This is a genomic window from Aminobacter sp. J41 (genome assembly GCF_000526635.1).
Taxonomy (GTDB): domain Bacteria; phylum Pseudomonadota; class Alphaproteobacteria; order Rhizobiales; family Rhizobiaceae; genus Aerobium.
This window is the reverse complement of sequence record NZ_JAGL01000001.1, coordinates 1-113,328: the sequence shown is the minus strand read 5'-3', so window position 1 is coordinate 113,328 and position 113,328 is coordinate 1. Positions and strand designations below refer to the sequence as shown.

Annotated in this window: 109 protein-coding genes and 1 pseudogene (1 of these 110 only partly in view); 58 read left to right on the top strand and 52 right to left on the bottom strand. The window is 64.5% G+C overall.

What is annotated here, in order from left to right:
* From infB to L630_RS0100520, 7 genes are all read left to right on the top strand, one after another.
* Window positions 1-2,279: the 3' portion of a translation initiation factor IF-2 gene (gene infB / locus L630_RS0100550; protein ID WP_024846337.1), read on the top strand. The gene continues 301 nt to the left of window position 1, outside the view; only the last 2,279 of its 2,580 coding nucleotides appear in the window; the start codon falls outside the window, past its left edge; the stop codon is at window positions 2,277-2,279.
* A 111-nt stretch (window positions 2,280-2,390) separates the two neighbouring features.
* Window positions 2,391-2,798, top strand: a complete 408-nt coding sequence (rbfA, locus tag L630_RS0100545) for a 30S ribosome-binding factor RbfA (protein ID WP_024846336.1) — start codon at window positions 2,391-2,393, stop codon at window positions 2,796-2,798.
* Window positions 2,798-3,787 carry a tRNA pseudouridine(55) synthase TruB gene (gene truB / locus L630_RS0100540; protein ID WP_024846335.1) on the top strand — a complete coding sequence of 330 codons (990 nt, stop codon included), beginning with the start codon at window positions 2,798-2,800 and terminating at the stop codon, window positions 3,785-3,787. The genes rbfA and truB overlap by 1 nt, the downstream gene beginning before the upstream one ends.
* A 97-nt stretch (window positions 3,788-3,884) precedes the next feature.
* Window positions 3,885-5,600: an HWE histidine kinase domain-containing protein gene (locus tag L630_RS20845; protein WP_245263623.1), complete on the top strand. Its 1,716-nt coding sequence runs from the start codon at window positions 3,885-3,887 to the stop codon at window positions 5,598-5,600.
* 154 nt (window positions 5,601-5,754) lie between these two features.
* Window positions 5,755-6,024, top strand: a complete 270-nt coding sequence (rpsO, locus tag L630_RS0100530) for a 30S ribosomal protein S15 (RefSeq protein ID WP_024846334.1) — start codon at window positions 5,755-5,757, stop codon at window positions 6,022-6,024.
* Between the two features lie 267 nt (window positions 6,025-6,291).
* A complete protein-coding gene (pnp, locus tag L630_RS0100525; protein WP_024846333.1) occupies window positions 6,292-8,442 on the top strand; it encodes a polyribonucleotide nucleotidyltransferase in 2,151 nt (716 codons plus the stop codon).
* Between the two features lie 75 nt (window positions 8,443-8,517).
* Complete coding sequence (locus tag L630_RS0100520; RefSeq protein ID WP_024846332.1) at window positions 8,518-9,540, top strand: class I SAM-dependent methyltransferase; 1,023 nt, start codon at window positions 8,518-8,520, stop codon at window positions 9,538-9,540.
* A 78-nt stretch (window positions 9,541-9,618) separates the two neighbouring features.
* On the opposite strand, the gene fabI is transcribed toward L630_RS0100520, so the two are convergent.
* Genes fabI through fabA form a run of 3 tightly spaced genes read right to left on the bottom strand, consistent with a single transcriptional unit; the run spans window position 9,619 to window position 12,211 of the window.
* Window positions 9,619-10,425 carry an enoyl-ACP reductase FabI gene (fabI, locus tag L630_RS0100515; protein ID WP_024846331.1) on the bottom strand — a complete coding sequence of 269 codons (807 nt, stop codon included), beginning with the start codon at window positions 10,423-10,425 and terminating at the stop codon, window positions 9,619-9,621.
* A gap of 13 nt (window positions 10,426-10,438) precedes the next feature.
* Window positions 10,439-11,659 (bottom strand): beta-ketoacyl-ACP synthase I, encoded by a 1,221-nt coding sequence (fabB, locus tag L630_RS0100510; RefSeq protein ID WP_024846330.1) that lies wholly within the window; start codon window positions 11,657-11,659, stop codon window positions 10,439-10,441.
* A 36-nt stretch (window positions 11,660-11,695) separates the two neighbouring features.
* Window positions 11,696-12,211 carry a 3-hydroxyacyl-[acyl-carrier-protein] dehydratase FabA gene (gene fabA / locus L630_RS0100505; RefSeq protein WP_024846329.1) on the bottom strand — a complete coding sequence of 172 codons (516 nt, stop codon included), beginning with the start codon at window positions 12,209-12,211 and terminating at the stop codon, window positions 11,696-11,698.
* A 237-nt stretch (window positions 12,212-12,448) separates the two neighbouring features.
* On the opposite strand from fabA, the gene irrA reads away from it, so the two are divergent.
* The gene (irrA, locus tag L630_RS0100500) at window positions 12,449-12,859 is read left to right on the top strand and encodes an iron response transcriptional regulator IrrA (RefSeq protein WP_034329063.1); all 411 of its coding nucleotides are present in this window, start codon (window positions 12,449-12,451) and stop codon (window positions 12,857-12,859) included.
* Between the two features lie 81 nt (window positions 12,860-12,940).
* Here irrA and L630_RS0100495 read toward each other — a convergent pair whose 3' ends face one another.
* A complete protein-coding gene (locus L630_RS0100495; protein WP_245263622.1) occupies window positions 12,941-13,453 on the bottom strand; it encodes an SH3 domain-containing protein in 513 nt (170 codons plus the stop codon).
* Window positions 13,454-13,679: 226 nt separating this feature from the next.
* On the opposite strand from L630_RS0100495, the gene L630_RS0100490 reads away from it, so the two are divergent.
* Window positions 13,680-14,681: a D-glycerate dehydrogenase gene (locus L630_RS0100490; protein ID WP_024846326.1), complete on the top strand. Its 1,002-nt coding sequence runs from the start codon at window positions 13,680-13,682 to the stop codon at window positions 14,679-14,681.
* 6 nt (window positions 14,682-14,687) lie between these two features.
* Here the strand turns inward: L630_RS0100490 and L630_RS0100485 are convergent, their stop codons facing one another.
* From L630_RS0100485 to L630_RS0100435, 11 genes are all read right to left on the bottom strand, one after another.
* A complete protein-coding gene (locus L630_RS0100485) occupies window positions 14,688-15,455 on the bottom strand; it encodes a molybdopterin-synthase adenylyltransferase MoeB (RefSeq protein ID WP_024846325.1) in 768 nt (255 codons plus the stop codon).
* A gap of 31 nt (window positions 15,456-15,486) precedes the next feature.
* The gene (gene recF / locus L630_RS0100480; RefSeq protein ID WP_245263630.1) at window positions 15,487-16,647 is read right to left on the bottom strand and encodes a DNA replication/repair protein RecF; all 1,161 of its coding nucleotides are present in this window, start codon (window positions 16,645-16,647) and stop codon (window positions 15,487-15,489) included.
* A 22-nt stretch (window positions 16,648-16,669) separates the two neighbouring features.
* Window positions 16,670-17,788, bottom strand: a complete 1,119-nt coding sequence (gene dnaN, locus L630_RS0100475; protein WP_024846323.1) for a DNA polymerase III subunit beta — start codon at window positions 17,786-17,788, stop codon at window positions 16,670-16,672.
* Window positions 17,789-17,950: 162 nt separating this feature from the next.
* Window positions 17,951-19,435, bottom strand: coding sequence for a chromosomal replication initiator protein DnaA (gene dnaA / locus L630_RS0100470; protein WP_245263629.1), 1,485 nt, complete (start codon window positions 19,433-19,435; stop codon window positions 17,951-17,953).
* 901 nt (window positions 19,436-20,336) lie between these two features.
* On the bottom strand, window positions 20,337-20,603 hold the full coding sequence (gene rpsT, locus L630_RS0100465) for a 30S ribosomal protein S20 (RefSeq protein ID WP_024846321.1): 267 nt from the start codon (window positions 20,601-20,603) through the stop codon (window positions 20,337-20,339).
* 160 nt (window positions 20,604-20,763) lie between these two features.
* Complete coding sequence (locus L630_RS0100460) at window positions 20,764-21,537, bottom strand: enoyl-CoA hydratase (protein WP_024846320.1); 774 nt, start codon at window positions 21,535-21,537, stop codon at window positions 20,764-20,766.
* Window positions 21,538-21,557: 20 nt separating this feature from the next.
* The gene (gene mutM, locus L630_RS0100455; RefSeq protein WP_024846319.1) at window positions 21,558-22,439 is read right to left on the bottom strand and encodes a bifunctional DNA-formamidopyrimidine glycosylase/DNA-(apurinic or apyrimidinic site) lyase; all 882 of its coding nucleotides are present in this window, start codon (window positions 22,437-22,439) and stop codon (window positions 21,558-21,560) included.
* Window positions 22,432-23,661 carry a phosphopentomutase gene (locus tag L630_RS0100450; protein WP_024846318.1) on the bottom strand — a complete coding sequence of 410 codons (1,230 nt, stop codon included), beginning with the start codon at window positions 23,659-23,661 and terminating at the stop codon, window positions 22,432-22,434. Before L630_RS0100450 ends, mutM begins: the two co-directional genes overlap by 8 nt.
* Window positions 23,662-23,767: 106 nt before the next feature.
* Window positions 23,768-24,409: a TadE/TadG family type IV pilus assembly protein gene (locus L630_RS0100445; RefSeq protein WP_024846317.1), complete on the bottom strand. Its 642-nt coding sequence runs from the start codon at window positions 24,407-24,409 to the stop codon at window positions 23,768-23,770.
* A gap of 17 nt (window positions 24,410-24,426) precedes the next feature.
* Entirely contained in the window at window positions 24,427-25,011 is a 585-nt protein-coding gene (locus L630_RS0100440) for a TadE/TadG family type IV pilus assembly protein (protein WP_245263621.1), read from the bottom strand.
* A 200-nt stretch (window positions 25,012-25,211) separates the two neighbouring features.
* A complete protein-coding gene (locus L630_RS0100435) occupies window positions 25,212-25,637 on the bottom strand; it encodes a pilus assembly protein N-terminal domain-containing protein (RefSeq protein ID WP_024846315.1) in 426 nt (141 codons plus the stop codon).
* 299 nt (window positions 25,638-25,936) lie between these two features.
* On the opposite strand from L630_RS0100435, the gene L630_RS22325 reads away from it, so the two are divergent.
* From L630_RS22325 to L630_RS0100390, 9 genes are all read left to right on the top strand, one after another.
* On the top strand, window positions 25,937-26,107 hold the full coding sequence (locus L630_RS22325; RefSeq protein WP_084465648.1) for a Flp family type IVb pilin: 171 nt from the start codon (window positions 25,937-25,939) through the stop codon (window positions 26,105-26,107).
* Window positions 26,108-26,230: 123 nt separating this feature from the next.
* Window positions 26,231-26,752 carry a prepilin peptidase gene (locus L630_RS0100425; protein ID WP_024846314.1) on the top strand — a complete coding sequence of 174 codons (522 nt, stop codon included), beginning with the start codon at window positions 26,231-26,233 and terminating at the stop codon, window positions 26,750-26,752.
* A 117-nt stretch (window positions 26,753-26,869) separates the two neighbouring features.
* A complete protein-coding gene (cpaB, locus tag L630_RS0100420) occupies window positions 26,870-27,688 on the top strand; it encodes a Flp pilus assembly protein CpaB (protein WP_024846313.1) in 819 nt (272 codons plus the stop codon).
* Window positions 27,685-29,214 carry a type II and III secretion system protein family protein gene (locus L630_RS0100415; RefSeq protein WP_034329058.1) on the top strand — a complete coding sequence of 510 codons (1,530 nt, stop codon included), beginning with the start codon at window positions 27,685-27,687 and terminating at the stop codon, window positions 29,212-29,214. The genes cpaB and L630_RS0100415 overlap by 4 nt, the downstream gene beginning before the upstream one ends.
* A gap of 14 nt (window positions 29,215-29,228) precedes the next feature.
* Entirely contained in the window at window positions 29,229-29,921 is a 693-nt protein-coding gene (locus tag L630_RS0100410) for a CpaD family pilus assembly lipoprotein (protein WP_024846311.1), read from the top strand.
* A gap of 18 nt (window positions 29,922-29,939) precedes the next feature.
* Complete coding sequence (locus L630_RS0100405) at window positions 29,940-31,208, top strand: CpaE family protein (RefSeq protein WP_024846310.1); 1,269 nt, start codon at window positions 29,940-29,942, stop codon at window positions 31,206-31,208.
* Window positions 31,209-31,235: 27 nt separating this feature from the next.
* Complete coding sequence (locus L630_RS0100400) at window positions 31,236-32,735, top strand: CpaF family protein (protein ID WP_024846309.1); 1,500 nt, start codon at window positions 31,236-31,238, stop codon at window positions 32,733-32,735.
* The gene (locus L630_RS0100395; protein WP_024846308.1) at window positions 32,732-33,733 is read left to right on the top strand and encodes a type II secretion system F family protein; all 1,002 of its coding nucleotides are present in this window, start codon (window positions 32,732-32,734) and stop codon (window positions 33,731-33,733) included. Before L630_RS0100400 ends, L630_RS0100395 begins: the two co-directional genes overlap by 4 nt.
* Window positions 33,734-33,743: 10 nt before the next feature.
* A complete protein-coding gene (locus L630_RS0100390; RefSeq protein WP_024846307.1) occupies window positions 33,744-34,742 on the top strand; it encodes a type II secretion system F family protein in 999 nt (332 codons plus the stop codon).
* Window positions 34,743-34,801: 59 nt separating this feature from the next.
* On the opposite strand, the gene L630_RS0100385 is transcribed toward L630_RS0100390, so the two are convergent.
* From L630_RS0100385 to miaB, 4 genes are all read right to left on the bottom strand, one after another.
* The gene (locus tag L630_RS0100385) at window positions 34,802-35,917 is read right to left on the bottom strand and encodes a hemolysin family protein (protein WP_024846306.1); all 1,116 of its coding nucleotides are present in this window, start codon (window positions 35,915-35,917) and stop codon (window positions 34,802-34,804) included.
* A 27-nt stretch (window positions 35,918-35,944) separates the two neighbouring features.
* Window positions 35,945-36,409, bottom strand: a complete 465-nt coding sequence (ybeY, locus tag L630_RS0100380) for an rRNA maturation RNase YbeY (RefSeq protein WP_024846305.1) — start codon at window positions 36,407-36,409, stop codon at window positions 35,945-35,947.
* Window positions 36,406-37,401, bottom strand: a complete 996-nt coding sequence (locus L630_RS0100375) for a PhoH family protein (protein ID WP_051473055.1) — start codon at window positions 37,399-37,401, stop codon at window positions 36,406-36,408. Before L630_RS0100375 ends, ybeY begins: the two co-directional genes overlap by 4 nt.
* A 71-nt stretch (window positions 37,402-37,472) precedes the next feature.
* Window positions 37,473-38,876 (bottom strand): tRNA (N6-isopentenyl adenosine(37)-C2)-methylthiotransferase MiaB, encoded by a 1,404-nt coding sequence (gene miaB, locus L630_RS0100370; protein WP_024846303.1) that lies wholly within the window; start codon window positions 38,874-38,876, stop codon window positions 37,473-37,475.
* Between the two features lie 72 nt (window positions 38,877-38,948).
* Here miaB and L630_RS0100365 point away from each other — a divergent pair, with 72 nt between their 5' ends.
* Entirely contained in the window at window positions 38,949-40,976 is a 2,028-nt protein-coding gene (locus L630_RS0100365) for a hydantoinase/oxoprolinase family protein (protein ID WP_024846302.1), read from the top strand.
* 30 nt (window positions 40,977-41,006) lie between these two features.
* Here L630_RS0100365 and L630_RS0100360 read toward each other — a convergent pair whose 3' ends face one another.
* Complete coding sequence (locus L630_RS0100360) at window positions 41,007-42,482, bottom strand: alanine/glycine:cation symporter family protein (RefSeq protein WP_024846301.1); 1,476 nt, start codon at window positions 42,480-42,482, stop codon at window positions 41,007-41,009.
* A gap of 247 nt (window positions 42,483-42,729) precedes the next feature.
* Between L630_RS0100360 and L630_RS0100355 the strand changes: the two genes are divergently transcribed.
* Window positions 42,730-44,907 (top strand): malate synthase G, encoded by a 2,178-nt coding sequence (locus L630_RS0100355; protein WP_024846300.1) that lies wholly within the window; start codon window positions 42,730-42,732, stop codon window positions 44,905-44,907.
* 16 nt (window positions 44,908-44,923) lie between these two features.
* Window positions 44,924-46,240 (top strand): thymidine phosphorylase, encoded by a 1,317-nt coding sequence (deoA, locus tag L630_RS0100350; RefSeq protein WP_024846299.1) that lies wholly within the window; start codon window positions 44,924-44,926, stop codon window positions 46,238-46,240.
* A 325-nt stretch (window positions 46,241-46,565) separates the two neighbouring features.
* Here deoA and coaBC read toward each other — a convergent pair whose 3' ends face one another.
* The 5 genes from coaBC to ubiE are packed head-to-tail and all read right to left on the bottom strand — an operon-like array spanning window position 46,566 to window position 50,849.
* On the bottom strand, window positions 46,566-47,786 hold the full coding sequence (gene coaBC, locus L630_RS20840) for a bifunctional phosphopantothenoylcysteine decarboxylase/phosphopantothenate--cysteine ligase CoaBC (RefSeq protein WP_034329055.1): 1,221 nt from the start codon (window positions 47,784-47,786) through the stop codon (window positions 46,566-46,568).
* Window positions 47,783-48,193, bottom strand: coding sequence for a type II toxin-antitoxin system VapC family toxin (locus tag L630_RS0100340; protein WP_024846298.1), 411 nt, complete (start codon window positions 48,191-48,193; stop codon window positions 47,783-47,785). The genes coaBC and L630_RS0100340 overlap by 4 nt, the downstream gene beginning before the upstream one ends.
* Window positions 48,190-48,432, bottom strand: a complete 243-nt coding sequence (locus L630_RS0100335) for a hypothetical protein (RefSeq protein WP_024846297.1) — start codon at window positions 48,430-48,432, stop codon at window positions 48,190-48,192. Before L630_RS0100335 ends, L630_RS0100340 begins: the two co-directional genes overlap by 4 nt.
* A 49-nt stretch (window positions 48,433-48,481) precedes the next feature.
* The gene (ubiB, locus tag L630_RS0100330) at window positions 48,482-50,056 is read right to left on the bottom strand and encodes a 2-polyprenylphenol 6-hydroxylase (RefSeq protein ID WP_024846296.1); all 1,575 of its coding nucleotides are present in this window, start codon (window positions 50,054-50,056) and stop codon (window positions 48,482-48,484) included.
* A gap of 13 nt (window positions 50,057-50,069) precedes the next feature.
* Window positions 50,070-50,849: a bifunctional demethylmenaquinone methyltransferase/2-methoxy-6-polyprenyl-1,4-benzoquinol methylase UbiE gene (ubiE, locus tag L630_RS0100325; protein WP_024846295.1), complete on the bottom strand. Its 780-nt coding sequence runs from the start codon at window positions 50,847-50,849 to the stop codon at window positions 50,070-50,072.
* A gap of 114 nt (window positions 50,850-50,963) precedes the next feature.
* On the opposite strand from ubiE, the gene L630_RS0100320 reads away from it, so the two are divergent.
* Both L630_RS0100320 and upp read left to right on the top strand, forming a co-directional pair.
* The gene (locus L630_RS0100320) at window positions 50,964-51,944 is read left to right on the top strand and encodes an adenosine deaminase (RefSeq protein WP_024846294.1); all 981 of its coding nucleotides are present in this window, start codon (window positions 50,964-50,966) and stop codon (window positions 51,942-51,944) included.
* An 88-nt stretch (window positions 51,945-52,032) separates the two neighbouring features.
* Window positions 52,033-52,662, top strand: coding sequence for a uracil phosphoribosyltransferase (gene upp, locus L630_RS0100315; RefSeq protein WP_024846293.1), 630 nt, complete (start codon window positions 52,033-52,035; stop codon window positions 52,660-52,662).
* A 318-nt stretch (window positions 52,663-52,980) separates the two neighbouring features.
* Here upp and L630_RS0100310 read toward each other — a convergent pair whose 3' ends face one another.
* Window positions 52,981-54,090 carry a GGDEF domain-containing protein gene (locus tag L630_RS0100310; RefSeq protein WP_024846292.1) on the bottom strand — a complete coding sequence of 370 codons (1,110 nt, stop codon included), beginning with the start codon at window positions 54,088-54,090 and terminating at the stop codon, window positions 52,981-52,983.
* A 284-nt stretch (window positions 54,091-54,374) separates the two neighbouring features.
* Between L630_RS0100310 and fmt the strand changes: the two genes are divergently transcribed.
* Complete coding sequence (fmt, locus tag L630_RS0100305) at window positions 54,375-55,313, top strand: methionyl-tRNA formyltransferase (protein ID WP_024846291.1); 939 nt, start codon at window positions 54,375-54,377, stop codon at window positions 55,311-55,313.
* Between the two features lie 15 nt (window positions 55,314-55,328).
* A complete protein-coding gene (gene truA / locus L630_RS0100300) occupies window positions 55,329-56,072 on the top strand; it encodes a tRNA pseudouridine(38-40) synthase TruA (protein ID WP_024846290.1) in 744 nt (247 codons plus the stop codon).
* Here the strand turns inward: truA and L630_RS0100295 are convergent.
* The 4 genes from L630_RS0100295 to dapD form a co-directional block, all read right to left on the bottom strand.
* Window positions 56,066-56,662: a hypothetical protein gene (locus tag L630_RS0100295; protein ID WP_024846289.1), complete on the bottom strand. Its 597-nt coding sequence runs from the start codon at window positions 56,660-56,662 to the stop codon at window positions 56,066-56,068. The genes truA and L630_RS0100295 overlap by 7 nt on opposite strands.
* Window position 56,663: 1 nt before the next feature.
* A complete protein-coding gene (gene dapE / locus L630_RS0100290) occupies window positions 56,664-57,851 on the bottom strand; it encodes a succinyl-diaminopimelate desuccinylase (RefSeq protein ID WP_024846288.1) in 1,188 nt (395 codons plus the stop codon).
* Between the two features lie 72 nt (window positions 57,852-57,923).
* A complete protein-coding gene (locus tag L630_RS0100285) occupies window positions 57,924-58,292 on the bottom strand; it encodes a DUF805 domain-containing protein (protein ID WP_348601273.1) in 369 nt (122 codons plus the stop codon).
* A gap of 53 nt (window positions 58,293-58,345) precedes the next feature.
* Window positions 58,346-59,200, bottom strand: a complete 855-nt coding sequence (dapD, locus tag L630_RS0100280) for a 2,3,4,5-tetrahydropyridine-2,6-dicarboxylate N-succinyltransferase (protein WP_024846286.1) — start codon at window positions 59,198-59,200, stop codon at window positions 58,346-58,348.
* Window positions 59,201-59,352: 152 nt separating this feature from the next.
* Between dapD and L630_RS0100275 the strand changes: the two genes are divergently transcribed.
* From L630_RS0100275 to L630_RS0100260, 4 genes are all read left to right on the top strand, one after another.
* Window positions 59,353-60,195 carry an LOG family protein gene (locus tag L630_RS0100275; protein ID WP_024846285.1) on the top strand — a complete coding sequence of 281 codons (843 nt, stop codon included), beginning with the start codon at window positions 59,353-59,355 and terminating at the stop codon, window positions 60,193-60,195.
* A gap of 274 nt (window positions 60,196-60,469) precedes the next feature.
* Entirely contained in the window at window positions 60,470-61,153 is a 684-nt protein-coding gene (locus L630_RS0100270) for a DUF1223 domain-containing protein (protein ID WP_245263620.1), read from the top strand.
* Between the two features lie 391 nt (window positions 61,154-61,544).
* Window positions 61,545-61,931 carry a DUF2794 domain-containing protein gene (locus tag L630_RS0100265; RefSeq protein WP_024846283.1) on the top strand — a complete coding sequence of 129 codons (387 nt, stop codon included), beginning with the start codon at window positions 61,545-61,547 and terminating at the stop codon, window positions 61,929-61,931.
* An 88-nt stretch (window positions 61,932-62,019) separates the two neighbouring features.
* Window positions 62,020-63,111, top strand: a complete 1,092-nt coding sequence (locus L630_RS0100260; RefSeq protein WP_024846282.1) for an acyltransferase family protein — start codon at window positions 62,020-62,022, stop codon at window positions 63,109-63,111.
* A 6-nt stretch (window positions 63,112-63,117) separates the two neighbouring features.
* Here the strand turns inward: L630_RS0100260 and L630_RS0100255 are convergent, their stop codons facing one another.
* The 3 genes from L630_RS0100255 to L630_RS0100245 form a co-directional block, all read right to left on the bottom strand.
* Complete coding sequence (locus tag L630_RS0100255) at window positions 63,118-63,735, bottom strand: ribonuclease D (RefSeq protein WP_024846281.1); 618 nt, start codon at window positions 63,733-63,735, stop codon at window positions 63,118-63,120.
* Window positions 63,736-63,746: 11 nt separating this feature from the next.
* A complete protein-coding gene (locus L630_RS0100250; RefSeq protein ID WP_024846280.1) occupies window positions 63,747-65,132 on the bottom strand; it encodes a dipeptidase in 1,386 nt (461 codons plus the stop codon).
* Window positions 65,133-65,203: 71 nt separating this feature from the next.
* Window positions 65,204-66,628, bottom strand: a complete 1,425-nt coding sequence (locus L630_RS0100245) for a sodium:proton antiporter (protein ID WP_024846279.1) — start codon at window positions 66,626-66,628, stop codon at window positions 65,204-65,206.
* Window positions 66,629-66,814: 186 nt separating this feature from the next.
* On the opposite strand from L630_RS0100245, the gene L630_RS0100240 reads away from it, so the two are divergent.
* On the top strand, window positions 66,815-67,789 hold the full coding sequence (locus L630_RS0100240) for a complex I NDUFA9 subunit family protein (RefSeq protein WP_024846278.1): 975 nt from the start codon (window positions 66,815-66,817) through the stop codon (window positions 67,787-67,789).
* Between the two features lie 7 nt (window positions 67,790-67,796).
* Window positions 67,797-68,558: a sulfite exporter TauE/SafE family protein gene (locus tag L630_RS0100235; RefSeq protein ID WP_024846277.1), complete on the top strand. Its 762-nt coding sequence runs from the start codon at window positions 67,797-67,799 to the stop codon at window positions 68,556-68,558.
* Between the two features lie 3 nt (window positions 68,559-68,561).
* Here the strand turns inward: L630_RS0100235 and L630_RS0100230 are convergent, their stop codons facing one another.
* Window positions 68,562-69,368, bottom strand: a complete 807-nt coding sequence (locus L630_RS0100230; RefSeq protein ID WP_024846276.1) for an undecaprenyl-diphosphate phosphatase — start codon at window positions 69,366-69,368, stop codon at window positions 68,562-68,564.
* 132 nt (window positions 69,369-69,500) lie between these two features.
* On the opposite strand from L630_RS0100230, the gene L630_RS0100225 reads away from it, so the two are divergent.
* From L630_RS0100225 to L630_RS0100185, 9 genes are all read left to right on the top strand, one after another.
* Window positions 69,501-70,193, top strand: a complete 693-nt coding sequence (locus L630_RS0100225) for a glutathione S-transferase family protein (RefSeq protein ID WP_024846275.1) — start codon at window positions 69,501-69,503, stop codon at window positions 70,191-70,193.
* Entirely contained in the window at window positions 70,193-71,338 is a 1,146-nt protein-coding gene (gene queG / locus L630_RS0100220) for a tRNA epoxyqueuosine(34) reductase QueG (protein ID WP_034329048.1), read from the top strand. Before L630_RS0100225 ends, queG begins: the two co-directional genes overlap by 1 nt.
* On the top strand, window positions 71,335-72,219 hold the full coding sequence (locus L630_RS0100215; protein ID WP_024846273.1) for an SDR family oxidoreductase: 885 nt from the start codon (window positions 71,335-71,337) through the stop codon (window positions 72,217-72,219). The genes queG and L630_RS0100215 overlap by 4 nt, the downstream gene beginning before the upstream one ends.
* A gap of 104 nt (window positions 72,220-72,323) precedes the next feature.
* A complete protein-coding gene (mepA, locus tag L630_RS0100210) occupies window positions 72,324-73,346 on the top strand; it encodes a penicillin-insensitive murein endopeptidase (RefSeq protein WP_024846272.1) in 1,023 nt (340 codons plus the stop codon).
* Window positions 73,347-73,417: 71 nt separating this feature from the next.
* Window positions 73,418-73,801: a methylglyoxal synthase gene (locus tag L630_RS0100205; protein WP_024846271.1), complete on the top strand. Its 384-nt coding sequence runs from the start codon at window positions 73,418-73,420 to the stop codon at window positions 73,799-73,801.
* 29 nt (window positions 73,802-73,830) lie between these two features.
* Window positions 73,831-74,853 (top strand): glucokinase, encoded by a 1,023-nt coding sequence (locus L630_RS0100200; protein WP_024846270.1) that lies wholly within the window; start codon window positions 73,831-73,833, stop codon window positions 74,851-74,853.
* 131 nt (window positions 74,854-74,984) lie between these two features.
* Window positions 74,985-76,733: an ABC transporter ATP-binding protein gene (locus L630_RS0100195; protein WP_245263619.1), complete on the top strand. Its 1,749-nt coding sequence runs from the start codon at window positions 74,985-74,987 to the stop codon at window positions 76,731-76,733.
* Window positions 76,734-76,741: 8 nt separating this feature from the next.
* Entirely contained in the window at window positions 76,742-77,542 is an 801-nt protein-coding gene (gene dapB, locus L630_RS0100190) for a 4-hydroxy-tetrahydrodipicolinate reductase (protein WP_024846268.1), read from the top strand.
* Between the two features lie 38 nt (window positions 77,543-77,580).
* The gene (locus tag L630_RS0100185; RefSeq protein WP_024846267.1) at window positions 77,581-78,201 is read left to right on the top strand and encodes a 2,3-bisphosphoglycerate-dependent phosphoglycerate mutase; all 621 of its coding nucleotides are present in this window, start codon (window positions 77,581-77,583) and stop codon (window positions 78,199-78,201) included.
* Between the two features lie 52 nt (window positions 78,202-78,253).
* Here L630_RS0100185 and L630_RS0100180 read toward each other — a convergent pair whose 3' ends face one another.
* The 4 genes from L630_RS0100180 to L630_RS0100165 all read right to left on the bottom strand — a co-directional run bounded on the left by L630_RS0100180 (window position 78,254) and on the right by L630_RS0100165 (window position 82,966).
* Window positions 78,254-78,475 (bottom strand): DUF2798 domain-containing protein, encoded by a 222-nt coding sequence (locus L630_RS0100180; protein WP_024846266.1) that lies wholly within the window; start codon window positions 78,473-78,475, stop codon window positions 78,254-78,256.
* Window positions 78,476-78,754: 279 nt separating this feature from the next.
* The gene (locus L630_RS0100175) at window positions 78,755-79,534 is read right to left on the bottom strand and encodes a Bax inhibitor-1/YccA family protein (RefSeq protein WP_024846265.1); all 780 of its coding nucleotides are present in this window, start codon (window positions 79,532-79,534) and stop codon (window positions 78,755-78,757) included.
* 172 nt (window positions 79,535-79,706) lie between these two features.
* Window positions 79,707-82,271: an ABC transporter permease gene (locus L630_RS0100170; RefSeq protein WP_245263618.1), complete on the bottom strand. Its 2,565-nt coding sequence runs from the start codon at window positions 82,269-82,271 to the stop codon at window positions 79,707-79,709.
* On the bottom strand, window positions 82,268-82,966 hold the full coding sequence (locus L630_RS0100165) for an ABC transporter ATP-binding protein (protein ID WP_024846263.1): 699 nt from the start codon (window positions 82,964-82,966) through the stop codon (window positions 82,268-82,270). The genes L630_RS0100170 and L630_RS0100165 overlap by 4 nt, the downstream gene beginning before the upstream one ends.
* Before the next feature lie 54 nt (window positions 82,967-83,020).
* Here L630_RS0100165 and L630_RS0100160 point away from each other — a divergent pair, with 54 nt between their 5' ends.
* From L630_RS0100160 to L630_RS0100150, 3 genes are all read left to right on the top strand, one after another.
* Window positions 83,021-83,662 (top strand): arylesterase, encoded by a 642-nt coding sequence (locus L630_RS0100160; protein ID WP_024846262.1) that lies wholly within the window; start codon window positions 83,021-83,023, stop codon window positions 83,660-83,662.
* Window positions 83,663-83,757: 95 nt separating this feature from the next.
* Window positions 83,758-84,351 carry an RNA 2',3'-cyclic phosphodiesterase gene (gene thpR / locus L630_RS0100155; protein ID WP_024846261.1) on the top strand — a complete coding sequence of 198 codons (594 nt, stop codon included), beginning with the start codon at window positions 83,758-83,760 and terminating at the stop codon, window positions 84,349-84,351.
* Entirely contained in the window at window positions 84,348-84,644 is a 297-nt protein-coding gene (locus L630_RS0100150) for a 4a-hydroxytetrahydrobiopterin dehydratase (protein ID WP_024846260.1), read from the top strand. The genes thpR and L630_RS0100150 overlap by 4 nt, the downstream gene beginning before the upstream one ends.
* A gap of 432 nt (window positions 84,645-85,076) precedes the next feature.
* Here the strand turns inward: L630_RS0100150 and L630_RS0100145 are convergent, their stop codons facing one another.
* Entirely contained in the window at window positions 85,077-85,523 is a 447-nt protein-coding gene (locus L630_RS0100145) for a hypothetical protein (RefSeq protein WP_024846259.1), read from the bottom strand.
* Between the two features lie 163 nt (window positions 85,524-85,686).
* Between L630_RS0100145 and L630_RS0100140 the strand changes: the two genes are divergently transcribed.
* The 4 genes from L630_RS0100140 (at window position 85,687) to L630_RS0100125 (ending at window position 88,613) form a co-directional block, all read left to right on the top strand.
* Complete coding sequence (locus L630_RS0100140; protein ID WP_024846258.1) at window positions 85,687-86,055, top strand: YkvA family protein; 369 nt, start codon at window positions 85,687-85,689, stop codon at window positions 86,053-86,055.
* A gap of 266 nt (window positions 86,056-86,321) precedes the next feature.
* Entirely contained in the window at window positions 86,322-86,828 is a 507-nt protein-coding gene (locus L630_RS0100135; RefSeq protein WP_024846257.1) for an invasion associated locus B family protein, read from the top strand.
* A gap of 109 nt (window positions 86,829-86,937) precedes the next feature.
* Entirely contained in the window at window positions 86,938-88,173 is a 1,236-nt protein-coding gene (rlmN, locus tag L630_RS0100130) for a 23S rRNA (adenine(2503)-C(2))-methyltransferase RlmN (protein WP_024846256.1), read from the top strand.
* Window positions 88,170-88,613, top strand: coding sequence for a hypothetical protein (locus L630_RS0100125; protein WP_024846255.1), 444 nt, complete (start codon window positions 88,170-88,172; stop codon window positions 88,611-88,613). The genes rlmN and L630_RS0100125 overlap by 4 nt, the downstream gene beginning before the upstream one ends.
* Here L630_RS0100125 and L630_RS0100120 read toward each other — a convergent pair.
* Window positions 88,610-89,263, bottom strand: coding sequence for a LysE family translocator (locus L630_RS0100120; RefSeq protein WP_024846254.1), 654 nt, complete (start codon window positions 89,261-89,263; stop codon window positions 88,610-88,612). The two genes, L630_RS0100125 and L630_RS0100120, sit on opposite strands and share 4 nt — an antisense overlap.
* A gap of 68 nt (window positions 89,264-89,331) precedes the next feature.
* Window positions 89,332-90,651 carry a hypothetical protein gene (locus tag L630_RS0100115; protein WP_024846253.1) on the bottom strand — a complete coding sequence of 440 codons (1,320 nt, stop codon included), beginning with the start codon at window positions 90,649-90,651 and terminating at the stop codon, window positions 89,332-89,334.
* A 175-nt stretch (window positions 90,652-90,826) separates the two neighbouring features.
* Between L630_RS0100115 and L630_RS0100110 the strand changes: the two genes are divergently transcribed.
* Complete coding sequence (locus L630_RS0100110; protein WP_024846252.1) at window positions 90,827-92,050, top strand: argininosuccinate synthase; 1,224 nt, start codon at window positions 90,827-90,829, stop codon at window positions 92,048-92,050.
* 621 nt (window positions 92,051-92,671) lie between these two features.
* Here the strand turns inward: L630_RS0100110 and L630_RS0100105 are convergent.
* A complete protein-coding gene (locus L630_RS0100105) occupies window positions 92,672-93,487 on the bottom strand; it encodes a lytic murein transglycosylase (protein WP_024846251.1) in 816 nt (271 codons plus the stop codon).
* Window positions 93,488-93,718: 231 nt separating this feature from the next.
* Between L630_RS0100105 and L630_RS0100100 the strand changes: the two genes are divergently transcribed.
* Complete coding sequence (locus L630_RS0100100; RefSeq protein WP_024846250.1) at window positions 93,719-94,072, top strand: VOC family protein; 354 nt, start codon at window positions 93,719-93,721, stop codon at window positions 94,070-94,072.
* Window positions 94,073-94,075: 3 nt separating this feature from the next.
* On the opposite strand, the gene L630_RS22065 is transcribed toward L630_RS0100100, so the two are convergent.
* Window positions 94,076-95,809, bottom strand: coding sequence for a polysaccharide biosynthesis tyrosine autokinase (locus L630_RS22065; protein WP_024846249.1), 1,734 nt, complete (start codon window positions 95,807-95,809; stop codon window positions 94,076-94,078).
* Complete coding sequence (locus L630_RS0100090) at window positions 95,806-96,282, bottom strand: Wzz/FepE/Etk N-terminal domain-containing protein (RefSeq protein WP_024846248.1); 477 nt, start codon at window positions 96,280-96,282, stop codon at window positions 95,806-95,808. Before L630_RS0100090 ends, L630_RS22065 begins: the two co-directional genes overlap by 4 nt.
* Before the next feature lie 269 nt (window positions 96,283-96,551).
* Here L630_RS0100090 and L630_RS0100085 point away from each other — a divergent pair, with 269 nt between their 5' ends.
* Both L630_RS0100085 and L630_RS0100080 read left to right on the top strand, forming a co-directional pair.
* Window positions 96,552-96,806, top strand: a complete 255-nt coding sequence (locus tag L630_RS0100085) for a hypothetical protein (RefSeq protein WP_024846247.1) — start codon at window positions 96,552-96,554, stop codon at window positions 96,804-96,806.
* A 137-nt stretch (window positions 96,807-96,943) separates the two neighbouring features.
* A complete protein-coding gene (locus L630_RS0100080; RefSeq protein WP_024846246.1) occupies window positions 96,944-97,804 on the top strand; it encodes a sulfite exporter TauE/SafE family protein in 861 nt (286 codons plus the stop codon).
* Here the strand turns inward: L630_RS0100080 and L630_RS0100075 are convergent.
* From L630_RS0100075 to L630_RS0100040, 8 genes are all read right to left on the bottom strand, one after another.
* Entirely contained in the window at window positions 97,801-98,685 is an 885-nt protein-coding gene (locus L630_RS0100075) for a carbohydrate kinase family protein (RefSeq protein ID WP_024846245.1), read from the bottom strand. The two genes, L630_RS0100080 and L630_RS0100075, sit on opposite strands and share 4 nt — an antisense overlap.
* Window positions 98,682-99,725, bottom strand: a complete 1,044-nt coding sequence (locus tag L630_RS0100070) for a hypothetical protein (RefSeq protein WP_051473054.1) — start codon at window positions 99,723-99,725, stop codon at window positions 98,682-98,684. The genes L630_RS0100075 and L630_RS0100070 overlap by 4 nt, the downstream gene beginning before the upstream one ends.
* Window positions 99,697-100,935, bottom strand: a complete 1,239-nt coding sequence (locus L630_RS0100065) for a Gfo/Idh/MocA family oxidoreductase (RefSeq protein ID WP_024846243.1) — start codon at window positions 100,933-100,935, stop codon at window positions 99,697-99,699. Before L630_RS0100065 ends, L630_RS0100070 begins: the two co-directional genes overlap by 29 nt.
* A 14-nt stretch (window positions 100,936-100,949) precedes the next feature.
* Window positions 100,950-101,972, bottom strand: a complete 1,023-nt coding sequence (locus L630_RS0100060) for a LacI family DNA-binding transcriptional regulator (RefSeq protein WP_024846242.1) — start codon at window positions 101,970-101,972, stop codon at window positions 100,950-100,952.
* On the bottom strand, window positions 101,969-102,925 hold the full coding sequence (locus L630_RS0100055) for an ABC transporter permease (RefSeq protein ID WP_024846241.1): 957 nt from the start codon (window positions 102,923-102,925) through the stop codon (window positions 101,969-101,971). The genes L630_RS0100060 and L630_RS0100055 overlap by 4 nt, the downstream gene beginning before the upstream one ends.
* Window positions 102,922-103,911: an ABC transporter permease gene (locus L630_RS0100050; RefSeq protein WP_034329090.1), complete on the bottom strand. Its 990-nt coding sequence runs from the start codon at window positions 103,909-103,911 to the stop codon at window positions 102,922-102,924. The genes L630_RS0100055 and L630_RS0100050 overlap by 4 nt, the downstream gene beginning before the upstream one ends.
* Window positions 103,912-104,248: 337 nt before the next feature.
* Entirely contained in the window at window positions 104,249-105,742 is a 1,494-nt protein-coding gene (locus L630_RS0100045; protein ID WP_024846239.1) for a sugar ABC transporter ATP-binding protein, read from the bottom strand.
* 63 nt (window positions 105,743-105,805) lie between these two features.
* A complete protein-coding gene (locus L630_RS0100040) occupies window positions 105,806-106,831 on the bottom strand; it encodes an ABC transporter substrate-binding protein (protein WP_024846238.1) in 1,026 nt (341 codons plus the stop codon).
* 322 nt (window positions 106,832-107,153) lie between these two features.
* Between L630_RS0100040 and L630_RS0100035 the strand changes: the two genes are divergently transcribed.
* From L630_RS0100035 to L630_RS22730, 7 genes and pseudogenes are all read left to right on the top strand, one after another.
* Complete coding sequence (locus L630_RS0100035; RefSeq protein WP_024846237.1) at window positions 107,154-107,729, top strand: carboxymuconolactone decarboxylase family protein; 576 nt, start codon at window positions 107,154-107,156, stop codon at window positions 107,727-107,729.
* Window positions 107,726-108,805 carry an acyl-CoA/acyl-ACP dehydrogenase gene (locus tag L630_RS0100030; protein ID WP_024846236.1) on the top strand — a complete coding sequence of 360 codons (1,080 nt, stop codon included), beginning with the start codon at window positions 107,726-107,728 and terminating at the stop codon, window positions 108,803-108,805. Before L630_RS0100035 ends, L630_RS0100030 begins: the two co-directional genes overlap by 4 nt.
* Window positions 108,802-109,590, top strand: a complete 789-nt coding sequence (locus L630_RS0100025) for an ABC transporter ATP-binding protein (RefSeq protein ID WP_024846235.1) — start codon at window positions 108,802-108,804, stop codon at window positions 109,588-109,590. The genes L630_RS0100030 and L630_RS0100025 overlap by 4 nt, the downstream gene beginning before the upstream one ends.
* A gap of 13 nt (window positions 109,591-109,603) precedes the next feature.
* Complete coding sequence (locus tag L630_RS0100020) at window positions 109,604-110,797, top strand: ABC transporter substrate-binding protein (RefSeq protein WP_024846234.1); 1,194 nt, start codon at window positions 109,604-109,606, stop codon at window positions 110,795-110,797.
* Window positions 110,794-111,621, top strand: coding sequence for an ABC transporter permease (locus L630_RS0100015; protein WP_198019524.1), 828 nt, complete (start codon window positions 110,794-110,796; stop codon window positions 111,619-111,621). The genes L630_RS0100020 and L630_RS0100015 overlap by 4 nt, the downstream gene beginning before the upstream one ends.
* Before the next feature lie 149 nt (window positions 111,622-111,770).
* Window positions 111,771-112,868: a DNA (cytosine-5-)-methyltransferase gene (gene dcm / locus L630_RS20830; protein ID WP_280940228.1), complete on the top strand. Its 1,098-nt coding sequence runs from the start codon at window positions 111,771-111,773 to the stop codon at window positions 112,866-112,868.
* Window positions 112,869-113,165: 297 nt separating this feature from the next.
* Window positions 113,166-113,328, top strand: a pseudogene (locus L630_RS22730) (IS256 family transposase); the annotation flags it as partial.

The window sequence follows — 113,328 nt, the reverse complement described above, 5'->3', positions numbered from 1 at the left end:
CGCTGTCGAGCGAAGAAATGGAGGCGCGCCGCCGCGCCCTGCAGGATTCACGTCTGCGTGAGGTCGAGGAGCGCAAGCGCGCTGCCGAGGAAGCCGCGCGCCGCGCCGAGGAAGAAGAGCGCCGCCGCAAGGAGCAGGAAGAATCCGCACGCCGCCAGGCCGAGGAAGAGGCACGGCTTGCCGCCGAGGCCGAGGCCAAGCGCCGCGCCGAGGAAGAGGCCAAGCGCCGCGCTCCGGCCGAGGAGAAGCCGAAGGTTGCAGCTCCCGCCAAGCCGGTTGTCGTGGATGACGATGATGAGGACGAGCGCCGCCGCGGTGCCGCCGCTGTCAAGCGCGGTCCCGCCAAGCCGGAAGCTGCGCCGAAGCCCGTCAAGAAGCCTGAAGGCGACCGCCGTCGCGGCAAGCTGACGCTGACCTCCGCCCTGTCGGGTGACGAGGGCCGCGGCCGCTCGCTGTCGTCGATGCGCCGCCGTCAGGAGAAGTTCAAGCGCTCAATGATCAACGAGCCGCGCGAGAAGATCTCCCGCGAGGTGGTCATCCCCGAGACGATCACGCTGCAGGAACTTGCACAGCGCATGGCCGAGCGTGCGGTAGACCTCGTCAAGTTCTTCATGAAGCAGGGCCAGATGATGAAGCCCGGCGACGTGATCGACGCGGATACCGCTGAACTCGTCGCCGTTGAATTCGGCCACACCGTCAAGCGTGTTGCCGAGTCCGACGTCGAAGAGGGCATGTTCAACATCGAAGACCGTGAAGAGGATCTGAAGTCGCGTCCGCCGGTGGTGACCATCATGGGTCACGTCGACCACGGCAAGACCTCGCTGCTCGATGCGATCCGCAATGCGAAGGTGGCCGAGGGCGAAGCCGGCGGCATCACCCAGCACATCGGTGCCTATCAGGTTGAGCAGAACGGCCAGAAGATCACCTTCATCGACACGCCGGGCCACGCTGCCTTCACGCAAATGCGTGCCCGCGGCGCGCAGGTCACGGACATCGCCATCCTGGTGGTTGCCGCTGACGACAGCGTGATGCCGCAGACGATCGAGTCCATCAATCACGCCAAGGCGGCGGGCGTTCCGATCATCGTGGCGATCAACAAGATCGACAAGCCGTCGGCTGACCCGCAGAAGGTTCGCACCCAGCTGCTGCAGCACGAGGTGTTCGTCGAGTCGATGGGCGGTGAGGTTCTCGACGTCGAGATCTCGGCGACCAAGAAGATGAACATCGACAAGCTGCTCGAGGCGGTTCTCCTGCAGGCCGAAATTCTCGACCTGAAGGCAAATCCGGACCGCACGGCGGAAGGCGTTGTCATCGAGGCAAAGCTCGACAAGGGCCGCGGCCCGGTTGCGACCGTTCTCGTCAACACCGGTACGCTCAAGGTCGGCGACATCCTCGCCGTCGGCAACGAGTGGGGCCGCGTGCGTGCGCTCATCAACGATCGCGGCGAGCAGATCAAGGAAGCGGGTCCGGCAACGCCGGTCGAAATCCTCGGCCTGCAGGGCACGCCGATGGCCGGCGACCGCTTCGCGGTTGTCGAGACCGAGGCCCGCGCCCGCGAGATCTCGGAGTACCGTCAGCGTCTCGCCCGCGAGAAGGCTGTTGCCCGTGCTGCTGGCCAGCGCGGCTCGCTCGAGCAGATGATGTCGCAGCTGCAGACTTCGGGTCTCAAGCAGTTCCCGCTCGTCATCAAGGGCGACGTGCAGGGTTCGGTCGAAGCCATCAACGTGGCGCTCGAGAAGCTCGGCAACGACGAGGTGCGCGCACGTGTCGTCCATTCGGGTGCAGGTGCCATCACCGAGAGCGATGTGTCGCTGGCCGAGACCGCCGGTGCCGTCATCATCGGCTTCAACGTCCGCGCCAACAAGCAGGCGCGCGCGGCTGCCGAGCAGGCCGGTATCGAGATCCGCTACTACAACATCATCTACGACCTGGTGGATGACATCAAGCAGGCCATGTCGGGCCTGCTGTCGCCGGAGCGTCGCGAGACCTTCCTCGGCAATGCCGAGATCCTCGAGGTGTTCCACATCACCAAGGTCGGCAAGGTGGCGGGCTGCCGTGTCACCGAGGGCCGGATGGAGCGCGGCGCGGGCGTGCGCCTGATCCGCGACAACGTCGTGATCCACGAAGGTACGCTCAAGACCCTCAAGCGCTTCAAGGACGAAGTGTCCGAAGTGCCGGCCGGTCAGGAGTGCGGTATGGCCTTCGCCAACTACGAAGACATCCGCCAGGGCGATGTCATCGAGGCGTTCCGCGTCGAGATGATCACGCGCACGCTGTAACAGCGGCGTTTACAGTACGATCTGGGGGTGGCGGACATTCCGCCGCCCCTTGCGTTCGTCTATCGCGGCGCCGGTTCCATTCCGGCTGCCCCGAGCAAGGGAAATCTACCCATGTCACGGTTTGCAAGTTCCGGCCCATCCCAGCGCCAGCTTCGCGTCGGCGAACAGGTGCGTCACGCCCTGTCGGCCGTGCTGCAGCGGGGCGAGATCCGCGATGAGGTCATCGAGAACGCGGTGATCTCGATCAACGAGGTCCGCATGTCACCGGACCTCAAGATCGCGACTGCCTTCATTTCGCCGATCGGCGGCGCCGACAACGACTCCGTCATCAAGGCGCTGGCACGCAACGCCAAGTTCATTCGCGGCCGTGTCTCGGGATCGCTCCGGCAGCTCAAATACATGCCGGAGTTCCGGTTCCGCCTCGACACGAGCTACGACAACATGTCCCGGATCGACGCGCTGCTGCGCTCTCCCGAGGTCGTCCGCGACCTGAATACCGACAAAGAAGAAGAGAATTAATGTCCCGTCCACGCAAGAAGAAGGGCCGGCCAGTCTCCGGCTGGCTGGTGCTCGACAAGCCGTACCGCATGGGTTCGACCGAAGCGGTCTCGAAGATCAAGTGGCTGTTCGGAGCCGAGAAGGCGGGACATGCTGGCACGCTCGATCCGCTGGCTTCCGGGATGCTGCCGCTGGCGCTGGGCGAGGCCACCAAGACCGTTCCTTATGTGCAGGACGGCGCCAAGGTCTACCGCTTCACCATCACCTGGGGCGAGGAGCGGACCACCGACGACCTCGAAGGCGAGGTGACCAAGCGTTCGGACAAGCGCCCGTCGGAGGCTGAAATCCGCGCGCTGCTGCCGAAGTACACCGGCGTCATCATGCAGGTGCCGCCGCAGTTCTCGGCGATCAAGATTGCCGGCGAGCGCGCTTATGACATCGCCCGCGACGGCGAAACCGTCGACATTCCGGCGCGCGAAGTCGAGATCGCCCGTTTCGACCTGATCGAAATCGCTGACGAGAACTCGACTGTGTTCGAGATCGAATGCGGCAAGGGCACCTATGTCCGCTCGCTCGCGCGCGATATGGGCCGCGACCTCGGCTGCTACGGGTACATCTCCAGCCTGCGCCGCACCGAAGTCTATCCGTTCACCGCGGAAGACATGGTGACGATGGAAGAGATCGAGGCAGCGCTTGCGACCGTGCCGCTGCCGGCACCGGAGCCCGTCGAGGGTGACGAGCGTCCGCGCTCGCCGCGTCCGGGCCCGGACCAGTGGAAGGTGCTCGACGAGTTCCTGCTCGACACGGGTGCTGCGCTCGATTCGCTGCCGCAGATCATCGTCAGCGACGACACGGCAGCGCGCATCCGCTCGGGCAACCCGGCGATCGTGCGCGGCCGCGACGCGCCTGTCGAGGCCGACGAGGCCTGCGCTTTCTCGCACGGCAAGCTGCTGGCGATCGGCTCGATCGAAGCCGGCATGTTCCGCCCCAAGCGCGTCTTCGCCAGCTGATTTGACATTGAATTGGCCGTTCGTCTGGAAAAAGCTCCGGCGAACGGCTATCGCTACGTCAGATGGTGACGCGGGGGTCTTGCGGAGCACATCTTAGTTGCAGACTAACGCGAGCGAACACTCGGACGAAGTGGAAGCCCGCAACGGCGGACGGGGCACTTCAAAGGCCATATCGGTCGGCGCCATGCTGGCGCTGCTGATGGCGGCCATCATCGTGCCTTCACTCGTCTTTGCGATCATCCTCCTGCAGCGCAACGACGAAGCGCAGCAGACCATGGTGACCGCCCTTGCCGAGGCGACGGCGGCATCCATTACCCAGACACTCGAACGCCACGTGTCCGGCATGGCGACCAATTTGCGGGTCTTCGCCACCGCGCAATCGCTGGTGACGGGAAACCTTGGCCAGTTCCACGACCGGGCGCGCCTCGCTCTCGAAGACACCGGCACCTATCTCGTAGGCATCGACGAAAACCTCGAGCAGGTGTTCGACACCCGCTTCGACCTCGGCACGCCGCTCGGCAAGATCGACGATTCCAGCCTCGTGCAGAAGGCGCTTGCCGGCAAGGAGCCGGTGGTGACGGGCCTGTTTCGCAACGAGACCTCGCAGAGGTGGGTCTTCAACGTGATGTACCCGCTGCCCGACACCGGCGGGCCGGTTCGGCTCTTGATGCTGGCACAGCCGGTCGAGGGGCTCGACCGCTCGATCTCCAGCCAGAATTTGCGCGGCGGATGGAATGCCGTGATCGTCGATGCGGACGGGGTGGTCGCCGCCTCGTCCTTCATGTCCTCGGATGTCGGCAAGCCGTTCTTCCTTGGCAAGGAGATGGAGACGTCGGCGAGCGCACAGCATGATACGCTGGAGGTCAACGGGCGCACCTACGAGATCATCCGCTCGCGTTCACCCGCAAGCGGCTGGGAGACGATCGTCTGGGCGCCGACCGAGGTGGTGCGGGCGCCGATGACACGTACCCTGCGCTCATTCGCGCTGGGCGGTCTTGCCATCATCGCGGTCGGCACGGTGCTCGCCTGGCTGCTCGGCCGCCAGATCACCGGGCCGATCAGGGCGCTGGCACGCGATGCGCGCCGGCTTGGCGCCGGCGAAAACGTGACCGCGGTCGACTACCGGGTCGCGGAAATCGCGACGGTGTCGGAGGCGCTGGCACAGGCATCGGCAGAACGCCGCCATGCCGAAAACGAGATCCGCTTCCTGATGCGCGAGATCGCGCACCGCTCGAAGAACCAGCTCACGGTCGTTTCCTCGATCGCCAAGCAGACGGCGCGCCATGCAGGCAGCTTCGACGAGTTCCAGGACGCATTCCAGAAGCGCGTGCAGGGCCTTGCCCGCTCGACGGACCTTCTGATCGCCGGCGGCGTCGCCGGTGTCGAACTGCGCGAACTGGTCGAGGTGCAGCTGGAGCCGTTCCGGCCGAGCGGCAAGCGCCGCGTCAGGATCGAGGGCGCGCCGATGCGGCTCTCCAACCAGGCGGCGCAGACGCTGGGCCTGGCGCTGCATGAGCTTGCAACGAATGCGGCCAAATATGGGGCCTTTGCCTCGAACGAGGGCTGGCTGAAGGTCAGCTGGAAGCGTGTTGGCGACCAGGTCGAGTTCGAATGGCGCGAGTGGGTGCCGAACCCGCTGGACCCGGATGCCGGCAAGCGCGGCTTTGGCACCGAGGTGATCGAGCGCATGCTGGGCGGAACGCTTGAGGCGCATATCGAGCGCCAGCTGCGCAGCGACGGGCTCGAGTGTCGCGTCACCATGCCTGCGGCCAGGCTGGAGCCCGGGCTGGAGGACGGCCACAAGGCGGGCTGAAAGCCCGTTTCCGCGAAATTACTGGCGCAAGCTGGCATTTTGCACTATATGCCGCGCATCGTGCGCCTGAATGGGCGCATGTTCACCGGCCCCTGCTGGACGACATCCTGGCTGAGGGCGACCTGTTTCCTCAAATAAGAAAGGGAAAAACGCGATGTCGATCACCGCTGAGCGCAAGAAGGAACTGATGGCGGAATTCGCAACCGCTAAGGGCGACACCGGTTCTCCGGAAGTCCAGGTCGCGATCCTTTCCGAGCGTATCAAGAACCTGACCGAACACTTCAAGGACCACAAGAAGGATAACCACTCCCGCCGTGGTCTGCTCGCACTGGTTTCGCAGCGTCGTAGCCTGCTTGATTACCTCAAGCGCAAGGACGAGGCCCGCTACCAGGCTTTGATCAGCAAGCTCGGTCTGCGCCGTTAAAAAAGTTTGGCCGGCGCCGCCGCGAGGCGGGCGCCGGCCGATCGCATGGGCCCCAAGGGGTCGCACTACAGTTCGCGCGTTTTAGTAGATGAAGTTGCGCGGACGCCCCGGGACAGGGTCATGGGGCAGGATTGCAGGGCGCTTTCGGCGAAACATCGCCAGCCCGTGGAAGCGTCATGTTGTCTTGCCCGTGGCTCGTCCCCGAACGAAGCCAGGTGCGAAGAGACGCAAGGGATTGCGATCCGCACCAGCAGTTAAGGACAAGACATGTTCAACCAACACAAAGTGGAAATCGAGTGGGGCGGACGTCCGCTTATCCTCGAGACCGGCAAGATCGCACGTCAGGCTGACGGCGCGGTGCTGGCAACCTACGGCGAGACCGTCGTGCTCGCGACCGTCGTTTCGGCCAAGGAGCCGAAGCCGGGCCTCGACTTCTTCCCGCTGACCGTCAACTACCAGGAAAAGACCTTCGCTGCCGGCAAGATCCCGGGTGGCTACTTCAAGCGTGAAGGCCGTCCGAGCGAGCGCGAGACGCTGGTTTCGCGCCTGATCGACCGTCCGATCCGTCCGCTTTTCGCCGACGGCTACAAGAACGACACCCAGATCATCGTCACCGTCGTCCAGCACGACCTCGAGAACGATCCGGACATCCTGTCGATCGTCGCGACCTCGGCTGCGCTGACCCTGTCGGGCGTGCCGTTCATGGGCCCGATCGGCGGCGCCCGCGTCGGCTACATCAACGGCGAGTACAAGCTGAACCCGCATCTCGACGAGATGGCCGAGTCCAAGCTCGACCTCGTCGTCGCCGGCACCAGCGAAGCCGTGCTCATGGTCGAGTCGGAAGCCCAGGAGCTTCCGGAAGACGTCATGCTCGGCGCCGTCATGTTCGGCCACAAGGCCTTCCAGCCGGTGATCGACGCGATCATCAAGCTGGCCGAGGTTGCCGCCAAGGACCCGCGCGACTTCACCTCGCCGGACTATTCGGAACTCGAAGCCGAGATGCTCGCACTCGTCGAGAACGAGCTGCGCGACGCCTACAAGCTCACCGTCAAGCAGGAGCGCTACGCTGCCGTCGACGCAGTGAAGGCCAAGGTGAAGGCACACTTCACCCCGGCTGAAGGCGAGGAAGCGAAGTGGACGCCGGAGCAGGTCGCCACCGTATTCAAGGAACTGCAGGCGAAGATCGTCCGCTGGAACATCCTCGACACCGGCTCGCGCATCGACGGCCGTGATCTTTCGACGGTTCGTCCGATCGTCGCGGAAGTCGGCATCCTGCCGCGTACGCACGGTTCGGCGCTGTTCACCCGCGGTGAGACGCAGGCGATCGTCGTTGCCACGCTCGGCACCGGCGAGGACGAGCAGTATGTCGACGAGCTGACCGGCACCCGCAAGGAAACCTTCTTGCTGCACTACAACTTCCCGCCGTACTCCGTCGGTGAAACCGGCCGCATGGGTTCGCCGGGCCGCCGCGAAATCGGCCACGGCAAGCTCGCCTGGCGCGCGATCCATCCGATGCTGCCGGCCGCGGAACAGTTCCCGTACACGCTGCGCGTTGTCTCCGAAATCACCGAGTCGAACGGCTCGTCGTCGATGGCGACCGTCTGCGGCACCTCGCTGGCTCTCATGGACGCCGGCGTGCCGCTGGCCAAGCCGGTTGCCGGCATTGCCATGGGCCTCATCAAGGAAGGCGAGCGCTTCGCGGTTCTCTCCGACATCCTTGGTGACGAGGATCACCTCGGCGACATGGACTTCAAGGTGGCCGGTACCGCCGAAGGCGTCACCTCGCTGCAGATGGACATCAAGATCGACGGCATCACCGAGGAGATCATGAAGATCGCCCTCGACCAGGCCAAGGGCGGCCGTCTGCACATCCTCGGCGAGATGTCGAAGGCGATCAGCGAGGGCCGCAAGGAACTCGGCGAGTTCGCTCCGCGCATCGAGGTCATGACCATCCCGACCGACAAGATCCGCGAAGTGATCGGCTCGGGCGGCAAGGTCATCCGTGAGATCGTCGAGAAGACCGGCGCCAAGATCAACATCGAGGACGACGGCACCGTGAAGATCGCTTCGTCGAACGCCAAGGAAATCGAGGCGGCGAAGAAGTGGATCCACACCATCGTGGCCGAGCCGGAAGTTGGCGAGATCTACGAAGGCACGGTCGTCAAGACCGCCGACTTCGGCGCGTTCGTGAACTTCTTCGGTCCGCGTGACGGCCTCGTTCACATCTCGCAGCTGGCCGAGAACCGCGTCCAGAAGACCACCGACGTCGTCAAGGAAGGCGACAAGGTCTTCGTCAAGCTGATGGGCTTCGACGAGCGCGGCAAGGTTCGTCTGTCGATGAAGGTTGTCGACCAGACGACCGGCAAGGAAATCGTCAAGGAGAAGAAGTCGGAAGACGCTGAAGAAGCTGACGCCTGATTTCTGACCTGAGAATGAACGGGGCGGGCGCGACCGGAAGGTCTGCGCCCGTTTCGCTTGAGAGGGGCCAATTGTATGAATGACGGTTCGCTGAAGACGCTGTTCCATCCGTTCGAGAGCGGCATGCTGGAAGGACCGGGTGCAGAAGCCCGCGTCCTGTTCTTCAATGTCGCGCCGGGCTTCGTGCTGCCGGAGGATTTTCCGGAAGCGATGACGCTGCAGCAGGAATCGCGGCCGCTGTTCCGGGCACTGGAAGGCGGCGCGCACGTCGTGCAGCCGCAACCGGTCGGCGAGGACTATGACCTCGTGCTGGTGCTGGCCGGTCGCCATCGTGGCCAGAACGAGCTTTGGATCGCCGAGGCGCTGAAGCGCGTCCGCATGGGCGGCCGGGTGGTTGTCGCAGGCGGCAAGACGGACGGTGCGGCAAGCCTGCGCAAGCGCATGGCCGGTCTCCACGAGGTCGACGACCATGCCTCCAAGAACCACGGCATCGCCTTCTGGATGACGCGAACCGAAGAGTCGGTGGCGGCAGTGGAGGCGCTGGAAGCGGCCAACCCGCCGCTGATCCTCGACGGCGGCTTCCTCACCGTTCCTGGCGTCTTCTCGCAGGAGCACGAGGACCAGGGCTCGCGCCTGCTCGCCGACAATTTGCCGGAGACGATCAAGGGCCGCGTCGCCGATTTCGGCACCGGCTGGGGCTATCTTGCGGTGCGGCTGTCGCTTATCGCCAAGGAGCAGTTCTCGATCGACATGTTCGATTCGAGCTTCCAGGCCTGCGTGGCGGCGAAGGCCAACATGGACAACCTCGCTGCTCACATCGAGTGCCGGGTGCAGTGGATCGACCTGCTGAGCGAAAAGCTCGAACGGGTTTACGACAACATCATCATGAACCCGCCCTTCCATCAGGGCCGCGCGGCCGAGCCGTCGATCGGCGAGGGGATGATCCGGGCAGCTTCGGCGGCGCTCAAGCCCGGCGGCAGGCTGTACCTCGTCGCCAACCGCTCGCTGCCCTACGAGAACACGCTGGAGACGGCTTTCGCCCGTCACGGGGAGATCACCCGCGACGACCGCTTCAAGGTCCTGTGGGCCGTCCGCTGAGGCGAAAAACGATATCCTGAAAGCAGAACGGGCGCCCCAATGGAACGCCCGTTTGTTTTTCCGTGAAGTCCGGCAGGATCAGTCCTGGTCGGTGCGCTTCAGTTCGTCCAGCGTCGGCATCGACACGATGTGGTAGCCGCTGTCGACATAGTGGATCTCGCCGGTCACGCCCGTGGAAAGGTCCGACAGAAGGTAGAGGGCAGACTTGCCGACTTCTTCGATCGTCACCGGGCGGCGCAGCGGCGCGTTGCGCTGCTGGTAGTTGTACATCAGGCGCGAGTCGGCAATTCCGGCGCCTGCGAGCGTGCGCACCGGGCCAGCCGACAGGCCGTTCACGCGGATACCGCGCGGGCCGTAGTCATTGGCGAGGTAGCGGACGCTGGCCTCAAGACCGGCCTTGGCGACGCCCATGACGTTGTAATTCGGCATGACGCGAACCGAACCGGCATAGGTCAGGGTGAGCATCGAGCCGCCGTCTTCCATCAGCTCGGCTGCACGCTTTGCAACTTCCGTGAACGAGAAGCACGAGATCACCATCGTGCGGACGAAGTTCTCGCGCGTGGTGTCGGCGTAGAGGCCCTTGAGCTCGTTGCGGTCGGAGAAGCCGATCGCGTGGACGATGAAGTCGAGCTTGCCCCACTCGGACTTCAGCGTCTCGAAGACGCCGTCAACGGTGGCGATGTCCTCGACATCGCAGGGAAGCAGCAGCTTGGCGCCAACCTGGTCGGCAAGCGGCTTCACGCGGCGGCCAAAGGCTTCACCCTGGTAGGTGAAGGCGAGCTCGGCGCCATGCTCAGCGGCGTGCTTGGCGATGCCCCAGGCGATGGAGTGGTCGTTCGCGACGCCCATGATGAGGCCGCGCTTGCCCTTCAGCAGTCCAGTCATTTGATGCTCCCGGTCAGCCCTGGTAGCGCTGGAACACCAGCGTCGCGTTCGTGCCGCCGAACCCGAACGAGTTGGAAAGGACGGTGTCGATCTTGGCGTTGTCGATGCGCTCGCGAACCACCGGCATTCCTTCAAATTCCGGATCGAAGGTCTCGATGTGGGCGCTCTCGCCGATGAAGCCGCCCTGCATCATCAGGATCGAGTAGATCGATTCCTGGACGCCCGCAGCACCCAGCGAGTGGCCGGTCAGCGACTTGGTCGACGAGATCGCCGGCAGCTTGTCGCCGAACACCGTGCGGATCGCCTCCATCTCCTTGGAGTCGCCGACGGGCGTCGAGGTGCCGTGGGTGTTGATGTAGTCGACGTCGCCCTTCACGGTCGACAGCGCCTGGCGCATGCAGCGGATCGCGCCTTCGCCCGACGGGGCAACCATGTCGTAGCCGTCGGAGGTCGCGCCGTAGCCGACGATCTCAGCGTAAATCTTGGCGCCGCGCGCCTTGGCGTGCTCCAGCTCCTCGAGAACCAGCACGCCCGCGCCGCCGGCGATGACAAAGCCGTCGCGGTTGGCGTCATAGGCGCGCGAGGCGACCGACGGGCGGTCGTTGAACTTGGAGGACATGGCGCCCATGGCGTCGAACAGGTTCGACATGGTCCAGTCGAGATCCTCGTGGCCGCCGGCGAAGACCATGTCCTGCTTGCCCCACTGGATCAGCTCGAACGCATTGCCGATGCAGTGCGCCGAGGTCGAGCAGGCCGACGAGATCGAGTAGTTGACGCCGTGGATCTTGAAGAAGGTCGCGAGCGTGGCGGACGCGGTCGAGGACATTGCCTTCGGCACGGCGAACGGTCCGATGCGCTTCGGGCTGTTGTTGGCCTTGGTGATCTCGGCCGCTTCGACGATCGTCTTGGTTGAGGCGCCGCCGGAACCCATGATGATGCCGGTGCGCTCGTTGGTGATGTCGTTCTCTTCCAGACCGGCATCGGTGATCGCCTGCTGCATGGCGACGTAGTTCCATGCACCGCCACGGTGCAGGAAGCGCATCGCGCGGCGGTCAACCAGATCGGTCGGGTCGAGCGTCGGCGCGCCCCAGACCTGGCAGCGGAAGCCGTGTTCGGCAAAGACATCCGAGAAGGTGATGCCGGACTTGGCATCGTACAGCGATGCCTGGACTTCTTCTGCGTTGTTACCGATGGAGGAAACGATCCCCAGTCCGGTGACGACAACTCGTCTCATATGGCGCTCCTTGCAAACCGCGCGGCGGGAAAAGCCTTAAGCGGCTTCCTGCTTCGACAGGCCCACGCGCAGATCGGTGGCCTTGTAAATCTGTTCCCCGTCGGCCTTCAGCCAGCCGTCAGCCGTGCCGAGGACGAGGCGGCCGCGCATGACGCGCTTGAAGTCGACGCCGTATTCGACCTTCTTCACCGAAGGCGTGACCATGCCCTTGAACTTCACTTCGCCGGTTGAAAGGGCCATGCCCTTGCCCGGCTCGCCGAGCCAGCCGAGGAAGAAGCCGGTGAGCTGCCACATCGCGTCGAGGCCAAGGCAGCCTGGCATGATCGGATTGCCGGGGAAGTGGCACGGGAAGAACCAGAGGTCCGGCTTGATCTCGAGCTCGGCGCGTACATAGCCCTTGTCGAACTCGCCGCCGGTCTCGCTGATCTCGGTGATGCGATCGAACATGAGCATCGGCGGGGCTGGCAGCTGCGCGTTCCCTGGCCCGAAAAGCTCTCCGCGAGAGCAGGCCAGCAGCTCTTCGTAATCATAGCTCGACTTCTGTTCGAACATCGTCCGTAGCGGTCCCTTTGCATTGGCACGGTCTTCACGTGCTTATAATCCGTGACAATCCCCTATCATAGACTGCTCGGGACAGGAAATCGCCGCAGCGGCTTACCCTGCACAGGCCGGGTGGTCAACGTGCCGCTATTGATCGCATATGGCGAACAGAATATATGTTGACAACGAAATGATGGGGCTGGACGCCATCAGCAACAGGAAAGTGCTGTCTTGACGGATACGCATTACATGAAGTCAGGCGAGTTGGAGCGGCGGGTCCGCGCAGCAGGTCTGCGCCCGACGCGCCAGCGTATCGCACTGGCGGACCTTCTGTTTGCGAAGGGCGACCGGCATCTTTCCGCCGAAGAGCTTCACGAGGAAGCGCTAGACGCGGGCGTCGCCGTCTCGCTGGCGACGGTGTACAATACGCTGCACCAGTTCACGGAAGCGGGACTCCTGCGCATTCTCGCGGTCGAGGGCAACCGTACCTATTTCGACACCAATACGTCCGACCATCACCACTTCTTCATCGAAGGCGAGAACCGGGTGATGGACATCGACACCGGCGCGGTGACGGTTCACAACCTGCCGGAGCCGCCGGAAGGGATGGAGATCGCCAATGTCGACATCGTGGTGAGGCTGCGGCCGAAGTCGTCCTGACGGCTTTTTGAGTTTCCTGAGACAGCAAAGGCGCAGACGGATATCCGCTGCGCCTTTTTGATTTGCCGATGCGGGCGGCGATCAGTCCTTGTAGACTTCCCCCGGATAGGCGCCCCAGATCTGCGTCTGGCTGATCCAGCCGCGATGTCCGGCAACCTCCATCTCGCACCACTGGCCGTCGCATTCCTTGATCGTGCCGATCACGCCCGGCTCGAGACGCGCGACGATGCGCGCATTGGTGTCGCGGTCGGAGCGCAACAGGATCTCCGCTTCCTTGCCGCGCTGCCACGGGGCGGCAATCGCGGTGCGGCGACCGGACAGCAGCGACTGGTTGATCCAGCCCTCGGCGCCGTCTGCATCACGCACCCGGCGCCAGTTGTCGAATTCCTGAATGATCTCCATCGGGATGCCGGCCTTGGTGTACATCCACTCGACGGGATAGTTGAGGCCCGGGCCGATGCGCAGGTTCACCTTGCTCGACTTGAGGCTGACGAAGCGCGGCAGCGGCAGGCCGCTCGGGCCGACCTGGGTCGTCTGCGCGGAGGCGACGGAAGACAGCGGAAGCGCGGCGAGGAAGACGGCGAAAGCCGCCATCGTGGCGTTCACAACGGTTCGAAGCATCGTGCGGGGGGCCATTTTTTCCAGTACGCTCAGCTACTCTTGTGCGGGCCCGCGAGCGTGCGGCGCGGGGCCCCTTTTTCTTTGTCATCGGCAGGTCGGCTTGATACACAGGATCGGAGACCGAAGGCTGCCGGCACCAATTCCAAGTGTCGCCAATCTTGGTTAAAGAGGTCTCAACAGACCCGGATATGAGGACGCTATGACTGGCAGGAAAAAGCCTCTCGTCGTGTTGACCCGCAAGTTGCCGGACGCGATTGAGACCCGCATGCGGGAGCTTTTCGATGCCAGGCTGAACGTCGAGGACCGGCCGATGACGCAGCCCGAACTGGTTGCCGCGGTCAAGGAAGCCGACGTTCTCGTTCCGACCGTTACCGACCGGATCGATGCCGCGCTGATCGAGCAGGCGGGGCCGAATCTCAAGCTGATCGCCAACTTCGGCAACGGCGTCGACAAGATCGACATCGCCGCCGCGATGGCCAAGGGCATCGTCGTAACCAATACGCCGAACGTGCTGACCGAAGACACAGCCGACATGACGATGGCGCTGATTCTCGCGACGCCCCGCCGGCTGGTCGAGGGCGCCAACGTGCTCAAGGGCGACGGCAAGTGGGCCGGCTGGTCGCCGACCTGGATGCTCGGCAACCGCATCTGGGGCAAGCGACTCGGTATCGTCGGCATGGGCCGCATCGGCACGGCGGTTGCGCGGCGCGCCAAGGCATTTGGCCTTTCGATTCACTATCACAACCGCCGCCGCGTAGCCCCCGCGACCGAGGACGCGCTGGAGGCAACCTACTGGGAAAGCCTCGACCAGATGCTCGCCCGCATGGACATCATCTCGGTAAACTGCCCGTCGACCCCGGCGACGTTCCACCTGCTCTCGGCACGCAGGCTCGCGCTGATGCAGCCGTCGGCCTACCTCGTCAACACGGCGCGCGGCGACATCATCGACGAGGATGCGCTGATCAAGATGCTGGAGACCGGCAAGCTCGCGGGCGCCGGCCTTGACGTGTTTGAGCACGAGCCGGCGGTGAAGCCGAAGCTGGTGAAGCTCGCCGCCAAGGGCAAGGTGGTGATCCTGCCGCACATGGGCTCGGCCACGATCGAGGGCCGCATCGACATGGGCGAAAAGGTCATCATCAACATACGCGCCTTCTTCGACGGGCACCGTCCGCCGGACCGCGTCCTGCCCCTCAAGGCCTGAGGGGCATCACGCCTTCGCGCGGTAGCGCACCGTGTCGAACGACGCGCCGAGGCTGTCATACATCAGCAATCGGCCGACAAGCGGCTCGCCGATGCCGGTGATGAGCTTGATCGCCTCCATCGCCTGCAGCGTGCCGATGACGCCGACGAGCGCGCCGACGACACCGGCCTCCGCGCAGGACGGCACGAGGCCGGCCGGAGGCGGCTCGGGGAAGAGATCGCGATAGGACGGGTTCTGCCGCCCGTCAGGACCCTTCTCGAACGGCTTCAGCACCGTGACCGACCCGTCGAACCTTCCGACCGCGCCGGTCACCAGCGGGCGTTCGGCGGCGGCGCATGCGTCCGCGACGGCATAGCGCGTGGCGAAATTGTCCGTGCCGTCGAGGGCTAGATCGTAGCGGGAGACGATCTCGCCGATATTGTCGGGTGTGAGGCGGATCGGGTGCTTCTCGACCCGCACGTTCGGATTGATGCGGCTGATCGCCTCCTCGGCGCTGTCGACCTTGGTCTTGCCGAGCGACGACATGCCGTGGATCACCTGCCGCTGCAGGTTGGAGAGCGAGACCGTATCGTCATCGACGATGCCGAGCGTGCCGACACCCGCTGCAGCGAGGTAGTAGAGGATCGGCGCGCCGAGGCCGCCGGCGCCGACGACGAGCACGCGCGCGCGCTTCAGCTTCTGCTGGCCGGCGCCGCCGATTTCCGGCAGCACGATGTGGCGCGCATAGCGCTCGAGTTCCTCGTCGGTGAGGGGAGGGGGCGTTGGCTGGTTCATACGCCGATCATAGCCGCTCGGGGCGGTTATGTCAGCGCGAGGTGATCGTGCCGCCCGAAACGGTCAGGAACTGCGCACGACCTTCGAGTGCGGAGAACAACGCGGCGTCCGTGCCTGACATGAAGGCCTGGCAGTTGAGCTCTTCGAGAATCTGGAAGAGGGCCGCGCGACGGCCCGCATCGAGATGCGCGGCGATCTCGTCGAGGAGAAGGATCGGCGCCGAGCGCGACAGCTCCGCGACGAGCCGGGCATGCGAGAGGACGAGGCCGGTAAGCAGCGCCTTTTGTTCGCCCGTGGAGCAAAGCTCAGCCGGCATGTCCTTGGGCCTATGGCGGACGAGGAGGTCCGAGCGGTGCGGACCTTCGAGCGTGCGGCCGGCTGCGCGGTCGCGATAACGGTTCTCGGCAAGCGAGCGGTGAAACGCTTCCTCGACGTCGACGGCAGGTTGGTAAGCAAGCGCTTCCTCAAGCGTGCCCGCAAGCGCGATGTCCGCCTTCGGAAATGGGCCGTCGGCCGGCAGATGCTCGATCATGCCGGAGAGCAGGCGCACCATCTCGACGCGGGCGGCGGCAATTGCCGTGCCTGTCTCCGCCATCTGCCGCTCTATCGCCTCGAACCAGGCGTCGTCGCGGGCATTTTCCGTAAGCAGCTTGTTACGGCCGCGCATCGCCTTTTCGTAGTCGAGCGCGCGGCGGCCATGCGCCGGATCGATGGCGAGTACCAGCCGGTCGATGAAGCGGCGCCGGTCGGAGGCCGGACCGGTGAAGAGCGCGTCCATTGAAGGCACAAGCCAGATCACGCGCAGCCATTCGAGCATTTCGTCGGCAGAGCGGGCAGGGGCGCCGTTGATGCGCACCTTGCGCCCGGACGTTTCGCCCTCGCCGGCGGTTCCCGTGCCGATCTCGACCTCGCCGAACGGACCTTCGACACGCGCATGGATGGCAAAGCCGGTGGTCGCACCCGCACGCGCGACGTCTTCATGCGAGGCGCGGCGCAGGCCACGCCCCGGCGTCAGAAACGAGACCGCTTCGAGGAGATTGGTCTTGCCGGCGCCGTTTTCGCCGGTGAGGACGACCGCGCCGGGCCGGAAATCGAGCGCCAGACTGCGATAGTTGCGAAAGTCCGTCAGCAGCAGCCGCGAGACATAGGTCTGCGGCTCCGCCAGCGGCGGCGCATTGTCATGGTCGTCGATCACGGCAGCGGGCGATGCGCGCTTAGACGCGCATCGGCATCAGCACGTAGAGCGCATGCTCGTCGCTGGTGTCATGGATGAGGGTCGGCGAGCCGGCGTCGGCGAGCAGGAAGCAGGCCTCGGAACCGGAAAGCTGAGCGGCAACGTCGAGCAGGTACTTCGCATTGAAGCCGATCTCGATCGGGTCGGCGCTGTAGTCGGCCACCACTTCTTCCGTCGCGCTGCCCGAATCCGGGTTGTTGACGGTGAGCGTGACGAGCCCGTCGCCGATTGAGAGCTTCACTGCACGGCCTCGCTCCGACGAGATGGTCGAGACGCGGTCGACGGCCTGGGCAAAGCTCTGGCGGTCGATGACCAGCTTCTTGTCGTTGCTGGTCGGGATGACGCGCTGGTAGTCCGGGAAGGTGCCGTCGATCAGCTTCGAGGTCAGCACGACCGTGCCGATGGTGAAGCGGATCTTGGTGTCGGAAAGCTCGACCCTGACGGAAACGTCCGGCGTATCGACGAGCTTCTGCAGCTCGCTGACGGTCTTGCGCGGAATGATGATGCCCGGCATGCCTTCCGAGCCCGAAGGCGCCTCGACCTCGGCGCGGGCAAGGCGGTGGCCGTCGGTCGCGACCGAACGCAGCGTCAGGCGGCCGCCTTCCTCATGCGTGTGGAAGTAGATGCCGTTGAGATAATAGCGCGTTTCCTCGGTCGAGATCGCGAACTGCGTCTTCTCGATCAGGCCCTTGAGGGCGGAGGAATCGATGCTGAAGCTGTGGGTGAAGGAGCCTGCGGTCAGCTCCGGGAAGTCGGCCTGCGGCAGGCACTGGAGACGGAAGGACGAGCGGCCGGAAATGACCGTCATCGCATTGCCGTTCTCGTCGAGCTTGAGCATCACTTCCGAGCCGTCCGGCAGCTTGCGGACGATGTCGTAGAGGAGATGCGCGGGAACGGTGGTGGCGCCTGCCTGCTCGATGCTGGCCGCGGTCGCTTCCGTCACTTCCAGGTCAAGGTCGGTCGCCTTCATCTCGAGGCTTTCGCCCGTGGCCGACAAGAGGACGTTCGACAGGATCGGAATCGTGTTCCGTCGCTCGACGACGCGGTGAACGTGGTTGAGTGACTTCAGCAGGTTGGAGCGTTCGAGAATGACACGCATGACACGCAGGATCCCGCAGCAAGTTTTACAGAAAGGCCAGTATTTCCAGTGAAGTTGGCTGGCGCAAATGGAAAATGACCCTGACGGGAAACCGGCCGGAAGGCAAGCCATCCAGCCGGTTTTGATCGTCGCAGTGGGCGATCTTTCAACAGATCGCGGCGTTTAGCTCGTCTGTTCGCTAATCAGACGCTTCAGGAGCTCGACTTCCTGTGCGAGCGTGTTGTCGGAGCCGGTGAGACCCTCGATCTTGCGCACCGCGTGCAGCACGGTGGTGTGATCGCGGCCGCCAAAGCGGCGTCCGATCTCCGGCAGCGAGCGCGGGGTCATCACCTTGGCGAGGTACATGGCGACCTGACGCGGCTTGACGATCGTGCGCGTGCGGCGGTTCGACAGCAGCTCGACTTTCGACACGTTATAGTGCCGGGCGACGATGCGCTGGATGTCCTCGATCCGCACGCGCTTGGGTTCACCCGAGCGGTACATGTTCCCGAGAACTTCGTCGACCCACGCGATCGACACTTCCGGCTCGAACGACTGGCGGAACAGGATCTGGTTGAACGCACCTTCCAGCTCGCGGCCGCTGCCGGTCACGGTCTGGGCAATGTGCGCCAGGATCTCGTCCGGAAGCTTCAGCGACGGATCTTCCGCGGCTGCCGCCTCGTAGCGCTGGCGCAGGATGGCCAGGCGCATCTCGTAGTCGGGAGCCGCGAGCTCGAGTGCCACGCCGCCATTGAGACGCGAACGCACGCGCGGTTCGAGCGATTCCAGCTCTGCCGGCGGACGGTCCGCCGCGACCACCACCTGCTTGGCGCTGTCGAGCAGCATGTTGATGAGGTGGCAGAACTCATGCTGGATCGACTTGCCCTGCAGGAACTGCATGTCGTCGATGATCAGCAGGTCGATGTCGCGCAGCTGCTCCTTGAGGTGCAGCGCATAGTTGTCGCGGATCGCGGTTGCGAAACGCCACATGAAGTACTCGGCCGTAAGGTACACCACGCGGGCCTGCGGACGGCGACGGATCGCCTCGGCGGCAATCGCCTGGAGGATGTGGGTCTTACCGAGACCGACCGACGCGTGCAGGAACAGCGGGTTGAAGCGCAGTGCGTTCTGCGAGAACTCAGCCACTGCACGTGCTGCCGCGAGTGCCACGCGGTTCGACGGGCCTTCGACGAAGGACTCGAACGTGTAGCGCGCGTCGAGCGGAGAGCCGAGCACGGACTGCTTGCCGCCCTGCGGTTCCTGAGATGCGGCCTGCGCCCGCGGCGCGGCCGGCTTTGCCGTGTGCTCAACGCCTGGAGCAGGGGCCGCCGCGGCCGCCGCCGGTGCTGCCGGACGCTGCGGAGTGCGGACCGGTGCCCGCTCTTCGACCGGCTGGACGACCGTACGGGCCGCCGAACGAACCACAATCTCGACCTTGAGCGTGGACGGATCGCCCTGCTTCCAGAGTTCCGAGATCAGCTCGACATAGTGGCTGTTGATCCACTGGCGCAGGAACGCCGTCGGAACCGACAGTCTCACCAGACCACGAGAGGCTTCTGCCAGCTGCATTCTGCCGAACCAGCTGGAGTAGACGTCATTGCCAAGCCGGGCCTTCAGTTGCGCCTTCACGCGCTCAAAGTTTGCCTCGGGCCCGCTCGACTGCGTCATGCCATCACCCTCGTCAATACCCCTGCCCTGAATCAGCGAGGCTGTCTCGCCTCGCGCCGCCATGCCGCCTTGCATGTAAAATATCCCTGTCTTTGACGCCCAGAGCGCGACCCTGCCGATTGTGTCTCGACCGTCTGTGTCGGATCCCGATCGTGTCGGGTTTCCCGGCTCGGTGCCGCGCTGTTAAATTCGTTGCCTTCGTAACCTGCGCTTGGTCCCCTGCTTTCCCTTTCGTCAAACCAAACCCACCAGCCCGAGGACAGGTCCCCGCTGTAAGGTAGTCAAAAGATGTCGTTCTCAGGGCGCGGGCCCTGAGTCAAAATGTCTTACGGGTAGGTAGTCCCCTTGGTACCGAAGGACAAAAGACGGCTGCCGTGAACTCGCGTTCACGCGTACTGTCTCCGCTGTCTGGCTTGATCAGCAAGGCTTTTGGCCTCGCCCTTCGATGTCCAGACACTACAAAAAATGGCGTTGGATGGGCAAGTGACCCTCTGGCAATTTTTGCCGAGTCAGCTTCGCTTCGGGTCTTGACTCGCGAACCGCCGAGCGGGCGTGAAACGCAAAGTCTTTTTGATTCAAAACCTTTCGCGAGGCTTGCCGAGAATCACCCCCGAGCAAGAAAATCTTCTTGACATTCCGGGAGCGGCGCTGAGCTCGCTGGAGAATCTGGCGAAGAATCTGAACCGCAGACAAGTCTTTGAAAATAAACGATCTTTTGTGCGGAACTTGCGGTCACGGGATTCGACAAAAACCCGGATTTTTTGAAACCGGAATCGTTGGCCGGCGAAAATTTTCGTCTGCCGCAGCGGCAGCGAAACGCTATGCCCAGGAAATCCGGACAACAAAAAACCCGGCGCCGAGGCACCGGGTTCGTGAAACGCGAATGAAGAGAAGCGAAAGCTTACGCGCTGAGCGTCTTCAGGCGCTTAGCAAGGCGCGAAACCTTGCGAGAAGCCGTGTTGCGGTGGATGACGCCCTTGGAAGCGGCGCGCATCAGCTCCGGCTGAGCTGCGTTGAACGCTTCCTGTGCTGCTTCCTTGTTGCCCAGTGCCAGCGCTTCCTCGACCTTGCGAAGGAAGGTGCGAACGCGCGAGCGGCGGTTCTTGTTGACCGCAGTGCGGCGGGCGATTTTTCGCGTAGCCTTCTTGGCCGAAGACGTGTTGGCCATGGTGCCTCTCTCTCGAAACTGATGTCTATGCTCGCAAGTCCGTACCAGTTAAGCACCGACACGAGCACACTTTATAACACAAGGGGCGGCCGTGGGCCGCCTCAGTTGGGCTGGCTTATAGAGGAGCTTTCCCGATCCGTCAACGCTTGAATCCGCCGCCTCAGCGGTTCGTGAAATTGGGCTTCCGCTTCTCCACGAAGGCGGTCATGCCCTCCTTCTGATCATCGAGCGCAAACATCGAGTGGAACAGCCGGTGCTCGAAACGCAGGCCCTCTGAAAGGGTGGTTTCGTAGGCGCGGTTGACCGCTTCCTTGTTCATCATGATCGCGGGCAGCGACATGCCGGCGATCTTCTCGGCGGCAGAAATTGCCTCGTTGAGGAGCTCGGCCACCGGCACCACGCGTGAAACGAGGCCCGAGCGCTCAGCCTCGGCAGCATCCATCATGCGGCCGGTCAGGCACATGTCCATCGCCTTCGACTTGCCGACGAAGCGGGTCAGCCGCTGCGAGCCGCCCATGCCGGGCATGACGCCGAGCGTGATCTCCGGCTGGCCGAACCTGGCGTTGTCGGCGGCGATGATGAAGTCGCACATCATGGCAAGCTCGCAGCCGCCGCCAAGCGCATAACCGGCAACCGCGGCGATGATCGGCTTGCGGATGCGCTGGAGGGCATCCCAGCCCGCGAAGAGGTCGGCGCTGAAGACATCGGCATAGGTCTTCGACTGCATCTCCTTGATGTCGGCGCCGGCGGCAAAGGCTTTTTCCGAACCCGTCAGCACGATCGCGCTGACGCCCTCGTCTGCGTCGAAGGCCAGGGTCGCCGCGACCACCTCTTCCATGACCTTCGTGTTGAGCGCGTTGAGCGCCTGCGGCCGGTTCAGGGTGATCAGGCCGACTTTGCCGCGGGTTTCGACGAGGATTGTTTCGTAGGCCATGCGTGGTCTCCCTGGAAAACTCAATTCTGGCATGAGGTGCAGTAGAAGGTCGAGCGCCCGCCCTGGACCATGCGGCCGATCGTGCCCTCGCAACCGGGCCGCAGGCAGGGCTGGCCGGTGCGATCATAGACCCGGAACGAGTGCTGGAAATAGCCCATCGACCCGTCGGTCTGCACGTGATCGCGCAGCGACGAGCCGCCGGCCTCGATCGCCTCAGCAATGACCTCGCGGATGGCGCTGGAGAGCTGCTCGCAGAGCGATGCGTCGGCGGCGATGCTGCCGGCCTCGCGCGTCGGGTTGATGCCGGTGCGCCAGAGCGCCTCGCAGACGTAGATGTTGCCAAGCCCGGCGATCAGCCGCTGGTCGAGGAGGGCGGCCTTGATCGGCGTGCGCTTAGCCCCGAGCAACTGGCTGAGCAACTGGCCATCCAGCGCATTGCCCGTCGGCTCAACGCCAAGGCCCGCAAGCGAGGGATGGCTGTCGAGCGAACCGGCATCGGTGAACAGCATGAAGCCGAAGCGGCGCGGGTCATTGAAGATCACGCGCTGGTAGGCGCCCGCTCTGTCTTCAAGGTGGAAGACGACGTGGTCGTGCGCCTCGTTCTTCGAGCGCTCATGGTGAAAGTCGCCGACGACGTCGTCGTTCTCACCGGAACGGATCCGAAACGAGCCGGACATGCCAAGGTGGCAGATCAGCACCGGGTCGCGGTCGACATGTATAATAAGGTATTTGGCGCGCCGGCCGAGCGAGACGATCCGCCGGCCCGTCAGCGCCTCGACGAAGTTTTCCGGGAAGGGGAAGCGCAGGTCCGGGCGGCGCTGCTCGACCTTGCGGATGAGCGCGCCTTCCATCACCGGTTGCAGCCCGCGCCGGACGGTTTCGACTTCGGGAAGTTCAGGCATTTGACGAAATGAGGTCCAGGAAGGAAGTGCCGTGGCGGCCGGGTGCGATGCCGAGATGGGCGGCAACCGTCTCGCCGATGTCGGCATAGGTCGGTCGCACGCCAACGGAGCCCGCCTTCAGCTTCGGCCCGGTGCCGAGAATCGGCACGCGCTCGCGGGTGTGGTCGGTGCCGCGCCAGGTCGGGTCGCAGCCGTGGTCGGCCGTAAGGATCAGCATGTCGCCGTCGCGCAGCCGCGAAAGAGCCTCGGGCAGGCGCGCGTCGAAAGCTTCCAGCGCGGCGGCATAGCCCGGCACGTCGCGGCGGTGACCGAAATTGGTGTCGAAGTCGACGAAGTTGGCGAAGATGAAGTCGCCGTCACCGGCCTCGTCCATCGCCTCCAGGAGCGCATCGAACATGCGCATGTTGTTCGGCGCCTTGCGCAGCGTTGACACGCCGCGATGGGCAAAGATGTCGCCGATCTTGCCGACGGCATGGGTCTTGCGGCCGCCCTCGACCACTCGGTCGAGTAGGGTGGGCTCCGGCGGCGGAGTGGCAAAGTCCTTGCGGTTGGGGGTGCGCACGAAGGTCTCGCGCGTTTCGCCGACGAAGGGGCGGGCGATCACCCGGCCGATCTTGAGCTCGTCCGCCAGCCGGCGGGCGATGCGGCACACCTCGTAGAGCCGCTCGAGGCCGAAGCGCTCCTCGTGCGCGGCGATCTGGATGACGGAGTCGACCGATGTGTAGATGATCGGCTTGCCGGTGCGCAGGTGCTCTTCGCCATATTCCTCGATGACGGTCGTCCCGGCGGCGTGCTTGTCGGCCAGAATGCCGGGAAGGCTCGCTTCGCGGATCAGCGCCTCGGTGAAGGAAGCGGGGAAGGCCGGATGGGTATCCGGGAAATAGCCCCAGTCGAAGCGGACCGGCAGGCCGGCGATCTCCCAGTGGCCGGACGGCGTATCCTTGCCGCTCGAGGTTTCGGTGGCGGCGCCGAAGAAGCCCGAGGTCGTTGCGGCCGGAAGGTCGCGTCCGTGGGCGAGCGCCGCCGCGTGGGCAAGGCCCAGCGATGTCATGTGCGGGAGGTTCAGCGGGCCGGAGCGCAACCCTTCCGCATCGCCTTTGCCTGCGGCGCAGCCGGCTTCGATATGGCCGTAGGTATCAGCTCCGTCATCGCCGAATGCGGCGGCATCGGGCGCGTTGCCGATGCCGAAGGAGTCCAGAACGACGAGGATTGCGCGGGACATCCGGCTTCTCTTGCTGGTGAAGGTTCAACCAGAGATATGACCGCCGTCCCGCCTTGGCAATCCGCATTGAACTCCTGCCAGCAGTCGCGGAAGATTAAATTGCCATTCACGCGCTCGGGCAGGTGGACGTATCCCATTTGACTTCCGAACTCAGGCGACCGCGCAGGTAATATGTCTCCGCCATGGGGATGTTATCGAACGCCGACATGAGTCCGAGGGACGCCTTCTCGTCTGCAGCCCAGGCGATTATGGGGCGGTAATCGAGGCTTGTTTGGACGCGAACAAGATATGTTCCCCTGATCTTAAGAGCGGCCGGAATAGATACTTCGCTGCCGATCGGAGCTCCTGCAGAGGAGGTGTTGTTGACGGACTTGCGGGACCAGTCGACGGTTGCCTTGGGGTTGGTTTCGTCGCTGATCTTGATGCCGGTAATTTCTATTGAGGGAACCGTGCGATCATAGGGATAGATCGTCGCTTGGCCAATATCGATGATATTGTCCAGTTTAGTTGGATTGACGCATGTCTGCTGCGTAACGAGGTCGGCAACCATCGAGGAAATACGGCTGACCTTCTTGTTCGTCTCCAGCGCCAGTGTCACTTCCATGGTCATGAAGTAGAGCACGAGCAGCAGCGGCGCGATCATCGCGAACTCGACGGCTGCGACGCCGCGACGGTCGCGGACCATCGATGACACTGCGGCCGTTATCCTGCCGGCGAGACGCTTGGAGTAGAAGGCAAATATGCTCATTGTCCGTTCCCCGCCGCTCAGTCTTCGAATGGTTCGTTCTGCCAGGTGACGCTGGCGAAATGGAGCGTGTTGCCGCCCTTGAGGTTCGACATTGACTTGCGCAGGAGGTCGGTCATCACCGGCCAGCGGTAGAAGGCGCGCAGCTGGTTGATCGTGCCGGATTTGCCCGGCTTGATGTCGAAGCCGGTGTCGTCGATGTCGTCGTCGCTCGTGTACTTGATCTTGACCGCGGCGGCCTGCGAGAAGGTCGTGTAGTTCTTGAGGTCGACGAGAAGGCCAGGGCAGCCCGTGGTCACCACGATCTGGATCTGCTCGCAGATCTTGTTGCGGACGAGGTTCTTGTTTGCCTCGACGTCGGCGGGCCTGATCTGGCCGGTGCGGAACTGGCGGGCGACGTTGTCGGTTGCGTTCATCAGCAGCTGCTGCCCCGCAAAGGAGATGCAGCTCTCAAGGATCGCAAAAACGAGGAGCGAGAAGGGCAGCGCCAGCGCCGCAAATTCGATCGCGATGGCGCCATCGCGGTTGCGCGCGAAGCGCTGCAGCCAGTTGCGTATCTTCATCGAGCGCGACTTCGACGGCCGCCCGTTCCTGAGGTGTACCATGCTGTCCCCCGCCACCGTACATCTCGAAGGACGTTACACCAGCCGTGTTGATGTCCCGTTTTGAGCGCAATTAGAATTGTGACGTCCGCAGCAACACTTCGTTAAAGGCCGCGGCCGCGATGCGGTTAAAGCAACGCCCGTACTCTTTATAATAATGCGCGTGTAAAGACTGGCTTGCGGCAGATGATGATTGCTGAGGCTCAGAAACCCGCGTTCATTGCAGCTTCCGAGCGCTGCTCTTCATCATTCTTGAACGCGCTCTCGCAGAACGGCGAGCAAGACAGCGTCTGCACCTGCGAGCGCCGGTAGATGCGCACCGAATTGGCGAAGCTGCGCGAAACCACGACCTGCTCGTCGACGACGACATTGCCTCTGTCATCCATGACGACGAGGTTGGTCACGCCAAAACCCTTGCCGGTGAGCACGATGGTCGACGGATCCTGGACGGACGCGTCGGCGATCTGCGGGTTGCCGATAATGATGGTGTCAGCCGGTCGCGCCAGCTTAACGATCCTGGCCTGGTTCATCTGTACCTCGATCGCCTCCGCGCTGGCGTGTCCCGCCAGAAGAGCCGATCCCACAAACCCCAGCGCGGCTGCAGCCGCCTTAGCCATCACGTGACGCATTATCAGCGATCTCCCGCTCCACCACCTGCCGGAAGATGAATCAGATTGGTGAATCAACGGTTAAGCGTTCTTGCGAATGGAAATTGCGCAGAGTTGCGCGGGACGTGCGCGAATGCTTTAAAAGCAGTACGAATACTTCATTGCCATTTAACCAAGTCGAATAGTCGCGGAAATAAAGACTTCGGTAATCCTGTTTCTTAAGCAGGTGGCAACAGCTCCTCTGTAATGTCCGGGCATCCGATCGACACGGCAGAACGTTGACGGAAGTGCTGTAAACACATGGAGCTAGGAGACCTCTAATGTCGAAGATTATCGCACGCTTCATCAATGATGAATCCGGCGCGACTGCCATCGAGTATGGCCTTATCGCCGCCCTTATCGCACTCGCCATCGTTGCCGGCGCGGGCAGCCTCGGTAACAAGCTGAGCGATCAGTTTAACTTCATCTCCAACAATTTGAAGGCGAGCTGATCAACTGTCGAACTTTCTCGAATGCATGGGCCACCCAGCGGTGGCCCTTTTTCGTTTCAGCCCTCACCAAAGGTTAAGCTGTTTGCGGAAATATCCGCGTCGTGGAGATTTCCAGGAGTCGTCATGCTTGAAGCGCTGATATTCGTCGTCTTTCCATTCTGCATGGTCTACGCGATGGTGTCGGACATCCTGTCGATGACGATTGCGAACCGTGTGCCGGTGATTTTGGCGGCAACCTTTGCCGTAGTCGCGCCGCTGACCGGCATGGACATGACGACCTATGCGATGCACTTCGCGGCAGGGGCGCTGGTTCTGTGCGTGACCTTTGTGCTGTTCGCGCTGCGCGCGATGGGGGGCGGCGACGCAAAGCTGCTGGCGTCTACTTCCCTCTGGATGGGGTTTTCGCTCGAGCTGCTGCAGTATCTTGTCCAGACGGCGATACTGGGTGGTATTCTCACCTTGGGAATACTTCTCTACCGGGGTTCCGTGGCGGCCGTATTTACCGGCGACAATGTGTTTACACGCAATCTGGCGAATAAGCACGTTGGAGTACCATATGGTATTGCACTGGGTGCTGCCGGGTTGATGGTTTATCCGTCGACACAACTGATGCAGTGGGCCGTCGCGCGCCTTGTTACTGGCTAGGATGCGATAAAAACAAAATTAAGCATCCCTGTAAGGTTTCAATTAACCATAATTTGACGATTGCGAGGTCAATGTCCGGATCGGCTTAGTGGAGCGCCGAGTACGAGGTCCGGACGAATGGCACCATCCCGTGTGATTATACTCGGAGTCGCTGTAGCGGCAGCTGTGGGGGCTGGCTATGTCGCAAAGAACATGGCGACGCCGGCTCCGGCTGAAGCGACTCCCGAATCCGTACAGCAGGAACCTGCGATCAGCCTGACGGAAGTCTTGGTGCTGAGCGCGGATGTGCCGATGGGCGCGCCGCTCGGCGGGAACATCACCTGGCAGGCATGGCCGTCCGACGGCATCAATGATGCCTTCATCACCAAAGAACAGGATCCCAACGCCCTTGAGGAACTGACCGGGGCGCTGGCACGCGTTCCGCTTTACTCGGGCGAGCCGCTGAGACGATCCAAGCTGATCGGCGAGGGCCACAGCTTCATGTCCGCGGTGCTGCCTGCAGGCAAACGGGCGGTGGCGACGCAGATCGCGGCCGATACCTCGGCCGGCGGCTTTATCCTGCCGAACGACAATGTCGATGTAATCATGACGCGCCGGGCGCCCGAGGGCAGCGGCAGCGCGAGCGGTTACGTGACCGAAACGATCCTGAAGAACATCCGCGTCCTGGCGATCGACCAGAACATGCAGGAGGACGAGGAGGGCAAGCTCGTCCGGGTCGGCGACACCGCGACGCTCGAGCTCACGCCCCAGCAGGCAGAGATCATTACGGTGGCGCAACAGATGGCCGACCGCCTGACCCTCGCGCTGCGCTCGGTGGCGGATGCGACCGAGAAGGTCGACGAAGAAGCAGATCACTTGCTGTCCGGCAGCGGGCGGCGCGGGACGGTGCGCCTGATCCGTTCAGGCGAGGTTACGGAAGTGGGGGCGGGCAAATGACCGCAAGGATGACGTTTCTGCGGCTGGGTGGGGCAGCAGTCGCAACATTGTTGGCAGTAGGCGGTGCTCTGACTGCATTTCCGACCGCATCGTTTGCCCAGGGCACGGTGACGGTCTCGCCGCAGTCGGCGCACCAGCGGATCAAGCTCGGCCTCAACAAGTCGCGGGTGATCGAGCTGCCACGGGACGCCTATGACATTCTGGTCGCCAACCCGGCAGTTGCCGACGCGGTGACCCGCACGGCGCGGCGCATCTACCTATTTGGCAAGACGGTCGGCGAAACGAACATCTTCGTGTTCGGGCCGAACGGCGAGCAGGTGGCGAGCCTGGAGATCCAGGTCGAGCGCGATGTCGCGGGGCTTGAGGGCTACCTCAAGAAGTTCCTTCCCGAATCCGAGATCACCGTCGAGCTGATCAACGACAACGTCGTGCTGACCGGCACCGTCCAGACGCCGCTCGACGCCAAGCGCGCCGAAGAACTGGCGCGGATCTTCGTCTCCGGCGGTGAAGCGACGACCGGCCAGTACGCGATGACCGCGGCCGGCGGCAACGCAGCCGGCGGTGTCGACATCAACAACCCGGACAGCGAGCGCCGCACCAGCCGCATCGTCAACATGCTGAAGATCGTTGGCGAGGATCAGGTGACGCTGAAGGTCACCGTCGCTGAAGTCAGCCGCAACGTGATGAAGCAGCTGGGCGTCAGCATGGTAGGAGGAGGCAATATCGACGGGATTCAGTGGTCGCTGATCAATGACAACGCGCTCGGCCTCGGGAGCGTCCTGTCGCCCGAGCCATCAAGAATCGGTGGGCGCTTGATCGACGCTTACCTAAACGCGATGGAACGGGCTGGGGTGATGAAGACGCTCGCCGAACCCACATTAACTGCCGTCTCGGGCGAAAAGGCGACTTTTCGGGTAGGCGGCGAGTTTAATGTCCTGGAAAGCGTCGACGCGATCAGGAACGACGACAACCGCGACGGCGCCACAAAGGTCTCGTTCAGGCAAATCGAGTACGGAATCGGCCTCGAGTTCATGCCAGTCGTGCTGTCGCCCGGCCGCATCAGCCTGAAGGTTCGCACTCAGGTGTCCGAGCCAACGTCCGAAGCGCCCGGGTTTGGTAGTGGGGGACGTGGGAAGTCGTATAACGTGATCTCAATCCGCAAGCGCCTTGCCGATACGACGATCGAGCTTCCCTCGGGCGGCTCCATGATGATCGCTGGCCTCGTGCGCGACGACGTGCGCCAGGTGGCGAACGGCCTGCCTGGCCTGTCGAAGGTGCCGGTTCTCGGCACGCTGTTCCGCAGCCGCGACTTCGTACGCAATGAGACCGAGCTGGTCATCATCGTCACGCCTTATCTCTCGAAGCCGGTTGCGCGCACCGCACTCGCCAAGCCGGACGACAATTTCAACCCGGCGAGCGATGGCGCCGGCATGTTCCTGAACCGCGTCAACCGCGTCTACGGAAGCATGAAAACCGACAAGCCTGCCGGGCGCTACCACGGCGTGGTTGGCTACATTTACAAGTGATCGGGGACGGACAGATGTCTGAAGGGGCTTTCACGACAGCACTGCGCATCAAGCGCGTGTCGGCACTTGCCGCTATCGCGGCCGCCGCTCTGGTGGTGGGCTGCGCCAACCGCGACAGCATCACCGTCGGCTCGGTGCCGGACGACTACCGCACCAACCACCCGATCGTGATCGGTGAGCGCGACAAGAAGGTCGATATTCCGGTGGGCAGCATGGATCGCGGTCTCACCCGCGTGCAGAGCACGATCGTCGACGGCTTCATCGCTGGCTACGACCGCAAGGCCGCACCGGCAGTGTCGGTGATGGTGCCGCACGGATCGGGCAACCAGGCAGCAGCCCGTCTCGTCGCCGAGGGCATTGTCAAGCGCCTGCGCAAGCGCGGCGTGCCGGAGGGCCACATCGTCCACCAGCCCTATGATGCTTCGCAATACGGCGCATCGGCACCGATCCGGCTCGTTTACTCCGAGATGGCGGCATCGACCGGCCCGTGCGGCCGCTGGCCAAAGGACCTGATGGACACTTCCGACAACAAGCACTGGGCGAATTTCGGCTGCTCCTACCAGAACAACCTGGCAGCGCAGATCGCCAATCCGGCCGACCTTCTCGGGCCGCGCCAGCCCGGCGAGATCGATGCGGCCCGCCGCGGTGTCACGATCGACGATTATCGTGACCGGCTGTCGGGCTGGGACTCCGAAGTCGAATACTGACGGTAGTGGGGGGCAGCGATGAACAGTCTAGCCTTTGACGTGAAGGGCGCACGCGAGGAAAACTCGGCGGCTCTGAACGACCTGCGGCCAATTCCGCGCATTTCGATCCAGGCGTTCTGCGAGACGGAAGGCGTGGCGGCACCGATCGAGCGCGCCGCACTCGACCGGCGCATGGCAAAGGCGCACCTCAAGGTGCACATGGGCGGCATCGCCACCGCCATCGAGTTCTACCAGCACGCGCAGACGCCGAACCTGATCATCATCGAGTCTCGCGAGGAGCCGCGGCAGCTGCTGGCATCCCTCGGCCAGCTCGCCGAGGTGTGCGATGCCTCGACCCGGGTGATCGTCATCGGCCACTACAACGACGTGTGGCTCTACCGCGAACTGATCCGCTTCGGCATCTCGGAATATGTCGTCGCGCCGATCACGCTGGTCGACATCCTCTCGGTCATTTCCGGCATCTTCGTCGGCCCGGACGCGGATCCCATCGGCAAGGCGATCGCCTTCGTCGGCGCCAAGGGCGGCGTCGGGTCCTCGACGATCGCCCACAATGTCGGCTGGGCAATGTCGTCGCTGTTCACCTCCGAGGTGATCGTCGCCGACCTCGACCTGGCCTTCGGCACCGCCAACATCAATTTCGACCAGGACCCGGCTCAGGGCATCGCGGAGGCGGTGTTCTCGCCGGAGCGGATCGACGAGATGTATCTCGACCGCCTGCTCGCGCAGTGCGCCGAGCACCTGTCGCTGCTGGCGGCACCTTCGATGCTCGACCGCACCTACGACTTCGACGCGGACGCCTTCACCCCGATCATCGAGGTGGCGCAGCGTTCGGCGCCGCTGCTGGTTCTCGACGTGCCGCACATCTGGAGCAACTGGTCGAAGACGGTGCTGGCTCAGGCTGACGAGATCGTCATCACGGCAACGCCCGAACTCGCCAACCTGCGCAACGCCAAGAACCTGGTTGATACGCTGAAGAAGATGCGGCCGAACGACATGCCGCCGAAGCTGATCATCAACCAGGCGGGCGTGCCCAAGCGGCCGGAAATCTCGCCGGAAGACTTCGCCGATCCGCTCGGCATCGAGCCGATGGCGATCATTCCCTTCGATCCGGCATTTTTCGGCTCGGCGGCCAACAACGGCCGCATGCTGGGCGAGATGGATGCGAACCACGCCATCGTGAAGACGGTGAACGAGATCGCGCACGTGCTCACCGGGCGTGCGGAGGTGAAGGCGAAGAAGAAGTCGGGCCTTGGGGACATCATCAGCCGGCTTCGGATCAAGAAGTAAACCCAGTACGGACGAGCGGTCACTCAGATGTTTGGCAGAAGAGGCAACGACAGGGGAATGCGCGAGACGCCGGAACTCCGGCCCGCGCCAGCGCCGAGCGCACCCGGCGTGCCGGTTCTCGACGAGGTTGCGGTCAGGCCGCGCCCGGCGATCGACGCGCCGATGGGAGGCATGTCACAGCGCCTGGCCGATTTTGCACCGCCCATTTCCTCAGAGGTGCCGAAGGCCCTGAAGCGCGAGCGCAGCGACAGCTACTACGACACCAAGAGCCAGGTCTTCACGGCGCTGATCGACACGATCGACCTGTCGCAGCTTGCGAAGCTCGAACCCGACGCGGCGCGCGAGGAAATCCGCGACATCGTCAACGACATCATCGCGATCAAGAATTTCGCGATGTCCATCTCCGAGCAAGAGGAGCTGCTCGAGGACATCTGCAACGACGTCCTCGGCTACGGCCCGCTCGAGCCGCTGCTGGCGCGCGACGACATCGCCGACATCATGGTGAACGGCTCGAAAGAGGTTTACATCGAAGTCGGCGGCAAGGTCGAAAAGACCAGCATCCGCTTCCGCGACAACCAGCAACTCCTGAACATCTGCCAGCGCATCGTCAGCCAGGTTGGCCGCCGCGTCGATGAATCGAGCCCGATTTGCGACGCGCGCCTGCCCGACGGCTCGCGCGTCAACGTCATCGCCCCGCCGCTGTCGATCGACGGCGCGGCGCTGACGATCCGCAAGTTCAAGAAGGACAAGCTGACGCTCGACCAGCTGGTGCGGCTGGGCGCCATCACGCAGGAAGGTGCGGAGGTGCTCAAGATCATCGGCCGCGTCCGTTGCAACGTCATCATCTCGGGCGGTACCGGTTCGGGTAAGACGACGCTGCTGAACTGCCTGACCAACTACATCGACCGCGACGAGCGCATCATCACCTGCGAGGACTCGGCGGAACTGCAGCTGCAGCAGCCGCACGTGGTGCGCCTCGAAACCCGCCCGCCGAACCTCGAGGGCGAGGGCGAGGTCACCATGCGTGATCTGGTCAAGAACTGCCTGCGCATGCGCCCCGAACGTATCATCGTCGGCGAAGTGCGCGGACCGGAAGTGTTCGACCTGCTGCAGGCGATGAACACCGGTCACGACGGTTCGATGGGCACGATCCACGCCAACAGCCCGCGCGAATGCCTGAGCCGTATGGAATCGATGATCGCCATGGGCGGCTACACGCTGCCGCAGAAGACGGTTCGCGAGATCATCGTCGGTTCGGTCGACGTCATCATCCAGGCCGCGCGCCTGCGCGACGGCTCGCGCCGCATCACCCACGTCACCGAGGTGATCGGCATGGAAGGCGACGTCATCATCACGCAGGACCTGATCACCTACGATATCCAGGGCGAGGACGCACAGGGCCGCATCCTTGGCCAGCACATCTCGACCGGTGTCGGCCGCCCGGCCTTCTGGGACCGCGCGCGCTACTACGGCGAGGAAGCCCGTCTCGCCACCGCGCTCGAGGCGATGGAGAAGGGGGCACGATGAGCGGTACCTTGGTCTTCGTGGTTCTGGCGGCAATCAGCGCCGGCGCGCTCGCCTATGCCTTGCTGTTCAAGTCCGTCGAGAGCGAGCGCAAGGTTGGCCAGCGCCTGAACGCGATCAAGCGTGCGGAGACCGACGGCGCCTCGCTCAAGGCTTCGCGCGACCGCCTGGCGGAGGTCGCCCGGCGGCGCAAGTCGGTGCAGGATTCGCTCAAGGAACTGGAAGCGAAGGAAAAGAACCGCGACCAGAAGTCGAGGAAGCCGCCGCTGAAGGTCCAGCTCAAGCAGGCGGGCCTAGAACTGACGATTCAGCGGTTCTGGGTCTATTCGGTGATCTGCGGCGTTGCCTGCGCGTTCATTGCGCTCGTGATTGGTGCGCCGCTGCTGGTCGTTCCGGGCGCCTTCGTGGCCGGCATGTTCGGCCTGCCGCGCTGGATCGTTACCTTCATCCGCCGCCGCCGCGTCAACGCGTTCCTGGCGGAACTGCCGAACGCGCTCGACGTGATCGTGCGTGCAGTGAAATCGGGCCTGCCGCTCAACGACGCCGTCCGGCTGATCGCGGCCGAGGCGCCGGAGCCGGTGCGCACGGAATTCCGCCGCGTGGTGGAATCGCAGCAGCTTGGCCTGTCGCTGCCCGAGGCGGTTCTGCGCATGCCTGAAACCATGCCCTGCCCGGAGGCGAGCTTCTTCGGCATCGTCATCCAGATCCAGAGCCAGGCGGGCGGCAACCTCTCCGAGGCGCTTGGCAACCTGTCGAAGGTGCTGCGCGACCGCAAGAAGATGAAGGCGAAGATCCAGGCGCTGTCGATGGAAGCGAAGGCATCCGCCGTCATCATCGGCGCACTGCCGTTCATCGTCGCCTTCCTCGTCTACCTGTCGAGCCCGGGCTACATCATGCCGCTCTTCGTCCATCCGACGGGCCACTTCATCCTGGTCGTCTCCGGCCTCTGGATGTCCATGGGCATCTTCGTGATGAAGAAGATGATGAATTTCGAGATCTAGGGGGCTGCGCATGATCAAGCTGGTCGCCGATGCCGTAACCGATCCTTCCTTCGTGGCGGCGCTGGTCGTGTCGATCGCCGTGTTCGTCACGGTGATGACGCTGATGCCGTCGCTGAGCGGCGATCCGCTCAAGGCGCGCATGAAGGCAGTGGCGATCGAGCGCGACGAGCTGCGCGCGCAGCAGCGTGCACGCCTCGCGGCAGAGGCCGATCGGCGCCGCCGCGGCCTGCGCGAGGAGGCAACGCCGGCCGGCATGCGCAAGCTGGTGGAACGCTTGGATCTCAAGCGCGCACTCGCCGACGAGAACACGGTCAACAAGTTGAAGGTCGCGGGCTTCCGCGGCCAGAACCCGCTGACCTACTTCCTGTTCTTCCGGCTGGTGCTGCCGTTCGTCGGTTTCGCCCTTGGCCTGTTCTACATCTTCGTCATGGGCGGGCTGGCCGAGCAGCCGGTGTTCATGAAGCTGTTCGTCTGCGTCCTGCTGGCCTATGCGGGCTTCTATGCGCCGATCCTCTACGTCTCGAACCGTGCGCAGAAGCGCAAGCAGTCGATCCAGCGCGCCTGGCCGGATGCGCTCGACCTTCTGCTGATCTGTGTGGAATCTGGCATGTCGGTTGAGGCGGCGTTCCGCCGCGTCGCCGATGAGATCGGCGCGCAGTCGGTGGAACTGGCAGAAGAATTCGTGCTGACCAATGCCGAGCTGTCGTTCCTGCAGGAGCGCCGCCAGGCCTACGAAAACCTTGCCGCACGCACGGGCCTCGAGACGGTGAAGAGCGTGACGCAGGCGCTCACACAGGCAGAACGATACGGTACGCCCGTTGCGCACGCGCTGCGCGTGCTCGCCGCCGAAAGCCGCGACATGCGCATGAACGAGGCCGAGAAGAAAGCCGCGGCACTGCCGCCGAAGCTGACAGTGCCGATGATCCTGTTCTTTCTGCCGGTGCTGTTTGCCGTGATCCTCGGTCCGGCCGGTATTCAGGTGGCCGAACGCGGGATCTTTCCGAACTAAGTCTTTGCTTTAGCGCATTTCCGGACGGAAAACCGGTTTCCACTTTTCCTGGAATTGCGCTAATTCGAAGCCGCTTCCGGCTGGCTAGCGAGCGCATCAGTAGCGCCCTGTTCCTCACGCGCTGCGGATTTTGCAGCGGCGCGGCGGCGTTCTGCCGCCACCCTCGTCTGGACGATGCGCACGCGCTTGACGCGGCGCGGGTCCGCATCGAGAACGTGGAACTCGAAGCCCGGGATCGCACGGACGACTTCGCCACGGGCCGGAACACGGCCCAGCGTGTTGAAGATCATGCCGCCGATCGTGTCGACGTCCTCGGCATGTTCGCCCGCCTTGAAGGCGTCGCCAATTACTTCCGCGACTTCCTCGATCTCCGCCTTCGCATCGACCAGGAACACGCCTTCGGACGCGCGGACGATCATCGGTTCGTCATCGTCGTGCTCGTCTTCGATGTCGCCAACGACCATCTCGACCACGTCCTCCAGCGAGACGAGGCCGTCGGTGCCGCCATATTCGTCGATCACCAGCGCCATCTGGATGCGCTCGGCCTGCATGCGCGCCATCAGGTCTGATGCAAGCATGGACGGCGGCACGAACAGCACCGGACGAATGATGTTCGCCTCTTCGACCGTCTGCGACAGGTCGACATTGGCAAGGTCGAGCGAACCGCTGCTGTGGCCGTTCTTGCGGCCGCGGCGCTTCTGCTTCGCCAGGCGGGTGACATGGCCGACGACGTCGCGGATATGAACCATACCGCGCGGGTCATCGAGGTTCTCGTGGTAGACCGGCATACGCGAGCGGCCGGACTCCTCGAACAGCATCAGCAGATCACCGAGCTTGGTCGAGAGGTCGATCGCCTCGATGTCGGCGCGCGGCACCATGACGTCCTCGACGCGCAGTTCGCGCAGCCGCAGGATGTTGTTGAGCATCGCGCGTTCGGCCGGCGAGAAGGTCGATCCCGTGTCCTCCGTGGCGTCGTCGGAAAGGGCGTCAGCCAGGTCTTCACGCAGATTCGAGCCGTTCCGATGCCGGAATCGTCCGAACAGACGGTCTATGATGGATGGTATCGCGCCGGTTCGCCCGGCGGATGTACTGTGGGCTTCGCCAGATTGTTCGGCGCCCTGCTGGCCGCCATTACCCTGCTCTGCAGGGGCGGCCTTCTGTGCGTTCTCGTTCATCGCTTCCAGATCGTTGGACGATTCCAGTTACTCATATGGATCGGGAATATCAAGTCTGGCAAGGATACGGCGCTCAAGCGCCTCCATCTCCTCGGCCTCTTCCTCGTCCTCGTGATCGTATCCTAGCAGGTGCAGCTGTCCGTGTACGATCAGATGCGTGAGATGGTGATCGAACGGCTTTTTTTCCAGAGTGGCCTCGGATTCGACCGTCTCGTAGGCGATGACGATGTCGCCCATCATGGGCGACAGCGGGTCGCCCGGAGCGGTGTCAAATGCCGGAAACGACAGCACATTTGTCGGCTTGTCCTTGCCGCGCCATTCGCGGTTGAGGACCTGGATGTGCGCATCGTCGGTGAACAGCAGCGAAAGCTCGCTGTCGCCTTCGAGGCCAAGCTCGGCGAGGCACGCGTCAACGGCAGTGTTCACAATCGCGTGAAGAGTCTCCTCCGGAGCCCAGCTGCCGGCCTCGACGGTGATGTCAATGTCGATCAAATGTCTTCGCGTCCCTTCGGCCCGGCGCCCGCGCCGTGCCGGTCATAAGCCTTGACGATCTCGGCGACCAGGTGATGGCGCACGACGTCGACGTCGCTGAATCGGACCGTCACGATACCCGGCACGCCGTCCAGCACCTGCAGCGCCTCGACCAGGCCCGAACGGGTGTTCGGCGGCAGGTCGATTTGCGAGGGATCGCCGGTGACGATCATGCGGCTGCCTTCGCCGAGACGCGTCAGGAACATCTTCATCTGCATCGATGTGGTGTTCTGCGCCTCGTCGAGGATCACGGCGGCATTGCGCAGCGTGCGGCCGCGCATGAAGGCGAGCGGGGCGATCTCGATGACCTCGGCGGCAATCGCGCGTTCGACCTTGTCGGCCGGGATCATGTCGTAGAGCGCGTCGTAGAGCGGGCGAAGATAGGGGTCGACCTTCTCCTTCATGTCGCCCGGCAGGAAGCCGAGGCGCTCGCCGGCCTCGACGGCGGGGCGCGAGAGGATGATGCGCTCAACCAGGCCGCGCTCGAGCAGCATCGCCGCGTGCGCGACGGCGAGGTAGGTCTTGCCGGTACCGGCCGGGCCGATGCCGAACACGAGCTCGGAGCGCTCCAGCGCGCGCATATACGCGTCCTGGTTGGCGGACCGCGCATAGATCGTGCGCTTTCGGGTCGATATCTGCGCGGCGTTCATCTTGCCCTTGCGTTCGAGTGTCGGCAGCGTCAGCTGGTCGTCGGTGGCGACTGCGATCCGCACCGCGCCGTCGACGTCCGACGGCGAGAGCTCGGCGCCTTTCTGCAGCAACTCGTAGAGATAATCGAGCGCACGGCGCGCATGTTCCGCCGCCGTTGGCTCGCCCTTGATGCTGAGCTGGTTGCCCTTGGAGCTGATTTCGATGCCGAGCTTCTGTTCCAGCCTTGCGAGGTTCTCGTCGAACTGCCCGTAGAGGGCACTCGCGAGTTTGTTGTTGTCGAAGGTCAGGACGATGTGCGCCATGTCAGATGCCCCGGAGGGCAGTGCTTTCAGGTCGGTGGCGGCGCTCAAATAACGTCTCTCCTCGGTAGGCCTCAGGCCGGGACGGCAAAGAGGCTGTTGGGACCCGCACTCGTGATTCGCACCTTGATAATGTCGCCGATTTGGGCCGCGTTTTCATCAACAATAACGGGCTGCAACCAAGGCGAGCGGCCCACAATCTGGCCGGGTTTGCGGCCCGGTTTCTCGATCAGGGCATCCATCTCGAGGCCGACGCGTGAGGCGGTGAAGGCGTGCTGCTGTTCCATCAAGAGGGCCTGCAGCCGCTGGAGCCGTTCGTCCTTGACGCTTTCCTCGACCTGAAACTTCATATCCGCGCCCGGCGTTCCCGGACGTTGCGAATATTTGAACGAGAAGGCCTGGGCGTAGTTCACCTCGCGGATGAGCTGCATGGTCGCCTCGAAGTCCTCGTCCGTCTCGCCGGGGAAGCCGACGATGAAGTCGCCGGACATGGCAATGTCCGGCCGCGCCTCGCGGATGCGCTCGATGAGGCGGATGTAGTCCTCGGCCTTGTGCTTGCGGTTCATCGCCTTGAGGATGCGGTCGGAGCCCGACTGCACCGGCAGGTGCAGATAGGGCATCAGCATCGGCAGGTCGCGATGGGCAGCAATCAGGTCCGCGTCCATGTCGCGCGGATGGCTGGTGGTGTAGCGCAGGCGCGCGATGCCGGGGATCTCGGCAAGGCGGAACAGGAGCTGCGCCAGTCCCCATTCCCTGCCGTCCGGGCCTTCGCCATGCCAGGCGTTGACGTTCTGACCAAGGAGCGTCACCTCGCGCACGCCGGCATCCGCAAGCCGCTCGGCCTCGGCAACGATCTGCGAGACCGGGCGCGAGATTTCCGAGCCGCGCGTATAGGGCACCACGCAGAAGGTGCAGAACTTGTCGCAGCCTTCCTGAACGGTGAGGAAAGCGGTGACGCCGCGGCTGCGCACGGCTGCCTTCTGCAGCTGCGGCAGGTGCTCGAACTTGTCCTCGATCGCGTATTCGGTTTCGACGACCTTCTCGCCGCCAAGCGCCTTCTTCACCACCTGCGGCAGGCGGTGGTAGGTCTGCGGGCCGACAACCAGGTCCACCACCGGCGAGCGGCGGATGATCTCGTCGCCTTCGGCCTGCGCGACGCAGCCGGTGACGCCGACGACCATGTCGCGGCCGGTGGCCTCGCGGCGCTCCGCCTTGAGCTTGTTGATGCGGCCGAGCTCCGAATAGACCTTCTCCGCCGCCCGTTCGCGGATGTGGCAGGTGTTCAAAAGGACGAGGTCGGCATCCTCGAGCGTCTCGGTCTGCGCATAGCCGTCCGCCGTCAGCGCATCGGTCATGCGCTGCGAGTCATAGACGTTCATCTGGCAACCATAGGTCTTGATGAAGACCTTCTTGGTCGGAGCGGCGATGACAGCCTCGCCACGTGGCTCTTCGCGGGTGATCGTGTCGTTCAGTTCCATGCCGCGTCTCTAACGCTTTTCGGTCGCAAATGACAGATGCTTTGGTGCGCGCCTTCGGCTAAAGCGGAGCACATGTCTGCTTCCGATAAGTCCTCTTCCAGCCTTTTTCTCGGCATCGATACCGGCGGTACATACACCGACGCGGTGCTGTGGGACGAGTCCGCGGGTCCCAGGGGCGAAGTGCTCGCCAAGGCAAAGTCGCTGACGACCCGCCACGACCTCGCCGAAGGCATTTCCGGCGCGGTGGACCGGGTGCTTGAAAAGGCGGCGGTGCCGGCCGCGAGCATCCGGCTGGTGTCGATGTCGACGACGCTCGCCACCAATGCGCTGGTGGAAGGGCAGGGCGGGCGCGTCGCGCTCGTTATGGTCGGCTTTTCCGAGGACGATCTTGATCGCGCAGGGCTGCGCGCGGCACTCGGCTCCGACCCGGTGATCTTCATTCCCGGCGGTCATGACGTGCACGGCAACGCGCAGCTGCTCGACACCTCGAAGCTGGAAGAAGCGCTGCCGGAACTTGGGACAAGCGTCACCGGCTTTGCCGTCTGTGCCTACTTTGCCGTGCGCAACCCGGCGCATGAGCTGGCAGTCTCCGAACTCATCCGCGAGCGCACCGGGCTCCCCGTGACGTCGAGCCACGAGCTGTCGGCCAAACTCGGCGGGCCGCGCCGTGCGCTGACGACGCTGCTCAATGCCCGGCTGATCTCGATGATCGACCGGCTGATCGCGGCGACTGAAGGTTTTCTCGCCGCGCGCGGGATTGCGGCGCCGCTGATGATGGTACGCGGCGATGGCGCGCTGGTGTCTGCCTCCTTTGCCCGGCGCCGACCGATCGAGACGATCTTGTCCGGCCCGGCCGCCAGCCTCGTCGGCGCGCGGCACCTCACCGGCCTCGACGATGCGGTTGTCTCCGACATCGGCGGCACGACGACCGACGTTGCGGTGCTCGACGGCGGCCGGCCGCGGCTTGACCCGGAGGGTGCCACCGTCGGCGGCTTCCGCACCATGGTCGAGGCGGTGGCGATGCACACTTTTGGCCTCGGCGGCGACTCCGAGGTTTCACTTGAGGACGGCGGCCTGCGTCCGCGCATCGTGCTGGGACCACGCCGACTGGTGCCGCTGTCGCTGGCGGCAAGCCGGCATGAAAGCGTCATCGAGGCGCTGGAGCGACAGGTTCGCGCGACGACGATGGGCCGGCTCGACGGCCGCTTTGCGCTGCGCACCGGCGTTCCCGACCGCCACGCGGCCGGGCTGACGCCGGCGGAGGAAAAGCTCTACGCGACGATCTCTGCGGACCCGCAGCCACTCGACCGGCTGCTGACCTCGAACGCGCAGGCAGCGACGCTCAACCGGCTGGTCGCGCGCGGGCTGGTGCACATTTCCGGCTTCACGCCCTCGGATGCGGCGCATGTGCTTGGACGCCAGTCAAACTGGAACGCGGAAGCCGCGCGGCTGGGCGCAACGCTGTTTGCCAAGCGCAAGGACGGGCGCGGTGAGCCGATCGCCTCGGCGCCGGAAGAGGTGTCGGAAATGGTGCTGGCGGCGCTGACTCGGCGCTCGGCCGAAGTCATTCTCGAGACGGCCTTTGCCGAGGACGGCTTCCACGGCTCGGATGCGGTCAACCACGAGCTGGTGCAGCGCGCGCTCGAACAGCGCCACGGCATCACGAAAATGACGCTTGCGCTCGACCGGCCGGTGATTGGCCTCGGCGCCTCCGCCCCGCTGCACTATGCGAAGCTTTCGGGCCTCGTCGGAAACGACTGCGTGGTGCCGGAAGACACCGACGTCGCCAATGCGCTGGGCGCTGTGGTCGGGCAGGTGAGGGTGTCTGCGGAAATCCAGATCAGCCAGCCGCAAGCCGGCATCTTCCGCGTGTCGTCGTCCGAGGGGCCGATTGATTTCGGCGACGAGGAAAGGGCGATGGAGGAAGCGACGCGTCTGGTGCGCGATGCGGCTGCGCGCCGTGCCGAGCAGGCCGGGGCTGACGATGCCGAGATCGTGCTCGACCGCGACATCCGCACCGCTACCGTCGAGGGCCAGCGTACCTTCGTGGAAGCGGTGATTACCGCGACGGCTTCGGGCAGGCCGCGTATCGCGGCCTGACCAGTTTCGCGTGTCCGCCTGACCTCAGCGTCAGACGATGGCTTCGCCTTCGTGCCGCAAAGGCTTGGCGTAGGGCTGTGCCTCCTTGGCATAGGGCCATGCGGTTGGATCGATGTCGAGATCCCTGAAGTCGTCGGGGTTGAACACCGGCCGTGAGATACCGGCTGCCAGCTGCGCCCGGTAATCGTTGAGCACGCGCAGGGCGACGGGGAACAGCATCATGATGGCGACCAGATTGACCAGCGCGAGCAAGCCCATCAGCGGATCGGAGAAGAAGAACACCGAGGTTGCGCCCGGCGCGATCGCGCCGAGGAAGGCCATAGCGACCACGGCTATTCGCAGGATGTGCACGGCGACCGGATGCGTCGTCATCACCGACAGCGCCGTCTCGCCGAGATAGTAGTTGTAGATGATCGTCGAGAACGAGAAGAGCACGATCATGATGGTCAGGTAGTACAGCGACCAGGTGCCGAACTGGCTGGCCAGCGACTGCTGCGTCAGCACGATGCCGTCGATGCCTTCTGCCCCCGGCTGGTAGACCGGGCTGAGCAGGATGAGGAAGGCGGTGCAGGTGCAGATGACGATGGTGTCGATGAACACCGACAGCGACTGCGTGATGCCCTGGCTCATCGGGTGACGCACCAGCGCGGTGGCCGCCACGTTGGGTGCGGAGCCGAGACCCGCCTCGTTCGAGAACAGGCCGCGCCGCAGGCCTTGCGCGAGCGCCGCACCGACGCCGCCGCTGACGGCTTCCTCAAGACCGAACGCGTTGGCGACGATGCTCCACAGCACCCCCGGGAGTTCGGTGATGTTGACGATGATCGTGAGCAGCGCGAGCGCGATGTAGCCGAGCGCCATGATCGGGATGATGATGTCCGACGCCTTGGCGATACGCTTGATGCCGCCGTAGACAATGAAGGCGGTGATGATGACGAGCGCGATCGCCGGCCAGATCCGGTCGACGCCGAAGCCTTCATTGACTGCGCCGGCAAAGGTGTTGCCCTGGAACGCGTTGAAGCCGAAAGCAAAGGCGGCCATCAGGCAGATGGCGTAGAGGATGGCGAGCCACCGGTAGCGCTGGCCGATGCCGTGGATGATGTAGGAAGCCGGACCACCGCGATAGGTGCCGTCGCCGACGCTGCGCTTGTAGAGCTGCGCCAGCGTGCATTCGACGAGGCTCGTTGCCATGCCGACCAGCGCGATCGCCCACATCCAGAATACGGCGCCCGGACCGCCAAGCGTAATCGCCACCGCGACGCCGGCGATGTTGCCGCCGCCCACGCGACCGCCAACCGAAACGAGCAGTGCCTGACGTGCACTGACCGCGTTGGGGTCCGCGCCCTCGTCGTCCGACGTCAGGACCCGGAACATGCGGAAGAAGTATTCGAACTGGACGAAGCCGGTCATCGCCGTGATGAAGATGCCGAAGACCACGAGGATCGGAATAAGCGCCCATCCCCAGGTCAGGCTATCGAGAAGTGAGAAGAAGCCGGTGATCCATTCCATCTTGCGTCCCCTCTCAAGGGCTTGAAGTTGCTCTGGTCGGTCCCGTGCTCTGTCCCCCTTTTTAATTTGCCCCATCACGGCAGCCGATCGGACAGTATTTGTTCAATTCGCTTGCCGGTGCAACCAGCCGCTTCGCCTGGCCGAATTGCGCCCGGATCAGCAACAGTCTTTCAATACACACGCGAATTGACCCGCAGCCCCGGGCGTGGTGAAAGACCTGCGCAATTGACATCTATTGGAGGTAAGCATGTCGGATCGCGTCAACGCGCACGGTCTTCAAATCGCGGCGGAGTTGCACCGCTTTGTAGCGGAGGAGGCGCTTCCGGGGACCGGAGTAGAGGCAGACGCGTTCTGGGCAGGCTTTGCCGCCATCGCCAGCGAGCTGACGCCGAAAAACCGGGCGCTGCTGGCAAAGCGCGACGAGCTGCAGGCGAAGATCGACGACTGGCACCGCGCCAACGGCGCGCCGTCGGACATGGCCGCATACGAAGCGTTCCTGCGCGAGATCGGCTACCTGCTGCCGGAGGGCCCGGAGTTCACGGTCACGACCGAGAACGTCGATCCGGAGATCGCCGTCGTTGCCGGCCCGCAGCTGGTCGTGCCGGTGATGAATGCGCGCTATGCGCTCAACGCCGCCAATGCGCGCTGGGGCTCGCTCTATGACGCGCTCTACGGCACGGACGCCATTCCGGAAGATGGCGGCGCCGAGAAGGGCAAGGGCTACAACCCGGTGCGCGGCGAGAAAGTGATCGCCTGGGCCCGCAACTTCCTCGATGAAAGCGCGCCGCTTGATCGTGCGAGCTGGAAGGACGCGAAGTCGTTCGCGATTGCCGAAGGCCGTCTGGCGGTGACGCTCGAGGACGGCGCGATGACCGGCCTCACCGATGGCTCGCAGCTTGCGGGCTACCTTGGCGATGCGCTCGCGCCCACCTCGATCCTGCTGACGAAGAACGGCCTTCACCTCGAGATCGTCATCAACCGCGACAGCCCGATCGGCAAGACCGACAAGGCCGGCATTGCCGATGTCATCCTCGAGGCGGCGCTGACGACGATCCAGGACTGCGAGGACTCGGTCGCCGCCGTCGACGCCGAGGACAAGGTCGCCGTCTACCGCAACTGGCTTGGCCTGATGAAGGGCGACCTTGCCGAGGAAATCGAGAAGGGCGGCAAGACCTTTACCCGCAGGCTCAACCCGGATCGCGAATACACCGGCGTGGACGGCAAGAAGCTGGTGCTGCCAGGCCGCTCGCTGATGCTGGTGCGCAATGTCGGTCACCTGATGACCAACCCGGCGATCCTGCTGGCCGGCGGCTCCGAAATCCCGGAAGGCATCATGGATGCCGCGATCACCGCGCTGATCGCGCTGCATGACGTCGGCCCGAACGGCCGCCGCGCCAACAGCCGCGCCGGCTCGATGTATGTCGTGAAGCCGAAGATGCACGGCCCGGAGGAAGTCGCCTTCGCGGTCGACCTCTTCACCCGCGTCGAGAAGCTGGTCGGCATGGCGCCAAACACCATCAAGATGGGCATCATGGACGAGGAGCGCCGCACGACGGTGAACCTCAAGGAGTGCATCCGCGCCGCCAGGGAGCGCGTGGTGTTCATCAACACCGGCTTCCTCGACCGCACAGGCGACGAGATCCACACCTCGATGGAAGCCGGCCCGATGATCCGCAAGGGCGACATGAAGCAGGCCGCCTGGATCGGCGCCTACGAGCAGTGGAACGTCGACATCGGCCTCGAATGCGGCCTTTCCGGCCGCGCCCAGATCGGCAAGGGCATGTGGGCGATGCCCGACATGATGGCTGCGATGCTGGAGCAGAAGATCGCGCATCCCAAGGCTGGTGCCAACACCGCCTGGGTGCCGTCGCCGACGGCCGCCACCCTGCACGTGACCCACTACCACAAGGTCGACGTGCATGCGGTGCAGGAGAGCCTGCGCAATCGCGAGCGTGCGAAGCTGTCGGATATCCTGTCGGTTCCGGTTGCGACCCGTCCGAACTGGACGCCCGAGGAAATCCAGCGCGAGCTCGACAACAATGCGCAGGGCATTCTCGGCTATGTCGTGCGCTGGATCGACCAGGGCGTCGGCTGCTCCAAGGTGCCGGACATCAACGATGTCGGCCTGATGGAAGACCGCGCGACGCTTCGCATCTCGGCCCAGCACATGGCGAACTGGCTGCACCACGGCGTCGTTTCGCGCGATCAGGTAATGGAGACGATGAAGCGCATGGCGGCCGTCGTTGACCGGCAGAACGAGGGCGACCCGCTCTACCGGCCGATGGCGCCCGACTTCGAGAACTCGATTGCCTTCCTCGCCGCCTGCGACCTCGTCTTCAAGGGCCGCGAGCAGCCCTCGGGCTACACCGAGCCGGTGCTGCACGCACGGCGCCTCGAGCTGAAGGCGCGCGACCGGGCCGGCTGATCGAAAGGAAAGCCCCATGTTCCCGCAGGAGATCATTCGCAAGAAGCGTAATGGCGGGGACCTGAGCCGGGAAGAGATCGTCGCCTTCGTCGACGGTCTCGTCTCGGGGAGCTTTTCCGAAGGCCAGGTGGCGGCATTCGCCATGGCAGTCTTCTTCAACGGCATGAGCCGCGACGAGGCGGTGGCGCTGACGTTGGCGATGCGCGATTCCGGCTCCGTCCTCGACTGGTCGGACCTGCCGGGGCCCGTTACCGACAAGCATTCGACGGGAGGCGTTGGCGACAACGTCTCCCTTTTGCTTGCGCCGATCGTCGCCGCCTGCGGCGCCTATGTGCCGATGATTTCGGGGCGCGGTCTCGGCCACACCGGCGGCACGCTCGACAAGATGGACGCCATTCCGGGCTATGTGAGCCAGCCGGACAATGCGCTGTTCCGCAAGGTGGTGCGCCAGACGGGCTGCGCCATCATCGGCCAGACCGCCGATCTCGCGCCGGCCGACAAGCGCTTCTATGCCATCCGCGACGTGACGGCGACGGTCGAGTCTGTGCCGCTGATCACTGCCTCGATCCTGTCGAAGAAACTCGCCGCGGGGGTGCAATCGCTGGTGCTGGACGTCAAGGCCGGCAACGGCGCCTTCATGTCCTCCACGAAGGCGGCCTCGGCGCTGGCGCAGAGCCTCGTCGAGGTTTCGGACGGGGCGGGGCTGCCGGCAAGCGCGCTGATTACCGACATGAACCAGCCGCTGGCGAGCGCGGCCGGCAATGCGCTGGAGGTGGCGAATGCCGTCGAGATGCTGACCAGCCGCCGGCGCGACCCGCGCCTGCGCGAGGTGACGATCGGCCTCGCAGCCGAAATGCTGCTGGCCGCGGGAATTGCTCAGACGCATACGCAGGCCGAACGCCGCGCAAGCGATGCGCTGGAAAGCGGTCGAGCAGCCGACGTGTTCGGGCGGATGGTGGCAGCGCTTGGCGGGCCGGCGGATTTCGTCGAGCGCTATCAGGACTATCTGCCAAGGGCGCCGGTGGTGCGCGAGGTGAGGTCGGTCGCGTCCGGCTTCGTCACCGGCATCCGCTCGCGCGAGATCGGCATGGCGGTGGTGGGACTCGGCGGCGGCCGCACGAGGCCCGAGCAGGAGATCGACCATGCGGTCGGGATCTCCGACATTCTGCCGGTTGGCGCCGAGGTGCGCGCGGGCGACCGGCTCGCGCTGGTCCACGCGCGCAGAGAGGCTGAGGCGGATGAGGCGGCGGCCGCGCTCACTGCCGCCTATTCGATCGGCGAGGCCAGACCCCGCACACCGAAGGCGGTGTTGAGAAGGGTGAGGGCAGGGTAGGGACGGCGGAGGTAGCCGCCCGGTCTGCGGCGTCGGCCCATGCTTCGACGTTCAGGCATGGATCCTCGGGTCGAGCCCGAGGATGACGAAATTGAGAGGTATTCGTGTTGCCGGCAAAGTCACGGGACCGAAGCACCTCCGGCCGGCATCAGCGTCTCCGCATTGTTCTGCGGCGCTTTTCCCGTCGTCATCCTCGGGCTTGACCCGAGGATCCATGCCTGAACGTTTCAGGAAGGGGCGCGTCGTTGCCGCCTCCGCAGCCTGAGAATCCTCCCCCATTTATGGTGGAGGCGCGTTGTGGAGTGCGAGTTGCGAAAAAGACCAGTTACTGCAGCCTTCTCGCGATCATCTCCGCAAGGCGTGCGGCGGTTTCGTCCTTGGAAAGCTCGGGCCAGTCCTCGACGCCGTCTCGCGTCACGATCCGCACCGAATTGCGGTCGCCGCCCATTACGCCGCCGGGATTGATGCCGCTGTCGTGCGACACGTCGTTGGCGACGATCAGGTCCGCGCCCTTCTTGTCGAGCTTCTTGCGCGCGTTCTCTATGACGTTCTGCGTCTCTGCGGCAAAGCCGACGACAAGGGCAGGGCGCTGCGCGTGATGGCCGATGGTGGCCAAAATGTCAGGGTTTTCGACCATCTGCAGGGAAGGCGCGCCCTTGCCGGGCTCCTTCTTGATCTTCTGGCTGGCCTCGCCCTCCGTGCGCCAGTCGGCGACGGCGGCGACGAACACGCCGGCATCGGCCGGAAGCTCGGCTTCGACCGCTGCCAGCATCTGCCGCGCCGTCTCGACGCGATGAACGGAAACGCCCGCGGGATCGGGAATCGTCACCGGCCCGGATACGAGGCGCACGTCGGCGCCGAGTTTTGCGAGGGCTGCCGCCAGCGCGTGGCCCTGCTTGCCCGAGGAACGGTTGGCGATGTAGCGGACCGGATCGATCGGCTCATGCGTCGGGCCGGAGGTGACGATGATCTTCTTGCCCGCAAGCGGCTTCGGAGTGTCGTCGAGGAGAGCGGCAATCGCCGCGACGATGTCGAGTGGCTCGGCCATCCGGCCTTCGCCGGCCTCGCCGCTTTCGGCCATCTCGCCGCGCATCGGCCCGACGAAATGGATGCCGTCGCGCTGGAGCGTCTCGCGGTTGCGGCGCGTCGCAGGATGGTTCCACATCATCGGATTCATGGCTGGCGCAATCAGCACCGGCTTGTTGGTCGCCATCAGCACGGTCGAGGCAAGGTCGTCGGCATGGCCATGCGCCATCTTCGCCATCAGGTCGGCGGTTGCAGGCGCGACGACGAGAAGGTCGGCCTCGCGCGACAGGCGGATGTGGCCGACATCGTGCTCGTCCTGGCGGTCGAACAGTTCGGTGAAGACGTGATCGGTGGAAAGCGCCCCGACGGAGAGCGGGGTGATGAATTCCTGCGCGCCCTTCGTCATCACGCAGCGCACCGCCGCACCCCGTTCGCGCAGCCTGCGGATCAGGTCGAGGCACTTGTAGGCGGCAATGCCGCCGCCAATGATGAGCAGGATGCGCTTTTTAGAAAGGCTCATGGCCGCCTCAATGCGGGTTCGATGTCGGTGTGGGCGAAATCATCGCCCTTGAATAGCAGCAAAAGGTTTCGCGATTTCGCCAGCGCGTAGGAAAAGCAGTCACCCATGTTGAGCCTGGCCGGGTGACCGGAGCCTCGGCCATAGGTCGTGTACGCGCGTCGCGCGATAGCGAGTTGTTCGTCGTCAAAGGGCACGGACGTAAGGGCGAGAAGATCGAGGAGCGAAAGCAGTCGAGCGCTGCTATCGACGAAGCGGATACCGCGCGCGACACAGCTAAGCTCAAACAGGGTCGCAGAACTGATGAATACGGCATCGGCTTCATGGAAGGCCACCTTGAAACCGGCGGCCTCGGCCTCGTCGTTGAGCAATGCGATGATGGCGGAAGTGTCGGTGACGAACGAATTCACCGAAGGCCTTCTTCCCACATCTCGTCACTGACCTGCTTGAGGTCAAATGGCTCTACCGGCTTGCGTCCCAATGCGGACATGGCTTCGATCGATGGCTTGGGCCGCGCAGGCGCGGTCGCAGCCCCGCGCGCCAAAGCTTCGCGCGCCTCCTGTTCCATCGACACGCCGCGCTCGGCAGCCCGCTTGCGGATCGCCTGCTTCACTTGCTCCGGAACGTTCCTGATCGTCAGGGTTGCCATGTCTGCCTCCACTGCCAGCAAAATAGGTTTTGCTGTCATTGCAGTCAAATCACCCAATCTGCCAGCCTATCCAGGCAAGCAGCGCGGCGATGACCCAGAGGGCAATGCGGCCGGAGCGGGTGTGGCGGGCTTCGGCCTGACCGATCTTGCGGGCGGTTTCGTCGTCGAAGCGAAGGCCATTCTCGGCCATCGCGTCGATTTCGCGCGACAGCCGCTCGGTGCGGGCGGCGATTTCCGGCGCCTGCCGGGCAAGGGCGGCGGCGGCGTGCAGGCCGTCGCGCAAATCGTCGAGCATGCCCTTGGGGCCAAGATTGTCACGGATCCAGCTGCCGACGACGGGTTCCGCCGCGCGCCACATGTTGAAGGTGGGGTCGAGCGTGCGGGCAACGCCCTCAACGACGACCATGGTCTTCTGCAGCAGCACCAGCTCGGTGCGCGTTTCCATGTCGAAGAGCTCGGTCACCTCGAACAGCAACGTCAGCAGCCGCGCCATCGAAATGGTCTCGGCCGGCTGGCCGTGGATCGGCTCGCCGATCGCGCGGATCGCCTGCGCGAAGGCGTTGACGTCATGCGTGCGCGGCACATAGCCGGCTTCGAAGTGAACCTCGGCCACGCGCAGATAGTCGCGGGTGATGAAGCCGTAGAGGATCTCGGCGAGGAAGCGGCGCTCCTTCTTGCCAAGGCGGCCGGCAATGCCGAGATCGACGGCGACGATGGTGCCATCCGCCTCGACGAACAGGTTGCCCGGGTGCATATCCGCATGGAAGAAGCCGTCGCGCAGCGTGTGGCGCAGGAACGACTGGATCAGCGTGACTGCAAGCTTCGGCAGGTCGTGGCCGGCGGCGAGCAGGCCCTCGACGTCGTTCATCTTGACGCCGTCGATCCACTCCATGGTGATGACGTCGCGGCCGGTGCGCTCCCAGTCGACCCAGGGCACGCGGAAGCCGGGATCGCTCTTCGTGTTCTCGCCGAGTTCGGAGAGGGCCGCAGCCTCGAGGCGCAGATCCATCTCGATTTTGGTGGTCTGGGCGAGACCTCGCGTCACTTCAACGGGCTTTAGGCGGCGCATCGACGGCATGAACCGCTCCTGCATCCGCGCCGCGAGGAAGTAGCTTTCAAGGTCGGCGTAAAAGCGCTGGCGCACGCCCGGACGGGTCACCTTGACCGCGACCGGTACCTCGACGCCGTTGCGATTGACGCGTGCCGGGTGGACCTGCGCGATGGAGGCGGCTGCAATCGGCTCCTCGAAGGAGGTGAACAGCGCGTCGATAGGACGGCCCAGCGAGGCCTCGATTTCCTCGACGGCCTCCGCCATCGGGAACTTTTCCATCCTGTCCTGGAGGTTGGCGAGGTCGGCGGCAATTTCCGCGCCGACAACGTCCGGGCGCGTCGCCAGGAACTGGCCGAGCTTGACGTAGGACGGGCCGAGGCGGTCGATCGCGCGTGACAGCCTGAGCTCGCGCCGCTGGTATTTCGCGCCGCGCCGGGTCAGCAGGCGCGCGATGCGCCAGCCGAACTTCGGCATGCCGTAAAGCTGGTCGCCGGGCAGGGCGGCGATGACGCCTTCGCGGGTCATGATCCAGCCGGCGCGAACCAGCCGGAACCAGGCGGCGATGGTGCTCATCCGTTCTGCCGCCTCAAAGCTTCCAGCCCGAGTGGCAGGCGGCGATACCGCCCGAATAGTCGCGCCAGGTCACGCGCTCGAAGCCGGCGCGCTCGACCATGGTCGCAAAATTCTTCTGGTTCGGGAACTTGCGGATCGACTCGACAAGGTAGCGGTACGGCTCGCCGTCGCCGGTGACGGCGTCGCCGATGCGCGGGATCGCGTTGAACGACCAGGTGTCATAGAAGCGGTCGAGGAGCGGCGTGGTGACCTCGGAGAATTCCAGCACCATGATGCGCCCGCCGGGCTTGAGCACGCGGTAGGCTTCGCTCAGCGCCACGTCGATGCGCGGCACGTTGCGGATGCCGAAGGCGACCGTGTAGGCATCGAAGGTGTTGTCCTCGAACGGCAGTTCCTCCGCATTCGCCTCGACGAAGTCGACGTAAGACGAGAGCCCGCGCTTGTCGGCGCGGTCGCGGCCGACGGACAGCATCGAGCCGTTGATGTCGAGCACGGTGGCATGGGCATTGCGGTTCGATGCCTCGACGATGCGGAAGGCGATGTCGCCGGTGCCGCCGGCAACGTCGAGCACGCGCCAGTCGGGTCGGGTCTTCGGTGGATTGAGCCAGGTCACCATCGCGTCCTTCCAGACGCGGTGCATGCCTGCCGACATCAGGTCGTTCATCAGGTCATAGCGGTTTGCGACCTTGTGAAAGACCTCGTTGACGAGGCCCTGCTTCTCACCCTGGCCGACCTGGCGAAAGCCGTAGGCTGTTTCCATGCCGCCTGAAGCGGTCGTACGCTGTTCGGACATACGCGTCACCCGTTCGAATTTGCGCCGGACCATAGCCGATGATGCACCCGCGCGCTATTGTTGATCCCGCGATTAACGGCCGCGCCTCGCGTGCGGGAAATGCCGGAGAAGCGTATGGTGCTGAAGGCCGAGATCCACTGCCATATCGAGGGAGCCGCAGCTCCCGAACTCGTCATCGAGCAGGCACGAAAGTACAACCAGCCGACCGACGGCTTCATCCGCGACAACACCTTCGTCTGGCATGACTTCACGTCGTTCCTCGCGGCCTATGACTTCGCGGCTGACCTGTTTCGCACCGAAGAAGACTATGCCCGGCTCGCCGAGCATTATTTAAGCTCGCTGGCGCGTGATGGTTGCATCTACTCGGAAGTCTTCACCTCGCCCGATCATGCCCGGCGCGCGGGGCTTTCGCCGAAGGCCTATACGGATGCGCTGGGCGAGGGGATGCTACGCGCAAAGGCCAAGACCGGCATCGAAGGCCGCATGATCGTCACCGGCGTGCGCCATTTCGGCGTCGAATCGGTCGAGGCTGCGGCGCGCTTCGCGGCGACCTGCCGGCACCCGCTGGTGACTGGCTTCGGCATGGGAGGCGACGAGCGCTTTGGCGACACGGAAGACTATGTCCGCGCCTTCGAGATTGCCCGCGAGGCAGGCCTTGGCATCACCACCCATGCCGGCGAGTTCGGCGGCTGGGAGAGCGTGGCGGATGCCCTCAATCACCTGCGTCCGAGCCGGATCGGCCACGGCGTACGGGCGATCGAGAACCCGGACCTTGTCAAACGGATCGCCGACGAAGACATCGTGCTGGAGATCTGCCCGATCTCCAATATCGAGCTGAAGGTGTTTCCGTCCTTTGCCGAGCATCCGCTGCCAAAGTTTCTCGCCGCAGGCTGCAAGGTGACGCTCAACTCGGACGACCCGCCCTATTTCTGGACGTCGCTGAAGCGCGAATACGACGAGGCCGAAAGGCAGTTCGGCCTCACCGCGCGGCAGCTGCACAAGATCACCCGCACCGCGCTCGAAGCGGCATTCGTGGACCGCAAGACGCGCGCGCAACTGCTCGCCAAGCTCGACGCGGCGGCGCCGAGACGCTGACAAATCTGTGATTGCGGGCTTTGCCTCGGTATTCGCGCGGGGTAGGAGACGATAGATTGGTAGCAGTAACCGGTATGCGGAGAGACAGATGCAGGGCGTAACAGTCGTCGACCATCCACTTGTGCAGCACAAGCTGACCATCATGCGCGACAAGGATACGTCGACGGCGAGTTTCCGCCGCCTCCTGCGCGAGATCTCGCTTCTGCTGTGCTACGAGGTCACTCGCGACCTCGAACTCACCACCCGCACCATCGAAACGCCCCTGGTGACGATGGAAGCACCGACGCTCGAGGGCAAGAAGCTGGTGTTCGCCTCGGTGCTGCGCGCCGGCAACGGCCTGCTCGACGGCATGCTTGACCTGGTGCCGGCTGCGCGCGTCGCCCATATCGGCCTGTACCGCGACCACGAGACCCTGCAGGCGGTGGAATATTTCTTCAAGGCGCCGAGCAATCTTGAGGATCGCCTCGTGATCGTCGTCGACCCGATGCTGGCGACCGCCAATTCGGCAATCGCGGCGGTCGAGAAGCTGAAGGAACGCGGCGCAACCAACATCCGCTTCCTCTGCCTGCTGGCGGCCCCCGAGGGCATCGAGCGCTTCACCACGGCCCATCCCGACGTTCCGGTATTCACCGCCTCGATCGACGAGAAGCTGAACGAAAAGGGCTACATTGTCCCCGGCCTCGGCGACGCCGGCGACCGGATGTACGGGACGAAGTAGGGAGTAGGGGCTTAAGGGCTTAGGGGCGTAGGGAGCTAGGGGACTTAGGGTGGCGGCGCCTGCTCTTTGATCTGCACCGCTGGCGTGACGGAACGTTCCGGCATGGATCCCCTGCTCGCGCCCGCTTCGCGGGCTTGGCGGGGATGACGAAGTGGGACGCGGCAATGCCCGCGCGAAGCCCTTTGCCCCTCGTCATCCTTGGGCAAACGGAGCGCAGCGGAGTGCGACCCAAGGATCCATGCCTGAACGCTGACGCCCCACCGGCGGTCCCGTCCGCTCAATGACGTTTGACCGGCGCCAGCCCGCCTGGTGCCCCGCCTAATCCCGGCGATACAGCAGCCAGTTCTTCATCAGGCCGCCTTCCTCGAGATGGGAGGCGCGGGTGACGCGGTTGCGGCCGGCAGCCTTGGAAGCATAGAGCGCGCGGTCGGCGCGGCAGTAGAGATCGTCCGGGCCCTGCGCCTGCGCAGCCATGCAGAGGCCGACTGAGACCGTGATCGGTCCGTAGTTGGTACCGTTGGAAAAGTTCAGGAACGGCGCGGTGCTGACTGCGTTGCGGATCTCTTCCGCGACTTGTGCCGTCTTGTCCTCGTTGAAGCCGTGCAGGATGACCGCGAACTCCTCGCCGCCGGTGCGGGCGACGAAGGCGCTTTCCATCGTGGCCGAGCGGATGATGTTGGCGACCAGCTGGATGATGCGGTCACCCACCGGGTGGCCGAAGCGATCGTTGATCTGCTTGAAGCGGTCGATGTCGATCAGGATCAGCGAGCCGAACATCGGCCCGCGCGCATCGTCGTAAATTGCGGTGAGCGTCCTGTCGAAGGCGCGGCGGTTGTAAAGCTGCGTTAGCGAGTCAGTCTCCGCGAGGCGCTTGTACTCCTCGAGGGTGGTCTTCATTTCCTGCAGCTCGTTCGACTTGTCGCTGATCGTCGAGGTGAGATGGCGGCGGTTGTCGAGGGACGATTTCGTTGCGGTCGCGGTGACGGTGATGATCCGCTCCAGGAACTCGCGGTTGAGCGGCGGGCGGGCGCTGAGGCCCGTCGAGGCCTCGCCAAGGATCTTGCCGTAGGTCTCCATCGACGCTCGGTCCTTCTTGAGAAGGGCCAGGATCTCCGACAGCTTTTCCATGATGCTGTCGCGGGCCTCGGAGATCAGCCAGGAATCATTGCGCGGAAGGAACTTGCGCGCGATCTCGTCGAGATCCTTCTGCGACGGGCGCGAACCCAGCGCCGAGAGGGCGTCGGACAGCTCCTTGTTGCCGCTGGTGATGGCCTCGTAGAAGAGCTCGTAGTTGCGCGGCAGGCCGGCGACGGCCAGCTGGCGCATGGTGTAAACGACGGTAGCTGCGGGGTCCTTGCGCCCACCCGCGGTGTCGTTGGCGCGCGGCGCTGCCTGTGCCGGCTGTGATGCCTGTTTCCCCGTACCCAAAGTCGCTACCCCCTCGCGCACTTTATGCCCAGGCAATCCAGCAGACGGTCATCTCGGTAACCGTACCAATTCACCAGAAGGCGCAGCATTCGTGCAGCCGTCGAGGATGAAAGCTAACGTTACGTAATTAAGCGGAGGTTAATTGTTGAGGCGGAGCTAATAGCGCCAAGTAATTTTGAGCCAATTCTTTGCGGGTTTAGCGGCCGCTGAGCCAATTCGTCGCAGGGTTGACCTTGCCGGAAAATGCGCGTTGAAGCAGGGCGACGAACAGCTACAGGACCACAATGCCTCTGAAAATTGTCTTCATGGGAACGCCGGAATTTTCCGCCGAGACGCTGCGCGCGATCCTCGATGCGGGGCATGAGGTCGTCGGGGTCTACTCGCAGCCGCCGCGCCCGGCGGGGCGTCGCGGGCTGGAGCTGACCAAGTCGCCGGTGCACCAGCTGGCGGAAAGCCGGGGGCTGGAAGTGCGTACGCCCACTTCGCTGAAGCGCGAAGACGAGCAGGAAGCGTTCCGCGCGCTGGATGCCGATGCCGCGGTCGTCGTTGCCTACGGGCTGCTCTTGCCAAAGGCGATTCTGGAAGGAACCCGCTTCGGCGCCTTCAACGGGCATGCGTCGCTGCTGCCACGCTGGCGCGGGGCGGCGCCGATCCAGCGCGCGATCATGGCGGGCGATGAGCGCACCGGCATGATGGTGATGAAGATGGATGAGGGCCTCGATACGGGCCCGGTCGCGATGACCGAAGAGGTTGCCATCGGCCCGCAGATGACGGCTGGTGAACTGCACGACAGGCTGATGGAAGTCGGCGGCCGGCTGATGGTCGAGGCGCTGGCGGCGCTGGAAGCAGGCACGCTGACGCTGACGCCGCAGGCGGAAGACGGCGCGATCTACGCCAAGAAGATCGGCAAGGACGAGACGCGCGTCGACTGGTCGCGTCCGGCGGCGGAGGTCGACCGCCACATTCGCGGGCTTTCGCCATTCCCGGGCGCATGGTGCGAGATGAAGGTGGGCGACCGCGGCGAGCGCGTGAAGCTGCTGCGCTCGGCGATGGCCGAAGGGAAGGGGGAGCCCGGCGAGATCGTCGGCGACGACGGACTGGTCGTTGCCTGCAGCGAAGGCGCCGTGCGGCTGATCGAGGTGCAGCGTGCCGGCGGAAAGCCGATGGGCGCGGACGAGTTCCTTCGCGGCGCGAAACTCGTTAAGGGAGACCGGTTCCTCTGAACCCGGACCCAGCGCATGCCTCGTTACCGCATCGACATCGAATATGACGGCCAGGGCTATGCCGGCTGGCAGCGCCAGGCGGAGCTGCCTTCGGTGCAGGGCGCGATCGAGAGCGCGATCCTCGCCTTCAGCGGCGAGAGCGTGACGATCCGCGGCGCGGGGCGGACCGATGCCGGGGTGCACGCAACGGCGCAGGTGGCGCACTTTGATCTTCCGCGCGAATACACGTCCGACAAGGTGCAGGGCGCGCTCAACGCGCACCTGAAGCTTGCGGGCGAGCGGGTGTCTATCCTCAAGGCGGGGATCGTTTCTGACGATTTCGACGCTCGCTTCTCAGCCAAGGCCCGGCACTATCTCTATGCGATCCTCAATCGCCGCGCGCCGGCGGCGCTGATGCGCGGCAATGTCTGGCACGTGCCGCGCCCGCTCGACGTCGAGGCCATGCACGAGGCGGCACAGCGGCTCCTCGGCAAGCACGATTTCACGACGTTCCGCTCGGTTCAGTGCCAGGCAGCGAGCCCGGAAAAGACGCTCGACCGGCTCGACGTCATCCGCAATGGTGACCTCATCGAGGTCCATGCCTCGGCGCGCTCGTTCCTGCACAATCAGGTGCGCTCGATGGTTGGCTCGCTGAAGCGGGTGGGCGAGGGCGCCTGGACGGCTGATGATCTGGAGGCTGCGCTGAAGGCTGCCGATCGCTCGCGCTGCGGCCAAGTGGCCCCGCCCGACGGGCTCTACCTCGTCGGCGTCGACTACTGAAGCGACGGCACGCCCAGAAGATCCTGAAGCAGGAACAGCACCAATAGCGACGCGATCAGCATGCCGGTGAAAACGCCGGTCGCTACCGCAGGGCCCTTGTTGAGGGCCGCGTTGGTGAGGCGCCAAGACAGCACCATGCTGACGAGGAAGATCACCAGCGCGATGGTGGTCGCAACCTCGCCTGCGTCGGGCCAGGCAAGGCGCAGAAGGTTGGTCGGCAGCATGAACCACGCAAACAGCGCCGTCGCCCAGTTCGTCGCCACAACGTAGTGCACGAAGCGGTCGCGGATGCCGATCATGCCGGCTACGAAGGCAAGTCCGACGATCGGCAGCACCCAGGCGCCGAAATCGACCACGGCCATGCGCAGCACCAGCCCGAAGCGCTCGGAGGCGCTGCCGCCGCCCATGGTAAGGTCCGCGGCGAGCGAGGCCCAGCCTGACAGCATCACCGGCAGGGCGACGATGATCGCGTAGAACGAGTTCCAGAAGCCGTCGATGCTGATGTCGAGCAGCCTGATCCCGTCGCGGCGTCCGGTCATCATCTGCCAGACACCGGTGAGATGGCGATGGACGTCGACGGCGGGGAGCATGTCAGCCGAACCAGTCTTCGAGGAAACGCTGATAGATTTGCGTCAGTGTCTCGAGATCCTCAAGGGCGACGCGCTCGTCGACCATGTGCATGGTCTGGCCGACGAGGCCGAATTCGACGACCGGGCAGTAGTCCTTGATGAAGCGGGCGTCGGAGGTGCCGCCGGAGGTCGACAGCGCCGGCTTGCGACCGGTGACGGCCTCGACCGACGAGCTCAGCGTGTTGACGAGCTTCTCGTCGCGCGTGAGGAACACGTGGCTCGGGCGGTCGCGCCAGGTAAGCTCGTAGTCGATCGGCTCTTCCTTGCCCTTGCGCAGGCGCTTGCGCGCGGCGGCGCGATCGAGCCGGTTGTGGATCTCGGCCTGAACCGTCTCCGCCGTCCAGTTGTCGTTGAAGCGGATGTTGAAGGTGGCCTTCGCCTTGGCCGGAATGACATTGGTGGCCGGGTTGCCGACGTCGATGGTGGTGACTTCGAGATTGGAAGGCTGGAAGTCGGCCGAGCCTTCATCGAACGGCGGATCGAGCAGCGCGTCGACCAGCGTGACGAGGCCGCGCACCGGATTGTCGGCGAGATGCGGATAGGCGACGTGGCCCTGGCGGCCGTTCACGACGATGTCGCCAGAGACGGAGCCGCGGCGGCCGATCTTGATCATGTCGCCCAGGACATTGGGGTTCGTCGGCTCGCCAACGATCGAAGCGTCCCACTTCTCGCCGCGTTGGGCGGCCCATTCGAGCAGCTTGATGGTGCCGTTGATGGCAGGGCCTTCCTCGTCGCCGGTGATCAGCAGCGACACGGAGCCCTTAAGCGGTCCCTTTTCAGCGATGTGGCGGGCGACGGCTGCGACGAAGCAGGCAATGCCGCCCTTCATGTCGACGGCGCCGCGCCCGTACATGAAACCGTTGGATATCACGGCGGAAAAGGGCGGATGCGTCCATGCAGCATCGTCGCCGACGGGCACGACGTCGGTGTGACCGGCGAACATCAGGTGCGGGCCATTGCCGGAAAGGCGGGCGTAGAGGTTCTCGATGTCCGGCGTGCCGGAATCGGTAAAGGTGACGCGCTCGGTGCTGAAGCCGAGCGGCTGCAGCATGGCCGAAAGCGCGGTCAGCGCGCCGCCTTCCGCCGGAGTGACCGACGGGCAGCGAATGAGCGTTGCGAGGTTCTCGATGGGGTCGACTGGCAGATTCATGATCCGCGAGGGATAGTCCAATCGCGGCGGCATGTCATCATGGACCGGCCGGTCCAGTTGCTGGGCCAGAGGCTATTTCGGCGCGTTGGTGTAGCGGCCGAACTGGTTTGCGCCCGGTGTTCCCGGCATCAGGCAGAGCGCGACGAAGACGAGGAAATTGAAGAGCGGCACAAAGAGGAGAGCCGCGTAGACGCCAGGCTTGCCAAGGTCGTGCAGGCGCTTGGCCCCGAGCGCCGCCTGCGTCCAGAGAGACGCGAACAGGGCGACGACGAGGGCGGTATCCCAGCCGGCGCTGCTCACACCGGCCTGCTGGGCGAGGGTCACGCGATAGACCAGGAAAACCACGATGATCATCATCAGCATTCCGGCCAGGAAATAGGCCGCGCGGCTTACCCGGCCGGAAAAGCTGAAAAAGAGCCAAAAAATCTGGTTGCTCGCCAAAATTCGGCTCCGCTGTCTGTCTCGTGGTCAGATGGTGGCTGGAAGCCCGCCGATCAATCCCGCAGGAGGTCGTTGATCGAGGTCTTCGAGCGGGTCTTCTCGTCCACGCGCTTGACGATCACGGCGCAGTAGAGGTTCGGGCCTGGCTCGCCATTGCCCATCGGCTTGCCCGGCATGGTGCCGGCGACGACGACGGAGTACGGCGGAACTTCGCCGTAGAAGATCTCGCCCGTCTCGCGGTCGACGATCTTGGTCGACTTGCCGATGAAGACGCCCATGCCGAGCACAGCGCCCTCGCGGATGATGCAGCCCTCGACGACTTCCGAGCGCGCGCCGATGAAGCAGTTGTCCTCGATGACGACCGGGCCGGCCTGGAGCGGCTCAAGCACGCCGCCGATGCCGACGCCGCCCGACAGGTGCACGTTCTTGCCGATCTGCGCGCAGGAGCCGACGGTCGCCCAGGTGTCGACCATAGTGCCTTCGCCGACATAAGCGCCAAGATTGACGAAGGACGGCATCAGGATCGCGCCCGGCGCGATGAAGGCCGAACGGCGCACGATGGAGCCTGGAACGGCGCGGAAGCCGGCGCGCTCAAACTCGTTGGCGGACCAGCCGTCGAACTTCGACGCGACCTTGTCCCACCACACGGCGTCGCCGGGACCGCCCTTGATGACTTCCATCGGGTTGAGGCGGAACGAGAGAAGGACCGCCTTCTTCAACCACTCGTTGACCACCCATGCGCCATCATCGTTGCGTTCGGCGACGCGGACCTGGCCCTTGTCGAGAAGCTCGAGCGCGGCCTCGACGGCATCGCGAACTTCACCGCGGGTTGAGGTGTTCACCGCATCCCGCTCGTCGAAGGCCTGCACGATGGTCCTCTCCAAGGATACGAGATCCGGCTTGGTCATTGTATTGCTCCATTGGGCGCTGTTAAGGCTGACGGCCAGCAAGATGATTCAGAAGGGATCCCTCAGGCCGGCGCGGAAAATAGGCGAAGCATGCTAAGGGGTCAATCACGCACCGTCCGCGCGGCGGCAAACATCAACGGGACGATAAGCACATGAATCCGGAAGATAAAACCGGCTGGACGCCACTGCCTCACTCCGACGAGGACCTGGGTCGCGCAAAGGCTGTCCCCGATACGCCGCAGACGCGCGCGCCGGCCTATCGCCTCGCCTGGGACGACGAGGACTTCATGACGCGGCGCGAGCTGCGTCCTGTTCGTCTCCAGCTCGAGCTGCTCAAGCCCGACATGCTGCTCTCCGAACGCGGCATCCGCTCGACGGTGGTGCTGTTCGGCGGCGCCCGTATTCCCGAGCCCGGCGGCGAGGCATGGGCCGCCAAGAACGAGACGCAGCAGAAGAACCTGCTCGCCAACGCCAAGTACTATGACGAGGCGCGCCGCTTCGCGCGGCTTTGCTCGGAAGAGTCGGCGAAGACCTATTACCGCGAGTTCGTCGTCGTCACCGGCGGCGGTCCCGGCGTGATGGAAGCCGGCAACCGCGGCGCCAACGACGTCGGCGCGCCGACCATCGGCCTCAACATCGTGCTGCCGCACGAGCAGGCGCCGAACGAGTATGTGACGCCGGAGCTTTGCTTCAACTTCCACTATTTCGCGATCCGCAAGATGCATTTCGTTATGCGCGCAAAGGCGGTGGCGATCTTCCCTGGCGGCTTCGGCACCATGGACGAGATGTTCGAGACGCTGACGCTGATCCAGACGGGGCGCATGGAGCGCGTGCCGGTGCTGCTGTTCGGCAAGGAGTTCTGGAGCAAGGCGGTCAACATCGACTACCTGGTCGAGCAGGGCACCGTGTCGCCGGGCGACGAGAACATCATCGACTTCGTCGACACCGCCGAGGAAGCCTGGAAGATCATCCAGGATTTCTACAACCTCGCCTGAGTCGGGTTGCACCGGCGGCAGGCTCACACGCGAACGTGACGTAAGCGGCCATGGCCGACTTTCTCGCGCAAATGCGCGCGGGAAAGGGGCTGTGGACCAAGATTTTCACCGCAACGTGACTTTCCGGTGATGCGGCCTGTGCCTAGTCTGGCTAAAGAAAGAACGGCGTTTTGCGTCTTCACCCTGCTCGGATAAATCGTTGTCTATGAAAGTCCTCACCCTGGTTGCGGCGACGCTTGGTTTTGCCTTGTCATCCGCCTCTGCCGCAGAGCCCGTGAAGCGACCCAAAGGGGTCGTGGAACTGTTCACCAGCCAGGGTTGCAATTCGTGCCCGCCGGCCGACGAATATCTGTCGCAGCTGGCACTGGAAGGCGATGTCGTCGCTCTGTCCTATCACGTCGACTACTGGGACTATCTCGGCTGGCGCGATACGCTGGCCAATGCCGACAACACGCAGCGCCAGCAGCAGTATAATCGCGCCTTCGGCACCCGCAGCGTCTACACCCCCCAGGCGATCGTCAACGGCCGGCAGGAAGTCAACGGAGCCAAGCGCGACAAGGTCGACGGCGCCATCAACCGTATGGCGGGCACCAACGAGGGCATGATTGTCGACGTCAGCGTCTCCTACAGCGGCGACTCGCTGGTGATCGAGACAGGCGAGGCCGAGAACTGGAAGGGCGACGCCCATGTCGTGCTGGTCTATTTCGACCGCGCGACGCAGGTGAAGATCGAGCGCGGCAAGAACACCGGCCGCAGCTTCACCTATCTGAATTCCGTGAACGGCTTCCACTCGGCCGGCAAGTGGCACGGCAAGGCGACGCGCCTCGAATTGCCGATGAGCGAGATTTCCCGCAAGGCGGCGGGCGGCTGTGCAGTACTCCTGCAGTCGATGAAGGAAGGTGGATTGCCGGGGCCGGTGATCGGCGCCGCGATCGTCCAGCGCCAGGAAAGCTGGTAAGCTTTCAGACCTCCAGACATACAAAACCGGCACCGAAAAGCTCAGCGCCGGTAGGGGTGTCTGCTGTGGGATCAATGTTGCCCGGACTGGCGGAGCAATTTCCGGAGTTGGTTCGATCCGACGTTGGCCCCGTGGGCGGGGGGCTTGGGGTTACAGAGCCAGGCCGGATCGAACCGTCTCAGGCAACAATTGCATGTTCGTTTTAGATTGGGGCGGCAACTTGTGTAAAGTATGGCAGAAATGAGGCAAGCCATCACCTATGAAAACAAATGATACCGGTTTGTGATCTGAACTTTTCAAACTTCAACGGAACAACCCGGGTTTTTGTGGCTTGCAATTCTGGTTCTTAAGGGCGACGGTTCGGCTGTAACTGTCTTTGAAAGGCTGACGCATGAGCAATCACGGTGCGGGAGCGGAGGATAGGGACGATTCCGCAATAGTGATACCTCTCAACGAGGTACGGCGTGAGAAGGACGATCTACCGGTAACCTTTCACCGGCGAGAACTGGATCGGATCCTGAGGATCTACAGCGAAATGGTCGGAGCAGGCGAATGGCGCGACTACGCCATCGACCACCTGCGTGACCGCGCCGTATTTTCCATCTACCGGCGCACCAGCGAAGTTCCCCTGTATCGGATCGTGAAGACGCCGGCGCTGGCGCGTAAGCAGGGCGCCTATTCGGTGGTGGCCGCAAGCGGGCTCATTCTCAAGCGCGGCCACGAGCTCGAACGCGTCCTGACCGTGTTCGACAAGGCGCTCAAGGTCGTGCGGGCGTAAAACTTCATAAACCTCGCCGCTTAACTGTTCCGTTTCGCTTCTTCCCTACAGTCATGGCAAGCAACGCCAGAACAGGGTGGGGATCGCTATGGCGACATCACGGGTTGGCTGGGTCGATACCGCCAAGGGCATCTGCATCATCTTCGTCGTCATGATGCATTCGACGCTGGGCGTCGGGCTCGCGCTCGATGAGACCGGCTGGATGCACGACGTGGTCGCCTTCGCGCGGCCGTTCCGCATGCCGGACTTCTTCCTGATCTCCGGCCTGTTCCTCGGCCTTGTGATCGACCGGCCGTGGTTGCGCTACATTGACCGCAAGGTCGTGCACTTCCTCTACTTCTACATTCTGTGGCTGACGATCCAGTTCGCCTTCAAGGCGCCGGGCATGGCGATGGAGGAGGGGCTTTCTGCACCGATCGTCCAGTACCTTTATTCGTTCATCCAGCCGTTCGGCACGTTGTGGTTCATCTACATGCTGCCGATCTTCTTCATCTTCACCCGGCTGGTGAAGGGGCTGCCGGTCTGGTTCGTGCTGCTGTGGGCCGCGGTCCTGGAGATGCTGCCGATCCACACCGGGTGGATGCTGTTCGACGAGTTCTGCGCCCGCTACGTCTACTTCTTCGCAGGCTACGCGCTTGCCAGCCGCATCTTCGTACTGGCCGACTGGGTGGCGGAGCATCGCGGGGCAAGCCTTGCGGGGCTTGCAGTCTGGGCGCTCATCAATGCCTGGTTCGTTTCGATGCCTGTGCCGGAGTGGCTGGCCTTCGCGGTGCAGCCGCTGGGGCCCGCAGAAGGCGAGCCGGGACTGGCGACGCTGCCGCTGATTTCGCTGGTGCTGGGTGCGGCGGGTGCGATGGCGATTGTCACCGTCTCGTCGCTGGTTGCCGGGTCGCGCTGGACGGGATGGCTGAGCTGGCTCGGCGAGCACTCGATCGTCGTCTACCTCGCCTTCTTCCTGCCGATGGCGACGGCGCGCGTGGTGCTGACCAAGACCGGCATCATCACCGATGTCGGCACGATCTCGCTGCTGGTGACGATTGCGGGTGTGGTTGGCCCGGTGGTGCTCTACCTGCTGATCCAGCGGATCGGCTGGGGCCGCTTCCTGTTCGAACGGCCGGCCTGGGCCTACATCGACCGGGCCCCGGCAAGGACGAAGCTTGCGGGCAGCCCAGCCGTGTAAGGTCGCTTACGAGTGGGCGAAGATGTCCTGCTCGTCCCAGCCCATCAGATCGAGCTTGGCGCGAGTCGGAAGGAACCGGAAGCAGGCTTCGGCTTCCTTCATCCGGCCGTCGCGCTCGAGCCGGTAGATCAGCTTCTCGCGCAGGCGGTGCAGGTAAAGGACGTCGGATGCCGCATATTCCAGCTGCTCCGGCGACAGGGTCTCGGCAGCCCAATCAGATGACTGCTGCTGCTTTGAGAGGCTGACGCCGAGAAGCTCGTTGCAGAGATCCTTGAGGCCGTGCCGGTCGGTGTAGGTGCGCACCAGACGCGAGGCGATCTTGGTGCAGAACACCGGCTCAGCCATGACGCCGAAGGTCTGGTAGAGCACCGCGATGTCGAAGCGGCCGTAGTGGAAGAGCTTGGTGATCTTCCGGTTCTTCAGCAGCGACACCAGGTTCGGCGCCCGCTTCTGGCCGGCGTCGATCTGGATCACGTCGGCGGTGCCGTCACCGGGCGAGATCTGCACGACGCAGAGCCGGTCGCGATGCGGGTTGAGACCCAGCGTCTCGGTGTCGATCGCGATCGCGTCGACATTGTAGTTCGACAGATCCGGCAGGTCGTTCTTGTGGAAGCGAATAGTCACTCAAAGCCCCTTCATGCGGTGAGCGCTGCGAGGATGCGCGCCCAGCTTCTCTGTCCCTTGTGGAAGGAGGACAGCTCGTATTTCTCGTTCGGCGAATGGATGCGGTCGTCGTCCTGCGCGAAGCCGACGAGCAGCGATTCCATGCCAAGCAGCCGCTGGAAGTCGCCGACGATCGGGATCGAGCCGCCCATGGCGATGGTCAGCGCCTGCTTGTTCCACTCTTCCGACAGCGCGGTCTTCGCACGGGTGACGAGCGGCGAGTCGTAGGAGAGCTGGATAGCCGGCGAGCCGCCGTGCTTGGAGAAGGTCGCCTTGCAGTCGGCCGGCAGGCGCTCCTCGACGAAGGCGCGGAAGGAAGCGCGGATCTTCTCCGGGTCCTGCTTGTGCACGAGGCGGAACGAGATCTTGGCGCTCGCCTTGGCGGCGATCACAGTCTTGAAGCCTTCGCCTTCGTAGCCGCCGGAAATGCCGTTGAACTCGGCGGTCGGGCGCGCCCAGAGCAGTTCGAGCAGCGAACGGTCCTTTTCGCCCGACGGGATCGACAGGCCGATCTCGCCGAGGAATTTTTCGGGGGTGAGGTTCAGCGCATCCCACGACGCCTTCACCTGCGACGGGGTTTCCTCGACGCCGTCATAGAAGCCCGGGATGGTGACGCGGCCGTTCTCGTCGTGAATGTCTGCAAGGATCTTCGACAAAATGCGGATCGGATTGGCGGCGGCACCGCCATAGTGGCCTGAGTGCAGGTCGCGGTTCGCGGCGTGGATGGTGACTTCCTCACCGACGAGGCCGCGCAGGCCGACGCTGATGGCCGGCGTTTCGCGGTCCCACATGCTGGTGTCGCAGACGAGGGCGAAGTCGGCCTTGAGCTCGTCCTTGTGGGCTTCGAGGAACGGCTTCAGCGACGGCGAGCCGGTCTCTTCCTCGCCTTCGAACAGCAGGGTGATCTTGCAGGGCAGGCTGCCATGCACCGCCTTCCAGGCGCGGCAGGCCTCGACGAACAGCATCAGCTGGCCCTTGTCGTCCGAAGAGCCGCGGCCGGTGATGATCTTGCGGCCCGGCTCGATCTCCTTGAGCTTCGGGTCGAACGGATCGTCTTCCCACAGGCTCAGTGGATCGACCGGCTGCACGTCGTAGTGGCCGTAGAAGAGAAGGTGCGGGGCACCGGCCGGACCGTCGTGATGGGCAACGACCATCGGGTGGCCTTCGGTTTCGCGCACGCTTGCCTCGAAGCCGATCGACTTGAGGTCGTTCACCAGCCACTCGGCTGCGCGTCGCACGTCCTTTGCATAGGCCTGATCAGTCGAGATCGAGGGAATTCGCAGGAGCGAAAACAGCCGTTCAAGGCTGGCGTCGAGGTCGGCGTCAATGCGATCAAGGACAGGTTGAATTGCTGACATTGCAGAGCCTTTCGTTTGATTGGGAGGAACCTATCCCCCCAATCGTCCGGCGAAAACCCCCTCGCGCAGCGTCAGAAGAAGACGAAGCTGGCGAGAATGAAGGTCGGGATCAGCACGCAGATCGACCAGCCCATGTAGCCGAAGAAGCTCGGCATGTTGACGCCGGCGCCGCGGGCGATCGCGTAGACCATGAAGTTCGGCGCGTTGCCGATATAGGTGTTGGCGCCCATGAAGACGGCGCCCGCCGAGATGGCGAGAAGCGTCTGTGCCATCGTGGTCATCAGCACCTGCGGATTGCCGCCGGCCATCTCGAAGAAGACGAGGTAGGTCGGCGCATTGTCGAGGAACGACGACAAGATGCCGGTCATCCAGAAATAGGCGATGTTGTTGGGCGAGCCGTCTGCGTTGGTGACGAGCGAGACCAGCGGCGCAAAGCCGCCTTCAAGGCCCGCCTGCAGGATGGCGATGACCGGAATGATGCAGACGAAGATGGCGGCGAACAGCTTTGCCACTTCGAGGATCGGGCCCCAGTTGAAGCCGTTCGCCTCGCGGTATTCCTGTGCCGAGACGGCAAGCGAGATCAGCGCCAGAACCAGGATGATCGCATCGCGCAGGAGGTTCTGCAGCTCGAGCTCGACGCCATAGACATGGAAGCTGATGCCGGGCGACCACATGCCGGACATCAGGATCGCGGCGATCACACCGGCCAGCAATGGCAGGTTGACGAGCCCGCGCAAACGCACCGGCGAGTCAGGCGTCGGGTCGGGCGCGGTGCGGATGTAGTCCTCCTCGCGGCGGAACAGGATCGTGTCGAGCACGAAGAAGATGGCAAGCACGACGCCACTCACGAACAGGGCCGGCGGCAGCATGTGCGTGGTCGTCCAGAAGAAGTCGACGCCGCGCAGGAAGCCGAGGAACAGCGGCGGATCGCCGAGCGGGGTCAGCGAGCCGCCGATGTTGGAGACGAGGAAGATGAAGAAGACGATGACGTGCGCGTTGACCTTGCGCTGGTCATTGGCGCGGATGATCGGGCGAATCATGATCATCGACGCTCCCGTCGTGCCGACCACCGAGGCGAGCAGCGCGCCGACGACGAGCAGCACTGAGTTCATCAGCGGCGTGCCGTGGATGTTGCCCGCGACCAGGATGCCGCCCGAGATCGTGAACAGCGCGAACAGCAGGATGATGAACGACATGTATTCGAGCAGCATCGTGTGCAGCACCGAATAGAGCGAGATGCCGAAGCCGTGGATCAGGATCATCGGCACGATCACGGCAGCTGCCCAGCCGGTGGAAATCTTGCCGTAGTGATGCTCCCACACATGCGGGAAGAACAGGGGTCCGGTGGCGATGCACAACAGGATGCCGGCAAACGGCAGCGCCCACATCAGCGACATTTCGGCGCCTGGCAGGCCGTGGCCTTCGGCTGCGAAACTGACCTCGGGCGCAATGACGAGTGCCGCTAACGCCATCAACAACCGGAGCGTAAACTGCATAGGATTTCCCTCTTCCCCTGTTGGCGGCCCTTCATAGACGGCACGGGGACGGGGGAAAAGTGAAATTGGGCGCTGTGGATTGGTAAACCCTGGCGAAAATGACCTTAGATTGGGGTTCCTTTGGGCCTTTGCCTTTGATCCAGAAGTGATTATGAAGCGGCAGAACAGACTTTCGGAGAGCCATCGATGACCGCCGTCGCTAAGGTGCCCCCACTCGTTACCGTTTTCGGAGGTTCCGGCTTCCTGGGACGCCATGTAGTGCGAGCGCTTGCCCGCCGCGGCTACCGCATCCGGGTTGCTGTCCGTAACCCCAACACCGCGCATCACCTGCAGCCGCTCGGCAATGTCGGCCAGATCCAGGCCGTCCAGGCGAACGTCCGCGTCCGCTGGTCGGTTGATCGCGCCGTGCAGGGCGCCGACCACGTCATCAATCTGGTCGGCATCCTGTTCGAAGGCGGCCGCCAGACTTTTGACGCCGTGCAGGACTTCGGTGCCCGCGCGGTCGCAGAGGCTGCCCGCGCAGCCGGCGCTTCGCTGGTGCATGTGTCGGCGATCGGTGCCGACGCGAACTCGAAGGTCGCCTACGCCCGCACCAAGGCGCGTGGCGAGAAGGCCGTGCTTGAGACCGTTCCGAACGCCGTGATCATCCGCCCGTCGATCATCTTCGGGCCGGAGGACGGCTTCTTCAACCGCTTCGCCAAGATCGCGAAGATGTCGCCGGTGCTGCCGCTGATCGGTGGCGGCGAGACGAAGTTCCAGCCGGTCTATGTCGGCGACGTTGCCGAGGTGATCGCCCGCGCCGTCGATGGCGAGCTGCAGGGCGGCAAGATCTATGAGCTCGGCGGACCGGAGACGGTTACGTTCAAGGAGTGCATGGAGAAGCTCCTCGAGGTCACGAACCGCAAGCGGGCGCTGATCTCGCTGCCGTGGAGCCTCGCCAAGCTGCAGGGCCGCATCCTTGGCCTGCTGCCGAACCCGTTGCTGACCGCCGACCAGGTCGAGCTTCTGCGCCACGACAACGTCGTGTCGGCCGAGGCCGAGCAAGAGAACCGCACCTTTGCGGCGCTCGGCATTCGCCCGCAGGCGATGGACGCGATCCTGCCCGGCTATCTCTGGCAGTACCGCCCGATGGGTCAGTTCAGCAAGCCTACCGCCGTCTGAGGCAAGCTTGGAAGCAATTGCGACTGTCCTGCCCGACGGTATGGCGCCGGCAGTTGCCGGCCTGCTGGTCGTTGCTTCCTTCTTCACCTCGGCGCTGACCGCCGCCACCGGCGTGGGTGGCGGCTCGCTCATGCTGATGCTGATGGGCATGTTCGTGCCCGTCGCGGCGCTCATCCCCGTGCACGGGGCCGTGCAGCTCGGCTCGAACACCGGCCGCGCCTGGCATCAGCGCATCAATGTCCGCTTCGACATCTTCAGCCCGTTCCTGATCGGCTCGGTCATCGGCGCCATCATCGGCGCCTTTTTCGTGGTGCAGTTGCCGGATGCGATCCTCAAGGTGGTGCTCGGCGGCTTCATCCTGATGATTACCTGGACGAAGATTCCGGGCCTCGACAGGATTTCCGGGGCAGGCCTCGCGGTCGGCAGCGGCCTTACAGCGCTGGTGTCGATGTTCGTCGGTGCCACCGGCCCGTTGCTCGGCACGTTCTTCGGCCAGATCGTCAAGGACCGGAAGCAGCTGGTGGCGACGCTTGCCGCCGGCATGACCGTGCAGCATTCGCTGAAGCTCATTGTCTTCGGCGTGGCGGGCTTTGCCTTTGCGCAGTGGCTGCCGCTGGTGGCGGCGATGATCTGCACCGGCTTCCTCGGCACCATCTACGGCACGAAGATGCTCGACCGCATTCCGGACCGGGTGTTCCAGATCGGCTTTCGCGTCATCATCTCGCTGCTTGCGCTGGAGATGCTGCGGCGCGGGCTGATGGATCTCTAGAGCCTAGCCCCAGACCAGCAGGCCGATGAGGCCAAGAACGCCGACAATCAGCCGCCACCAGGCGAACGGCGCGTAGCCGCGCTTCGACACGAAGTCGAGCAGCTGGCGCACGACGAGGATGGCGACGACAAAGGCGCAAATGAAGCCGGTGGCGATGATCGGCAGGTCGGCGGCCGAGAGGATGTCGCGATTCTTGTAGAGGTCGTAGGCAAACGCGCCGGCCATGGTCGGCATGGCGAGGAAGAACGAGAACTCGGCGGCCGAGCGCTTGTCGGCCCCGAGCAGCAGCGCGCCGACGATGGTAGAGCCCGAGCGCGAGGTGCCGGGGATCATGGCGAGGCACTGAAACAGGCCGATGCCGAAATAGACCGAGGTCGGGTACCTGGTGATGTCCGTGTACTTCGGATTGATCGCCCAGCGGTCCACCCACAAGAGGATGAGGCCGCCGAGGATCAGCATGATGCAGATCAGCATCGGCGTCTCGAACAGCACTTGCTTGATGAAGGAGTGGGCGAAGGCGCCTATCACGGCGGCCGGGAGGAAGGCTATCAGGATGCCGAGCACGAGGTTCTGCGTCGCGAGCGACTTCGGGAGCGTGACCAGCATGTTCCAGAGCCGCGAGAAGTAGACGGTGAGGATTGCCAGGATCGCGCCGAGCTGGATCAGCACTTCGAATGCCTTGCCCGTCGACTGAAAGCCCATAAAGTGACCGGCAAGCAGGACGTGGCCGGTGGACGAAACGGGAATGAACTCGGTCAGGCCCTCGAGGATGCCAAGCAGTGCGGCACCTACGATCGTCTGTTCGGTCATGTTGCAGCTTTCACGTAAAGGGGGGACTTGCTTGTCAGCAGCGACGCAAGCGCCTATACCGACCCACTCTCAGAACGGAACCGAGACTTAGCCTCAAGGTCTCGAAAACGCCAGAGCTTTCCCGAAAGTGCCATGCTGACTCTGTTCCATCATCCGCTGTTCGCCTCCTGTCGCTTCGTTCGCCTCGCGTTCGGGGAATATGGCGAGGAGCTGGCGCTGATCGAGGAAAAGCCGTGGCTGCGCCGCAAGGAATTCTTGTCGCTCAACCCTGCCGCAACCTTGCCGGTGCTGCTGGCGGAGGGCGACCAGCCGATCGTGGGCGCGACCGTCATTGCCGAATATATCGACGAGACCCGCGGCGTGCTGAAGCGCGAGCGGCGCCTGTTCGTCGAGGACCCGCTGGCGCGCGCGGAAATCCGCCGCCTGGTCGACTGGTACCTGGTCAAGACCGAGGCCGATGTGGTGCGTCATCTGGTGCGCGAGCGCGTGCTGAAGCCGGTGATGGGCTCGGAATTCGGCGGCGGCGCCCCTGATTCGGGCGCGATCCGTGCCGCCCGCGCCAATGTGCGCCAGCACATGAAGTACACCAACTGGCTGGCCGGAACGCGCAACTGGCTCGCAGGCTCGCGCCTGACCTATGCCGACCTTGCCGCTTCGGCCACGCTGTCGGTGCTCGACTATCTCGGCGAGATCACCTGGAGCGACTATCCAGCCGCGCGCGACTGGTACACGCGCATGAAGTCGCGCCCGTCCTTCCGGCCGTTGCTGGCGGACCGGGTGAGGGGGCTTACCCCCGTCTCGCACTACGCAGACCTTGATTTCTGATGGAGGCAGTCCTGAAACCAGTCTCCACGGACCGGCTTAGGACTTTCCTCGATACCGAAGCAAGAAAGCTAGGTTTCGATGCGATAGCGGTCGCATCGCCTGATTCCATTCCGCTTGCGCCGTCACGCCTTGCCGCGTTCGTGGAACTCGGCCGCCACGGCACCATGGACTGGATGCCGGAGACGATGCTGCGGCGGGGCAATCCGAAGGTGCTGTGGCCGGAGGTGCGCTCGGTCATCATGCTCGGCATGAATTATGGACCGGACACCGATCCAATGGCGCTGCTGGAGCGAAAGGACCGCGCGGCGATCTCGGTCTACGCCCGCAACCGCGACTATCACGACGTCATCAAGGGCAAGCTCAAGGAGCTCGCCCAGAAATTCGCCTCGCGCAGCGGAGCGGACGTGAAGGTGTTCGTCGACACCGCGCCGGTGATGGAAAAGCCGCTGGCGGCTGCCGCCGGCATCGGCTGGCAGGGCAAGCATACCAATCTGGTGAGCCGCGAGTTCGGCTCCTGGCTGTTCCTCGGCGCGATCTTCACGGAGGCCGAGCTGCCGGCGGACAAAGCGGAGCGTGACCATTGCGGCTCGTGCCGCGCCTGCCTCGACGCCTGTCCGACCAATGCCTTTCCTGCGCCGTACCAGATCGATGCGCGGCGCTGCATCTCGTACCTCACCATCGAGCATAAAGGGCCGATCCCGCACGAATTCCGCAAGGCGATGGGCAACCGCATCTATGGCTGCGATGACTGCCTTGCCGCCTGCCCGTGGAACAAGTTCGCAAAGCTCGCCTCTGAGGCGAAGCTTGTGGCGCGCGAAGACCTGAAGGAGCCGAAGATCGCCGACCTGCTCGAGCTCGACGATCCGGCGTTCCGCGCGCTGTTTACCGGCTCGCCGGTCAAGCGCATCGGCCGCGACCGTTTTGTCCGCAACGTGCTGATCGCGGCGGGAAATTCGGGCGATGTGATGCTGGTGGAGCAAGTGCGCGCGCTGCTCGATGATCCCGCGCCGGTGGTGCGGGGCGCGGCGGTGTGGGCGCTGGCGCAGCTGCTTGGACCGCAGGCGATTGCAGGGCGCAAGGACGATGATCCGGACGTTCAGGCCGAGATCGCGGCAACGCTGCAGGGCGAGGAGACGCGGCATTGAGCGGAAAACTCTTCATCTTCGGCGTCGGCTATTCGGGGCTGGAGATTGCTCGCGAGGCGCTTGCGCGCGGATGGTCTGTCGCCGGAACGACGCGTTCGGCAGACAAGGCCGAAAAGCTGCGGGCGCAAGGAATCGAGCCGCATCTGCTTGATGGTGGCCAGCTTTCGAATGAACTTGCGGCAGCGCTGCGCGAGACGACACACCTCGTCGTCAGCATCGCGCCGGGTGAAGCTGATCCGGTGCTGCGTGTCGCGCGTGAGACGATTCTTTTGAAGATGCCGAAGCTGCGCTGGATCGGCTACCTGTCGACGGTTGGCGTCTATGGCGACCACGGCGGCGCGTGGGTCGATGAGGAGACCGAATGCCGACCGGTTTCGAAGCGGTCGATCGAGCGGCTCAACGCGGAGCGGCAATGGCAGGCGCTGGGCGAGGAAGCGTCGGTGCCGGTCGCGGTGCTGCGCCTTGCTGGCATCTACGGACCGGGACGCAACGCCTTCGCCAATCTCGCCAATGGCACGGCGCGGCGCATCGTGAAGCCGGGACAGGTGTTCAACCGCATTCATGTCGCCGACATCGCCGCGACCACGGTGCATCTGGCCGAAGGAAACATCGGCGGGGTGTTCAACGTCAGCGACGATGAGGCATGCCCGCCGCAGGACGTGGTTGCCTATGCCGCAAAGCTGATGGGCGTCGAAGCGCCGCCGGAAATTCCTTTCGACGAAGCGGAAATGACGTCGATGGCGCGCTCGTTCTATGGCGAGAACAAGCGGGTCTCCAACGCGCGCCTGAAGGCGCAGGGGCTTGTCCTGAAATTTCCCAATTATCGTGCAGCTCTCGATGCTCTCTGGCAGGACGGGAACTGGCGCGGCGACGCTTCCTGACGGTCCGGTTCCGGTCGACAAACCAGCCAGGTTATGATTCGCTTAACCATACCGACGCATGCTCGAAGCACTGCGTGGGGGCGCATTCTGAAGAGGGCCGGATCATGCGGTTGCCAAACGTCAAAACTCTAGCTGCCCTTGCCCTGGCCGCGTTTTCCTTCGCCATTCCGGCACAGGCCGATCCGCTCGCCAAGGATATGTTCGGCGCGATGCGCCTGCCTGCCGCGACCAAACCAGCGGTGTACGGCTCCTATTCCAAGGGCTGCTTCGAGGGCGGCATCGCGATTGCTGCCGATGGCCCGACCTGGCAGGCGATGCGCCTTTCGCGCAACCGGCGCTGGGGCCATCCGGAGATGATCGCACTGCTGGAGCGCTTCTCGCGCGATGCGGTCAAGGATGGCTGGCCCGGACTGCTCCTGGGCGACATTTCGCAGCCGCGTGGCGGACCGATGACCTCCGGCCATGCTTCCCATCAGCTCGGCCTCGATGCGGACGTCTGGTTCCTGCCGATGCCGAACCGGCGCCTCTCTTACGAGGAGCGCGAGAAGATGGATTTCGTCTCGCTGCTCAAGAAGAACTCGCTCTATGTCGACGACCGCAAGTGGACGCCGGCGCATGCGGCGCTGCTCAAGCGCGCGGCGAGCTACCCTAATGTCGAGCGCGTGCTGGTGCATCCCGGCATCAAGAAGAAGCTGTGCGACACGGTGACGGGCGACCGCTCCTGGCTGCGCAAGGTGCGGCCGATCTGGGGCCATGACTCGCACTTCCACATCCGCATCGGCTGCCCGGCGGGCTCGCCCGGCTGCAAGCGGCAGGAGGCGACGGCGCCCGGCGACGGCTGCGACAAGTCGCTTGCCTGGTGGTTCACTGACGAGCCGTGGCGGCCGGCGAAGACCCCGCCGGTGCGTGCGCGCGACGTGATGCGGCTGTCGCAGCTGCCGAAGGCATGCCAGACGGTTCTGAAGGCTCCAGAGCCGGTGTCGGAAGCTGCCGTCACCTATAGTGGTCGCGGCGGAATGATGATCGCGCAGGGCAGCATTGCCCCGACAGCGCCGGTCGCCGCGAGTGCCTTCCTGCCGACGCCGGAGCGCCGCATTCCCGTGCCGTTCCCGCGCCCGCAGAATTGAACGCGACTTTGTTGACTTGGGCGTTCAGCGCGGACTAAACCGATTTAGTTCGCGTGATAAGGACTATCAAAGTGTCGAACCGCTTCCGCCTTGCCCTCGTCGCCCATGACGCCAAGAAGGATGACATGGTCGCGTTCTGCGCGGCGCATGCCGAATTGCTGAACGGCTGCGAGATCGTCTCGACCGGAACTACCGGCACGATGATCCTCGAGGCCAATCCGGCGCTCAGCGTGCGGCGGGTTAAGAGCGGTCCGCTCGGCGGCGACCAGCAGATCGGGGCGCTGATCGCCGAGGGCGAGATAGACGCGCTGATCTTCTTCGTCGACCCGCTGACACCGATGCCGCACGACGTCGACGTAAAGGCGCTGATGCGGCTTGCGGTCGTCTATGATATCCCGATGGCTCTCAACGTCGCGACGGCGGAACTTCTCCTCGCCGAACGCGAGCGCAGCTGATCGTCGGATATCCGGGAACGCCTCAACACATGCCCCTCACCAGCTCTGAAGCCCTGCTTCCTTTCCCGGTCTTGATCGGCGACATCGGCGGCACCAATGCGCGCTTTGCCGTGCTGACGGAGCCCGGCTGCGAGCCGCAGCACGTCCACACCATGAAGACGGCGGATTTTGCCTCGATCGACGAGGCGATTGCAGCTGCGATCCGTGAGGGCGCGCCGCAGCCCCGCTCGGCGGTGCTGGCGCTGGCAGGACCGGTGGACGGCGACGAGGTGCCGCTCACGAATTGCCATTGGGTGGTGCGGCCCCGGGAGATGATCGCCGGGCTGGGGCTGGAAGAGGTCATCCTTCTCAACGATTTCGAGGCGCAGGCGCTGGCTGTCACCGCGCTCGGCTCCGAGCATCTGGAAAAGATCGGCGGCGGCGAGCCGGAAGAGGGCGCAAGCCGCGTCGTGCTCGGCCCCGGCACCGGCCTTGGCGTTGCCGGGCTCATTCATGCGCGCGGCATCTGGATCCCGGTTCCGGGCGAGGGCGGACATGTCGACATCGGCCCGCGCAGCGCCCGCGACTTCCAGGTCTTCCCCTATGTCGAGCGCATCGAGGGCCGGATTTCGGCTGAGCAGATTCTGTGCGGGCGTGGCCTCGTGAACCTTTACCGCGCGGTGGCTGCCGCCGAAGGGCGTTCTACCACCGTGTCCGACCCCGCCTACGTTACCGGCGCGGCACTGGCGAAGGACGATCCGATCGCGGAGGAGGCGCTGGGTATCTTCGTCACCTGCCTCGGGCGGCTCGCTGGCGACCTCGCGCTGGTCTTCATGGGCAAGGGCGGTATTTACCTTACCGGCGGCATCGCCCAGAAGATCGTGCCGGCGCTGAAGACCGGCCTGTTCCGCGAAGCCTTTGAAGACAAGGCTCCGCACTCGGCGATGGTCCGGCAGATGCCGGTCTACGTCATCACGCATCCGCTCGCCGCGCTGGTGGGGCTGGCCGCCTTTGCGGGCTCGCCGGAGCGTTATGGCGTCGAGACACATGGCCGCCGCTGGCGCAAAAGCTGATTTGCCGATTGCGCCAGCGCTCGCGAGCGGGCATTAGCAAGCTCGGACGAACTGGCACTGGGATAGAAGACGAGTTGGCCTCGGACGGACAAGCACAGCCGGCGCGCGCCGCAGGTGGAGACGTTCTCCCGGTGCTTCGCCGCGTTCTTGCGGAGAACGCGCGCGAATATACCGGCCTCTACGCATTGGCGATCATCTGCCTTCTCGCAGTGGCGCTGGCAACCGCGGCGATCCCGTGGGTGATGAAGCCGATGATCGACGACGTCTTCTACAGCCAGCGCTTCGACCTGGTGCCGTGGCTGTGCGCGGCGATGGCGGGCGTGTTCATCGTGCGCGGCCTTGCCACCTACGGCCATTCGGTCGTGCTCGGCATGATCGGCAACAACCTCGTTGCCCGCTACCAGCAGCGCATCTTCGACCATTTGATGCGGCTTGGCCTCGACTTCTACACCGAGCAGCGCTCGGGCCAGCTGGCCGCGCGCGTCAACGAGAATGTGCTCGGCATTCGCGACATGCTGTCGATGACGCTGCGCGCCGTGGTCGGCGACGCGGTCATGCTGATTGCGCTGATCGTCGCGATGGTTGTGCTCGACCCGATGCTGTCGGTGATCGCCCTGCTGATCGGCCCGCCGCTGATCTATGTGGTCAACGCCGTGATGCGGCGCTTGCGCCGCGTTGCGCGGCAGGCGGTGGAGGTGAACTCCCGCCTCGTCGGCGCGATGCAGGAGGCAACCCAGGGCATCGCCGTGGTGAAGGCCTTCACCATGGAACAGCAGCTCTCGGCCAAAATGGCGGGGCTGATTTCCGAGGCGGAAGGCCGGGCGAACAAGATCGTCAAGGTTTCGGAGCGTGTGACGCCCATTACCGAAATGCTGGCGGGCTTTGCGGTTGCCGGCGTGCTGGCCTACTCGGCCTGGCGCGCGCAGGCCTATGGCACGCCGCCGGGCTCCGTGTTCGGCTTCATCACCGCGCTGCTGCTTGCCTATGATCCGGCGCGGCGCCTTGCCCGCGTGCAGGTCAATCTCGAGCGCTCGCTGGTCAATGCGCGCATGATCTATGAGCTTCTCGACCTTCCGCCGCGCCAGCGCGACCGCGCCGATGCCAGGCCCTTGCAGGTCAATGGCGGCGAGATCCGCGTCGAAAACGTTGCCTTCGGCTATGCGCCGGGCGAGCCGGTTTTGCGCGGCGTCAGCTTCGTGGCACGCGCCGGCCAGATGACAGCGATCGTTGGCGCGTCGGGTGCCGGCAAATCGACCATCGTCGCGCTGATCGAGGGCTTCCATGACCTCTCTGGCGGGCGCATTCTTATCGATGGGCAGGACATTTCCGGCGTGACGCGCGCCTCGCTGCGCTCGAGCATCGCCTATGTCTCGCAGCACCCGTACCTGTTCGAAGGCACGATCCGCGACAACATCCGCTATGGCCGCCCCGATGCGAGCGACGCCGAGGTCGAGGAAGCCGCGCGCCTTGCCTATGCCGACGAGTTCATCCGCACCCTACCGCAAGGCTACGACACGCCGGTCGGCGAGAATGGCGTGACCCTTTCGGGTGGCCAGCGCCAGCGCCTGTCGATTGCCCGCGCGATGGTGCGCAACGCCGCCATCCTGCTGCTCGACGAGGCGACCTCGGCACTCGATGCAGAGTCGGAAGCGCGGGTGCAGGCGGCGCTGGAGACGGTGATGAAGGACCGCACCACCATCGTCATCGCCCACAGGCTGTCCACGGTGGTGAAGGCGGACAATATCGTGGTGATGGAACAGGGCCGCGTGGTAGAGCAGGGCACGCATGCCGAGCTGCTGCACAGCCCCGTCGGCGTATATGCAAGGTTCCACCGGCTGCATGTCGAACATGCCGCCGCTGGCGTTGAAGAAGGTATCTGATCGTGAGCATGGGTCTTGTTGTCGTCGGCGCAGCCGGTCGCATGGGTCGTACGCTGATCCGCACGGTTGCCGAGACTGAAGGTGCAAAGCTGGTCGCAGCTGTCGAGCGCGCCGGATCGCCGTTCCTCGGCCAGGACGCGGGCGAAGTGGCTGGCGCCGGCAATCTCGGCGTGCCGATCACCGACGATCCACTCAAGGCTTTCGCCCGTGCCGACGGCGTGCTGGACTTCACCGCGCCGGCCGCGACCGTCGAGTTTGCCGGCTATGCCGCGCAGGCACGCATCGCCCACATCATCGGCACCACCGGCTGCACAGAGGCGGATGACGCCAGGATCCAGGCAGCCGCGCGCCACGCAACCATCGTCAAGTCGGGCAACATGAGCCTTGGCGTGAACCTTCTCGCCGTGCTCGTCGAGCAGGCGGCGAAGGCGCTTTCGGCAAGCGACTTCGACATCGAGGTTCTGGAAATGCACCACCGTCACAAGGTCGATGCGCCGTCGGGCACGGCGCTGCTGCTCGGCGAGGCGGCCGCGCGCGGACGCCAGATCAACCTTGCCGAAGAGAGCGTGCGCGTTCGCGACGGCCACACCGGCCCGCGCCCGGAAGGCTCGATCGGCTTTGCGACGCTGCGCGGCGGCTCGGTGGTCGGCGACCACTCGGTGATCCTTGCCGGGGCCGGCGAGCGCATCGTTCTTTCGCATCACGCCGAGGACCGGGCACTGTTCGCACGCGGCGCCGTGAAGGCTGCGCTGTGGGCCAACGGCCGCAAGCCGGGCCTCTACACCATGCGCGACGTCCTGGGGCTCTGATCCATTTTCATCCGAATTCGAACGACAGGGAGAATTGAATGTCCGGAACGCTGGTGCTTGTCCGTCATGGCCAGAGCGAGTGGAACCTGAAGAACCTGTTCACCGGCTGGCGCGATCCGGCGCTGACCGAGCAGGGTCATGCCGAGGCGAAGAAGGCCGGCCAGCTGCTCTCGGCGAAGAACATGAAGTTCGACATTGCCTTCACCTCCGAGCTGCAGCGCGCGCAGGTCACCTGCCAGCACATCCTCGACGGCGTCGGCCAGTCGGACCTCGCCACGATCCGCAACATCGCCCTCAACGAGCGCGACTACGGCGATCTCTCCGGCCTCAACAAGGACGATGCCCGCGCCAAGTGGGGCGAGGAGCAGGTCCACGTCTGGCGCCGCTCCTATGACGTTCCGCCGCCCGGGGGCGAGAGCCTGCGCGACACCGGCGCGCGCGTCTGGCCGTATTACATGCACACCATCCAGCCGCACGTGCTGCGCGGCGAGACGGTGCTGGTAGCCGCGCACGGCAATTCGCTGCGCGCGCTGATCATGGCGCTCGAGGGCCTGTCGGGCGAGGACGTGATCAAGGTCGAGCTGAACACCGGCGTGCCGATCATCTACAAGCTCAATCCGGATTCGACGGTGGCGTCGAAGGAAATTCTGGAAGGCTGATCGTCAGCTTCAGGCAGATGCGACAAGGGCGGCCGTCGAGCCGCCCTTTTTGTTAGCGCTGGCCGAGGATCAGCTTGCTGATCCGTGAAGCCACCGGCCACAGGATCGACGTGGCGACGAAGGCGATCGGCCAGGCGATGATGAACTGCGACATCCACATCGACACGGTGAACTTGTCGAGGCCAAGGGCGATGGCGGCCATGATGCCTGACATCGAGAAGGCCATGAGGCAGGTCATGACGATCTGGGTAACAATCTGGGTTTTGACGTCCATTTCAGTTCTCTCCGAAGGGACGGCGCTGGCCGGATGACCCGGCTACGATCACAGCACCGTCCCAAGTGGTTACTCAGGTTGGTGCCGTGGGTTCACTCTTCGAAGTGACTGCATCCCGCAGACGCGGGGGCTGGAATGACCACACCAGCCTCAAATCTTTTCGGCCTGGCGTGAATACCGCAATTCCAGCCGGTTTCAAGCGCGAGCGCACCGCTCGGCAAAAGAAAAGCCCCTGCGGAGGTCCGCAGGGGCTTTCCGATCGACTGTCAGGTCCGGCTGTTATTCGCGGTTGCCCAGGAACTGCAGCAGGAACATGAACATGTTGATGAAGTCGAGGTAGAGCTGCAGCGCGCCCATGATGGCCTTGCGGCCGGCAACCAGCGCGCCGTCACCGACGTAGTACATTTCCTTGATCTTCTGGGTGTCGTAGGCGGTCAGGCCAGCGAACACCAGCACGCCGATCGCCGAGATGGCGAACTGCAGCGCGGACGATGCCAGGAAGATGTTGACCAGCGATGCGATGATCAGGCCCCAGACGCCCATGATCAGGAACGAACCCATGCCCGTCAGGTCGCGCTTGGTCGTGTAGCCGAAGAGCGACAGCGCCAGGAAGGCGGTGGCGGTGATGAAGAACGTCTGGACGATCGAGGCGCTGGTGTAGACCAGGAAGACCGACGACAGCGACACGCCCATCAGGGCAGCGAAGGCCCAGAAGGTGGTCTGTGCAGCCGAAAGGCTCATCTTCTCGACGCGGAACGACAGGAAGAACACCATCGCCAGCGGAGCGAGCATCACGACCCAGCGCAGCGGCGAGCCATAGAGTGCGGCGCCGAGCGAGGTCAGCATCTTGCCGTTGCCGAGCTGAGCCACGGCAGCGGACGGGTCATTGGTGGTGGCAAGCATCACCGTGCCAAGTGCGGCAATGCCGGTAATCGCAAGGCCCAGCGCCATCAGGTTGTAGACCCTGATCATGTAGGCGCGCAGGCCCTCGTCGATACTGGCATCGGCGCGCGCACCGGCTGTCGCGACGCGAGCCTGGTAGTTGCGATATTCAGCCATGGAATCCTCTTTCCTTGCTTGCGTTCCGTCGGGTGTCGGGCAACCGCCCAGGCGCCGCTGGCGGAACTCCAGCATGCCTAAGCGGAATATGAGGATTCTTCGTGTTCAGAACAAGACCTTTATCAGCCTGAAATCCAGCGTGAGCATAGACTTAAGGAGCTATTTGCCGCGTCTAAAGGTTGCGAAGGACCGGTGCAGCCTTGTGTCCGAGCACCCGCCAGGTGCCAATCAGGCCGAATCCGACGGTGAGAACGAGGGCAATCACCACGGTCGAAAGCGCCACTTCCGGCAGGAACACCGATGGCAGCCGCATGATTCGTGCGACAACGAACCACGCTGCGACCCCGCCCGCGAACAGGGCGAACAGCGCTGTAGCCAGGCCGATGATCGAATATTCGAGCGAAAATGCCTGGATCAGCGTGCGGCGAGTCGCCCCGAGCGTCTTCAGCACCACCGCGTCGTGCACACGAGCGCGGTTTCCGGCGGCAAGCGCACCTGAAAGGACCAACACCGAAGCGATCAGCGCGACCGCCGCCGAGGCGCGGATTGCGACCGCCAACTGCGCGACGATGTCGTTCACGATCTCGAGAGCATCCTTCACGCGCACGCTGGTAACGCCCGGAAAGGTGCGGGTGACCGTGTTGAGGATGCGTGCTTCGTCCTCCGGGGCGGCCTTCGGGTCCGACAGAGTTGCAAGCCAGGAGTGTGGCGCGCCGGCGAAGGTGTTGGGCGAGAACACCATCACGAAGTTGATGGCGAGCGATTCCCACTGCACCTCGCGGAAGTTGGCGATGCGCGCGGTGATGTTGCGGCCAAGGACGTTGACGGTGACCGTGTCGCCGAGTTTCAGGCCGAGCTCGCGGCCTTCGCGTGCGGCGAACGACACCAGCGGCTCGCCCTCATAGTCCTGCGGCCACCACTCGCCTTCGCTCAGGGTCGAGTTTTCGGGGACGTTGCGGGCGTAGGTGATGCCGCGGTCGCCGCGAAGCACCCAGCGGCCTTCCGGCGGCACGTCGATGTCGCGCACGTCGACACCGTTGAGCGCCATGACGCGGCCGCGCAGCATCGGCACGCGGATCAGCTTTCCCTCGGGCGCCTCGCGCGCCAGCAGTTCGGCAAAGCCGTCGGCGTCGGCGCTCTGGATGTCGACGAAGAAGAAGTTCGGCGCCTGGGCCGGCAGGTTGCCGGCGATCTGGCGGCGCAGATTGCCGTCGATGAGGGCAAGCGTAACGAGCAGCGTCAGGCCAAGGCCGAGCGACAGCACGACGGAAGGTGTGAGCGCGCCGGGACGGTGGATGTTGCCGATGGCAAGCCGGAGCGCGACCGAGCGCACCCGGGGGCTCCTACGCGCCAGCCACTGGATGCCGACGCTGACGAGACGAAGCACGAGGAACGCGAAGATCGCAGCGCCGATGAAGATGACGGCGATGCGCCGGTCGCTCGCGGTCCAGATGGCAATCGCGGCCATCAGCACGGCGATGGCGAGCGCCGTCAGGACATAGACCAGGCGCGGCATGCCGCGCTGGTCAAAACCCATTTCGCGGAAGAGGGCGGTGGCCGGCACGTCGCGGGCGCGGCCGAGCGGCAGCAGCGCGAAGCCAAGCGTCACAAGGATGCCGAACAGGGCGCCGAGCGCCAGCGCGCCCGGGAAAATGCCGCCCGCTTGCGGCACGGGAAGGACCGAGGACAGGAAGCTTGCGGCCAGAGGCGGCATCAGCGCGCCAAGCACGACGCCGATGACGATGCCGACCGCCGAGATCATCATGATCTGGACGAGATAGATCGTGAAGACGAACCGGCCCGATGCGCCGAGGCTCTTGAAGGTCGCGATCACCGGCCGCTTGGCGTCGAGATAGGCGCGCACGGCGTTCGCCACGCCAACGCCGCCGACGACGAGCGCGGTGAGGCCCACCAGCGTCAGAAACTGCGAGAAGCGTTCGACATTGGCCGAGAGCGAGGGGGCGGCATTGGTGCGGCTGCGAATGCTCCAGCCGGCTTCGGGGAAGCCGGCGGTCGCCTGTTCGCTTATCTGTTCGATGGCGGCATCCGTGGTGCCGGCGGGCAGCCTGATCTTGTAGGCGTGTTCGATGAGGCTGCCGGGCTGGATGAGGCCCGAGGCGCGCAGGCCGTCGAGCGAGACGAGCAGGCGCGGCGCAAGGCCAAAGCCTTCCGACACCGCGTCGGGCTCGCTGGCGATGACGGCGCGGAGTTCAAATTCGGCCGTGCCGAGGCTGATGCGGTCGCCGACCTCAACGCCGAGCCGCTCGAAGAAGATTTCCGCTGCCGCCGCGCCCTGAACGCCGCCGCGTTCGCCGAACAGTTCCTCGCGGGATAGGGCCGGTTCCGTGACCAGCTCGCCATAGAGCGGGTAGATCTCGTCGACGGCCTTCACCTCGACCAGCGTCTGGTCGGAGCCATCGGGAAGACGCGCCATCGAGCGCATGTTGGCGCTGTGCGAGGTGGTGCCGAGGCCGTCGAAGAAGGCGTGTTCGCGCTCGTCCGCCTCGCGGTGGATCAGCTGGAAGCGCAGGTCGCCGCCCAGCAACGTCTGGCCTTGGCTCGCAACCCCTTGCGTGATCGCGCGCGCGACTGAGTTGACGCCGCCGATGGCGGCAACGCCAAGCGCAATGCAGGTGATGAAGATGAGGAAGCCGGAGAGGCCGCCGCGCATCTCACGCAGCGAAAATCGGACGGCGAGCCGGAGCGCATGCAGCGGTGACATTGCCTGCGCCGTCATGCAGGCACCGCGGCGAGTTCCGGAGTGGTCTCGATGCGGCCCGAGCGCATCGCGATCTGGCGTGTGCAGCGCGCGGCAAGCGACGGGTCATGCGTGACAAGCACGAGTGTCATGCCGCGCTCGGATGCCTTGTGAAACAAAAGGTCGGCGATTTGCCGGCCGGTCGCCTGGTCGAGATTGCCGGTGGGCTCGTCGGCGATCAGCAGCTTGGGTTCCGGCGCCAGGGCGCGGGCAATCGCCACGCGCTGCTGTTCGCCGCCGGAAAGCTCGCCCGGATAATGCGTGGTGCGCTCGGCAAGGCCGACGGCCGCAAGCTCGCGCGCCGCGACACCGAACGGGTCGGGATGGCCGGCAAGCTCCAGCGGCACGGCGACGTTTTCGAGCGCCGTCATGTTCGGGATCAGGTGAAACGACTGGAAGACGATGCCGACATTGCGGCCGCGAAAGGCGGCGATCTCGTCCTCGCTGCGGTCGTCGAGGCGCTGGCCCGCGATCCAGACCTCGCCGGAATCGACCCGCTCCAGCCCCGCAATCACCATCAGCAGCGTCGACTTGCCGGAGCCGGACGGCCCGACGATGCCGGTTGCTTCGCCGCTCGCCACCTCCAGGCTGACGCCCTTGAGGACGTGGACAGAAGAGGCACCTTCGCCCAATGTGAGCGATACGTCCTTCAGGCGGATGGCGGCTTCTTTCACGAGGCGATGATCCTATATGAGCTGCGGGCGTCGATCAGATATGGGTTGGAGCGGATGGCTTTCAAACGGTTTTACCGGCTTTTGCCGGCTGCGGTCTTCACTCTTCTGTTGGGCGTAATTGCCGCAGCGGCAGAACCGTACCGGATCGTCGGCTTCGGCGACAGCCTGATGGCGGGCTACCAGCTCGACGCCGGGCAGTCGTTTCCGGAGAAGCTGGAGGCGGCGCTAAAGGCGCGCGGGCATGACGTCACCGTCGCGAATGCGGGCGTTTCGGGGGACACGACGAGCGCCGGCCTTTCCCGGCTCGACTGGTCGGTGCCGGACGACACCGACCTCGTCATCCTCGAGCTCGGCGCCAACGACATGCTGCGCGGCATCGCGCCGGAGCTTACCGAAAAGAACCTTACCGCCATGATCGAGCGGCTGAAGGAGCGGGGCATTCCCGTGATCCTAGCCGGCATGATGGCCGCGCCGAACCTCGGCGCCGACTATGGCGACCGCTTCAACCGCATCTATCCTGAGCTCGCGGAAAAATACGAGCTGCCGTTCTACCCGTTCTTCCTGGATGGCGTCGCGGCTGAAAAAAGCCTGCTGCTCGAAGACGGCATGCACCCGAACCCGCAGGGCGTCGACCGCATGGTCGAGGGCTTTCTGCCGGTCATCGAGAAGGTGCTGACCGCGCGCACGCCCGACTGAGTTTCCGGTGCGGAACGTAGCTTGGGGGAACAATCAGGCTTGAACCGCCTTGTCATAGGTGTTTCGCTGGTATCAGTCGAATCGAGGAGGTAGCAATGCCTAGACTATTCACCGCCCTCGAGATACCGCGCGACGCTTCTCTCTCCCTGTCGCTGCTGCGTGGTGGACTTCCCGGCGCGCGCTGGATCGACACCGAAAACTACCACATCACCCTGCGCTTCATCGGCGACGTCGAAGGCCACGTTGCCGACGAGGTTGCCAACGCGCTCGACCGGGTCCGGCGCCCGTCCTTCAACCTGACGCTGTCGGGCGTGGGGGCGTTCGGGTCGAAGAAGCCGCATTCGGTCTATGCCGCGGTGGTGCCGTCGCCCGAGCTTTTGGCGCTGCAGGCGGAAATCGAGCGCATCTGCCAGCGCCTGGGCCTGCCGGCGGACCCGCGAAAGTTCGTGCCGCATGTGACGCTGGCACGGCTGCGCAACACCTCGCCGGTAGACCTTGCCCGCTACCTTTCCTCGCGCGGCAACTTCGCGGCGCTGCCCTACAAGGTCGGCCGCTTCGTGCTGATGTCGTCGCGCGATTCGGTCGGCGGCGGCCCGTATATCGTCGAGGAAGCCTGGCCGCTGCTCGATGCCGGCGGGGCGCGGGAGGCCGACACTCCTTTTTACGAGGCGAACAGGAGGTACCTGTGAGCCGCGACCGCCTGGACAGCGCCGCGATTGACGAAGCCCTGTCGTCTTTGAACGGCTGGGTGCTGGAAGAGGGCGGTGCCGCGATCCGCAAGGGGTTCAAATTCAAGAACTTCAGCGAGGCGTTTGGCTTCATGACGCGGGCAGCGCTTGCGGCGGAAAAGCTCGACCATCACCCGGAATGGTCGAACGTCTACAACAAGGTTGACGTGCGCCTGACGACCCACTCTGCCGACGGCCTCACCGCGCTGGATTTCGAGCTGGCGAAGAAGATGGACCGGTTCGCGGGGAACTGAGCTTCTGGCGGGTTAGGCAGCAGGGGCCCAGAGTACGCCCTGGTGCTTCTTCTTCCCCGCTGGTGGCGCGCGTCGTCGTTCCGCATGGATGGCCGGGTCAAGCCCGGCCATGACGAAGCTTGAACGAATTCGTGAACTCAGAACGGTCCAGCAAGGTGCAAGGCGGCCTTCCCGCGCTGTTTCCTCCCCTCCATGGCCGGGTCTAGCCCGAAGCTTGAGCGTGTTCGTGAACTCAGAACCGTCCAGCAAGGTGCCAGACCTCCTTCCCGACGCGTGCGTTGTCGTCGCGCGGGCGCTCATTGTTCCCGACCACATCACCACTTCGTCATGGCCGGGCTTGACCCGGCCATCCATGCCTGAACGTCTCCGCTCTCCCGGCGGCGGAGACGATCCCGGCAGCAGATGCAGCAACTTGCACAGAACTAAGCGCCGCTAGAGCGGGCCGACCCGCTCGACATCGCCTTCCTCGCCGACGAACAGCATCGTCACGTCCAGCTTCGACAGCGACTCCGCGGTTTCCTCGTGAAGCTTGCGGTAGCGCGGGATGTCGGGCAGGGCGACTGCGACGGTCGCTGCGGCGTTGCGGTGCTTCAGGCGCATCGCGGTGATGATGGCATGCGAATACCACTTCGGCGCCTGCGTGCTCGGATTGGTTCGCTTCTTTTCCCTGACCCGGCGCGGGTCGCGATACAGCCTCGACGGATAGCCCTTGGCTTCGACGATGAGAGCGCGTCCGTCCTTAAGAGCCCGGATGTCCTCGCCATGCTCCTTGGCGTAGGTGTCGGCCATGCTGACAATGGTCCACCCACCTTCGACAAGATAATCGATTACGGCATCTACGATATTACCTTCCCAATACCATTCGTTTGTCACGTCCATAGAAGTACCCTCCGCACGGGTACTGTTGAATTGCAATATTAGAAAACGGTAAAACTTACGCTGCGTAAGTTTTTGGGGCTTCGGCTCCGGAGGAACGCCTGGCGCGGCAAATCTTGCAATCGCGCTGGCTCTGCCCATCTTTCAGGGCATGGAGAAAGCCGCGATGAACGACGCCGATATTGCCGAAATCCTCGCACCCGTCAGCGACAAGGAAGACGCGAAGCGCGAAGAGAAGGTGCGCGCGAAATTCTGGCAGACGGTCAGGCGCGCGGCAAAGCACATCCCGTTCATGGAAGAGGTTGTTGCCGGCTACTATGCGGCGATGGACAAGCGCACGCCGTTGCGCGTGCGCGGCACGCTGCTGGCGGCGCTCGCCTATTTCGTCATGCCGGCGGACATGATTCCCGATTTCATCTTCGCCTTCGGCTTTACCGATGACCTTGCTGTACTGACCGCCGCGATGACCGCGATCCGCGGCCATATCCGCCCCGAGCACCTGGAACTTGCCCGCGAGGCGCTCGAAAAGGGGTAGATGCCACTGGACGGCGCCCGCTGGTTCGCCTTTAAGTCAAACTCTCGCCGCTTTTGCCCATTTCAACACCAAGCGTTGGGATGTGGCTTGCCGTTGTGCCGTCTGGAAACAGCCTGCACAGCGGCAGGGGGTTGCAATTGCGGGGTTCGCCGTAGCGCGGTTCATCCTTTAGTAACCCTCATTAATTTAGAATTGATACGTATTGGGCCTGATCGGACCAGTTCGATGGACCCTACGCGACCACGCACAAGGATAACGGTACGACGATGCGCGGAACCATTTTGACGATTTCCTGCCTTGCGGCGCTTGCCTTTGCTGCGCCGGCTTTTGCGCAGGCTGGGGCCACGAAAATTGGCCAGCACAACGCCTGGGGCACGTACTCCTACCAGGCCAATAGCGGCAAGGTTTGCTATGTTCTCACCGTTCCGACGGACAAGCAGCCCACCACCCTGGACCATGGCGACATCTTCTTCTTCGTGAGCCAGAAGCCGGGCCAGAACGTCTCCTACGAGCCGCAGTTCATCGCGTCCTACGATTTCCAGGAGAATTCGAAGGTCCGCGTCTCGGTCGGCGACAAGAGCTTCACCATGTTCACCCGCGGCCGTTCAGCCTGGATGGAGAACGCGGCTGAAGAGCCGGCCCTGATCGCAGCGATGCGCGCCGGGGCCGACATGAAGGTCCAGGCAACCTCGCGCCGTGGCAACGCGACCAGCTACACCTTCTCCCTGAAGGGCATCTCGGCAGCGCTGTCGTCGATCCAGACCTGCAGCTAAGAGTTCCGCGACAAGGTGATCTCATTCGGGGCCGTGACGAAGCGGCCCCGATCTGTTATGTGCAGGCAAAACTGGCACGCGGCCGAGGCCGCTCCTATATCTCCGGCCCATGACCCTATCGTTTGATCTCACCTCGCCTCAGACGCGCGCAATCCTGGCTGCTAACGCTGCCCGTGCGGCTGAAAAACCCTCGCTGATCGGCCTGACCCGCGAGGAGATGGCCGACGCGCTCGGCGAAATCGGCGTGCCCGAGCGCCAGCGCAAGATGCGCGTCCAGCAGCTCTGGCACTGGCTCTATGTGCGCGGCGTTTCCGATTTCTCGGAGATGTTCAACATCTCCAAGGATCTGCGCGCCGAGCTCGACCGCCACTTCACGATCGCGCGACCCGAAATCGTCGAGGAACAGATCTCGACCGACGGCACGCGCAAGTGGCTGTTTCGCTTCCCGCCGCGCGGGGCAGGGCGGCCGGTCGAGATCGAGACCGTCTATATTCCTGAAGAAGGGCGCGGCACGCTCTGCATCTCGAGCCAGGTCGGCTGCACGCTCACCTGCTCGTTCTGCCACACCGGCACGCAGAAGCTGGTGCGCAACCTGACCACCGAGGAAATCCTCGCTCAGCTGATGACGGCGCGCGACCGGCTCGGTGACTTCCCCGAGCGCGGCACGCCTGATGGCGCGATCGTGCCGGCCGAAGGCCGCAAGGTCACCAACATCGTCATGATGGGCATGGGCGAGCCGCTCTACAATTTCGACGCGGTCAAGAAGGCGCTGCTGATCGCCTCCGATGGCGACGGGCTGTCGCTCTCCAAGCGCCGCATCACGCTGTCGACCTCGGGCGTCGTGCCGGGCATCCAGCGCACCGGCGAGGAGATCGGCGTCATGCTCGCCATCTCGCTGCACGCCGTGCGCGACGACCTGCGCGACATGCTGGTGCCGATCAACAAGAAGTACCCGCTCAAGGAGCTGATGGAAGCTTGCCGGAACTATCCGGGCCTTTCCAACGCGCGCCGCATCACCTTCGAGTACGTGATGCTGAAGGACGTCAACGATTCGCTCGACGACGCCAAGGAGCTGGTGCGCCTGCTCAAGGGCATTCCGGCGAAGATCAACCTGATCCCGTTCAACCCGTGGCCGGGCACCAACTACCAGTGCTCGGACTGGGAGACGATCGAACGCTTCGCCGACTATGTGAACCAGGCGGGCTACGCATCGCCGATCCGCACGCCGCGCGGCCGCGACATTCTCGCCGCCTGCGGCCAGCTCAAGTCGGAATCGGAGCGCATGCGCAAGACCGAGCGCCTGGCGCTCGAAGCCATGATGATCGCAGGCCACGGCGAAGATTGAGCGGCTTCTTCGCCTATTTCCTGCGCTTCTTCCTGATCCTGATCGGCTACGCTTGCGCCGCGCTCGGCGCGAGCGCGTTCATCCACCTGCTGCTGGTCGGCTTGTTCGAGCTGACCAGCGAGGAGTTCGCCTTCATCTCCGGCGGCTTCTTCGTCTCGGTTCCGATCGTCGCGCTGTTCGTCAGCTACTTTGCCTTCTTCCCCGCCATGATCGCCATTGCAATCGCCGAAGTCGCGGCGCGCCGCGACTGGCTGTTCTTTGCGATCGCGGGAGGAGTGGTGGGCGTTGCCGCCGTCTACATTCGCGGCCTGACGCTGTGGACCGATGAGGGGCTGTCGCAGCCGATGCTTGCCATCGGCGCCTGCGCCGCCGGCATCGCCGGCGGTCTCTGCTACTGGCTGGTGGCCGGTTCCTCGTCAGGCATAAGGCGAGATGTTTAATTCGCCTGCGCGGTCAGGATCTTGATCGCGAACGCCGAAAAGACCCCTGCGAACAGATAGTCGATCGCGCGCATGACGCGCGGGGAGCGCCGCAGCATCCGCGAGAAGCCGTCGGCTGCCAGCACCATCGGCACCGTCAGCGGCAGCGCGAGGACGATGAACATGATGCCGAGGAAGAACAGCTTCTTCGGCGCATGCGGATCGCTTGCCGAGACGAACTGCGGCAGGAAGGTCATGAAGAACAGCAGGATTTTCGGGTTCATCAGGTTGATGACGAGCCCGGTCGCCCAGTTGCGGAAGATCGAGCGCTGCGGCGCATCCTCCTGCGCCTGCGGCGAGAAGGCCGAGCCGCTGCGCACCGCCTGGAAGGCGAGCCAGACGAGGTAGCCGGCGCCGAAAATCTTGAGGCCGAGGAATGCCTCGGGCGATGCGACGATCAGCGCCGAAAGGCCAAGTGCGACGAGCGTCGTGTGAATGACGATGCCGGTCATGGCGCCCGCCATGCAGGCAAGGCCCGCAGCGCGGCCCTGCGACAGCGCGCGGCCGACGAACAGGGTCATGTCCGGGCCCGGCGTGAGCGTGATGATCAGCACCGCCACGGCAAAGGGCGCAAGAACGGAAAATTCGGGAACGAAGTTCGAGAAGCTCATGATGGCAGGTCCACGAAGATGGGAGAGCTATATCGCAATTGCCGATGCCATGCGACGGCTCCGCACCATCAATTCTTCGCTGTTCCTGACGAATCGGACGGCTTTCCTGCCGCAGTCTCGGAAGGGGGAGCAGCCGCTTCGGATTCGGCAGCGTCGGGTGCCGGTTTTTCGTCACCCGTGGGTTTTGACTGCTCTGCAGGTTCTGGTTGCGCTGGGGCCTCGGTCGTGGAGGTAGCGGCCTCCGACGGGCTGGGGTCGGCAGGCTTCTCCTCGGCCTCGTAGGCCGGCGCAGGATCGGCATCAGAGGTCGGGTTTACAGGCTGAGCACCGACCGCTTCCGCGTCAGGTGTCTTTTGCGCTTCGGTCCCGGCAGCCTCTTCCCCAACCGGCGTGTCGGCAACAGGCGCTTCCTCTGCCGGCTCTGCCGTTTGCGGCGTCTTCTCTTCTACCGCTTCCGGCTCTTCCTTCGCACCAAAGATGCGCTGGAAGGCATAGCGGCCGCTCTCCCATCGCCAGACCTTCGGCTCGTCATCGACCCGCGTCGGCAGCGAGACGATGTCCGGCCAGCCTTCGGTTTCGGCGTTGCGGTCGAGGAAAACCTGCGCGTTTTCGCTGTCATAGACCTCGCGCCAGCTGCTCTGTGGCTGTTCCTGGCTGGTCTCTTCCTTCTGCTCCGCCGGGAATTCCGCGAAAGCGGTGATGTTGCAGCCTGAGGAGCCGTAATACCACCACGAGCCGCAAAGCCGCGTGAAGACGAGCCGCCGCTGTTCGCCGAGACTGATGCTCGCCGCCTCGATCTTCGGTTTCGCTGTGGTCGCGTAGGTGAAGTCGTGAATGTCCTTCGCGCGCAGCTCCTGCACCAGCTCGACGCTTTTCCGGTCGGCGGAGAACTTCACTTCCTCATAGGCTGACATGTCGCGCTTTGCGCACGCGGCCTCGACGGCGCGGACCGCCTGACGCGAGCCGCGCAGCGGTACCGTGATATCGCCCAGCGTGTCCTCGAGCAGCCCGGAGAAGTCGATCTCGAGACGCTGTCCGGCCATCAGCGGTTCGAGCAGGTCGCGGGTGATGGCGAGCGTGACCGCCGTGTCCTTTATGTCGGCTTTCACCGGATGGGCATTGCCGTCGACGCGCAGCTCCGCCTTCCCCTCGCCGGGAAGCGCGGCCTCGCGAAGCTGGAGCGTCAGCGTCCACTCGAATTCCTCGCAGGAAAGCTCGCCGCTCTCGATTGCCGGGTGGTTGCCGACCGGCAGCGAGGCGCGGCGCGAATCCCTTTCGGCGACCCAACGCTCGGGTCCCTTCGCGGCGGCGGCCGTCGGGAGCATCGAGCACGCCAGCATCGCGAGGACAATGAGCCGTCGCGGCCCGTCGGTGGTCAGAACCGGCAAGGAAGTCTCCGTCAGCAGGGAATCAGTTAGCGCGACTTTATCGCCGGCAAGTAAGGCAACAAGATCGCAGGACCTCACGTTGTTATGATGTCGCCTTGCCCGAAAGCGCATTCCTGCTAAAAGTGCCGCGAACCTACAGGCGGGATGATCGTCCCGCGAACGAACCGGGTGCGACATGTCCAAGTGGAAAGACGTCAAGAAGGTGGTGCTGGCCTATTCCGGCGGCCTCGACACCTCGATCATCCTGAAGTGGCTGCAGACCGAAGTTGGTGCGGAGGTCGTGACCTTCACCGCTGACCTCGGCCAGGGCGAAGAGCTGGAGCCGGCGCGCAAGAAGGCCGAGATGCTCGGCATCAAGGAAATCTACATCGAGGACGTACGCGAGGAGTTCATCTCGAACTTCGTGTTCCCGATGTTCCGCGCCAACGCGCAGTATGAGGGCCTCTACCTGCTCGGCACTTCGATCGCGCGCCCGCTGATCTCCAAGCGCCTCGTCGAGATCGCCGAGGAGACCGGCGCCGACGCCATCGCCCACGGCGCGACCGGCAAGGGCAACGACCAGGTCCGCTTCGAGCTGTCTGCCTACTCGCTGAACCCGGACATCAAGGTGATTGCACCGTGGCGTGACTGGACCTTCAAGTCGCGCACCGACCTGATCAACTTCGCCGAGCAGCACCAGATCCCGGTTGCCAAGGACAAGAAGGGCGAGGCGCCGTTCTCCGTCGACGCTAACCTCTTGCACTCGTCCTCCGAGGGCAAGGTGCTCGAGGATCCGTGGCAGGAGCCGCCGGAATACGTCCACATGCGTACCATCTCGCCGATGGACGCGCCCGACAAGCCGACGGAAATCACCATCACCTTCAAGAAGGGTGACCCGGTCGCGCTGAACGGCCAGGAGATGTCGCCGGCAACCCTGTTCAAGGCGCTCAACGACCTCGGCCGCGACAACGGCATCGGCCGCCTCGACCTCGTCGAGAACCGCTTCGTCGGCATGAAGTCGCGCGGCGTCTACGAGACCCCGGGCGGCACCATCCTGCTGCAGGCACACCGCGCGATCGAGTCGATCACGCTCGACCGCGGCGCCGCTCACCTCAAGGACGAGCTGATGCCGCGCTATGCGGAGCTGATCTACAACGGCTTCTGGTTCTCGCCGGAGCGCGAGATGCTGCAGGCGCTGATCGACAAGAGCCAGGAAGACGTCGAGGGCGAGGTTCGCCTCAAGCTCTACAAGGGCAACGTCATCGTCACCGGCCGCCGTTCGCCGAAGTCGCTGTACTCGGACGCGCTGGTCACCTTCGAGGACGACCGCGGCGCCTATGACCAGAAGGACGCAGAGGGCTTCATCCGCCTCAACGCGCTGCGCCTGCGCACGCTCGCTGCCCGCCGCCGCAAGGGGTAAGCCGTTCCGGCGGCGGTGCGGCGGCACTTCGGCCGCCGCCGCTCCTGTCACACCGGCTGAAATGAGCTGAATTTTAAAGGGCCCCGCATCTTAACGGATGCGGTGGCCCTTCGGTTTTGCGGGCGGGCAGGCCGAGGTTCCTGCCCGACACGAGGCGCTATTTTCGCAACCGAGCTTCGCCGTCGCTGCGAGGTCGTAGGCGAAAGGCCGGGATGTCGTGGGCTGATCGCGCTCAAAGTTTTATGCGCGGCGCTCCACGAGCCCCCTCCGTCGCCTTCGGCGCCACCTCCCCCGTAAACGGGGGAGGATCCTCGGTCGGCGCCTGTATTTTTTGGGTTGCGTTCCATCGTCGGCCATCCATGCCTGAACGGTCAAGTTGTCGCGGCGGAACAGAGGTGGCGCGACGGACCCGGGATCCTCCCCACGTGTGGGGGAGGGGACCATGCGAAGGCGGTGGAGGGGGCGTCTGGAGCTGTGGTCCGCGAACTCGCTTCCCTACCTTGAAAGTTCGTCCCCGCAGGATCCAGGAAACGAAAAAGCCCGGTTGCGCTGGCAACCGGGCTTGTCGTTGTCTGCTGGAGCCCCTTGGGGGCCCCGGGGATTGGTCCGGATGCCGGCGGCTTACTTGCCGTCGATGTCGCGGGCCATGATGGCGATTGCCTTCTGGTAGACGCCGGCGTCGTTCCAGCCCTTGATGGCGGCGAAGTTGGGTTCGCCTTCCTGGTAGCCGGCGCCGGGGCGCCAGCCGTGGCCGCGCAGGAAGTTGGCGGTGGAGGCCAGCGCGTCGGCGCGCGAGCCGATCAGGTCGATGCGGCCGTCGCCGTCGCCATCGACGCCGAACTTGACGACGTTCTCGGGCAGGAACTGCGTCTGGCCGATTTCGCCATGCGCGGCACCGATCGCGTCGGCGCGCAGGTGACCACGGTCGACGAGAGTGAGGGCGGCGTTCAGCTGGCGGGTGAAGAATTCGCTGCGGCGGCAGTCATAGGCAAGCGTGGCAACGGCGGAGACGATGTTCTGGTTGCCGAGGAAGCTGCCGAAGCCGGTTTCCATGCCCCAGATCGCCAGCAGCACGCCCGACGGCACGCCATACTGGCGCTCGATCTGGTTGAAGAGCTGCGCGTTCGCCTGCTTCAGCTGCTTGCCCTTGCGGACGATGGTCGGGGCACCGCGCTTTTCCATGAACTGGTTGAGCGAAAGCTTGAAGCTCTTCTGGCCGCGATCGGCCTTGATCGTCGCGGTGTTGTACTTCGTGCCTTCGAGCGCGTTCAGCGCGCGCTGGCCGAAGCCGCGTGCCTGCGCCTGTGCCAGGAAGTCCTTCTTCCACGCGTTGAAGCCGCTGCCGTCATTTCCGCAGCTTGCGGCTTGCGCAATGCCAGTGGAAAGACCGACAGAAAGAAGCGCTGCCGCAAGCAGCTTAACTTTCGTCCGCATCATCCTTGCTCTTTCTCCTCGGTTGCCTGAGTGGCACCATCAGTGCCTGTCCTTTGCCAACAATGTCACCCGGGCCCGCATGGACGCGTGATGCGGCAAATCCGGGGCAATAGAGCACAAATTCGGAAACAGTCTGTCACCGCGGCGCCGCAGTGTCACTTTTATGTCGCTATGCGGACACGCGGCCGGACCGCTTGCCGCGTGGCAGACCCTGACCAATGTGAGGAGAAGACGATGCTCGTCAAGCGGATTGTTGCAAACATCGCCACGCCGGACCCGGCAGCCGCACGCGCCTTCTATGGCAATGTGCTCGGCCTTGAGTTCGCCATGGATCACGGCTGGATCGTCACCTTCGCTGCTCCTGCGGTGGAGGCAAGGCCGCAGGTCAGCTTCCTGAGCGAGGGCGGCTCCGGAACGCCGTTGCCGGATCTTTCCGTCGAGGTCGATGACGTTGACGGGATGCTGACGCGGGTGACGCGGGCCGGCATCGCGATCGAATACGGGCCGGCCGACGAGCCCTGGGGCGTGCGGCGCTTCTATGTCCGCGATCCGTTCGGGCGGCTCATCAACATCCTGCAGCACAAGTAGTTTTCATGCCTCGTACGCCGCGAGGGCACGGCGTGCCTTCCGCGACGGAGGCGAGGCGGTGCCGTCTTTTTGCGTCAGCGCCAGCAGCGTTGCGGCGCCCGGCGGGACGAGTTCCGCGATCCGCTCCAGCGCGCTGGCCACAACCTGCTGCGGGGTGCGCGCCCAGCGGATGACGAAGACGACCGCGTCGGCGTGCTGGCAGAGGTAAAGGCCATCGACGAGCGGCTCCAGGGGCGGCGTGTCGAGGATAACGTAGTCGAAGTTGCGCCGCGCCGAGGCGATGATCTGGCGGAAGGCTTCGCTCGCGACAAGTTGATCGGTCGGCAGGTCCGCCCGCCGCGCGCCGACGATGGACACGGCGGGCGAGATCGGGTCGCGAACGAGGATGCCGGACAGATCGCGATTGGGCGCGCTGCGGAGGAGGATGTCGATCAGGCCGGTCGAAGCATCCACGGCCAGATGATGGTGGAGGCTCGGCTTGCGCATGTCACAGTCGATGATGAGCACGTTGCGGCCGGAGAGCGCGTAGGTGCGCGCGAGCGAAAGGGCGAGCGTCGTCTTGCCTTCGCCGGGAAGCGCCGAGGAGACGACGATGACCTGCCCGCGCTCGGCGCCCGCCTGCGACAGCGCCCGTTGCAGCGACGCATCGAGAATGGCGCGCATCTTCCGCACCGCTTCCGAATAGGTCGACAGCGGCGCCTCGACCACGGCATCAGCGACGGAGCCGGATCCACGCAGGGCGGGCGGCAGGACCGCGGCAACGCGCCGGCGCAGCACCGCCTCGACCTGGCGGGCGTCGGTGAAGCCGCCAAAATAGTTCTCGAACAGGAAGGCGAGGGCAATGCCAAGTCCGAGCCCGCCAATGCCCGCGAGGGACAGGATCAGCGGCTTGTTCGGGAATACCGGTCGCGCGGCCGGAAAGGCGGTCGAGACGACGCGGCTGTCCGACATCTGGATCGAAGCCTCGGTTTCGAGCGCCTGAAGGCGGGAAAGCAATGCCTCGTAGCTGGAAGCGGCGACCTGCGCCGCCTGCTGCAATCCGTAGAACGGCGTCAGGATTTCCGGCGGCAGGTGCCCTTCGAGCACCTTGATCGAGAGCCGCTGCCGGCGTTCTGCGATTTCGCTGTTGGTGCGCGCGAGGGTGGCGCGCAGCCGCGAGAACTCATCATCGGCAACGCTTGCCAGCGCGCCTTCGACTGCCGACAGGCTGTCGTGGGTGGCGGCGTCCGCCGGCATGCCGAGATCGGTGCGGCCCAGTCGCTGCATCAGTTCGATCCGCTGCTTTTCGAGTTCCATCGCCTCGGGCGCCTGCAGCGTCCGGGCAAGGCCCGTCCAGTCGGAGCGGGCAAGCTGGGCCTGCAGCCGGTCCATGCGCAGACGAGTCGTATTCGACTGGCCGAGCAGCGTGTCGAGCTCGGCGTGCAATTGCTCGACGTCGCTGTTGCCCGTCGCGGTGATGACCTCGTCTATGTTATCGACGAGGTAGTTGCGGAAGGCCGTCTCGGCGGCCACGACCGCCGCGCGCGCGTCCGTGAGCTGGCTTTCGATCTTGTCGCGGCCGGCGAGGGTTGCTTCCACCTTCCGCTCAAGCTGGCGGGCGATGTAGGTTTCGGCCACAACGTTGGCGAGTTCCGCCGCCCGCGCCGGATCGCTCGAGCGCGCACTGATGGCGATGACATGGGTGGAGCCGCGCCGCTGTACGGAGATGTTTTTCCGCAGCCGCTCCAGCGCCTTCATCCCTGCTTCTTCTGCGCTCGGTGGCTGCAGGAACGGCAGGGGCAGGATGCGGCTGATTGTGTCGGAGAGCGAAGGAGCAGCGCCGTATTCCGGATCGGTGGAGAGGTTTCCCCGGCGCTAACGGCAAGAAGAATCTCGTCGGAGCGGATGATCTCGACCTCGCTGTCGATGCGGGCGCTGTCCGCCGAGCCACTACTAGCCGGGCCGGCCGTGTCGAGAAGGTTCTTCCGGCTCGGATCGAACAGGACGAGCGTGGTGGACGTGTAGATCGGCGGCAGCAGGAGGACGATGACGGCGGCGGCTGCGATGCAGAAGGCGGTCGTCAGGATGAGCAGTCGTGCGTGCCGTCGCAGTAGTTCAACGAGGTGGCGAAGATCGGTCTCTCTAGCTGGCTGCCGACTGTGCGCGGGAAACGGCGGTGCCGCTTCGCCAACCACATAAGGCGTCCAGGTACTGCCGAAACTGGTTCCCATCGCCCAGGCTCCCCTATCCCCCATAGGAGTAATTGTTTAGAAAATTAGAATGAAAGCAAGTATTATTGAAGCTGATTGGGCATGGCGGAGCTGTTACTTGAGGAGGCAGGAGACAAGCGTCCAGCAATACTGTAGCTTCTAGTGTCTCCAGTGCGCGGAAACGGGTCCCCGTGCATAAGCCGGGGATGCGGCAGGTTCGAACGAAGTCTCTAACGCTGCATTAAGGTGCTCATACCTAGGCTCGTGGGGACGAGCAGGAGACGGTGCAGATGATGGCAGTTCTGGCGACGGGCATGATCGGCATGGTGCTGGCGATGCGCTGGCCGGTCGCCGTCTGGTTCGTCGCCGGTCTTGCAGTCATTGCTTTCGCGATTATCTCCTCTTCCTCCGTGGCTGACGCGCTGTTCCAGGCCGCATCGTGGCTGGTTGCCTACAATCTTGGCCTCGCCTTGGGCCTTGCGACGCTCGAATGTCTGCACTGCCGGCGCCTGCAGCAGGCGCGCGTGCGCGCAAGGCGCCGCTGATCCTTAGCCCTAAAATCCGCCGGTTCCGGTTCGGCTGTCGCGTCGCTGCCATTTGCTGCAACCGCTGCCCGTGCTAGTGCGGTCACTGAAGCGCCGTCCGGCGCCATTTCTTTGCGAGTAGGGACGAGCGAGCCAGCATGTTGGACGTGAACCTGACCGAAATCGTCGTCATCATCGTGGGCCTGCTGGCTGCGGGGGCGGTGACCGGCATCCTCGCCGGCGTGTTCGGCGTGGGCGGTGGCGCAGTGATCGTGCCGGTGCTCTACGAGCTTTTCCGCGTGCTCGAGGTGCCTGACGAAATCCGCATGCCGCTCGCGGTCGGCAGCTCGCTTGCGATCATCATCCCCACCTCGATCCGCTCGTTCACGGCGCACCACAAGCGCGGCACGGTGGACCTGTCGATCATCCGGGTGTGGGCGGTGCCGGTGGTGCTGGGCGTTGTCGCGGGCGGCGTGATTGCCCGCTACGCGCCGGCGGACCTCTTCAAGGCGGTGTTTATCGTCGTTGCCGGTGTCTCGGCGCTCAGGCTCCTGTTCGGCAAGGACAGTTGGAAGATCTCCGACACCATGCCCGGCAAGCTGGTGATGCGCCTCTACGGTGTGCTGATCGGCGTGCTTTCGTCGCTGATGGGCATCGGCGGCGGGCAGCTCTCGAGCCTGTTCATGACCTTCTATGGCCGGCCGATCCACCAGGCGGTGTCGACCTCTTCCGGCCTCGGCGTGCTGATCTCGATTCCGGGCGCACTGGGCTACATTCTGGCCGGATGGCCGCGTGCGGCCGAGTTTCCGAACGTCGCGATGATCCAGCCGCCGTTCGCGCTCGGCTTCGTGTCGCTGGTGGGCGTGCTGCTGATCACGCCGACCAGCGTCATGACCGCGCCGATCGGCGTGAAGATTGCGCACGCGCTGCCGAAGCGGAAGCTGGAGGTTGCCTTCGGCTGCTTCCTGTTGCTGGTCTCGGCCCGCTTCCTGTTCGAGCAGATCGCCGGCTACTTCTAAGCCGGGCCGTAGCTGCGCGGGAAGGTGGACACGGCGAAGGATGCCACCTCGACGCCGTGGCGCAAGGCTTCTTCCAGCGAAGCGCCGGCCACATGCCGGGCGAGATAGGCGGCATTGAAAGTGTCGCCGGCGCCGACGGTGTCGATCACCTCGACCTTTGGCGCGGCAAGCTTGATGTCTTCGCCATCGCGCCATGCGACCGCGCCTTCGGGCCCGCGCTTGACCACCAGCGTCGAGGCGGATGGGAGGAGACCCAGTATGGCGTCGGCGCCGCCAAAGCCCGAAACCTCCTCCTCGTTGAGCAGGATGTGGTCGGCAAGGCCAAGCCATTCGACGAATGTCTGCCGGAATTTTTCGGTCCAGCCCTGCGGGGGCCAGCCGGGATCGATCGCGGTCTGCCAGCCGCGGCTGCGCAGTTCAGCAAGGATGCGGCTCGTCGCATTGCGGATGCGCGGCATTAGGAGATTGCCGGAGAGGATGGCAACGGAGCCCTCGCGCGGGGCACGCTCGATCCGCTCAAGCAGAGGTTCGGGTGCCGCCCGCTGCAGATGGCCAGGCGTCGTGAAAAAGGCGCGGTCGCCGCCCGTGTGGACGATGCCGACCGTCGTCGTCGTCATGCCGGGATCGACGATCCAGTCGCTGAAGCGCGCGTCGAACTCGCCACGCAGCCAGATGCCGTTCGGGTCGTCGCCGGTAGAGGCGACGAGCAGGTGCGGCTCGTCGAGGCCCGAGAGCGCCAGAGCGGTATTGCCGGCAGAACCGCCGGCGCGCATTTCGGCGCGCTCGACCTCGATCTCGGTACCGATGGCCGGCCAGCCATCGACCGGGCCGAGGACGAGGTCGACATTCACATTGCCGAGGACGAGGATGGGCGCGGTCATCCTTCGCCGTCCGTTACTTTCGAGGAGCGCTGCGGCACGCCCATGTCGGGCACGCGCTCAGCCGCCGCGTCGATGACGAGCGCCTGCACTGCCGGCAGGACCCGCGCGATTGCGGCAAGTCCCTCGGCCTGCGGCAGGCGGATGATGGTCGCGCCTTCGACGTCCGGCATGTCATCGCCGATGTCGAACATGACGAGCGGCACGCCCCACGAGTGCGCCTGCCAGGCGAAGCGCGTGATGTTCATGGCGTCAGGACCGGCGGGACGGACAAGCAGAAGCGCGGTGGAGGGACCGAGAGCCTCCTGCGGTCCGTGGATCAGCTGTCCGAGCTCGAGCGCGATCGCAGGCGTGCGGGCAAGCTCCATATAGGTCAGCGCGCAGCATTCGAGCGCTGGCACGCACTCGCCGCGCGTGGCGAGGAACAGCGACGAGCAGCCGGACAGCGCCGAAACGGCTGCCTGAGGCAGATCGGGATGCGTGAACGGCTGCGCCCAGAGGGTCCGCAGATCCGAAACGTCGGATCCAAGCGCCTCCAGTACGGCTGCATGCAGCGCGAGCGTGATGACGATACTGCGCGTCGCCGCGAACGGGATCTCGCGCGGACCGGCGCCGATCAGCGACGGTACCGAGGACCCGAGCACGCTGTCGGCCTGCAGCGTCAGGCCGAAGACATCGGCACGATCAGGGTTGCGGTTAAGCCAGAGGCGGACCTCGCCGGAATTACCGGACTGGGAGGTCAGCATCACCACGCGCTCGAACGGCGTTTCCGGCTGGCGCAAGTCTTCCGAGATCGGTTCGGCATGCGCATCGATGCCGGCCGCGCGGTAGAAAGCCACCGCCATGCGGTTTGCCCAGTGCGAGGCGCCCATGCCGAGGAGAAGCAGCCGGCCCGACTGCCGCAGGCGCGCTGCGATTTCCGCAGCGCGTTCGCGGTTGGTGTCGAGACTGGCGAGAGCGTCGGCGTTCTGCCGGCGCATCTCGTCGGAGAGCAGGTCGCGCGGGCTCTGCGCCTCAGCGCGCACGTGCGACGACAGGGACATAGTTCTCCAGCTCCGGTTCCGGGAAGCGGACGGTGCGGCCAAGCTCCGAAGACATATAGAGGCCCATCAGGATCTCGACGACCGCGAGACCGTCATGGAACGTCTCGAGCGGCGTTTCGCCCTTGCGGAAGCACTCGACCATGTGGCGGTTCTCATCGGTGTAGCCGTAGACGCCGGCCTCGTCCTCGAGCACCGGCATCAGACCCTGCTCGGCATTCTGCTTCTCGACCAGGTCTTCGCCCTCGGCGCCGGTGACGGCGCGCGACATGAACACCTTGAGGCCAGTCGAAAGCGAGTTGAACTCCATCGCATATTCCGGCCCGAGCAGTTCGAGCTGGATACGCAGGCCAGCGCCGACATAAGCCCACGAGGTCGTCGCCTCGATCATCAGCTCGTTGCCGTCCTCGTCCTCGAGCTCCACCGTGCCCCGTGCGAAATCCTCCGACGGACGATTGCGGTAGTCGACCTCCGCGCCGAACCGGCTCTTGAGCTGGTCGGCATAGAACGGCCGCGTCCACTTGAGATTCGCCACCGTGCCGTTAACGGCCTTGACCTTCAGCGAGTTGCGCTTTGCGCCCGGCGCGGTGAGCAGGTGACGCGCGACTTCGACCGAGTGGCACATCATGTCGGACAGAACGCCGCCGCCCTGCTTGTCGCCCTGCCAGAACCACGGCTCGTGCGGGCCGGAGTGTTCTTCCGCGGCGCGGGCGAGATACGGGCGACCGGTGGTCGAGGCTGCCCGGCGCCAGATGATCTCCTTGCCGCGCAGGACGGGCGTGCAGAACACCTGGTTTTCGAGATAGCCGTGGTTGAGCCCGGCATCATCGACGAGGCGAACCATCTCGCGTGCCTCGGCAACCGTACGCGCTAGCGGCTTTTCGCAGGCAACGGCGAAGACCTTGCTGCGGCCGTCCTTCTTGAGGCGGTGCAGCTCGCGCATGACGCCAAGGCGGGTGTCGTTCGGCGACAGGATCCAGATCGCGTCGACGTCGTCGGCGGTCAGCAGCGATTCCAGCGTCTCATGGGTGCGGCAGGTACCGAGGCCGAGCTCTGCGACGGCATCGGCGAACTTCTGGCGCTTCTCGGCGCTGCGGCTGTAGACGCCGGTGACATCGACATTGCGCACGCCCACCATCGACTTCAGGTGGAAGTGGGCGATGAAGCCCGAGCCGACGAAGCCGACGCGCAGTCTGTCTCTGATCTCAGCCATGAAATAACTCTCCCTCAGGTCATGCGGACGGGACCGGTGGTCCCGCGAATTTTCAGCGTGGTAGGCATCACGATGGGCTCGGGCGAAAGCTCAGCCTCGCCCATCACGTCGAGCAGCAGCGACATTGCCTTGCGGCCGATATCGGCGCGCGGCTGGCTCACCGTCGTCAGCGGCGGGAACAGCGCCTTGCTCAGATAAATGTCGTCGAAGCCGACCACCGAGACGTCGCCCGGCACGTCGAGCCCACGGCGGCGAAGCTCGTGGATGACGCCGAACGCCATCTCGTCATTGGCGCAGAAGATCGCCGTCGGCGGCTCGGGCAGGTCGCAGAGTTTCGCGCCGAGTTCGTGCCCGGTTGCGAGCAGGTAGTCGCCGCGCTGCTCGTAGCCCGGCAGGATCGGCAGGTTCGCTGCCTCCATAGCCGCGCGCCAGCCGTCGCGGCGCAGCGTCGCCATCACCTCCGGCAGGGGGCCGGTGAGGTGGGCGATGCGCGTGTGGCCGAGGCCGATCAGGTGCTCGACCGCCTCGCGCGCGGCGCGGAAATTGTCGACCTGCACATGCGGCAGGCCATAGCCTTCGATGGTTTCGAGGGCGACCACCAGCGGCAGGCGCGACAGCGCCTCGCGCTCGGCCTCGAGTTTTGGCGGCAGCTTCCCGGTCATGAGGATCATGCCGTCCGCATGGCCGTCGCGGAGCATGTCGAAATACTCCATCTCGCGGCGCCGGTCGTTCTGGGTATTGCCCATCAGCACCGCGTAGCCGGCGGCACTCGCCGCTTCCTCGACGCCCTTCATGACCTCCAGATAGAACGGGTTGCCGATGTCGCGCACGACCATCAGCACCGACATCGAGCGCTGGGTGCGCAGATTGCGGGCGCTGACGTTCGGCCGGTAGTTCATCGCCCGTGCCGTCTCGCGGATCCGGCTCAGCGTCGGCTCGGCAACGAGCCCGCTGCCCGAAAGCGCGCGCGAGACAGTGGCGGGCGACACGCCCACCTTCTCGGCGATGTCCTTGATCTTGGGCCTGCGACCGCTCATGCGCGCATGGCCTTCCCGCGGCCGTAGAACAGCATCAGCAACAGGAGCGTTGCGCCAAAGATCATCTGGCGGCCGGATTCGTCGATGTTGACGGTGGTCAGGATGCCCTGCAGCACGGTCAGCATCATCGCACCCGCCATGGTGCCGGTGTAGCCGCCCTTGCCGCCGGCAAGCGACGTGCCGCCGAACACGACCGCAATGATCGACGGGAGCATGTACTGCTCACCGACATTGGCGAAGGACGAACCCGAATAGCCGATCAGGCAGATGCCTGCGATGGAAGCAAAGACGCCCGACAGCGCAAACAGCGAGATGCGGATCGCGGCGACCGGCACGCCCGCCATGCGCGCCGCCTGTTCGTTGGACCCGATCGCATAGATGCGATGGCCGTAGACGGTGCGCGACAGAAGGAAGGCGAGGAACAGGCCGATCAGCACCCACAGCCAGATAATGCCGGGAAGGCCGAGCAGGATCGGCTTGGTGACGAACTGCGACAGGCCCGGCGCCGCGCGGCCCGACGGGATGCCCTGGCGGATGACGACCAGCAGGCCCTGCAGCACGCCGAGCATGCCGAGCGTCATGACGAGCGGCGGGATGCGCATCAGAGTGACGCCGACGCCGTTGATGAGGCCGATCAGCGCGCCGGCGGCGATGCAGCCGAGGATGGCGAGCGGGATGCCGGCGTTCTGGCCGTCCATCAGATTGCCGGCAATGATCGCCGACAGCGAGACGACGCCGCCGACGGAAAGGTCGATGCCTTCACGCCCGCCGAGGATGACGAGGTTCTGGCCCGCTGCGACGATGCCGAGCAGGGCCGCGACGATCAAAAGGCGCATGATCTGCGTCGGCGAGGCAAAGCCCGGTGACAGCATCTCGCCGGCGAAGAGCAGCAGGACGATCAGCGCCAGCGCGACGAAGATGGGGTTCTTCAGCATTTCGGGGACCTGGGTCATGCGCGCGCCCTCCGGCCGATCAGGATGCCGGCAACCAGCGCGACAAGGATGGCGAGGCCCTGCACGAGGTTCTGCCATTCGGACGGCGTGCCGACGAAGTAGACCAGCGAATTGATGAGGCCGATGATCAGCGCGCCGAAGACGGAGCCGACGACGGTGCCGTAGCCGCCCGCAAGAGCGGTGCCGCCGAGCACGACGGCCGCGACCGAATAAAGGGTCATCTTGCCGCCGACGAGCGGATCACCGCTCGCGGTATCGCCGGTGATGCAGAAGGCTGCGAGCGCGGCAAACAGGCCGCAGAAGGCATAGCCGCGGATGCGGATCGCCGTCACCGGCAGGCCGCTCTGGTAGGCGCCCTGCGCGTCGTCGCCGACGGCAAGCAGCTGCAGCGAATGGCGGGTGCGCGAGAGAACATAGAGGATCACGGCGAGCACGATCGCTGCCCAGAACACGAACGGAATTTCGAGGATGCGCCCGCCATAGGTGCGCCAGAAGGTGGCCGGGGCGGGTGTGCCCGCGACCGGCATCACCCACAGCGCAAGGCCGGTGAAGAAGATCGAGGTCGCGAAGGTGGCGACGATCGCCTGCAGGCGGAAGGCGGCGACGACCATGCCGTTGACGATGCCGCAGGCAAGGCCGACCGCGAGCCCCGCGGCCATTGCGGTGAAGACCGATGCGCCGCTGTCGCCCATCGCCGCCATGATGGCAACGATGACGACGTTGACCAGCGAGACGATCGCGCCGGCCGACAGGTCGATGTCGCCGGCATAGACGACATAGGTCTGGGCGACGGCGAGCAGCATCAGCGCCATGTAGGTCTTGATGAGACCGGTGATGCCGACGAGGCTGACGCTGCGCGGCTGCCAGATGCCGTTGAGCACCAAGAGAACCAGCATGATCACCAGCGCCGGCACGAACGGATATCGCTCGATGAACCGCTTCAGCGCGCCGGGCTGGCGCGGCGGCTTGGCAACAGCATCAACCATCATGCCTTCTCCTGTGACGGGGAGGGGATCGGTGGATTTGGACGTGACAGGCGGTCCTTCACGCGGGTCGCGGAGGCCGGCACAGCACCCCCACCCCTTACCCCTCCCCACAAGGGGGAGGGGGATTCTGAGATGTCCGCGCGCCTCGATCGTTGAGACGACAGCCCTCGACGCGGGAGGCCGAGTTCAAGCCCATCCGCGCGCAGCGCAGTTGGCGCTGAAGTCGCAGTTTGCACCTGTTTGAGCGCAAGCCTTGCAAGTTCCCCCTCCCACTTGTGGGGAGGGGTAAGGGGTGGGGGTGCCAAGCGGCCCGATTTGCAAGAAGAAAAGTTCCTCATCACGCGGCCTCGTAGGCTGCTTCGTAGAGGTTGAAGCGCGTGCGCTCGGCGCCGGTGAGCTCGCGGGTGATGCGGCCGCCATTAAAGACGAGGATGCGGTCGGAGTTGGCCAGCAGCTCCGCGTCCTCCGACGAATAGAGCACAATGGCCATGCCCTCGGCGGCAAGCCGGCGCACCAGCGCGAACAGATCGCTCTTGGCGGCAAGGTCGATGCCCTTGGTCGGATCGTCGAGCAGCAGCACCTTCGGCCGGTCGATCAGCCAGCGGGCGATGACGATCTTCTGCTGGTTGCCGCCGGAGAGCGATCCGATGGGATGCGAGAAGCTGGCGAACTTCGTCTTCAGCGCTTCGACGGCGGGCGTCGCCTTTGCCTTCAGCACGGATGGGCTGGCGAGCGCGAGCCGGTTGCGCAGGAAATGGATCGGCGTGAGGTTTTCGAGGATCGGCCGGCCCTGGATGACGCCATCGCGGCCGCGGTCGCCGGAGACATAGGCGAGGCCCGCGCGGATCGCCGCGCGCGGATCGTGCGGGTGGTAGGCGCCGCCGTCCAGCGTTACATCGCCGGTCGCGACCGAGCCCGCGCCAAACAGCGCGCGCAGCACCGACGACTGGCCCTGGCCGTGGAGCCCGCCGAGGCCAAGGATCTCGCCCTGGCGCACCTCGAAGCTGACATCGGAAAAACCGGTGCCGGAGAGGGAGGAAAGCTTCAGCGCGACCGGCCCTGTCGCCTGCGGCGCGGCGTCGGCATGTTCGGCAAGCGTCGGTTCCTCGCCCACCATCATGCGCACGACTTCCTGCGCGTTGGTGTCGGCAATGCGGGAGGTGCCGACGGTGGCGCCGTCGCGCAACACGGTGACGCGGTCGCCGAGAGCAAAGATCTCGTCCATGCGGTGCGAGATGAAGACGATGGCGCGGCCTTCGCTCTTGAGGCGGCGCAGGATTTCGAAGAAGCGGTCGACCTGGGCGCGGTCGAGCGCGGACGTCGGCTCGTCGAAGATCAGGATCTGCGCTTCGCTCGCGAGCGTCTTCATGATCTCGACCAGCTGGCGCTGGTCGGCGCGCAGTACGTCGACGGTGAGGTCCGGCGCAAAGCCTTCGCCAGTGACGCCGTCAAACAGTTCGATGTAGCGCCGTGCGCGCTCGGACAAAGCCTTGCGGTCGATGAAGGGGCCCTTCATCGGCAGGTCGGGCAGGCAGATGTTCTCCTCGACCGTGCGCCGCGCGGCGAGGCTGAGTTCCTGGTAGAAGATGCCGATGCCGAGCGCCTTGGAAGCGCGCGGACCGCTCATGGTGACGGGCTTGCCGTCGAGCAGCACCTCGCCCTTGTCGGGCCGCACCGAGCCGGCGACGATCTTGCAGAGCGTGCTCTTGCCGGATCCGTTCGAGCCGATGAGGACGTGCACCTCGCCAGCTTCAAGCTCGAGGTCGCCGCGGCTGAGCGCCACCGTTGCGCCGTAAGCCTTGCTTACGCCGCTGATCTTCAGCTTTGCCATGTCGGAAAACTCCTGCCCTGTTGCGGAAGCGGGGGGACCCCGCTTCCGGCTCGTCAGGATGGTTTACTTGAACAGCGCCTCGGCCTCTTCGATCGAGAGGGCGCTGGTGAAGGAGTAGTAGCCCGGCTTGCCCTCGACCTGCTTTGCAGCCTCGGCGAGGTTGCTCGAGTCGATGAACGGAATCGGCAGGTACATGGCGTTGCCGTACTGGCCAGCCGTTGCCGGCTCCTTGAGCTCGCGGCCTTCAAGCATGAAGACGGCGACGTTGAGCGCCGAGGCCATCACGCCGGGCGGGTTCACGGACGCGCCGGAGTTCAGCTTCTCGGAGGTCCAGAGGTCGATGAAGTCCTTGCGGATTTCGCCGGTCGCCGCGATGTCGCCGGCCTTGCCCGCATCCATGATCGACTTCCAGGCGCCGGCGGCCATGCCGTCCTGAACCCAAACGCCGTTGATGTCCGGGTTGGTGGCGAGGAGATTCTGCATGGCCTGCTGGCCCTGCGCCTGATCCCAGTTCGCGTTGACCTCGTTGACGACCTTGATGTCCGGATACTTCTCGAACACCGAACGGTAGCCGGCGACGCGCATCTCGTTGGCCGGGTGGCCGGCGACGCCGTTGATGGCGACGACGTTGCCCTTGCCATTCAGGGTCTTGGCGAGCCATTCGGCGCCAGCTGCGCCCCAGGCCGTCTGGTCGATGCCGACATAGATCGCATCCGGGGAGGAGACCTCGGCGTCGGTGGAGATCACCAGGATGCCGGCTTCCTTGGCCTGTGCGAAGACCGGGTCGAAGGCGGTCGGGCTGTTCGGGTTGATGATGATCGCGTCGACGCCTTCATTGATGAAGTTGCGGACGTGGGCGATCTGGCCCGGCACGTCGACATTGGCGCTCTGCACCACGACCTCGACATTGTGGCCACGTTCCTTCCAGGCAGCGGCGGCGGCCTGGGCTTCCTCGATCATCTGGGTGCGCCACTCGGAACCGACCCAACCGTTGGAGAGGCCGATCTTGTAGTCTGCAGCGGATACGGATGAGGCAGAGATCGCAGCGGCGGCTACGCCGGCGAGTGCGAGCAGGGTCAGTTTCTTCACAGGTTCCTCCCTTAGTGCGAACTGATGAAATCGATTGTAAGAGCAAAATGAAATCGATTTCAAGCGGATTTTGGCGACATCCTCAGCCGAAGAGCCGCCTCCGCCGCGAAATTTCCTCCACAAGTCCATGTTGTCCTGAAACTCGGACGTTGCCAACTGCGCAAAGCTTTTGCGGCAGCAACCGTTTCCATTACTGCAAGGTCAGGCAGAACAACATTCTCAGATTCTGCGGGAATTTGTGAGGCCTTGATCGGGGCTTCCTGCGGTCCGGATGATAGATTTGGCCAGACATTAGAAAAATTTACCCCGCGAGGAGATATAAATGTCCCGCTTGCCGCTGCGCACCATTGAAGATGCTCCGGACGAGGCGAAGGAACGCCTTGCCACAGCCCAGAAGAACAACGGTTACCTGCCGAACCTCCTGCGCGTGCTTGCCAACGCTCCGGTCGCGCTCGAAACCTACCTCACCGTCGGCGGCATCAACGCCCGCGCCTCGCTGACGCTCGCCGAGCGCGAGGCCGTGCAGATTACCGCTGCCGCGACCCACGGATGCGGCTTCTGCGTCGCCGGACACACCGCCATCGGCTACAAGAAGGCCCACCTTGAAGAGGCCATCGTCGAGGCGCTGCGCAACAAGACGACCGTGCCGGATGCCCGCCTCAACGCCGTCGCCCGCTTCACCGAGGAAGTGATCGCCGCCCGCGGCGCCGTCTCCGACGATGCGCTCGCGACCTTCAAGGCAGCCGGCTACACCGACCAGCAGGCGCTGGAAGTCGTGCTCGGCGTCAGCCTCGCGACGCTCTGCAACTTCGCCAACAATCTCGGCCAGCCGCCGCTCAACGAGCAGCTCGAGCCGTATCGCTGGCAGCCGGAAGCAGCACGGGCAGCAGCAGAATGAGCGCGCGCGTGAACCTTCCTGCCGATCTCGTCGAGTGGCTCGCAGGCGTTGCCTGCGACGTTGACACCGGTGCGGTTCCCGCCGCCGAGATCCTGCCGCGTCTCGCCGGGGCAGGGCTGGTTCGCGCGGGTGTTCCGGCAAACAAGGGCGGCGCGGGCGGCGACATCGTCGATGCCGTCGCCACCATTGCTGCCGTTGCCGAGGAATCGCTGGCCGCGGCCTTCATCCTCTGGGGCCAGCGCACCTATGTCGAATATCTCCTGCAGAGCCCCAACCGGACGCTGGAGGAGCGGCAGCTTGCCGAAATTCTCGACGGCCGCGTCGCCGGCGCGACGGGACTTTCCAACGCCATGAAGTTCCTCGCCGGCCTCGAGCCGCTGCAGATCGTGGCGCGCAGGGAAGGCGACGAGCTCGTCCTCGACGGCAAGATGCCGTGGGTGACGAACCTTCGCCGCGAAGGCTTCCATGTCGCGGCGGCGGTCGACCAGGCCGATGGCGGCCCGGCGCTGGTGGTTGCGCTGTCGCATGACGACGAGGGACTCTCTCGCTCCGACGACCTGCAGCTGATGGGCATGTGCTCGTCGGATACGGCCGCCGTCACCATCACCGGTGTGCGCATCGGCCGCGACCGCATCCTCTCCGACAATGCCGGCCAGTGGCTGCCGGAGGTTCGTCCGGCCTTCGCGGGCCTCCAGTGCGGCATGTCGATCGGCCTTGCGCGCCGCGCGCTCGCCGAAGCCGGCAAGGTCGCCGGCGCTGGCCGCAGCGTGCTGGGCGAGCCGATCGCGCAGTTGAGCCAGCAGCTCGCCAGGGCAGAGGCGCGGATGTATGCCGGCCTGCGCTCTCGCGAGTTCGAGGCCAATGCCGCTCCGCTGTTCGAGCTTCGCATCGAGCTTGCCGAGATCGTCGCTGAGGCGGTGTCGCTCGAACTGCAGGCGTCCGGGGGCAAGGCGTACCTCGCCGGCCCCGGCCGCGCGTTCGCCCGCCGCTGGCGCGAGGCGGCCTTCGTGCCGGTCATCACGCCGAGCCTGGTGCAGCTCAAGGCGGCCCTGCTTGAGAGGCAGAAGGCCGCATGAACGTTGCCCGCGTCGTCCCGCAGACTCCCGCGCTGAGCGCCCGCAACATCGGCCTGCGCTATGACGGCGCTGACAAGCCGGTGCTGAGCGGCTTCAGTCTCGATCTCGCCGAGGGCGAGATCGTCTCGCTCCTGGGATCGAGCGGCGTCGGCAAGTCGAGCCTCTTGCGCGTGCTGGCCGGGCTCCAGCCGCCGAGCACCGGCGAGGTGCAGACGGCAGGGCGCGTCGTCTCGGGCGTTCACCCGCGCCTGGCGATGGCGTTCCAGAACCCGGCGCTGCTGCCGTGGCTCGACCTTGAGGCGAACGTTGCCTTCGGCCTCGACTTCAGGCGCCAGCCAAAGATTTCCCGCGTCGAACTTACGGCCCGCGTTGACCAGGCGATCCGCGAAGTTGGGCTTTCCCATGCGCGAAAACTGCGCCCTGCAGCGCTTTCCGGCGGCATGGCGCAGCGCGCGGCACTTGCCCGCTGCCTTGCGCGCGAGCCGCAGGTGCTGCTCCTCGACGAGCCGTTCGGCGCGCTCGATGAAGTGACGCGTTCGGAAATGCAGCGCCTCCTGGTCAAGGTCGTCAGCGACTACGGGACAGCCGCAGTGCTCGTCACGCACGACATCGACGAGGCGCTGCTCGTCTCCGACCGCATCATCCTGCTTGGTGGTTCGCCCGCATCGCAAATCGGCGAGTGGACCATCGACCTGCCAAAACCTCGCGAGGATTTCGTCGAAGAACTCGGCCAGATCCGCGTCGAGATCGTCTCAACGCTTCGCAACGCGGTTCGCCGCCACTGAATGGACCACACCCATGCCGACGGATGATTTTCTCTTCTCCCGCCGCGATATCGTGAAGCTTTCCGCGCTTCTGACGGCTTCCGGCGCCATGCCGTTCCTCAACATGCGCAAGGCACGCGCCCAGTCGGACGACGAGCCGGTGCGCGTCGGCTACCTGCCGATCACCGATGCGACGCCGCTGCTCGTCGCGCACGGCAAAGGCTTCTTCGAGGCCGAGGGCCTCAAGGTCGAGAAGCCGGTGCTGTTCCGCGGCTGGTCGCAGATCGTCGAGGCGTTCCTGGCCGGGCAGGTCAATGTCGTGCACCTGCTGTCACCGATCACCGTCTGGGCGCGCTATGGCAGCAAGACGCCGGCGAAGGTGGTAGCCTGGAACCACACCAGCGGCTCGGGCCTGACGGTTGGCCACGACATCAATTCGGTGGCCGAACTCGGCGGCAAGACGGTTGCGATCCCATTCTGGTACTCGATCCACAATGTCGTGCTGCAAAAGCTGCTGCGCGAGAACGGCCTGAAGCCGGTCACCCGCCCGTCGGGCGAGATCGCGGCCGACGAGGTGAACCTGCTGATCATGGCGCCGTCGGACATGGTGCCAGCGCTCGCCGCCGGCCAGATCGCCGGCTACATCGTCGCCGAGCCTTTCAACGCCGCCGCCGAGGTCAACCAGGTCGGCAAGGTGCTGCGCTTTACCGGCGATGTCTGGAAAGACCACGCCTGCTGCGTCGTCTTCATGAACGAGCAGGACCTTTCCGAGCGCCCCGAATGGTCGCAGAAGGTCGTCAACGCGATGGTGAAGGCGCAGCTGTGGACGCGCGACAACCGCGCCGAGACCGCGCAGCTGCTTTCCTCCGCCAACGAGCAGAAGTACACGCCGCACAGCCCGGAAATCCTGTCGCGCGTGCTGACGCCCACCGACGAGGACCTCGCCGAATACGTCAAGACCGGCGCGGTCAAACATCCGGAGTGGCGCGACCGCCGCATCGACTTCCAGCCCTATCCGTTCCCGACCTATACCGAGGAACTGGTGAAGCTCTTGAAGGAAACCCATGTCGAGGGCGACCGCGCCTTCCTCGACGCGCTCGACCCGGCCTTTGCCGCCAAGGACCTCGTCGACGACAGCTTCGTGAAGAAGGCAATCGCGGAAGCCGGCGGCCTGCAGGCCTTCGGCCTTGCGGATTCCTTCGACCGTCAGGAGGTAATCCAGGCGTGACTGTCATTGCGGACGAGACCCGGCAGCCCGCGGTTGCCCCGGCAAGAAAGACTGCTTCAGCGGAGCTGCAGCGCCGTGCGCTGCATGTCGCGCTGGGGCTCGTCGGCCTCGTCCTCATCCTGATCGCCTGGTGGCTTGCCACGGACATTTTCGCGGGCGAGAAGAGCTTTGCCCGCCGCTTCTCGCCGACCGCCGCGCTGCCGGCGCTGGTGACGCTGCTGAGCGGCCCGGACCTGTGGGTGCATATCGGCGTCAGCCTCAAGCGCGTGCTGATCGGCCTTGCCGCGGCACTTGCCGTTGGGATTCCGCTCGGCCTTCTCGTCGGCGCCTCCCGGCTGGCGGAATCGGCGACGACGCCGGCCTTCCAGTTCCTGCGCATGATCTCGCCGCTGTCATGGATGCCGATCGCGGTGATGGTGTTCGGCGTGGGCGACGCGCCGATCTACTTCCTGCTCGCCTTCGCGGCGGTCTGGCCGATTCTGCTCAACACGGCCGCCGGCGTGCGCCAGCTCGACCGCCACTGGCTGCTGCTGGCAAGGAGCCTTGCGGCGACGCGCTGGGAGACGCTGACGCGCGTCATCATCCCCGGCGTGCTCGGCAACGTGCTCACCGGCCTTCGCCTTGCCATCGGCATTACCTGGATCGTGCTGGTGCCGTGCGAGATGCTGGGCGTGCAGGCCGGCCTCGGCTACTTCATCCTCGATACCCGAGACCGCCTTGCCTATCCCGCATTGATGGCTACCGTCATCGCCATCGGCGTCATCGGCTTCGCGCTCGACTACGCAGCGAGAGCGTTTGTTCAGAGGTATGGACGGGGCGGGTGAGGGGGCTGCGGTCGCCTGAAAGGCCTGGCTTGGGCCGTTCCTTTGGGATTTCTCGCCTGCGTACCGGTAAGTTTACCGTTGTTCACTTATTGTTCCCGTGACATGATGTTAACGATTGTTCCTAGCGATTCCCGCGGAGAAGGGCTTTCATGTCATCGTTTTCGGAGCTGCGGCTTCAGGCTGGTCTGACCATCAACGAGGCAGCGCGGGCTCTTGGCTGCACTGAACGCCAGATTTGCCAGTTTGAAGCGGGGGAGGCAGAACCCCGGCAGCATTTGATGGAGTTGCTGAGGCTCATGGGCCGCACAGGGGCAGCAAGCCCTTTCACATTTATCGATCTGTTTGCGGGAATTGGCGGGCTGCGGCGCGCCTTTGACGCCATCGGCGGACACTGCGTTTTCACATCCGAGTGGAACACCTTTGCGCAGAAGACCTATGCGGCCAACTTTCGGGATAACCGTCCCATTGAGGGGGACATAACGAAGGTCAGCACCGAAGATATTCCTGACCACGATGTTTTGGTGGCCGGGTTCCCGTGCCAACCCTTTTCAATTGCCGGCGTCTCCAAGAAGAACTCACTGGGACGAAGCCATGGCTTCGCCTGTGAGGCGCAAGGCACGTTGTTTTTCGACGTGGCCCGTATTCTTGAAGCCAAGAGGCCTGCAGCCTTCCTGCTGGAGAATGTAAAAAATCTCCAGAGCCATGATCGCGGCCGCACATTTGAGGTCATTATCCGGACGCTACGCGAGGAGTTGGGCTATCATGTCCACTACCGCATCATCGATGCCCAGCACTTTGTGCCGCAGCACCGGGAGCGCATCGTTCTTGTAGGTTTCCGCGAAGAAGTTCCGTTCTCCTGGGATGATCTGTTTCTGCCGGAGAAAGGTTCTGTCCGGCTGGGGAGTATTCTGCACCCCGAAGATGGCAGCGAGGCAGCTGAAGAGCCTTACACCCTCGGACCAGACGCAACGGTTAATCCCAAGTACACGCTGACCGACAAGCTCTGGAATTACCTGAAGGGATACGCCGACAAACACAAGGCGAAGGGCAACGGGTTCGGCTATGGCCTTGTCACGCCGGAGGATGTGTCGAGGACGCTGTCTGCCCGTTACTACAAGGATGGGTCCGAGATTCTGGTGTCGCAGGGCAAGAACAAAAATCCGCGCCGCCTGACGCCACGCGAATGCGCGCGTCTGATGGGATACCCGGATGACTTCCGCATCCCTGTTTCAGATACCCAGGCCTAGAAGCAATTTGGCAACTCGGTGGCTGTCCCTGTTTTTCAGGAGGTCGCGAGGATCATGCTGCCTCATATTCAGGCTCTCATCAGCTCGCGGGGCCAGCGCAAGGCTGCCTGATTTGTGACAGACGTTCACGATCCCGGAACACGAAGCCGCAATATGGCGGCCATCAGAAGCGGCAACACGAAGCCTGAACTCTTCGGTGACGTCCCCGGACGTGGTGTAGCTGGGTAGCGCGGCGGTCATCGGCGCTTTCCGGTAGGGTCTGGTTGCGAGACCAACCCCTTTCCGGAAGGAACACCGATGACCGACGACATGATGAACCTGCGCGCGCTGGTGGAGAAGACCCCCGACGCCGATCTCCTGCGCGAGATGATCGGCTTTGCCGCCGAGCGGTTGATGGAGATGGAGGTGGGTGCGGCCACCGGCGCCGCTTATGGCGAGAAGAACCCGCTTCGTCTGGCCC

Bases quoted from the DNA above. Each gene is read 5' to 3' on its own strand.
- L630_RS0100520 (WP_024846332.1), top strand. From the start codon at position 8,518: ATGAATGACGGTTCGCTGAAGACGCTGTTCCATCCGTTCGAGAGCGGC.
- L630_RS0100110 (WP_024846252.1), top strand. From the start codon at position 90,827: ATGTCCAAGTGGAAAGACGTCAAGAAGGTGGTGCTGGCCTATTCCGGC.
- L630_RS0100440 (WP_245263621.1), bottom strand. From the start codon at position 25,011: ATGGTACACCTCAGGAACGGGCGGCCGTCGAAGTCGCGCTCGATGAAG.
- L630_RS0100185 (WP_024846267.1), top strand. From the start codon at position 77,581: ATGTCCGGAACGCTGGTGCTTGTCCGTCATGGCCAGAGCGAGTGGAAC.
- L630_RS0100240 (WP_024846278.1), top strand. From the start codon at position 66,815: ATGACCGCCGTCGCTAAGGTGCCCCCACTCGTTACCGTTTTCGGAGGT.
- coaBC (WP_034329055.1), bottom strand. From the start codon at position 47,786: ATGAGCCTTTCTAAAAAGCGCATCCTGCTCATCATTGGCGGCGGCATT.
- L630_RS0100250 (WP_024846280.1), bottom strand. From the start codon at position 65,132: ATGTCAGCAATTCAACCTGTCCTTGATCGCATTGACGCCGACCTCGAC.
- ubiE (WP_024846295.1), bottom strand. From the start codon at position 50,849: ATGTCCGAACAGCGTACGACCGCTTCAGGCGGCATGGAAACAGCCTAC.
- dapE (WP_024846288.1), bottom strand. From the start codon at position 57,851: ATGAATCTGCCAGTCGACCCCATCGAGAACCTCGCAACGCTCATTCGC.
- L630_RS0100415 (WP_034329058.1), top strand. From the start codon at position 27,685: ATGACCGCAAGGATGACGTTTCTGCGGCTGGGTGGGGCAGCAGTCGCA.
- rlmN (WP_024846256.1), top strand. From the start codon at position 86,938: ATGACCCTATCGTTTGATCTCACCTCGCCTCAGACGCGCGCAATCCTG.
- dnaA (WP_245263629.1), bottom strand. From the start codon at position 19,435: ATGACGCAGTCGAGCGGGCCCGAGGCAAACTTTGAGCGCGTGAAGGCG.
- L630_RS0100445 (WP_024846317.1), bottom strand. From the start codon at position 24,409: ATGAGCATATTTGCCTTCTACTCCAAGCGTCTCGCCGGCAGGATAACG.
- L630_RS0100360 (WP_024846301.1), bottom strand. From the start codon at position 42,482: ATGGAATGGATCACCGGCTTCTTCTCACTTCTCGATAGCCTGACCTGG.
- rbfA (WP_024846336.1), top strand. From the start codon at position 2,391: ATGTCACGGTTTGCAAGTTCCGGCCCATCCCAGCGCCAGCTTCGCGTC.
- L630_RS0100075 (WP_024846245.1), bottom strand. From the start codon at position 98,685: ATGACCGCGCCCATCCTCGTCCTCGGCAATGTGAATGTCGACCTCGTC.
- cpaB (WP_024846313.1), top strand. From the start codon at position 26,870: ATGGCACCATCCCGTGTGATTATACTCGGAGTCGCTGTAGCGGCAGCT.
- L630_RS0100030 (WP_024846236.1), top strand. From the start codon at position 107,726: ATGAGCGCGCGCGTGAACCTTCCTGCCGATCTCGTCGAGTGGCTCGCA.
- L630_RS0100405 (WP_024846310.1), top strand. From the start codon at position 29,940: ATGAACAGTCTAGCCTTTGACGTGAAGGGCGCACGCGAGGAAAACTCG.
- L630_RS0100490 (WP_024846326.1), top strand. From the start codon at position 13,680: ATGACTGGCAGGAAAAAGCCTCTCGTCGTGTTGACCCGCAAGTTGCCG.
- L630_RS0100295 (WP_024846289.1), bottom strand. From the start codon at position 56,662: ATGCTCCCCGCCGTCGACGTCCATCGCCATCTCACCGGTGTCTGGCAG.
- L630_RS22065 (WP_024846249.1), bottom strand. From the start codon at position 95,809: ATGAAGGCGCTGGAGCGGCTGCGGAAAAACATCTCCGTACAGCGGCGC.
- L630_RS0100410 (WP_024846311.1), top strand. From the start codon at position 29,229: ATGTCTGAAGGGGCTTTCACGACAGCACTGCGCATCAAGCGCGTGTCG.
- L630_RS0100135 (WP_024846257.1), top strand. From the start codon at position 86,322: ATGCGCGGAACCATTTTGACGATTTCCTGCCTTGCGGCGCTTGCCTTT.
- dapD (WP_024846286.1), bottom strand. From the start codon at position 59,200: ATGACCAAGCCGGATCTCGTATCCTTGGAGAGGACCATCGTGCAGGCC.
- truA (WP_024846290.1), top strand. From the start codon at position 55,329: ATGCCTCGTTACCGCATCGACATCGAATATGACGGCCAGGGCTATGCC.
- L630_RS0100495 (WP_245263622.1), bottom strand. From the start codon at position 13,453: ATGGCGGCTTTCGCCGTCTTCCTCGCCGCGCTTCCGCTGTCTTCCGTC.
- L630_RS0100175 (WP_024846265.1), bottom strand. From the start codon at position 79,534: ATGGCTGAATATCGCAACTACCAGGCTCGCGTCGCGACAGCCGGTGCG.
- dapB (WP_024846268.1), top strand. From the start codon at position 76,742: ATGGGTCTTGTTGTCGTCGGCGCAGCCGGTCGCATGGGTCGTACGCTG.
- rpsO (WP_024846334.1), top strand. From the start codon at position 5,755: ATGTCGATCACCGCTGAGCGCAAGAAGGAACTGATGGCGGAATTCGCA.
- mutM (WP_024846319.1), bottom strand. From the start codon at position 22,439: ATGCCTGAACTTCCCGAAGTCGAAACCGTCCGGCGCGGGCTGCAACCG.
- L630_RS0100245 (WP_024846279.1), bottom strand. From the start codon at position 66,628: ATGCAGTTTACGCTCCGGTTGTTGATGGCGTTAGCGGCACTCGTCATT.
- L630_RS0100265 (WP_024846283.1), top strand. From the start codon at position 61,545: ATGAGCAATCACGGTGCGGGAGCGGAGGATAGGGACGATTCCGCAATA.
- L630_RS0100080 (WP_024846246.1), top strand. From the start codon at position 96,944: ATGTTGGACGTGAACCTGACCGAAATCGTCGTCATCATCGTGGGCCTG.
- L630_RS0100335 (WP_024846297.1), bottom strand. From the start codon at position 48,432: ATGGCAACCCTGACGATCAGGAACGTTCCGGAGCAAGTGAAGCAGGCG.
- L630_RS0100070 (WP_051473054.1), bottom strand. From the start codon at position 99,725: ATGTCCCTGTCGTCGCACGTGCGCGCTGAGGCGCAGAGCCCGCGCGAC.
- irrA (WP_034329063.1), top strand. From the start codon at position 12,449: ATGAAGTCAGGCGAGTTGGAGCGGCGGGTCCGCGCAGCAGGTCTGCGC.
- queG (WP_034329048.1), top strand. From the start codon at position 70,193: ATGGAGGCAGTCCTGAAACCAGTCTCCACGGACCGGCTTAGGACTTTC.
- L630_RS0100090 (WP_024846248.1), bottom strand. From the start codon at position 96,282: ATGGGAACCAGTTTCGGCAGTACCTGGACGCCTTATGTGGTTGGCGAA.
- L630_RS0100225 (WP_024846275.1), top strand. From the start codon at position 69,501: ATGCTGACTCTGTTCCATCATCCGCTGTTCGCCTCCTGTCGCTTCGTT.
- L630_RS0100435 (WP_024846315.1), bottom strand. From the start codon at position 25,637: ATGCGTCACGTGATGGCTAAGGCGGCTGCAGCCGCGCTGGGGTTTGTG.
- dnaN (WP_024846323.1), bottom strand. From the start codon at position 17,788: ATGCGTGTCATTCTCGAACGCTCCAACCTGCTGAAGTCACTCAACCAC.
- L630_RS0100460 (WP_024846320.1), bottom strand. From the start codon at position 21,537: ATGGCCTACGAAACAATCCTCGTCGAAACCCGCGGCAAAGTCGGCCTG.
- fabB (WP_024846330.1), bottom strand. From the start codon at position 11,659: ATGAGACGAGTTGTCGTCACCGGACTGGGGATCGTTTCCTCCATCGGT.
- L630_RS0100400 (WP_024846309.1), top strand. From the start codon at position 31,236: ATGTTTGGCAGAAGAGGCAACGACAGGGGAATGCGCGAGACGCCGGAA.
- L630_RS0100390 (WP_024846307.1), top strand. From the start codon at position 33,744: ATGATCAAGCTGGTCGCCGATGCCGTAACCGATCCTTCCTTCGTGGCG.
- L630_RS0100450 (WP_024846318.1), bottom strand. From the start codon at position 23,661: ATGTCCCGCGCAATCCTCGTCGTTCTGGACTCCTTCGGCATCGGCAAC.
- L630_RS0100385 (WP_024846306.1), bottom strand. From the start codon at position 35,917: ATGAACGAGAACGCACAGAAGGCCGCCCCTGCAGAGCAGGGTAATGGC.
- L630_RS0100365 (WP_024846302.1), top strand. From the start codon at position 38,949: ATGTCTGCTTCCGATAAGTCCTCTTCCAGCCTTTTTCTCGGCATCGAT.
- L630_RS0100230 (WP_024846276.1), bottom strand. From the start codon at position 69,368: ATGACCGAACAGACGATCGTAGGTGCCGCACTGCTTGGCATCCTCGAG.
- L630_RS0100020 (WP_024846234.1), top strand. From the start codon at position 109,604: ATGCCGACGGATGATTTTCTCTTCTCCCGCCGCGATATCGTGAAGCTT.
- L630_RS0100260 (WP_024846282.1), top strand. From the start codon at position 62,020: ATGGCGACATCACGGGTTGGCTGGGTCGATACCGCCAAGGGCATCTGC.
- L630_RS0100105 (WP_024846251.1), bottom strand. From the start codon at position 93,487: ATGATGCGGACGAAAGTTAAGCTGCTTGCGGCAGCGCTTCTTTCTGTC.
- L630_RS0100200 (WP_024846270.1), top strand. From the start codon at position 73,831: ATGCCCCTCACCAGCTCTGAAGCCCTGCTTCCTTTCCCGGTCTTGATC.
- thpR (WP_024846261.1), top strand. From the start codon at position 83,758: ATGCCTAGACTATTCACCGCCCTCGAGATACCGCGCGACGCTTCTCTC.
- L630_RS0100275 (WP_024846285.1), top strand. From the start codon at position 59,353: ATGAATCCGGAAGATAAAACCGGCTGGACGCCACTGCCTCACTCCGAC.
- deoA (WP_024846299.1), top strand. From the start codon at position 44,924: ATGTTCCCGCAGGAGATCATTCGCAAGAAGCGTAATGGCGGGGACCTG.
- L630_RS0100320 (WP_024846294.1), top strand. From the start codon at position 50,964: ATGGTGCTGAAGGCCGAGATCCACTGCCATATCGAGGGAGCCGCAGCT.
- L630_RS0100035 (WP_024846237.1), top strand. From the start codon at position 107,154: ATGTCCCGCTTGCCGCTGCGCACCATTGAAGATGCTCCGGACGAGGCG.
- miaB (WP_024846303.1), bottom strand. From the start codon at position 38,876: ATGGAACTGAACGACACGATCACCCGCGAAGAGCCACGTGGCGAGGCT.
- mepA (WP_024846272.1), top strand. From the start codon at position 72,324: ATGCGGTTGCCAAACGTCAAAACTCTAGCTGCCCTTGCCCTGGCCGCG.
- L630_RS0100355 (WP_024846300.1), top strand. From the start codon at position 42,730: ATGTCGGATCGCGTCAACGCGCACGGTCTTCAAATCGCGGCGGAGTTG.
- L630_RS0100085 (WP_024846247.1), top strand. From the start codon at position 96,552: ATGATGGCAGTTCTGGCGACGGGCATGATCGGCATGGTGCTGGCGATG.
- L630_RS0100145 (WP_024846259.1), bottom strand. From the start codon at position 85,523: ATGGACGTGACAAACGAATGGTATTGGGAAGGTAATATCGTAGATGCC.
- L630_RS0100055 (WP_024846241.1), bottom strand. From the start codon at position 102,925: ATGACCCAGGTCCCCGAAATGCTGAAGAACCCCATCTTCGTCGCGCTG.
- L630_RS0100140 (WP_024846258.1), top strand. From the start codon at position 85,687: ATGAACGACGCCGATATTGCCGAAATCCTCGCACCCGTCAGCGACAAG.
- L630_RS0100025 (WP_024846235.1), top strand. From the start codon at position 108,802: ATGAACGTTGCCCGCGTCGTCCCGCAGACTCCCGCGCTGAGCGCCCGC.
- pnp (WP_024846333.1), top strand. From the start codon at position 6,292: ATGTTCAACCAACACAAAGTGGAAATCGAGTGGGGCGGACGTCCGCTT.
- truB (WP_024846335.1), top strand. From the start codon at position 2,798: ATGTCCCGTCCACGCAAGAAGAAGGGCCGGCCAGTCTCCGGCTGGCTG.
- L630_RS0100160 (WP_024846262.1), top strand. From the start codon at position 83,021: ATGGCTTTCAAACGGTTTTACCGGCTTTTGCCGGCTGCGGTCTTCACT.
- L630_RS0100395 (WP_024846308.1), top strand. From the start codon at position 32,732: ATGAGCGGTACCTTGGTCTTCGTGGTTCTGGCGGCAATCAGCGCCGGC.
- L630_RS0100485 (WP_024846325.1), bottom strand. From the start codon at position 15,455: ATGAACCAGCCAACGCCCCCTCCCCTCACCGACGAGGAACTCGAGCGC.
- fmt (WP_024846291.1), top strand. From the start codon at position 54,375: ATGCCTCTGAAAATTGTCTTCATGGGAACGCCGGAATTTTCCGCCGAG.
- fabI (WP_024846331.1), bottom strand. From the start codon at position 10,425: ATGACTGGACTGCTGAAGGGCAAGCGCGGCCTCATCATGGGCGTCGCG.
- L630_RS0100060 (WP_024846242.1), bottom strand. From the start codon at position 101,972: ATGAGCGGTCGCAGGCCCAAGATCAAGGACATCGCCGAGAAGGTGGGC.
- dcm (WP_280940228.1), top strand. From the start codon at position 111,771: ATGTCATCGTTTTCGGAGCTGCGGCTTCAGGCTGGTCTGACCATCAAC.
- rpsT (WP_024846321.1), bottom strand. From the start codon at position 20,603: ATGGCCAACACGTCTTCGGCCAAGAAGGCTACGCGAAAAATCGCCCGC.
- L630_RS0100100 (WP_024846250.1), top strand. From the start codon at position 93,719: ATGCTCGTCAAGCGGATTGTTGCAAACATCGCCACGCCGGACCCGGCA.
- upp (WP_024846293.1), top strand. From the start codon at position 52,033: ATGCAGGGCGTAACAGTCGTCGACCATCCACTTGTGCAGCACAAGCTG.
- L630_RS0100180 (WP_024846266.1), bottom strand. From the start codon at position 78,475: ATGGACGTCAAAACCCAGATTGTTACCCAGATCGTCATGACCTGCCTC.
- fabA (WP_024846329.1), bottom strand. From the start codon at position 12,211: ATGTTCGAACAGAAGTCGAGCTATGATTACGAAGAGCTGCTGGCCTGC.
- L630_RS0100120 (WP_024846254.1), bottom strand. From the start codon at position 89,263: ATGAGCTTCTCGAACTTCGTTCCCGAATTTTCCGTTCTTGCGCCCTTT.
- L630_RS0100170 (WP_245263618.1), bottom strand. From the start codon at position 82,271: ATGACGGCGCAGGCAATGTCACCGCTGCATGCGCTCCGGCTCGCCGTC.
- L630_RS0100065 (WP_024846243.1), bottom strand. From the start codon at position 100,935: ATGGCTGAGATCAGAGACAGACTGCGCGTCGGCTTCGTCGGCTCGGGC.
- L630_RS0100050 (WP_034329090.1), bottom strand. From the start codon at position 103,911: ATGGTTGATGCTGTTGCCAAGCCGCCGCGCCAGCCCGGCGCGCTGAAG.
- ubiB (WP_024846296.1), bottom strand. From the start codon at position 50,056: ATGAGCACCATCGCCGCCTGGTTCCGGCTGGTTCGCGCCGGCTGGATC.
- L630_RS0100425 (WP_024846314.1), top strand. From the start codon at position 26,231: ATGCTTGAAGCGCTGATATTCGTCGTCTTTCCATTCTGCATGGTCTAC.
- L630_RS0100045 (WP_024846239.1), bottom strand. From the start codon at position 105,742: ATGGCAAAGCTGAAGATCAGCGGCGTAAGCAAGGCTTACGGCGCAACG.
- L630_RS0100375 (WP_051473055.1), bottom strand. From the start codon at position 37,401: ATGGCGCACATCGTCCTGACCTTCGACAACAACAAACTCGCGAGTGCC.
- L630_RS22325 (WP_084465648.1), top strand. From the start codon at position 25,937: ATGTCGAAGATTATCGCACGCTTCATCAATGATGAATCCGGCGCGACT.